At 65.3% G+C, this 113066-nt stretch carries 113 protein-coding genes and 2 pseudogenes; 56 read left to right on the top strand and 59 right to left on the bottom strand.

The genetic code is table 11. The features are described 5' to 3' along the window. From JWN03_RS08935 to JWN03_RS08925, 3 genes and pseudogenes are all read right to left on the bottom strand, one after another. Positions 1-451 (bottom strand): annotated as a pseudogene (locus JWN03_RS08935) (hypothetical protein); the annotation flags it as partial. A gap of 599 nt (positions 452-1050) precedes the next feature. Beyond that, positions 1051-2502 (bottom strand): amidase, encoded by a 1452-nt coding sequence (locus JWN03_RS08930; RefSeq protein ID WP_297612465.1) that lies wholly within the window; start codon positions 2500-2502, stop codon positions 1051-1053. Positions 2503-2788: 286 nt separating this feature from the next. Next, positions 2789-4030: a site-specific integrase gene (locus tag JWN03_RS08925; RefSeq protein ID WP_297612462.1), complete on the bottom strand. Its 1242-nt coding sequence runs from the start codon at positions 4028-4030 to the stop codon at positions 2789-2791. A 92-nt stretch (positions 4031-4122) separates the two neighbouring features. On the opposite strand from JWN03_RS08925, the gene JWN03_RS08920 reads away from it, so the two are divergent. After that, positions 4123-5367 (top strand): epoxide hydrolase family protein, encoded by a 1245-nt coding sequence (locus JWN03_RS08920; RefSeq protein ID WP_297612459.1) that lies wholly within the window; start codon positions 4123-4125, stop codon positions 5365-5367. Between the two features lie 193 nt (positions 5368-5560). Here the strand turns inward: JWN03_RS08920 and JWN03_RS08915 are convergent, their stop codons facing one another. Beyond that, positions 5561-6763 (bottom strand): hypothetical protein, encoded by a 1203-nt coding sequence (locus JWN03_RS08915; RefSeq protein ID WP_297612456.1) that lies wholly within the window; start codon positions 6761-6763, stop codon positions 5561-5563. 583 nt (positions 6764-7346) lie between these two features. On the opposite strand from JWN03_RS08915, the gene JWN03_RS08910 reads away from it, so the two are divergent. Beyond that, positions 7347-7910: a hypothetical protein gene (locus JWN03_RS08910; protein ID WP_297612454.1), complete on the top strand. Its 564-nt coding sequence runs from the start codon at positions 7347-7349 to the stop codon at positions 7908-7910. Positions 7911-8076: 166 nt separating this feature from the next. Further along, positions 8077-8769, top strand: a complete 693-nt coding sequence (locus tag JWN03_RS08905; protein ID WP_297612453.1) for a class I SAM-dependent methyltransferase — start codon at positions 8077-8079, stop codon at positions 8767-8769. Positions 8770-8783: 14 nt separating this feature from the next. Here the strand turns inward: JWN03_RS08905 and JWN03_RS08900 are convergent, their stop codons facing one another. Next, the gene (locus tag JWN03_RS08900) at positions 8784-9722 is read right to left on the bottom strand and encodes a hypothetical protein (RefSeq protein WP_297612451.1); all 939 of its coding nucleotides are present in this window, start codon (positions 9720-9722) and stop codon (positions 8784-8786) included. Positions 9723-10056: 334 nt separating this feature from the next. Between JWN03_RS08900 and JWN03_RS08895 the strand changes: the two genes are divergently transcribed. Beyond that, entirely contained in the window at positions 10057-10380 is a 324-nt protein-coding gene (locus JWN03_RS08895) for a hypothetical protein (RefSeq protein ID WP_297612449.1), read from the top strand. Here the strand turns inward: JWN03_RS08895 and JWN03_RS08890 are convergent. Further along, positions 10377-13466: an MMPL/RND family transporter gene (locus JWN03_RS08890; protein WP_297612448.1), complete on the bottom strand. Its 3090-nt coding sequence runs from the start codon at positions 13464-13466 to the stop codon at positions 10377-10379. The two genes, JWN03_RS08895 and JWN03_RS08890, sit on opposite strands and share 4 nt — an antisense overlap. Positions 13467-14398: 932 nt before the next feature. Here JWN03_RS08890 and JWN03_RS08885 point away from each other — a divergent pair. The 12 genes from JWN03_RS08885 (at position 14399) to JWN03_RS08830 (ending at position 27749) form a co-directional block, all read left to right on the top strand. Further along, positions 14399-15442, top strand: a complete 1044-nt coding sequence (locus JWN03_RS08885) for a polyprenyl synthetase family protein (RefSeq protein WP_297612446.1) — start codon at positions 14399-14401, stop codon at positions 15440-15442. Beyond that, positions 15439-16704: a hypothetical protein gene (locus JWN03_RS08880; protein ID WP_297612443.1), complete on the top strand. Its 1266-nt coding sequence runs from the start codon at positions 15439-15441 to the stop codon at positions 16702-16704. The genes JWN03_RS08885 and JWN03_RS08880 overlap by 4 nt, the downstream gene beginning before the upstream one ends. A gap of 58 nt (positions 16705-16762) precedes the next feature. Then, positions 16763-17779 carry a fatty acid desaturase gene (locus JWN03_RS08875; protein ID WP_297612441.1) on the top strand — a complete coding sequence of 339 codons (1017 nt, stop codon included), beginning with the start codon at positions 16763-16765 and terminating at the stop codon, positions 17777-17779. After that, positions 17770-18579 (top strand): methyltransferase family protein, encoded by an 810-nt coding sequence (locus tag JWN03_RS08870; RefSeq protein ID WP_297612438.1) that lies wholly within the window; start codon positions 17770-17772, stop codon positions 18577-18579. Before JWN03_RS08875 ends, JWN03_RS08870 begins: the two co-directional genes overlap by 10 nt. A gap of 70 nt (positions 18580-18649) precedes the next feature. Next, complete coding sequence (gene mvk, locus JWN03_RS08865) at positions 18650-19705, top strand: mevalonate kinase (protein WP_297612435.1); 1056 nt, start codon at positions 18650-18652, stop codon at positions 19703-19705. Beyond that, entirely contained in the window at positions 19702-20748 is a 1047-nt protein-coding gene (mvaD, locus tag JWN03_RS08860; protein ID WP_297612432.1) for a diphosphomevalonate decarboxylase, read from the top strand. Before mvk ends, mvaD begins: the two co-directional genes overlap by 4 nt. Further along, positions 20745-21845: a phosphomevalonate kinase gene (locus JWN03_RS08855; RefSeq protein WP_297612429.1), complete on the top strand. Its 1101-nt coding sequence runs from the start codon at positions 20745-20747 to the stop codon at positions 21843-21845. Before mvaD ends, JWN03_RS08855 begins: the two co-directional genes overlap by 4 nt. After that, complete coding sequence (fni, locus tag JWN03_RS08850) at positions 21842-22936, top strand: type 2 isopentenyl-diphosphate Delta-isomerase (protein WP_297612426.1); 1095 nt, start codon at positions 21842-21844, stop codon at positions 22934-22936. The genes JWN03_RS08855 and fni overlap by 4 nt, the downstream gene beginning before the upstream one ends. Continuing rightward, on the top strand, positions 22933-23991 hold the full coding sequence (locus tag JWN03_RS08845; protein WP_297612423.1) for a hydroxymethylglutaryl-CoA reductase: 1059 nt from the start codon (positions 22933-22935) through the stop codon (positions 23989-23991). The genes fni and JWN03_RS08845 overlap by 4 nt, the downstream gene beginning before the upstream one ends. After that, positions 23988-25160 (top strand): hydroxymethylglutaryl-CoA synthase, encoded by a 1173-nt coding sequence (locus tag JWN03_RS08840; protein ID WP_297612420.1) that lies wholly within the window; start codon positions 23988-23990, stop codon positions 25158-25160. Before JWN03_RS08845 ends, JWN03_RS08840 begins: the two co-directional genes overlap by 4 nt. A gap of 8 nt (positions 25161-25168) precedes the next feature. Beyond that, a complete protein-coding gene (locus tag JWN03_RS08835; protein WP_297612418.1) occupies positions 25169-26647 on the top strand; it encodes a flavin-containing monooxygenase in 1479 nt (492 codons plus the stop codon). A gap of 112 nt (positions 26648-26759) precedes the next feature. Continuing rightward, entirely contained in the window at positions 26760-27749 is a 990-nt protein-coding gene (locus JWN03_RS08830; RefSeq protein ID WP_297612415.1) for an AurF N-oxygenase family protein, read from the top strand. A 4-nt stretch (positions 27750-27753) separates the two neighbouring features. On the opposite strand, the gene JWN03_RS08825 is transcribed toward JWN03_RS08830, so the two are convergent. Continuing rightward, positions 27754-28491 carry a TetR/AcrR family transcriptional regulator gene (locus JWN03_RS08825; protein ID WP_297612412.1) on the bottom strand — a complete coding sequence of 246 codons (738 nt, stop codon included), beginning with the start codon at positions 28489-28491 and terminating at the stop codon, positions 27754-27756. Positions 28492-28622: 131 nt separating this feature from the next. Then, positions 28623-29282, bottom strand: coding sequence for a hypothetical protein (locus tag JWN03_RS08820; protein ID WP_297612409.1), 660 nt, complete (start codon positions 29280-29282; stop codon positions 28623-28625). Positions 29283-29499: 217 nt separating this feature from the next. Here JWN03_RS08820 and JWN03_RS08815 point away from each other — a divergent pair, with 217 nt between their 5' ends. After that, positions 29500-29955 carry an SRPBCC family protein gene (locus JWN03_RS08815; protein WP_297612406.1) on the top strand — a complete coding sequence of 152 codons (456 nt, stop codon included), beginning with the start codon at positions 29500-29502 and terminating at the stop codon, positions 29953-29955. Between the two features lie 12 nt (positions 29956-29967). Here JWN03_RS08815 and JWN03_RS08810 read toward each other — a convergent pair whose 3' ends face one another. Both JWN03_RS08810 and JWN03_RS08805 read right to left on the bottom strand, forming a co-directional pair. Next, the gene (locus tag JWN03_RS08810; RefSeq protein ID WP_297612403.1) at positions 29968-31041 is read right to left on the bottom strand and encodes a fatty acid desaturase family protein; all 1074 of its coding nucleotides are present in this window, start codon (positions 31039-31041) and stop codon (positions 29968-29970) included. 194 nt (positions 31042-31235) lie between these two features. Next, positions 31236-32072 (bottom strand): MerR family transcriptional regulator, encoded by an 837-nt coding sequence (locus JWN03_RS08805; protein WP_297612401.1) that lies wholly within the window; start codon positions 32070-32072, stop codon positions 31236-31238. A 123-nt stretch (positions 32073-32195) separates the two neighbouring features. Between JWN03_RS08805 and JWN03_RS08800 the strand changes: the two genes are divergently transcribed. Beyond that, positions 32196-33062, top strand: a complete 867-nt coding sequence (locus JWN03_RS08800) for an alpha/beta fold hydrolase (protein ID WP_297612398.1) — start codon at positions 32196-32198, stop codon at positions 33060-33062. 105 nt (positions 33063-33167) lie between these two features. Here JWN03_RS08800 and JWN03_RS08795 read toward each other — a convergent pair whose 3' ends face one another. Continuing rightward, complete coding sequence (locus JWN03_RS08795) at positions 33168-33839, bottom strand: RNA-guided endonuclease InsQ/TnpB family protein (protein WP_297612395.1); 672 nt, start codon at positions 33837-33839, stop codon at positions 33168-33170. Position 33840: 1 nt separating this feature from the next. On the opposite strand from JWN03_RS08795, the pseudogene tnpA reads away from it, so the two are divergent. Beyond that, positions 33841-34113 (top strand): annotated as a pseudogene (tnpA, locus tag JWN03_RS08790) (IS200/IS605 family transposase); the annotation flags it as partial. A 52-nt stretch (positions 34114-34165) separates the two neighbouring features. On the opposite strand, the gene JWN03_RS08785 reads toward tnpA, so the two are convergent. From JWN03_RS08785 to JWN03_RS08770, 4 genes are read right to left on the bottom strand one after another with little or no spacing between them, the layout of a single operon-like run. Beyond that, a complete protein-coding gene (locus tag JWN03_RS08785) occupies positions 34166-35371 on the bottom strand; it encodes an ABC transporter permease (RefSeq protein ID WP_297612392.1) in 1206 nt (401 codons plus the stop codon). Then, entirely contained in the window at positions 35368-36246 is an 879-nt protein-coding gene (locus tag JWN03_RS08780; protein ID WP_297612390.1) for an ABC transporter ATP-binding protein, read from the bottom strand. Before JWN03_RS08780 ends, JWN03_RS08785 begins: the two co-directional genes overlap by 4 nt. 57 nt (positions 36247-36303) lie before the next feature. Further along, positions 36304-37707, bottom strand: a complete 1404-nt coding sequence (locus JWN03_RS08775; RefSeq protein WP_297612470.1) for an FAD-binding oxidoreductase — start codon at positions 37705-37707, stop codon at positions 36304-36306. A 48-nt stretch (positions 37708-37755) separates the two neighbouring features. Next, on the bottom strand, positions 37756-38070 hold the full coding sequence (locus tag JWN03_RS08770) for a hypothetical protein (RefSeq protein ID WP_297612387.1): 315 nt from the start codon (positions 38068-38070) through the stop codon (positions 37756-37758). A 296-nt stretch (positions 38071-38366) separates the two neighbouring features. Between JWN03_RS08770 and JWN03_RS08765 the strand changes: the two genes are divergently transcribed. From JWN03_RS08765 to JWN03_RS08755, 3 genes are read left to right on the top strand one after another with little or no spacing between them, the layout of a single operon-like run. Next, complete coding sequence (locus tag JWN03_RS08765) at positions 38367-38693, top strand: hypothetical protein (RefSeq protein ID WP_297612384.1); 327 nt, start codon at positions 38367-38369, stop codon at positions 38691-38693. Further along, the gene (locus JWN03_RS08760) at positions 38677-39207 is read left to right on the top strand and encodes a DUF6879 family protein (RefSeq protein WP_297612382.1); all 531 of its coding nucleotides are present in this window, start codon (positions 38677-38679) and stop codon (positions 39205-39207) included. The genes JWN03_RS08765 and JWN03_RS08760 overlap by 17 nt, the downstream gene beginning before the upstream one ends. Next, positions 39204-40043: a helix-turn-helix domain-containing protein gene (locus tag JWN03_RS08755; protein WP_297612379.1), complete on the top strand. Its 840-nt coding sequence runs from the start codon at positions 39204-39206 to the stop codon at positions 40041-40043. Before JWN03_RS08760 ends, JWN03_RS08755 begins: the two co-directional genes overlap by 4 nt. Here the strand turns inward: JWN03_RS08755 and JWN03_RS08750 are convergent. Next, entirely contained in the window at positions 40040-40480 is a 441-nt protein-coding gene (locus JWN03_RS08750; RefSeq protein ID WP_297612376.1) for a nitroreductase/quinone reductase family protein, read from the bottom strand. The two genes, JWN03_RS08755 and JWN03_RS08750, sit on opposite strands and share 4 nt — an antisense overlap. A 207-nt stretch (positions 40481-40687) precedes the next feature. Here JWN03_RS08750 and JWN03_RS08745 point away from each other — a divergent pair, with 207 nt between their 5' ends. Continuing rightward, entirely contained in the window at positions 40688-41704 is a 1017-nt protein-coding gene (locus JWN03_RS08745; RefSeq protein ID WP_297612374.1) for a zinc-dependent alcohol dehydrogenase family protein, read from the top strand. Between the two features lie 33 nt (positions 41705-41737). After that, a complete protein-coding gene (locus JWN03_RS08740) occupies positions 41738-42148 on the top strand; it encodes a (R)-mandelonitrile lyase (RefSeq protein ID WP_297612370.1) in 411 nt (136 codons plus the stop codon). A 115-nt stretch (positions 42149-42263) separates the two neighbouring features. On the opposite strand, the gene JWN03_RS08735 is transcribed toward JWN03_RS08740, so the two are convergent. Together JWN03_RS08735 and JWN03_RS08730 are read right to left on the bottom strand one after the other, a co-directional pair. Beyond that, positions 42264-43658 (bottom strand): flavin monoamine oxidase family protein, encoded by a 1395-nt coding sequence (locus JWN03_RS08735; RefSeq protein WP_297612368.1) that lies wholly within the window; start codon positions 43656-43658, stop codon positions 42264-42266. A 16-nt stretch (positions 43659-43674) separates the two neighbouring features. Continuing rightward, a complete protein-coding gene (locus JWN03_RS08730; RefSeq protein ID WP_297612364.1) occupies positions 43675-44235 on the bottom strand; it encodes an amidohydrolase family protein in 561 nt (186 codons plus the stop codon). Between the two features lie 351 nt (positions 44236-44586). Here JWN03_RS08730 and JWN03_RS08725 point away from each other — a divergent pair, with 351 nt between their 5' ends. Next, positions 44587-44910, top strand: a complete 324-nt coding sequence (locus JWN03_RS08725; RefSeq protein WP_297612361.1) for an FAD-dependent monooxygenase — start codon at positions 44587-44589, stop codon at positions 44908-44910. Positions 44911-44937: 27 nt separating this feature from the next. On the opposite strand, the gene JWN03_RS08720 is transcribed toward JWN03_RS08725, so the two are convergent. Then, a complete protein-coding gene (locus tag JWN03_RS08720; RefSeq protein ID WP_297612358.1) occupies positions 44938-45897 on the bottom strand; it encodes a quinone oxidoreductase family protein in 960 nt (319 codons plus the stop codon). Positions 45898-46034: 137 nt separating this feature from the next. Here JWN03_RS08720 and JWN03_RS08715 point away from each other — a divergent pair, with 137 nt between their 5' ends. Both JWN03_RS08715 and JWN03_RS08710 read left to right on the top strand, forming a co-directional pair. Beyond that, the gene (locus JWN03_RS08715; protein WP_297612355.1) at positions 46035-46502 is read left to right on the top strand and encodes a MarR family winged helix-turn-helix transcriptional regulator; all 468 of its coding nucleotides are present in this window, start codon (positions 46035-46037) and stop codon (positions 46500-46502) included. A 31-nt stretch (positions 46503-46533) separates the two neighbouring features. Next, a complete protein-coding gene (locus JWN03_RS08710) occupies positions 46534-47400 on the top strand; it encodes a class II glutamine amidotransferase (protein ID WP_297612353.1) in 867 nt (288 codons plus the stop codon). A gap of 84 nt (positions 47401-47484) precedes the next feature. Here JWN03_RS08710 and JWN03_RS08705 read toward each other — a convergent pair whose 3' ends face one another. Then, complete coding sequence (locus tag JWN03_RS08705; RefSeq protein ID WP_297612350.1) at positions 47485-48720, bottom strand: FAD-dependent monooxygenase; 1236 nt, start codon at positions 48718-48720, stop codon at positions 47485-47487. A gap of 123 nt (positions 48721-48843) precedes the next feature. Between JWN03_RS08705 and JWN03_RS08700 the strand changes: the two genes are divergently transcribed. Next, positions 48844-49440 carry a TetR/AcrR family transcriptional regulator gene (locus JWN03_RS08700; RefSeq protein ID WP_297612347.1) on the top strand — a complete coding sequence of 199 codons (597 nt, stop codon included), beginning with the start codon at positions 48844-48846 and terminating at the stop codon, positions 49438-49440. A 20-nt stretch (positions 49441-49460) separates the two neighbouring features. Here the strand turns inward: JWN03_RS08700 and JWN03_RS08695 are convergent, their stop codons facing one another. Together JWN03_RS08695 and JWN03_RS08690 are read right to left on the bottom strand one after the other, a co-directional pair. Then, positions 49461-50108: a hypothetical protein gene (locus JWN03_RS08695; RefSeq protein WP_297612344.1), complete on the bottom strand. Its 648-nt coding sequence runs from the start codon at positions 50106-50108 to the stop codon at positions 49461-49463. 131 nt (positions 50109-50239) lie between these two features. Continuing rightward, positions 50240-50671, bottom strand: coding sequence for a DUF4189 domain-containing protein (locus JWN03_RS08690; protein ID WP_297612341.1), 432 nt, complete (start codon positions 50669-50671; stop codon positions 50240-50242). Between the two features lie 285 nt (positions 50672-50956). Here JWN03_RS08690 and JWN03_RS08685 point away from each other — a divergent pair, with 285 nt between their 5' ends. From JWN03_RS08685 to JWN03_RS08675, 3 genes are all read left to right on the top strand, one after another. Next, complete coding sequence (locus tag JWN03_RS08685) at positions 50957-51400, top strand: VOC family protein (RefSeq protein ID WP_297612338.1); 444 nt, start codon at positions 50957-50959, stop codon at positions 51398-51400. 9 nt (positions 51401-51409) lie between these two features. Beyond that, positions 51410-51748 carry a hypothetical protein gene (locus JWN03_RS08680; RefSeq protein WP_297612335.1) on the top strand — a complete coding sequence of 113 codons (339 nt, stop codon included), beginning with the start codon at positions 51410-51412 and terminating at the stop codon, positions 51746-51748. A gap of 103 nt (positions 51749-51851) precedes the next feature. Beyond that, on the top strand, positions 51852-52238 hold the full coding sequence (locus JWN03_RS08675) for a VOC family protein (RefSeq protein ID WP_297612332.1): 387 nt from the start codon (positions 51852-51854) through the stop codon (positions 52236-52238). A gap of 37 nt (positions 52239-52275) precedes the next feature. Here JWN03_RS08675 and JWN03_RS08670 read toward each other — a convergent pair whose 3' ends face one another. Beyond that, a complete protein-coding gene (locus JWN03_RS08670; RefSeq protein ID WP_297612330.1) occupies positions 52276-53868 on the bottom strand; it encodes a GMC family oxidoreductase in 1593 nt (530 codons plus the stop codon). A gap of 167 nt (positions 53869-54035) precedes the next feature. Continuing rightward, the gene (locus JWN03_RS08665) at positions 54036-56099 is read right to left on the bottom strand and encodes an ArnT family glycosyltransferase (RefSeq protein ID WP_441342954.1); all 2064 of its coding nucleotides are present in this window, start codon (positions 56097-56099) and stop codon (positions 54036-54038) included. A 187-nt stretch (positions 56100-56286) separates the two neighbouring features. On the opposite strand from JWN03_RS08665, the gene JWN03_RS08660 reads away from it, so the two are divergent. Then, a complete protein-coding gene (locus JWN03_RS08660; RefSeq protein WP_366914377.1) occupies positions 56287-57246 on the top strand; it encodes an alpha/beta hydrolase in 960 nt (319 codons plus the stop codon). Positions 57247-57258: 12 nt separating this feature from the next. Here JWN03_RS08660 and JWN03_RS08655 read toward each other — a convergent pair whose 3' ends face one another. After that, entirely contained in the window at positions 57259-57651 is a 393-nt protein-coding gene (locus tag JWN03_RS08655; protein WP_297612322.1) for a nuclear transport factor 2 family protein, read from the bottom strand. A gap of 92 nt (positions 57652-57743) precedes the next feature. Here JWN03_RS08655 and JWN03_RS08650 point away from each other — a divergent pair, with 92 nt between their 5' ends. Continuing rightward, positions 57744-58190: a MarR family winged helix-turn-helix transcriptional regulator gene (locus tag JWN03_RS08650; RefSeq protein ID WP_297612319.1), complete on the top strand. Its 447-nt coding sequence runs from the start codon at positions 57744-57746 to the stop codon at positions 58188-58190. Continuing rightward, positions 58187-59659 carry a glycoside hydrolase family 76 protein gene (locus tag JWN03_RS08645; protein WP_297612316.1) on the top strand — a complete coding sequence of 491 codons (1473 nt, stop codon included), beginning with the start codon at positions 58187-58189 and terminating at the stop codon, positions 59657-59659. Before JWN03_RS08650 ends, JWN03_RS08645 begins: the two co-directional genes overlap by 4 nt. Positions 59660-59671: 12 nt before the next feature. Here the strand turns inward: JWN03_RS08645 and JWN03_RS08640 are convergent, their stop codons facing one another. The 7 genes from JWN03_RS08640 to JWN03_RS08610 form a co-directional block, all read right to left on the bottom strand. Continuing rightward, positions 59672-60316, bottom strand: coding sequence for a TMEM175 family protein (locus JWN03_RS08640; protein WP_297612313.1), 645 nt, complete (start codon positions 60314-60316; stop codon positions 59672-59674). Between the two features lie 51 nt (positions 60317-60367). Continuing rightward, positions 60368-61945 (bottom strand): murein biosynthesis integral membrane protein MurJ, encoded by a 1578-nt coding sequence (gene murJ / locus JWN03_RS08635; protein WP_297612311.1) that lies wholly within the window; start codon positions 61943-61945, stop codon positions 60368-60370. 330 nt (positions 61946-62275) lie between these two features. Next, positions 62276-63124, bottom strand: coding sequence for a class I SAM-dependent methyltransferase (locus tag JWN03_RS08630; RefSeq protein WP_297612308.1), 849 nt, complete (start codon positions 63122-63124; stop codon positions 62276-62278). 3 nt (positions 63125-63127) lie between these two features. Continuing rightward, positions 63128-63472, bottom strand: coding sequence for a VOC family protein (locus JWN03_RS08625; RefSeq protein WP_297612305.1), 345 nt, complete (start codon positions 63470-63472; stop codon positions 63128-63130). Position 63473: 1 nt separating this feature from the next. Further along, a complete protein-coding gene (locus JWN03_RS08620) occupies positions 63474-63650 on the bottom strand; it encodes a CopG family transcriptional regulator (protein ID WP_297612302.1) in 177 nt (58 codons plus the stop codon). A 50-nt stretch (positions 63651-63700) separates the two neighbouring features. After that, positions 63701-64969, bottom strand: a complete 1269-nt coding sequence (locus JWN03_RS08615; RefSeq protein ID WP_297612299.1) for an RNA polymerase sigma factor — start codon at positions 64967-64969, stop codon at positions 63701-63703. A 4-nt stretch (positions 64970-64973) separates the two neighbouring features. Next, positions 64974-65321, bottom strand: a complete 348-nt coding sequence (locus JWN03_RS08610) for a YciI family protein (protein ID WP_297612297.1) — start codon at positions 65319-65321, stop codon at positions 64974-64976. A 169-nt stretch (positions 65322-65490) separates the two neighbouring features. Between JWN03_RS08610 and JWN03_RS08605 the strand changes: the two genes are divergently transcribed. The 4 genes from JWN03_RS08605 (at position 65491) to infA (ending at position 69352) form a co-directional block, all read left to right on the top strand. Continuing rightward, on the top strand, positions 65491-66711 hold the full coding sequence (locus tag JWN03_RS08605) for a serine hydrolase (RefSeq protein WP_297612294.1): 1221 nt from the start codon (positions 65491-65493) through the stop codon (positions 66709-66711). A 125-nt stretch (positions 66712-66836) separates the two neighbouring features. Beyond that, positions 66837-68063, top strand: coding sequence for an FAD-dependent oxidoreductase (locus JWN03_RS08600; RefSeq protein WP_297612291.1), 1227 nt, complete (start codon positions 66837-66839; stop codon positions 68061-68063). A 279-nt stretch (positions 68064-68342) separates the two neighbouring features. Continuing rightward, the gene (locus JWN03_RS08595; RefSeq protein ID WP_297612289.1) at positions 68343-69131 is read left to right on the top strand and encodes a GNAT family N-acetyltransferase; all 789 of its coding nucleotides are present in this window, start codon (positions 68343-68345) and stop codon (positions 69129-69131) included. Continuing rightward, positions 69128-69352 (top strand): translation initiation factor IF-1, encoded by a 225-nt coding sequence (infA, locus tag JWN03_RS08590; RefSeq protein WP_297612286.1) that lies wholly within the window; start codon positions 69128-69130, stop codon positions 69350-69352. Before JWN03_RS08595 ends, infA begins: the two co-directional genes overlap by 4 nt. Before the next feature lie 116 nt (positions 69353-69468). Here infA and dinB read toward each other — a convergent pair whose 3' ends face one another. Next, the gene (dinB, locus tag JWN03_RS08585; protein ID WP_297612283.1) at positions 69469-70695 is read right to left on the bottom strand and encodes a DNA polymerase IV; all 1227 of its coding nucleotides are present in this window, start codon (positions 70693-70695) and stop codon (positions 69469-69471) included. Between the two features lie 20 nt (positions 70696-70715). Here dinB and JWN03_RS45445 point away from each other — a divergent pair, with 20 nt between their 5' ends. The 3 genes from JWN03_RS45445 to JWN03_RS08575 all read left to right on the top strand — a co-directional run bounded on the left by JWN03_RS45445 (position 70716) and on the right by JWN03_RS08575 (position 72175). Next, entirely contained in the window at positions 70716-70991 is a 276-nt protein-coding gene (locus JWN03_RS45445; RefSeq protein ID WP_366914376.1) for an aromatic-ring hydroxylase C-terminal domain-containing protein, read from the top strand. Positions 70992-71059: 68 nt separating this feature from the next. Continuing rightward, positions 71060-71185, top strand: a complete 126-nt coding sequence (locus JWN03_RS08580; protein ID WP_297612280.1) for a hypothetical protein — start codon at positions 71060-71062, stop codon at positions 71183-71185. Beyond that, a complete protein-coding gene (locus tag JWN03_RS08575; protein ID WP_297612277.1) occupies positions 71186-72175 on the top strand; it encodes a zinc-binding alcohol dehydrogenase family protein in 990 nt (329 codons plus the stop codon). It abuts the gene before it with no gap. A 45-nt stretch (positions 72176-72220) separates the two neighbouring features. On the opposite strand, the gene JWN03_RS08570 is transcribed toward JWN03_RS08575, so the two are convergent. Beyond that, the gene (locus JWN03_RS08570) at positions 72221-72880 is read right to left on the bottom strand and encodes an alpha/beta fold hydrolase (RefSeq protein ID WP_297612274.1); all 660 of its coding nucleotides are present in this window, start codon (positions 72878-72880) and stop codon (positions 72221-72223) included. Between the two features lie 72 nt (positions 72881-72952). On the opposite strand from JWN03_RS08570, the gene JWN03_RS08565 reads away from it, so the two are divergent. Beyond that, positions 72953-73501: a PadR family transcriptional regulator gene (locus JWN03_RS08565; protein ID WP_297612271.1), complete on the top strand. Its 549-nt coding sequence runs from the start codon at positions 72953-72955 to the stop codon at positions 73499-73501. 8 nt (positions 73502-73509) lie between these two features. Here JWN03_RS08565 and JWN03_RS08560 read toward each other — a convergent pair whose 3' ends face one another. The 4 genes from JWN03_RS08560 to JWN03_RS08545 are packed head-to-tail and all read right to left on the bottom strand — an operon-like array spanning position 73510 to position 77364. Further along, on the bottom strand, positions 73510-74502 hold the full coding sequence (locus JWN03_RS08560) for a hypothetical protein (protein ID WP_297612268.1): 993 nt from the start codon (positions 74500-74502) through the stop codon (positions 73510-73512). Further along, positions 74499-75332, bottom strand: coding sequence for a hypothetical protein (locus tag JWN03_RS08555; RefSeq protein ID WP_297612265.1), 834 nt, complete (start codon positions 75330-75332; stop codon positions 74499-74501). Before JWN03_RS08555 ends, JWN03_RS08560 begins: the two co-directional genes overlap by 4 nt. Beyond that, positions 75329-76366, bottom strand: coding sequence for a hypothetical protein (locus JWN03_RS08550; protein WP_297612263.1), 1038 nt, complete (start codon positions 76364-76366; stop codon positions 75329-75331). The genes JWN03_RS08555 and JWN03_RS08550 overlap by 4 nt, the downstream gene beginning before the upstream one ends. After that, entirely contained in the window at positions 76363-77364 is a 1002-nt protein-coding gene (locus tag JWN03_RS08545) for a hypothetical protein (RefSeq protein WP_297612261.1), read from the bottom strand. Before JWN03_RS08545 ends, JWN03_RS08550 begins: the two co-directional genes overlap by 4 nt. Before the next feature lie 270 nt (positions 77365-77634). Between JWN03_RS08545 and JWN03_RS08540 the strand changes: the two genes are divergently transcribed. The 3 genes from JWN03_RS08540 (at position 77635) to JWN03_RS08530 (ending at position 80199) form a co-directional block, all read left to right on the top strand. Then, positions 77635-79119 carry an FAD-dependent oxidoreductase gene (locus JWN03_RS08540; RefSeq protein ID WP_297612259.1) on the top strand — a complete coding sequence of 495 codons (1485 nt, stop codon included), beginning with the start codon at positions 77635-77637 and terminating at the stop codon, positions 79117-79119. Between the two features lie 84 nt (positions 79120-79203). Next, positions 79204-79773: a MarR family winged helix-turn-helix transcriptional regulator gene (locus JWN03_RS08535; protein WP_297612257.1), complete on the top strand. Its 570-nt coding sequence runs from the start codon at positions 79204-79206 to the stop codon at positions 79771-79773. A gap of 21 nt (positions 79774-79794) precedes the next feature. After that, entirely contained in the window at positions 79795-80199 is a 405-nt protein-coding gene (locus tag JWN03_RS08530; protein ID WP_297612253.1) for a nuclear transport factor 2 family protein, read from the top strand. On the opposite strand, the gene JWN03_RS08525 is transcribed toward JWN03_RS08530, so the two are convergent. The 5 genes from JWN03_RS08525 to JWN03_RS08505 form a co-directional block, all read right to left on the bottom strand. Beyond that, positions 80163-81239, bottom strand: coding sequence for a cytochrome P450 (locus JWN03_RS08525; protein WP_297612250.1), 1077 nt, complete (start codon positions 81237-81239; stop codon positions 80163-80165). The two genes, JWN03_RS08530 and JWN03_RS08525, sit on opposite strands and share 37 nt — an antisense overlap. 235 nt (positions 81240-81474) lie before the next feature. Next, positions 81475-81927: a hypothetical protein gene (locus JWN03_RS08520; RefSeq protein WP_297612247.1), complete on the bottom strand. Its 453-nt coding sequence runs from the start codon at positions 81925-81927 to the stop codon at positions 81475-81477. Then, the gene (locus JWN03_RS08515; protein ID WP_297612245.1) at positions 81924-82751 is read right to left on the bottom strand and encodes an alpha/beta fold hydrolase; all 828 of its coding nucleotides are present in this window, start codon (positions 82749-82751) and stop codon (positions 81924-81926) included. The genes JWN03_RS08520 and JWN03_RS08515 overlap by 4 nt, the downstream gene beginning before the upstream one ends. After that, entirely contained in the window at positions 82748-83266 is a 519-nt protein-coding gene (locus tag JWN03_RS08510) for an SRPBCC family protein (protein ID WP_297612468.1), read from the bottom strand. Before JWN03_RS08510 ends, JWN03_RS08515 begins: the two co-directional genes overlap by 4 nt. After that, a complete protein-coding gene (locus JWN03_RS08505) occupies positions 83223-83585 on the bottom strand; it encodes an ArsR/SmtB family transcription factor (protein WP_297612243.1) in 363 nt (120 codons plus the stop codon). Before JWN03_RS08505 ends, JWN03_RS08510 begins: the two co-directional genes overlap by 44 nt. Positions 83586-83686: 101 nt before the next feature. On the opposite strand from JWN03_RS08505, the gene JWN03_RS08500 reads away from it, so the two are divergent. Together JWN03_RS08500 and JWN03_RS08495 are read left to right on the top strand one after the other, a co-directional pair. Beyond that, positions 83687-85426 carry an N-acyl-D-amino-acid deacylase family protein gene (locus JWN03_RS08500; protein ID WP_297612241.1) on the top strand — a complete coding sequence of 580 codons (1740 nt, stop codon included), beginning with the start codon at positions 83687-83689 and terminating at the stop codon, positions 85424-85426. After that, positions 85427-86038, top strand: a complete 612-nt coding sequence (locus JWN03_RS08495) for a TetR/AcrR family transcriptional regulator (protein ID WP_297612239.1) — start codon at positions 85427-85429, stop codon at positions 86036-86038. Positions 86039-86081: 43 nt separating this feature from the next. Here the strand turns inward: JWN03_RS08495 and JWN03_RS08490 are convergent, their stop codons facing one another. The 4 genes from JWN03_RS08490 to JWN03_RS08475 form a co-directional block, all read right to left on the bottom strand. Further along, complete coding sequence (locus tag JWN03_RS08490) at positions 86082-86357, bottom strand: hypothetical protein (RefSeq protein ID WP_297612236.1); 276 nt, start codon at positions 86355-86357, stop codon at positions 86082-86084. Between the two features lie 152 nt (positions 86358-86509). Next, positions 86510-88015, bottom strand: a complete 1506-nt coding sequence (locus JWN03_RS08485) for a MutS-related protein (protein ID WP_297612233.1) — start codon at positions 88013-88015, stop codon at positions 86510-86512. Further along, the gene (locus JWN03_RS08480; RefSeq protein WP_297612230.1) at positions 88012-89490 is read right to left on the bottom strand and encodes a MutS-related protein; all 1479 of its coding nucleotides are present in this window, start codon (positions 89488-89490) and stop codon (positions 88012-88014) included. Before JWN03_RS08480 ends, JWN03_RS08485 begins: the two co-directional genes overlap by 4 nt. Positions 89491-89587: 97 nt before the next feature. Further along, positions 89588-90781: an MFS transporter gene (locus JWN03_RS08475; RefSeq protein WP_297612227.1), complete on the bottom strand. Its 1194-nt coding sequence runs from the start codon at positions 90779-90781 to the stop codon at positions 89588-89590. Between the two features lie 389 nt (positions 90782-91170). On the opposite strand from JWN03_RS08475, the gene JWN03_RS08470 reads away from it, so the two are divergent. Further along, positions 91171-91986, top strand: a complete 816-nt coding sequence (locus tag JWN03_RS08470; protein ID WP_297612224.1) for a class I SAM-dependent methyltransferase — start codon at positions 91171-91173, stop codon at positions 91984-91986. 50 nt (positions 91987-92036) lie between these two features. Here the strand turns inward: JWN03_RS08470 and JWN03_RS08465 are convergent, their stop codons facing one another. Together JWN03_RS08465 and JWN03_RS08460 are read right to left on the bottom strand one after the other, a co-directional pair. Next, the gene (locus JWN03_RS08465; protein ID WP_297612221.1) at positions 92037-92486 is read right to left on the bottom strand and encodes an HIT family protein; all 450 of its coding nucleotides are present in this window, start codon (positions 92484-92486) and stop codon (positions 92037-92039) included. A gap of 495 nt (positions 92487-92981) precedes the next feature. Then, the gene (locus tag JWN03_RS08460; protein WP_297612218.1) at positions 92982-93854 is read right to left on the bottom strand and encodes an alpha/beta fold hydrolase; all 873 of its coding nucleotides are present in this window, start codon (positions 93852-93854) and stop codon (positions 92982-92984) included. A gap of 97 nt (positions 93855-93951) precedes the next feature. On the opposite strand from JWN03_RS08460, the gene JWN03_RS08455 reads away from it, so the two are divergent. Further along, a complete protein-coding gene (locus JWN03_RS08455) occupies positions 93952-94368 on the top strand; it encodes a winged helix-turn-helix transcriptional regulator (protein WP_297612215.1) in 417 nt (138 codons plus the stop codon). A gap of 104 nt (positions 94369-94472) precedes the next feature. Here the strand turns inward: JWN03_RS08455 and JWN03_RS08450 are convergent, their stop codons facing one another. Then, positions 94473-94934 (bottom strand): MarR family winged helix-turn-helix transcriptional regulator, encoded by a 462-nt coding sequence (locus JWN03_RS08450; RefSeq protein ID WP_297612212.1) that lies wholly within the window; start codon positions 94932-94934, stop codon positions 94473-94475. 98 nt (positions 94935-95032) lie between these two features. On the opposite strand from JWN03_RS08450, the gene JWN03_RS08445 reads away from it, so the two are divergent. Next, complete coding sequence (locus JWN03_RS08445) at positions 95033-95524, top strand: methyltransferase family protein (protein WP_297612209.1); 492 nt, start codon at positions 95033-95035, stop codon at positions 95522-95524. Positions 95525-95647: 123 nt separating this feature from the next. Here the strand turns inward: JWN03_RS08445 and JWN03_RS08440 are convergent, their stop codons facing one another. Then, the gene (locus tag JWN03_RS08440) at positions 95648-96739 is read right to left on the bottom strand and encodes a protein kinase family protein (protein WP_297612206.1); all 1092 of its coding nucleotides are present in this window, start codon (positions 96737-96739) and stop codon (positions 95648-95650) included. Positions 96740-97208: 469 nt separating this feature from the next. Here JWN03_RS08440 and JWN03_RS08435 point away from each other — a divergent pair, with 469 nt between their 5' ends. Beyond that, positions 97209-98099, top strand: a complete 891-nt coding sequence (locus JWN03_RS08435) for a class I SAM-dependent methyltransferase (protein ID WP_297612203.1) — start codon at positions 97209-97211, stop codon at positions 98097-98099. Positions 98100-98481: 382 nt separating this feature from the next. Here JWN03_RS08435 and JWN03_RS08430 read toward each other — a convergent pair whose 3' ends face one another. Together JWN03_RS08430 and JWN03_RS08425 are read right to left on the bottom strand one after the other, a co-directional pair. Beyond that, on the bottom strand, positions 98482-98916 hold the full coding sequence (locus tag JWN03_RS08430; RefSeq protein ID WP_297612201.1) for a GH-E family nuclease: 435 nt from the start codon (positions 98914-98916) through the stop codon (positions 98482-98484). Positions 98917-99427: 511 nt separating this feature from the next. Further along, positions 99428-100018 carry a TetR family transcriptional regulator gene (locus JWN03_RS08425; RefSeq protein WP_297612198.1) on the bottom strand — a complete coding sequence of 197 codons (591 nt, stop codon included), beginning with the start codon at positions 100016-100018 and terminating at the stop codon, positions 99428-99430. Positions 100019-100141: 123 nt separating this feature from the next. On the opposite strand from JWN03_RS08425, the gene JWN03_RS08420 reads away from it, so the two are divergent. Then, on the top strand, positions 100142-101113 hold the full coding sequence (locus JWN03_RS08420; protein WP_297612195.1) for an SDR family oxidoreductase: 972 nt from the start codon (positions 100142-100144) through the stop codon (positions 101111-101113). A 247-nt stretch (positions 101114-101360) separates the two neighbouring features. Here the strand turns inward: JWN03_RS08420 and JWN03_RS08415 are convergent, their stop codons facing one another. Continuing rightward, positions 101361-102308 carry a decaprenyl-phosphate phosphoribosyltransferase gene (locus JWN03_RS08415; protein WP_297612192.1) on the bottom strand — a complete coding sequence of 316 codons (948 nt, stop codon included), beginning with the start codon at positions 102306-102308 and terminating at the stop codon, positions 101361-101363. A gap of 375 nt (positions 102309-102683) precedes the next feature. On the opposite strand from JWN03_RS08415, the gene JWN03_RS08410 reads away from it, so the two are divergent. Next, the gene (locus JWN03_RS08410; RefSeq protein WP_297612189.1) at positions 102684-104180 is read left to right on the top strand and encodes a TY-Chap domain-containing protein; all 1497 of its coding nucleotides are present in this window, start codon (positions 102684-102686) and stop codon (positions 104178-104180) included. Between the two features lie 84 nt (positions 104181-104264). Here the strand turns inward: JWN03_RS08410 and JWN03_RS08405 are convergent, their stop codons facing one another. Together JWN03_RS08405 and JWN03_RS08400 are read right to left on the bottom strand one after the other, a co-directional pair. Further along, the gene (locus JWN03_RS08405; protein WP_297612187.1) at positions 104265-105425 is read right to left on the bottom strand and encodes an IS110 family transposase; all 1161 of its coding nucleotides are present in this window, start codon (positions 105423-105425) and stop codon (positions 104265-104267) included. A 336-nt stretch (positions 105426-105761) separates the two neighbouring features. After that, on the bottom strand, positions 105762-106517 hold the full coding sequence (locus JWN03_RS08400) for a MerR family transcriptional regulator (protein WP_297612185.1): 756 nt from the start codon (positions 106515-106517) through the stop codon (positions 105762-105764). 336 nt (positions 106518-106853) lie between these two features. Between JWN03_RS08400 and JWN03_RS08395 the strand changes: the two genes are divergently transcribed. Further along, entirely contained in the window at positions 106854-107189 is a 336-nt protein-coding gene (locus tag JWN03_RS08395) for a hypothetical protein (protein WP_297612183.1), read from the top strand. A 239-nt stretch (positions 107190-107428) separates the two neighbouring features. Here JWN03_RS08395 and JWN03_RS08390 read toward each other — a convergent pair whose 3' ends face one another. Further along, positions 107429-107881 (bottom strand): DUF4279 domain-containing protein, encoded by a 453-nt coding sequence (locus JWN03_RS08390; RefSeq protein WP_297612181.1) that lies wholly within the window; start codon positions 107879-107881, stop codon positions 107429-107431. Between the two features lie 366 nt (positions 107882-108247). Continuing rightward, positions 108248-109597, bottom strand: coding sequence for a serine hydrolase domain-containing protein (locus JWN03_RS08385; protein ID WP_297612179.1), 1350 nt, complete (start codon positions 109595-109597; stop codon positions 108248-108250). Between the two features lie 345 nt (positions 109598-109942). Between JWN03_RS08385 and JWN03_RS08380 the strand changes: the two genes are divergently transcribed. Beyond that, positions 109943-111124, top strand: a complete 1182-nt coding sequence (locus JWN03_RS08380) for a DUF3089 domain-containing protein (protein WP_297612176.1) — start codon at positions 109943-109945, stop codon at positions 111122-111124. A gap of 393 nt (positions 111125-111517) precedes the next feature. Here the strand turns inward: JWN03_RS08380 and JWN03_RS08375 are convergent, their stop codons facing one another. Then, entirely contained in the window at positions 111518-112258 is a 741-nt protein-coding gene (locus JWN03_RS08375) for an SDR family oxidoreductase (RefSeq protein WP_297612174.1), read from the bottom strand. Between the two features lie 59 nt (positions 112259-112317). Here JWN03_RS08375 and JWN03_RS08370 point away from each other — a divergent pair, with 59 nt between their 5' ends. Further along, entirely contained in the window at positions 112318-112884 is a 567-nt protein-coding gene (locus tag JWN03_RS08370) for a TetR/AcrR family transcriptional regulator (RefSeq protein ID WP_297612172.1), read from the top strand. The last annotated feature ends 182 nt before the right edge of the window (positions 112885-113066 follow it).

Below are 113066 nucleotides of genomic sequence, written 5' to 3'. Positions count from 1 at the left end.
CGAGCTCCCAATGCGTGGGGTTCTGGCAGGCCGTTTCGTCGCAGGTGTGTGCGATGACGGGGTCCTCGCCGGGGCGGGGCCGGATGACGCCGCAGGTCAGCTGCCAGCCGTACACGTGGGCGGTTACCACGATCCGCGGCCCGTGGGTGCGGCCGGCCTTGAGCTTGCCGTGCCCGGTGCTGCTGATCGCGCCGACGTAGTACCAGCACTGATCGTCGCGGCGGCGGTAGACCTTCGCGGCGTACCGCTCGCGGGTCGGGGCGTGGTCGAGCAGCTGCTGCCACACCGCGCTCGGGACGGCTCCGGCCCGGCCGCGGCCGGGCCCGCCAGCGGGGCCCTCGACGAGGGCGAGCTGCTCGGCCGGGCCGAGGTCGATCAGCTGCAGCGCCGGCGGTGCGGCCACCGGTGGGGTGGTGGCCGGCTCGCCGAACAGCTCGCCCTGTACGCCCATGTCGTCACCGTATGATGGGTGGCTGACAGATCGCCTCGTTGCGGTCCGGGCCGAGGCTGGTCTCACCGGCCCAACCCCGTGGTGGTCGTGTGAGCGCAGTGCGGGTAACGATCGCGCTTGTGACAGCGCCGCCAGGTTCCCCACCCGACACCGATGCGTGCTTTGGTCCCGTCTGCTTGGCGGATCACGAGGGTGGGCAGCACGTTGACGCCGCCGGTCGGCGCCCACCGGTCCGTTACCGTTCCGCGCGGTTCCGGCTGGCGACACCCGGCCGCGCCCACGATGGTGGCTAACACCAGCACTGCGACGATGCGACGAACCATGGGACGAGCCCTTCTGGGGGTGGGAACCGAATACGCCTGAAAGGGGCCGTGGCGGTTGTTCCCGCTGGTCAGTGGAAAGACAACATCCTTGGTGGACCTTCGGTGTTCGCATCAGACGCGAAGGCTTCGCGTCTGATGCGAACACGATCCGGCTGTCGAGGCGACTGGACAGCCGGCATGGCCGGTCCCGCGTGCCAGGCCGCGAGCGTCAGGACCAGGCCCCAGCCCTCGCTCGTCATCCGCACCTCATCCTCGACGGACACCCGGTAGTACGCCCTACCTCGGTGCCTGGAAGCCGCCGATCTTCTGCTCGAGCAGTTCGGCCAGCCGCAGCGGGGTGCGGTCCTCGAACATCGGGCCGATGAGCTGCACTCCCACCGGCAGGCCCTCGGAGGCCCGGCCCGCTGGTATGGCGGTGGCGGGCAGGCCGGGCATGGTGGCCAGACCAGCCCAGACAAGCTGGTCGAAGTACGGGTACTCGACGCCATCGATGTCGATCCGGCGTTCCAACAGATCGGGGTTGTGGTCGTGCGGGAACGCGGGAGTCGGCGTGATCGGACACACCACGGCATCGAACTCGGCGAAGAGCTGCCGCCAGTCGCGGCGGTGGAGTTCTCGACGGTTGTTCGCCTCGACCCAGTCGCGGTGGCTGAGCACCATGCCGCGCCACCGCGCCGCATCGAGACTCCGGTCGTCCACGCTCAGGGCGGCGGCGTGGGTCCGCAGCTGCTCGTACACGTCGACGGGAAGACCTGCGGCGGCGTTCGACAGCATCAGCTGCATGTAGATCGTTGCGGCCTCGGTGAGATCCGGCAGCAGCGAACTGTGCCGTTCGACGCGGGCGCCCTCGTCGGCGAGCGCCTCGGCGACCCGGTTCACGCCCGCCCGCACCGCCGATCCGGTCGGAATGAGCGGATGGTCCTCGATGATCAGGACACGGAAGTCCGACAATCGCTCGTGGCGCGCGGGCGGCACTGCGATGTCGTAGGCGACGCCGTGGGTCAGCGGGTCCGGTCCGGCCATCACGTCGAGCAGCAGCGTGAGGTCGCGGGCGGTGCGCGCCATCGGGCCGACGACGGCGAGGTCGAGGTCGATCGGCAAGGCCGGCGCGGGCGGCGCGACCATGCCGCGGGTCGGCGCCAGCCCGAGTGTCGGCTTGTGCGCGTAGATCCCGCAGAAATGTGCGGGGGTGCGCAGCGAACCGGCGAGGTCGGAGCCGATGGACAGCGCGCCGAATCCGGACGCCAGGGCCGCCGCCGAGCCGCCGGAGGATCCACCCGACGTGCGGTCGTGATCCCACGGATTGTTGGTGGTGCCGTAGATCTCGTTGAAGCTCTGGATATCTCGCAGAGTCAACGGCACATTGGTCTTACCGAGCAGCACCGCGCCGGCCGCTTTCAGCCGCGACACCTGTACCGCGTCCTCGGCCGGCACATAGTTCGCGTGCTGCGGCATGCCCCAGGTCGTGGGCAGTCCGGCCATGTCGTAGGACTCCTTGACCGTCACCGGAATGCCGAGCAGCGGCCGGTCCTCGCCGCGGGCGCGCGCCTGGTCGGCGTGGCGCGCGGCGGCCCGTGCGCGGTCGAAGTCCGGCACGCAGATCGCGTTGATCACCTTGTCGTCCCGCTCGATACGGGCGATCGACTCCTCGGTCAGTTCCACCGAGGTCACTGCACCGGCACGCAATGCGGCCAAAAGTCTTTCGGCCGAAAGAAAGCTCCACTCCATGAATTCGACGCTATCGGCCTGCCGCAGTGGGCATAAAATTCCACTTCGCACAACGGGAAGGCCGAACGGGCCACCTTCACTGGCAAAGTCACGTACTCGTCGAAACATCACCCCAGGTCACGGCATCGACAGTGGGTCAGCCCCATTGGTGCAAGCCATGAAATCCTGTTTCGTACAACGGGATAGATGTCTCAATATCCATCAACCCCGTGCTGCATCGGATGCATATCGGAAGATTGGTGACGTACTGGTATTGCATTCAATACCGTTCATCCCAAAAGGCCAGTCAGAGGCCGAGTTTGGTGACGGCGTTGTCTTCCAAGGGGTTTGCGGTGCGGATGTAACCGTGCACGGTGCGGGGGTTGGACCAGCGGCCCTGCCGCATGATTTCGCGGTCGCTGGCGCCGCCGAGGGCGGCCTGCGTGGCGAAGCCGGCGCGGAGGGAGTGGCCGGAGAAGAGGTCGGGGTCCAGGCCGGCTCGGGCCGCATAGCGTTTGACGAGTTCGGCTACGGCGCGGCCGGACATGGGGGAGTCGGCCAGACCGCCGTGGCGGGAGATGGTGGGGAACAACGGGAGTGCCGGATCGGTGAGGGTGGTGCCGGTGAAACCGTGGCAGCGGTGGATGTGTGTGTCGGAGGACGGGTGTCCGGTGAGCCAGGTGCGCAGGTCGCTGTCGGCGAAGTGGGCCTCGCGCAGGCGAATCCAGTCGGCGAAGGCGCACACGGGACAGGTGTGCGGGCGTTGGCCGCGGGGGAGAACCACCCGTTGTTCGTTGACACCGGTGGGGTCGGTCTTGGTGGTGGGGAGGTGGATGAGCAGGAGGGGTTCGCCGCTGGCGTGATCGGTGTCGACGCGGACATCGGTGATGCACAGCCCGGCGATTTCGCTGCGGCGCAGGGCGCCTGCGAAACCGACCAGTAGCAGCAGGCTGTCGCGGCGGCGGGCCGGTTCGGTGGGCCAGCCGGGTGCGGGGAGCTCGGCCAGAAGCTGGTCGAGGGTGTGCAGGAGCACGGGCCGTTTGCGCTTGGGCAGGGTGCGACGGGTGCGACGGATACCGCGCAGCGTCAGGCGGACCACATCGGCGCGCGTAGGGGACGGAAGGCCGTTGGCGGCGTGCACGGCCGCCAGTGCGGCGGACTTGCGTTCGAGAGTGCCTGCGCTGAAGGCCCATTCGCCGTTCGGCCGCCGCGCATCGGCGGCGGCCGCTAGGTAGACGGCCACATCCAGGGCGTCCGCGGGCAGCGCCTGCCGCCCTTCGCTCAGACACCATGCGGCCCAGGCGATCCAGTCGGTCCGATAGGCACGCAGCGTATTCGCGGACTGGGACGCCTCGAGATAGCGGCGCAGCGACCCGGCCTGCTGATCGTCGAAGCGTTCCCGGACCAGGTGCAGCGCCGCGGTATCCACCAGCACACTGCGCACACCGCGCCGCAATTCGGTGCGCACCGCCTCGGGCACCGCGATGACGGCGCCGTGCAGGGTGTCGTCGAGCTGCTCGGTGGGCTGCGCTGCACTGCGACCGGACATGGATTCGACCCTACGGCACCGGGTGGTGCCGGCCCGGTGCACACGACAGTAGTGTCGGGTGGCGAATATTCCCGGCGACTCAGGAGACGAGTTTGCACATCGAAGCCACCCCGGAAAACCGTTCGTTTCCCTTGCTGCAGCAGCCGATTCATGTGCCGGACGAGGTGCTCGACGACCTTCGACAGCGACTGGCGCTGACCCGCTGGTCCGATGATGCGGGCAATGCGGACGGCAGCTATGGCGTGCCCAAGGCGTATCTGCAGCAGCTCGTCGAGTACTGGCGCACCGAGTTCGACTGGCGCACCGCCGAATCCGCCATCAATGCATATGAGCACTACCGGGCCGAAATCGACGGTGTGCCGGTGCATTTCATGCGAAAGCCGGGTGTCGGCCCCGACCCGATCCCGCTGATCCTCACGCACGGCTGGCCCTGGACCTTCTGGCACTGGTCCAATGTCGTGGACGCGCTGGCGGATCCGGGCGCACACGGCGGCGACCCGGCCGACGCCTTCGACGTGATCGTCCCGTCCTTCCCGGGCTTCGGCTTCTCCACGCCCGTCCCTGACCGCCCCGACCTGAATTTCTGGAAGGTCGCCGACCTCTGGCACACGCTCATGACCGGGGTGCTGGGCCACGACAGGTACGCCGCCGCGGGCTGCGATGTGGGCGCGCTGGTCACCGGCCAACTCGGCCACAAATACGCCGACGAGCTCTACGGCATCCACATCGGCTCGGGTCAGCGCCTGGACCTGTTCAATGGCGAACGCGCCTGGGACATCACCGGCGGCCGCCCCATTCCCGAGGGCTTGCCCGCCGACGTGCATGCCCGAATCGTGGAGTTGGAGAAGCGCTTCGCCGTACACCTGTCCGCCCAGATGCTCGCCCCCAGCACCCTCGCGCACGGCCTCTCCGACTCCCCGGCCGGCATGCTGTCCTGGATTCTGGAGCGCTGGACGTCGTGGAGCGACAACCACGGCGATATCGAAACAGTCTTCAGCAGGGACGAATTACTCACCCACGCCACCATCTACTGGGTCACCAATTCGATCAGCACCTCGATGCGGATCTACGCCAACCACAACCGCTACCCCTGGACACCGTCGCACGACCGGCAGCCCGCGATCGAAGCCCCCACCGGCATCACCTTCGTCGCCCACGAGAACCCGCCCGGTGTCTCAACCGCCGACCGAGTCTCACACTTCCTGACCACCGACCGCGCCGACTGGTACAACCACGTCAACCTCACCGCCCACGAGCACGGAGGTCACTTCATCCCCTGGGAGATCCCGGACGAATGGGTGGCTGACTTGCGCCGCACATTCCGCGGACGGCGTTGACGGGCGGAACCATTTGCGGGGGTCTCGAGCTCCACGCGTCTCAGGAAAGGGTCACGATCCTTTGCTGACCCATGCGACAACTCCAAAAAACATGCGGCGAGTGCAGCATGACCCGCGACTGCGTGAAGCGGACGAGGTGCCTCCGTGATTGATTAGTTGCAGGTCTCGGGTGAATCGCGGAGGGCTCGGGGGTTCAGATCAGATCTGTCAGGCAGTCCGATGAAATGGGTAGAGCACCACGGTGTCGGCTGCCTTGCCGCCCACTCTCGGTCAGTACGATTACCCCATGTCCTTTGATCCGGGTGTGCGGCCCTAGGGTGTGTGGCCCCACCGACGCTCGTTCAGCGATACGCGTCGGCGTCATCGCGTCCGGAATTCCGGTGCGGCGCTGGAACTCCGCCCACTGTGCGTCCCATATTTCGGTGTAATCGTCACCACCGGACAGGTTCCTCAATTCCTGCCTCCGGAACTTTTCCCACGCGTCGGACGCGAAGCCGTGGTCGCGCAACCACTCCGACACCGGCTCGGCGCGCAGCCCCCGCTCGGACGGGTGGGGGTCTCCGGACAACGTCAGTCGTTCGTGGACGCAATCGTGGAGGTTGCCATGGCGTAGGGTGTCGCCGTTCTCGGCGATGCACCAGCCACCCCATTCGTAATCGTCCGCTTCCTTGTACCAGTGTGCTGCGCCGAATCGTCGGCTCAGCTGCGCGCAACGTTCCTCCCTGGACGGGCGCGACACTCTGGTGAGCCAGGCCTGTTTGAGGTCATCGGACTGGTTCTCCATGATCGTTTTCCAGAAGTCGGATTCCTGCTCTTCACGGATCCGCTGTTCATCGCGAGGCTGAGGGAAAGCCGACTCTCCGAATATAAGCGTCCAGCCGTCGAGGGCAGGGCTGACATAGACTCGTTCGCACTCCCCCTCATTCCAATGGCCGCGGTTGTTCAGGGCCACAGCGGTGCCCATTGCGATGGTTGCCGGGACCGGATCCGACAGCGCGAACGCGTCGAGTACCGCGGCTTGGTCATCGGTGGGTAGCGCCCACCACAAGCATTTTGTCGCTGCTGGGATGTGCGGAGTCTCGCGTGCGAGTTGACTCATGATGAACCGATGCAACAGCGCCAGGTCGGCGGGTTCGATAGTGTGCCAGCCGATTTCGGCGAGCGCGTGGAGTGCGCTGCGCCGTTCGGGAAGGTGCGATCGTCTGACTTGCTGTAGCAGGGGAACCAGCTGGGGTCCGAACTTGTTGAACGACTTCCCTGCCGAGTCCACTTCGCGCAGTGCGCGCAGCAATGCAGGTATCGCCTTACCGCCTTCGGCGGCCGGCGCATCTGCCGCTGTGCCCTGGGCGCTCTGGTCGGTGGAGTCCAGCTGGGCGATGCAGTGATCGATATCCATTGGTGGTAAGTACTCTCCTCGCAAGCAGCGCCTGATTGACGGCGCTGCGCCGTCCACGGTGCCAGAACCGGCCACAAATGCGGTAAGTGCTGCTGCCTCCACGGCTGGGTGGTCGACCCGATACCGGTCAGATCCGGGGAGAGGCGACGTCTGAATTCGCGGACACCCGATCCTGAAACCGGGTGCTGCCGCCGTTGGAATCGATGGACAAGTGCGGTCTGTAATCATGGACGCGGCCCACCGTTGCCTGTGGCGGGAACTAGCTCGGTGCGTGTGATGATGACGGAATCCCGACAACAGGTGCTCCGGGGCGCCCGAGGTTGTTGTGACCGAACCGGCGGGAGTAAGCGGCGGAGACGGGAGAACCGCACGCGTGGTGCACGATCGGTGCCCTGAGTAGTTCACCGCCGGACTCGGGCTGGGCTCGGGGGCAGGTTGAGTCGCGCTGTCTCGCACCACGTCCGAGTGGTGTCAGCGTCAGCGACGCACCCATGCGGAATATCATGTGCGTCGATCGGCTTGTGAGACGATGCCCTTTGCCGGGCAACGAGTCTGGACTGAGCCAACCTGGTGGGGTGCGAAAGTGGAGTCGGGGAGTTTCCGGCCGGATCTGTCACGTCAGCATCTGGAACGATTTGCCGCGCAGCTTCATGCGGCGATGCCGCCGGCGCTGTGGCGGGTGATCGAGCCGTGGTCGCATCGGCCGTTGCACTGGAATGCCGAGGCGAGTGACGATTCGGGCGATGTGTACGGCCTGGACCGGGCACAGGGCAGCGAGTCGGCCGTGTGTCAGGTCCATGCGCCTATCGCCTGGCACGACATCATTTCCGAACTTCCCGAGGTCTATTTCCGTCATCCTGCCCCGAGTGCGGCGCAGCTGGGCGCGATGTGGAACCTGCTGTCTGCCAGTGGACTTCGTCCCGCGATCCATGTGAACCTGATGCCCTGGCTGCCGGCCTGGACCCACGAGGACGTCGCGGCGGGGGCGTGGGCGGTGGATGTGCTCGGCGTCGCGGCTTCGGGCGGCGAGATCGACTCCGCGTATGCCGATGAGCTGGCGAAAGTGCTCAACGGGCCGAGTATGGAGCTGCCCGTGCGGCCGACCGTGGTTCCCACTCATCAGTGGACCTACTGGCCGACGGCGTGAGAGTAGCGGTGAAATAGCAACTGGCAGAATCGGTTTGGGTAGTGGTCCGGTGCGCCGACGGGTATGATTCACATCGCATCGGGCCGGAGAGAGTACTCCCGCGCCCCAGGCAGAGATACCTGTGCCGAGCGGTTTCGAGCCGCGCGCTTCACGGAGGTCACCTGCTATGGGGATCGATACCACCGCTGCTTCCACCGCCGAACTGGCCGGCGCTCGCGCGTACTCGCGGACCTGGCTACCCGTGTACGACCTATACGTGCTGGGGTTCAACAACCCGTTCGTATGGCGCTGTCCCACAAGACATCTGCGAGCGCTCTACGACGGTAATATCTCGAACGATCATTTGGATGTCGGAGTCGGCACCGGGTATTTCCTGCGCCGCGCGACCTATCCGAGCACTCATCCCCGAATCACACTCGTCGACCTGAGCGAGCATGCGCTGACGGTGACCGCCGACCGATTGCGTGCCCGTGGCCTCGATCCGGAGGCGTATATCGGATCCGTACTACAGCCATTGCCGGTCGAGCCCCGCCGGTACGGTTCGGTGGCTGCGAATCTGCTGATGCACTGTGTGCCGGGGGATTGGGACAGCAAGGGCATCGCGTTCGCGCACATCGCCGATGCCCTCGCCGGTAGCGGCGTATTCTTCGGCTCGACGGTGCTCAATGTGGGGGTACCCAGCAATTGGCTGAGTCGCGCCACCTCGCGGGCGTTCAACTCCCGCGGCATCTTCCACAATGAAACCGACGATCTCGAGGGCCTCCGGAGCGCCCTCGAGCGTGAGTTCAGCGTGGTGGATATCCACATGCGGGGGTCGATGGCACTGTGGACTGCGAGGCATCCGCGCCGCGAGCGGTAATCGTGACGGTGGGTTCAGACTCCCGGGCCACCTTCGGCGTGGAGCATGATCGCCAGCGGATGCACCGGCCTCTTCTGAGAGGTCGGCATGAGGAATGCCGAGGCGTGATAGCGCCCGGCGCCGCCGAGGGTTACGGTGTCTTCGATCAGGGCCGAGGCGTCGGTGCTGATCCTGTCGATATCGAGCTGGCTCAGCAGCTCGGCGACCACACAATCATCGGAGAGCATGTCGGTGAGCTTGCCCCACACCGTGACCGGCACCCGAGTGCCCGGGTCGACGATGACCAGGGTGCCCCCGCCGATGATCATGCCGCGCGTGGATTGCGGGGTGTACTCGCGGTGCGCGAGTTTCACGGTGATTCCATGGACGAACCGCGTACCCGATTCCACGACCATTGCCGAGGACCAGAAGTGGGTGAAATGGTCGGTGCCGGCGGGGAGCACCGACCAGTATGCCTCTGCCCGTGTGCCTTTCGGTCCGGTTCTGGCGTCGTAGTACAGGCTCAAGAAGGCTTGGACATCGTCGGGGTTCATGAATTTGAGCAGATCGCGGATCGGCCGGTACTCGCCGACGCGGCGGCCGTCGCCGATGCTCGCGAGATCGTCTCCGGCACTGGAGGTCTCGACCGTGTCGAGATCCATTATCCAGCTGTTATAGGCGGGTCGCGGCGGGACCGGGCCGGGTCCGAGCCAGACGACGAGTCCGACGGGGACGTCGTCGGGCGTCAGTACCCAGTGGGTGCGGAATTCGAGAGAGCCCGCCGTGGACTGCCGGTCCTTGTGGCGGCCGGAGGCGAGCACTTCCTGGACCAACTGCTCGAACAATACCCGGCCCTCCTTGTTGAATCCGAGGCCCATGTCATCGCGGCGCAGCCTTTTGGCCACACGTAGCCCCGCCGCACTGTGAATGACAAGGTTCTGCTCAGCTGCCAATCGTGTCGCGATGATGTCCACACATAGCCAAGATCCCGGAAAGCGCACGCAGAAAGCGTAGTCAATCCCCGATCAAGTATCCGCATCGCCGAAAGCGGTGCAGCACAAGGGGTTTGCTGTTCGATTACCGAAGTATTCGTCATGCGGTTGTGCTATAGTGCGAAGGCACCGGCTGGAGAGAGATCGCTCCCATCCCGGAAGCAGAGTCCCGATTCGGGGACGCGGCTTTCGGTTGTATGTGATGAGAAGGATCGCCAGCAATGTCCGTGCAAAGCATCATTCACCGGCGCGTCGTCGCACCAGAGCCATGCGCGGCGCAATCGCAGTGCCGCGGTGAGGGCATCGAGAGGCCCTGATGATGACCGCCGACGAGCGGGCTGCGCTGCGCCGTCAGATCACCCGCTACCAGCACCTGTCCGCCATCACCGCCGAGCTGCAGACCCGCCGATTCGGCGGCGCGTGGCGCCCCCCGAAACAGGGCGCCCTGCACCATATGGCCACCGACATCACGCTGCGCCGTATGGTGCTCGGCGCCGGTAACGACTACGAGCAACCCGCGCTCGAGGACATCCCGGAGTCGGTGCGTGCGCAGTGGCGCCTCGCTTCCGACACCATGCTCGGCGCCGCGTACGCCATCTATGCCGGCACCGGACTCTCGGCCGCTCTCAACCACGCCTAGTGCGAGAGGAGTTCGGCGGATCGTGTTTCGGCCGATCGTGGTTCGGCGGGGGAGCGTGACAATCGGCTCGGCCACCAGTTCCACCGTCCGGCCAGCACCGCCATCGCCGGGATCATGACCGTTCGCACCACCAGCGTGTCCAGCAGCAGCCCGACCGCGATGGTGAAGCCGATCTGCGCGATATTGGTGATGTCGGAGAACATCAGCGCGAACATGGTGATCGCGAAAACGATTCCCGCCGTCGTGATTACGCCGCCCGTACGGGTGACGGCCCGGGCGACGGCGGCTCGCAGGCCCGCATCGGGCGCGGCACGGAACTCATCGCGCACCCGCGACATCAGTAGCAGGTTGTAGTCGGCGCCGACGGCGGTCAATGCGATGAATGCCATGGACGGAACCGCCCAGTGCAGCGGCTTGCCCAGAAGGTGTTGCCACAGCAGCACACTGAGCCCGAGCGCGGCGAGATACGACAGCAGCACCGTGCCGAAAACGTACAGCGGCGCGATCAGGCTGCGCAGCGTCACCGCCAGCACCAGCAGAATCAGTATGGACGCCGCCGCGATAATGGTCGCCAGGTCCCGGAAAGCCATCCCCCGCAGGTCGACATAGGCCTGCGTCATACCGCCGATGTCGAAGGTGGCGCCGGCCAGCGAAGTACGGCCGGACGCCGCCCGCGCGGCATCGGCCACCTGCTGTGTCAGCGCCATGTCCCGGGCACTGAACGCATTCGCGGTGCCGAACACCATCATTCGTGCGGCATGCCCGTCCGGAGACAGATAGATCCGGGCGGCGGTGGCCAGATCCTTGTTCGTCAGCGCGAGTTCGGGGAGATTGAATCCGCCCGCCGCCGGCGCGATGGTCGGATTCTGCGCCAATCCCTTCAGGTAGCCGACAGCCTGATCGAGCCCCGCCGGCAGCTGGTCGTACACCTGCGCCACCTGCGTGACTCCGTCGTGCACCTGACCGGTGCCGGCGGCCAGTCCGTCGGCGCCGGTCTTCGCCTGTCCAATGCCGGAGCCGAGCGCGCCGATTCCCTGCTGCAGCCGCGTCTGACCGTCCACCAGTGAGGTCGAACCCGCCTGCGCCGTGCGCAGACCCGTCATGAGCTGGGTGATACCCGTCGCCAACTGCGTCTGGCCGTCCGCGAGCGCGTGCACGCCGGCGCGGAGACCGGCAAGCTCGCCGGCCGCCGTGCCGACCGAGCTGCTGTCGAACGCCGTCAGCGCGGCCTGAGCGGTGGCGCACATCGGCGTGGTCGCGCATTGCGGGTCGGCCGACACGAGGGCGCGCAAACCGTCGATGGCGGACAGCGGGCCCTGCGCCGGGGCCAGTGCGAGGTCCACCCGGTTGGCGAGTTCGGTGGTGCCCGTCTGCAGGCGTGCTGCCCCGGAATCGAGTTGCGCTGCGCCGGTGGCCAACTGGTCGATGCCATTGGCGAGCGTATGTGAGCCGTCGACGAGCTGTGCCGCGCCCTGACCGGCCTGCGCGGAACCGACTGCGAGACCGTCCATTCCGGCGGCCAGTGCCTGGGCCCCGTCGTTCAGTTGCGCCACACCGCTGGACAATCGTTGCACATCGGGCCGCGCCGCCGAGAGCTGCGTGGCGGCCGCGCCGAGCTGGTCGCTCACCATGCCGATCTGCTTGTCGACCGCGGCCTCGGGGATGGGGACTCCCAGTGGCCGGGAGATCGACCGGACCGAGGCCACTCCGGGCAGCCGGGTGATCTCGGTGGCGACCGTTTCGATCGCGGCGTAGTCGCGGGCGGTGCGCATATCGTGATCGGACCGGATCAGCACATAGATCGGCAGCAATTCATTGGCGGGGAAATGCGCTGCGGCTGCGGCATATCCGCGGTTGCTGGGAGTGTCGGACGGCTGGGTCGTACGCTCGTCGTAACTGATCACCAGCGTGGGCAGCACCGCGGCGAGGGCGGCCGTCACGGCCAGCGAGGCGGCCAGCATGCGGACGGGGTGGCCGGTGATCACAGCGGCCAGCCGCTGCCAGTAGCTCCCGGTCGGGCGCACGGCAGGTTCGGCGAGACCCCGATCGGCGGCGATCATCAATAGCGCCGGCGTGAGAGTGATCGCCGCGGCCACCGTGATCAGCACGCCGATCGCGCACGGGATACCGATGGTGCGGAATACCCCGATTCGGGTGAAAGTCATTGTCGCACAGGTCAGCACAACGATCAGGCCGGAGGCGAGGATGATCGGCGTGATTCGGCGGTACGCGACCCGATACGCCTCGTGCGGGGACAGCGCCCCGCGCCGCCCCTCGTGATAGCGGCTGATCAGGAAGATCGCGTAGTCGGTACTCGCGCCGAGGATCATCGCCGACAGCAGCGCGACCGAGAAGATGGATGTCGGCAGGCCGTGGGCGCCGAACAGGGACACCACCGGCCGCGCGGTCGCCAGCGACAGCCCGATGGTGAGCAGCGCGACGAAGACCGTGGACAACGACCGGTAGGTTGCCATCAGCAGCAACGAGATGAGGACGACGGTCATCAGGGTGATGATGGCCAGTGCGTGGTGGATGCCGTTGAGTTCGTCGGCGAATGTGGGTGCGGGCCCGGTGATGTCGGCGGAAAGACCAGGCGGCCGGGGGATGGCCGCCACCGCGGCGCGCACCGCGGCGACCGAGCGGGTGGCCTGGGTGGTTCCGGTGTCGCCGACCAGACGGATCTGTGTGTACACGGACTTCTTATCGGCGCTGACGACCGATCCGGCAGTGGCGGGGGAGGCCCACAGATCCATGACGGAGTCGACGTGGGCGCGATCGGCGGTCAGCGCGGCCACAATCTTGTCGCAGTAGGCGCGGTCGGCCGCATCGAGCGGCTCGGAGCCGGTCAGCATCAGATAGGCAATCCCGGAACTGCTCGATTCCCCGAACTGCTTACCCATCTCGATCAGCATTCGGGAGGCAGGCGTGTCCTGCGGAATCATCGGCGTGGAATTGTCGAAAACCGTCGATTCCAGCTGCGGTACAGCAAGATTCAGAATCCCGGCCGCCAGCAGCCAGATCGCTACCACCACGTAGCGGAATCGCATTATCAGCGCACCGAGTTGGTCGAGTCGGTTGGCCTGCATCCAGAAGCCCCTATCTTCGCATCGTTGCGAGGATCATAGGCATAGTCGGCAGGAAGTCCGAGACGAAGAACGCTCGCGTTGAATTGTCCAAAAGGGTTCGGCGAGTGGGATCTTGAGAACGCTAGCACCAAGTCCGGCTTGCCGCTCGGCGAAGGATGCTCCCCGCTCGGGCGCGGACTCGAGTGTGACATCGGCGCTCGGATCGAGGCTTCGCGGCCGACTCGGATGAGTGCTGCGATGGCCGAAACATGTTTGAATTAAACATGTTTCGCAATCGCCGAAATCTCCGTCGGCAACCGGTTCGCGATGCTGGTCGCCGCCATCCGGGGTCGATTCAGCATTGGATGGGCTATCCTCGAGTGAGAGTGGCGCTGATCACTTCGCGAGGCATGGTTGTGCGGTCCAGATGTAGCGTTCTCGGTACTTGTTACTCGTCGGTACCTGTAAAAGATCCTTGGGAGACAATGGCATTGGAATAACCGGCACGTATGGGCGACTCGGCTCTCGGGCGATGGCGTCAACGCAGCTGCGGTAGTGGTTGAATCCATTTGCCCGCCGTTGATTTCGAGTGGATCCGCCGAACCGTTCGAGTTATGCAGTCCCATAGCACTATTGAAGGATGGATTGATCATCCAGCAAGCCGAACGACCACCGACTGTGGCGTCACTGATGACGACATCGGTTGGCGGAGTATTCATCTCAACGTCGCGCACTGATTCTTCGGCGCTTATCCGCTATTGCGTACGCTGACCGCGCCTCCGGCACGACCGGGGCAAGGGCCGCCGGGCTGACCCGGATCGGCCTCGCGGCGCCGACACAGCCGTCGGCCTTCTGTGCAGCTACCTCCAAAACAACCCAGCCCTGACGGGCAGGTGGGTTGCCTGCTGCACCCCTGACCCGTCCACCGTGACCACGCCAAAGGAGTTCAACGCATGGACAACCCCGCGCTAACGTCCGTACATCGTCAGAGTGTTGGCCTGGCTGTGCGCCCGGAATTCCCGGAATACCCCGCTGCCTCGCCCGTCGACCAACTACCTTTGGTCACCGATCGATTACGCGAAATCCTCTACACGGGTGAGGAATTCGACTCCATATACCGCCATGTCCTCGCCGCCCCGGGCAAGCGCGTCCGCGCCCGGCTGGTGCTTGCCTGCGCCGGCCTGCTGCCCGGCGCCGTCGCCGCGCCACTGGATGACGCCGTCGACCTGGCCTGTGCGATGGAGATGTTCCACGAGTCCTCGCTGGTGCACGACGACATCTGTGACGGTTCGCTGCTGCGGCGCGATGCCCCGTCGGTGCCGGCGGCGTTCGGCGTCCGCACCGCCGCCCGCGCCGGATTCCACTTGGCGGGCATAGCTTTACAGGTCGTCGCACGGGTGCTGGCCGACAATCCGGTGGTGTTCGAGCGGGTCGGTGAGGCCCCCGGCGTCACCTATATCGACCGGCTCTCCGACCTGTCCTTCGGCCAGCTCATCGAGACCCTGCCACCCTCGGTCGACGACATGGCGCTGCGTCGCCACTACGAACTCGTGGCCGGCGCGAAGACCGGCACGCTGTTTCGGCTGTCCTGCTCCTACGGCGGCACAGCGGGCGGCGTCGACGTCGATCGGCTGAACGCTCTGATGGAGTACGCCGACCAGCTCGCCCTCGCCTTCCAAATCATGGACGATGTGCGCGACATCGAGGGCGGCCCCTCACTGGGCAAGGATGCCGGCGGCGATCTCGACCGCCGGGTGCCGACCTGGCCGGTGATCGAATGGCTGGCGACCCGGCCCGGCGCTCGCGAAATGTGGCTCTCCGACAAGACTTCCAGCGTCACGCTGCAAAACGATCTGATCGACAGCGGCGCTACCCAGGCCGCCCGCGCGGTCGCCGTACAGGCCACCGTGGCGGCCGGCCAGGCGCTGGATGTGTTCCCCTCCTGTCCCGCGCGTGCCGACCTGCGCGAACTCCTGCAGCAGGTGATCTCCCGATGAGCGGAACCAGACTCGGCACCCTGGCCTATGGCCTCCGGCACCTGCGCCGCGCACCGGATATCACGGCGCTGCGGGCCGCCCCGTCACCGGACGAACTGGCCAGGCTGGCGCTGATCCCCGCTGGCCGAAACCTCGGCATCGCAGTCGGTTTCCTGGCCCCGGCCCTGCGGGCCGAGGCCACTGCCGCCCTGCTGGCCTGCCGGGTGCTCGACGCCTACGAAGACCTCACCGACGACACGGTGGCGAGCAGCGCAGTGCTGACCGCCGCAGAGTATCTGTGCGGCGCCGGCGACACCCCGCCGCCGCCATTGCCCGCGGTCGCCGCCCGCGACAGCGAAGCCGTCGATCTGGTGCTGGCCGAACGTATTCGCGATGTCCGGGCGTTGCTGACGGCGCTGCCGAGCGCAGGGCGTGAGCGGGTCGGCCGGATGCTGGTCGACATCGGCGGCGTCATGGCCCGCAATATCGATGCACCGCTGCCCCGGGTCGCCTATGGCGAGGGCGTGCTCGGGCGGGTGACGTACTACGCGTGTTCGCTGGTCGCCGACGACGCCTTCACCGACGCGGATCTGCGCGAACTGACCGCCTGCGTCGGTGTTGTCGCGCAATCGGCCAACGACCTGCGTGACGGCGAACTGACGCTCTACGGTGTCGCCGACCGCGGGGAACTGACCCGAACGGTCATGCTGCGGCTGCTCACACCGGCGCTGGGCGGTGTCGCCCTACTGGCCCGAATGGGCCCGAACACCAAGAACCGGGGCGCGCGGGCGGCCATGGCCTACATGACCATCACGACGGCCGGTTTCCTCTGCGGCGCGGTCGGCGCCCCCGCGCCCTACCGGCGGCCGGTCGGTGCGGCGGCGTTGGCGACCTTCTCCGCCACGTACTGGACCACCATGCTCGAGCGGGTACGGCGCGCTGCCGACGTGGCGATCCAGAAGGTGCTCGACACCGCACCGGACCTGACCGCCGGGGCGGGCCCGGCAACGGAGGTACTGAGTTCCGGTGATCCGCGGACGATGCCCTCCTCGATGGTGCCGTTGATCGTCGACACCACTTTCGCCCTCGTGCGGAGCCTGCCCGACGAACCGCTCACCGGCAAACTCCCGGACCCCGAGGTGCGCGCCATGATGATCGCCGATCACCTGGCTTTCGGTGCGCTGGAACGGTTGCCGGCTCATCAGCCCGACGCGATGTACGCGCTCGCCAAGACCCTCCAGCTCGCCGCTCTCGACACCTCGACCCAAGGAGCCCGACCTTGAGAACCGTCACGACACTTCGACCCGTCGCCCTCGACACCACTACGCAAGGAGCTCTGCAATGAGCACCGCAACCCCTCCCTCTCGTACCGGAACGCCCGTAACCGCCTCCGGCCCAGTGCCTTTCAGTAAGCGGGTGCTGAAGCTCGAATACCCGTCGAACGTCGGCCCGCTGCTGCATATCGCGCTGTGGCTCGGATTCCTGTCCGTCGGCTTCTTCGTTCCGGCCGCCACGCACTGGTACCTGGCGGTGCCGCTGATCCTGCTGCTCTCGCTGCTGAACCTCTCACTCACCATCGGTGTGATGCATATGCACACCCATCGGCCGCTGTTCGTCTCGCAGCGCCCGAACCGGGCGGTCGACATACTGTGCTCACTGCCCGGCAATCTGACGGCGGCGGAGATGCGCGAGGTGCACGTCCTCAACCACCACCGCTTCAACGACGGTCCCGGCGATGTCACCACCACCGTCGGATACGAGCGTGGACTGTCCGCGGTGTGGTACTGGGTCAAATACGGCGCCATCGTCAAATACCACACGATGCGAACGATCTTCGCCGCTGATCCCACGCCCCGCCGCCGGAAGACGCGTCACCAGTTCATCTTCGATCTCACGCTGTACTTCGCGGTGATCGGGGCCACCTGGTACTTCGTCGGTCTCGAGCGGTTCGTGCTCTTCTACTGGGCCCCGTTCCTCATCACCCAGGTGAACGCCGGCTACTTCGCCTGGCTCAGCCATGCCCCCGCACGCGAATACGAGGACGACCCCAGCACCTCGCTGAACAATGCGGGCAACATTCTCAACCTGCTGATCTTCAACCAGGGCTACCACAGCGTGCACCACCGCTATCCGGGCATCCACTGGAGCCAGATCCCGGACAAGCTCGATTACATGCGCAAGGTCGATCCCGGCGTCATCGTCCCCTACTGGATGGTGGCCCAGTCCGGATGGCGACTGGCGGTTCCCGGCGGCTTCCTCAACGAGCGCTACGGCCAGAAGTGGAAGGTGCGGCTGGAGAACCGGCTCGAGGCGGGCACCGTGCGCAACCGATTCCTGCCGTGGTTCGCATGGATCTGATCACCCAGGACCAGGCGCGGGGCGTGCTGACGAGTCGTGCTCGGCTCGTCCCGTTCCTGATCGCTTTCGCCGCATACGGTTTCGCCGGAATCACGGTGCCGGTGATGCTGCTGTTCGCCGGCGGCTGGTGGCTGCCGAAGACGGTCGACAAGGGGCCGCATCTGGCGACCCTGCCGTCGATCGTCATCGACGTGCTGCTGCTGGCGCTGTTCGGCCTGCAGCACTCGGGCATGGCCCGGCCGTCATTCAAGGCGTTCATCACCCGGTGGGTGCCCGAAGCCCTCGAACGCACCGTGTACATCGCCATGGTCTGTTCGGTGATGTGGCTGATCTTCCTGTGCTGGCAGCCGGTGCCGCAGCAGATCTGGTCGGCGCACGGCTGGGCCGCAACGGTTTTGGACGCCGGGTTCTGGCTCGGCTTCGTGCTGGTCTACGCGGCCACCATCCTGCTGAACCATTTCTACCTGCTCGGCATCAGCCAGGCCTACCGCCAGTACGTGACTCGGGTACCCGATGCGACCGTCGACCAGCTGCAGGTGCAGGGGCCGTACCGCCTGGTGCGGCATCCGCTGATGACCGGCCTGCTGATCTCCTTCTGGTTCGCCAGCGCGTTCACGGTCGGACATCTGGTCTGGGCGCTCGGGTTGACCGGCTACATCCTGCTCGGCACTTTCCTGGAGGAGCGCGACCTCATCGCACGCTTCGGTGCGGCCTACCGCGCCTACGCCGCCGAGGTGCCCGCCTTCTTCCCGGCACTGCTCAGCCCTTCCGCGCGAGCTCGCCTTCGCAGCCGGTCGTAAGAGCCTGGCTACCAGGCACTTTCCCGTAGCAGGTCAGGCGGACCGTGTCCGAGTTAGAAGAGGAATCGACGTGAACACTCATCGAGTTCGCGAGCGCGGCACACGCACCGTCGCCCGGACGGGCGGTGTCCGCGGAACCGGACGCGCCCACAGCAAGGCCATCTTGCTGGGCGAACACAGTGTCGTGCACGGCACACCCGCCATCGCGTTCCCCGTCCCCGCCCTGTCGGTGAGCGCCGTCGCCCAGCGCGGGCGGCCGGTTCCGGTGTCGTACACCGGCAATTCGGCTGCGGGACTGCGTTTTACCGCAGGGAATACGCTCATCTCGGGGACCGAGATGTCAGGGCCCCATGTCGCGGTCGACGAGGCGCTGCGGCGCTGGGGGCTCGCCGAGGAGATTGTCGAGGTCGTTCTCGATTGCGGCGATATCCCACCCGCGCGCGGTCTGGGATCCAGCGCCGCGTGCGCGGGTGCCGCGATCCGCGCGGTCGCCGATCTCTACGGCCGCAGCATCGACGCCGACGTTCTCTACGAGCTGGTGCAATGCGGTGAACAGGTCGCGCACGGCCGCGCCAGCGGTGTGGATGCCAGAGCCGTGCTGGCCTCCGGGCCGATCTGGTTCCATCAGGGTGCGGCCCGCCGGATGAATATCGGCCTGGACGCGGCCCTGGTGCTCGCCGACACCGGAATGCCCGGCGCCACACAGCATGCGGTGGCCGCGGTGCGCCGCACGCTGGAGCGAAATCCCCACGCTGCGGGGCGGATTCTCGATCGAGCAGGGGAGCTGGTCGGGTCCGCGGCCGATGATCTGGCGGCCGGGTCTGTCCAGTCTCTGGGCACCACGCTGCTCGAGTTCCAGGGCCTGCTCATCGAACTCGGCGTCAGCACTCCGGAAATCGACACCCTCGTCTCCGCGGCACTGGGCGCCGGAGCGTACGGCGCGAAACTCACCGGCGCGGGCCTGGGCGGATGCGTCCTCGCGCTCACCGAAATGGGCAGCCCCGCTGCGGATGTCAGTGCGGCACTGCGCCGGGCGGGTGCCGTGCAGACCTGGATCGTTCCGATCAATGCCGGCCAGACCCCTTTCTCTTCCCATACGAGACCGGAAAGCGGTACACGCCAATGACATTCACATCGGCAGTAGATCAAGATCTCGACCGGCTCGTCGGCCTCGGCAGCGAGGCGGTCGCGGTCGCCCATCCGAATATCGCCCTGGTGAAGTACTGGGGCAAGCGTGATGAATCGCTCGCCCTTCCCGTCACGGGAAGCCTGTCGATGACGCTGGACATCTATCCGACCACGACCACCGTGCGATTGATCGACGGACCGGCCGATGTGGTCGAGCTCAACGGCCGCATCGCGACCGGTGACGCGCACACCAGAGTCGAGCGATTCCTGGATCTGGTTCGCGCACAGGCCGGCCGGAGCGAACACGCCCTGGTCGTCTCCGTCAATACCGGGCCGACAGGTGCGGGTCTGGCCTCCTCGGCGAGCGGTTTCGCCGCACTGGCCATCGCGGCGGCAGGCGCCTACGGGCTCGGGGCCGATGCTCGCGCATTGTCGCGACTGGCCCGGCGAGGTTCCGGTTCGGCCTCCAGATCCGTTTTCGGGGGCTTCGTCCTCTGGCATGCGGGGGAGGGTGAGGGCGAGGCGGGCGATCTGAGCTCGTACGCCGAACCGATCGGCGGCGAGGCGCTCGACCCGGCGCTGATCGTCGCCGTGACCGATAACCAGGAGAAGGCGGTGTCGAGCCGGGAGGCCATGCGCCGCACCTGCGCGACCTCCCCGTTCTACCTGCCCTGGGCGGGAGATTCGGCGCTCGCCCTGGACGAGATGCGCAAAGCGATTGCGCGACAGGATCTTCCGGCGGTCGGTGAGATCGCCGAGCGCAATGCCCTGGGGATGCACGCGAGCATGCTCATGGCCAGGCCGCCGATCCGGTACCTGTCGCCGCAGTCGATGGCGATCTTGGATGCGGTGCTGGCACTCCGGGCCGAGGGCATCGCCGCGTACGCCACCATCGATGCCGGACCGAATGTGACCGTCCTGTGCGCCCGCGCCGACGAGGAACGGGTGGCCGCTGCCCTGCGCGCGGTCGGCGACTTCGTCGATACTCGGACCGCGCATCTGGGGCCCGGAGCGACGCTGGTCCCGGGTGGTGATCGATGATCACCTGCCGCGCTCCGGGCAAGCTGTTCATCGCCGGCGAATACGCCGTCGTCGAGCCTGGCCATCTGGCGGTTCTCACGGCGGTCGACCGCTTCGCGACCGCCACGGTGACCGAGGCGGAAGGTACTGACACGCAACTGCATTCGGATCTGGACAGTGGAGTGACACTGTCGTGCGGGCGTATCGATGACCGAATGATCCCGTCGACCGCCGACGGTGTGGTGCCCGCCTCGTTCGCCTACGTTTTCGCGGCGGTCGCGATCGTCGATCGGCTGCTCGTCGAGCGTGGTATCCCGGCGCGGGCCTACCGGCTGGATATCGGCAGCGACCTCGGCGACGCGGACGGCAGGAAGTTCGGCCTCGGTGCCAGCGCGGCCGTGACAGTAGTAACGGTTGCCGCCCTCGGCCGGTTCTACGAGCTCGGCCTGAGCGCGATGGACCGGTACCGCTTGGCGATGTTGGCCACCATGTCGATCAATCCGCGCGCCTCCGGCGGTGATGTGGCCGCGAGTACCTGGGGCGGCTGGATCGCCTACCGTTCACCCGACCGCGCCCTGGTGTCGGAGGCGAGCGCGCGCAACGGGATCGATGCCGCGCTGCACGCGCCGTGGCCGGGATTCTCGGTGGGCCCCCTGCCCGCGCCGACCGGGCTCGCGGTGCAGGTCGGCTGGACCGGGAGACCCGCGTCCACCCCGGCATTGGTTGCGGGACTGGGCAACAGTTCCCGGCAGTCCGGCGACCGCGCCGCCTTCCTATCGCACAGCGACGAGTGCGTCGCCCGACTCTCCGCCGCCCTCGAAGCCGACGACTCGATCGGCATAGGTGACGAAATCCGCTGCGCCCGAGACCTTCTCATCAACCTCGACGCGACCGCAGGACTGGGCATCATGACGCCGCTCCTGCAGGAGCTGTGCGCGGCGGGCGCGGCGGTCGGCGCGGCGGCCAAACCCTCCGGCGCGGGCGGCGGTGACTGCGGTATCGCGCTCATCGACCGCACGCGCTCCGCAGCGATCGACGAACTCACCGACCGGTGGGTCACCGCGGGTATCCGGCCGCTGCCGCTGCGGACGCACCCATCCGAAAGGGAGTGTCGATGATCGCCGACCGCAAGGACGACCACGTTCGCCATGCCGTGAGCCAGCGGCGCCAGGACAGCGGCGCAAGCGATTTCGACTCGGTCTCCTTCGTGCACCACGCCCTCGCCGGAATCGACAGCCAGGATGTCTCGCTGGCCGTCGAGTTCGCCGGAAAGAGCTGGGAAACACCGCTTTTTGTCAATGCCATGACGGGGGGCAGCACGCGGACCGGGGAGATCAACCGGAAGTTGGCCATTGCCGCCCGCGAGACCGGGGTCCCGATCGCGTCCGGATCGATGAGCGCTTTCTTCCGGGATCCCGCGGTCGCCGGCACCTACCGGGTGCTGCGGCAGGAGAATCCGCACGGCTTCGTCATGGCGAATGTGAACGCCACCGCGACCGTGGATCAGGTGGACCGGGCGATCGATCTGCTCGAGGCCGACGCCCTGCAGATCCATCTCAATGCGGTGCAGGAAGTCGTCATGCCCGAAGGCGACCGGTCCTTCGGGTCCTGGCCGCGCCAGATCGAGCAGATCGTCGCACACAGTTCCGTTCCGGTGATCGTCAAGGAAGTCGGTTTCGGCCTCAGCAGGCAGACCGTCACCTGGTTGCGTGATGCCGGGGTCACGGTGGCCGATGTCGGTGGCCGTGGCGGCACCAACTTCGCCCGCATCGAGAACGACCGGCGCAGCACCGGCGATTTCGACTTTCTCGACAGCTGGGGTCAGTCCACGCCCAGCTGCCTGCTGGACTGCGCCGGTGTCACCGGCATCGATATCGCCGCCTCCGGCGGCATTCGATCGCCCATCGATATGGCGCGGGCATTGGCATTGGGTGCGAAGGCAACTGGCGTCGCCGGCGCCTTCCTCGAGATCATCGTCGGCCGGGACGAAGCCGCGCTGGTCGAGACGATCGGGACGTGGCTCGGGCAACTGCGGCAATTGCTGACCGTGCTCGGTGCGCGCACGCCCGCGGACCTGGCCGGTTGCGATCTGCTGATCACCGGTGACGTGGCTACGTTCTGCCACCTGCGTGGCATCGACGCGGATTCCTATGCCCACCGGAGCCCCTGGTGGAGCGAATCGCACAGTTCGAGAAGGAGTCACCCATGAACGACATGTCCTATGCGGCAGTCCCGATGCAGTGGGTGGGACCGCTGCGCATTACCGGCAATACCCTCGACGACAGCGTGGACGTACCCCTGGCGACGTACGAAACGCCGCTGTGGCCCTCGGTCGGCCGCGGTGCGCGGATCACCACGCTGACCGAAAAAGGCGTGGTGGCAACGCTTGTTGACGAGCGCATGACCCGGTCGATCCTGCTCGAAGCCGATGACGCCTACACGGCCTACACCACCGTCACCCGGCTCGAGGCCGAGTTCGCCCAGTTGCAGCAGGTAGTCGCGGGCAGCAGCCGTTTCGCGCAGCTCATCGATCTGCATCATCAGATCACCGGGAATCTGTTGTTCCTGCGCTTCGAATTCACCACCGGCGACGCCTCGGGCCACAATATGGCCACGCTCGCCAGCGACCACCTCATGGACCACATTCTGGAGACGATTCCCGGCGTGCGGTACGGCTCGATCTCCGGGAACTACTGCACGGACAAGAAGGCGACCGCCGTCAACGGGATCCTGGGCCGTGGCAAGAATGTCATCACCGAACTTCTCATACCCCGCGAGGTGGTGGAGCAGCGACTGCACACCACCGCTCGGCAGGTCGTCGAGCTGAACATCCGCAAGAACCTGATCGGCACGCTACTGGCCGGTGGAATCCGTTCCGCCAACGCGCATTACGCCAATATGCTGCTCGCGTTCTACCTGGCCACCGGGCAGGATGCCGCGAATATCGTCGAAGGCTCCCAGGGCATCACGCACGCCGAAGACCGCGACGGGGACCTCTATTTCTCGTGCACCCTGCCCAATCTCATTGTCGGCACGATCGGAAACGGCAAACACGCGAGTTTCGTCGACGAGAACCTGGCCCGCCTGGGATGTCGCGAGGCTCGCGAGCCCGGCGCCAATGCCCGCCGGCTCGCCGCCATCGCCGCGGCCACGGTGCTGTGCGGCGAACTTTCGCTGATGGCGGCACAGACCAATCGCGGTGAATTGATGCGTGCACACACCCAATTCGAACGGCCCACCTCGAGCAACGGAGTACAGCGATGACCACGACGCCGGTCGGAATACACGACCTTTCGTTCGCCACCACCCACTACGCACTCGATCACGCCGTATTGGCCGATCGGCTGGGCGTGGATCGCGATAAGTTCTATATCGGAATCGGCCAGGAGAAGATGAGTGTCGCCGCGGCCGACGAGGACATCGTCACCATCGCCGCGGCCGCCGCACAGCCCATCCTCGCCCGGCACGGCACCGACAATATCCGTACCGTGCTGCTGGCCACCGAAACCGGCGTGGACCAATCCAAAGCCGCTGGCCTCTACCTGCATTCGCTGATCGGCCTGCCCAATACGACCCGTATCGTCGAGCTCAAACAGGCTTGCTACGGCGGCACGGCCGGATTGCAGTTCGCTGCCGGACTCATCGCCCGCGACCCGTCGCAACGCGTGCTGGTCATCGCGGCCGATATTGCGAAATACGAGCTGGATTCCCCTGGTGAACCGACCCAGGGCGGTGCTGCGGTCGCGATGCTCGTCAGCGCGAATCCTGCGATCCTGCAGCTGGATCCCTATTCCGGGCTCTACAGCGCCGACATCCAGGACTTCTGGCGCCCCAACTACAGCACCACCGCCATGGTCGATGGCAAGACTTCCGTCAACGCGTACCAGAAGGCCGCGCAGGAAGCCTGGACCGACTACCGGCGACAGGGTGGTCGTGGGCTCGCCGAATTCGCCGCATTCTGCTACCACCAGCCATTCACGAAGATGGCCTACAAGGCGCACCGCCACCTGCTCGAAAGCCAGGGCCACACCGCGGATGCCGCCGAGATTGCCGCCGCGATCGATCACACCACCCTCTATAACCGCACGGTCGGCAACAGCTACACCGCATCGCTCTACCTCGGTTTGATCTCGCTGCTCGACCACGCCGACGACCTCTCCGATCGCGCCCTGGCCTTCATCAGCTACGGGTCTGGCAGTGTCGCCGAATTCTTCAGCGGCACTGTGCAATCCGGCTACCGCGAGCACCTCAGGACCGATGCCAACCGGCAGGCCATCGGCACGCGCGCACCTCTCGGCTACGACCGTTATCGCGAACTGCACGAGGCCCGGACTCCGAGTGACGGCATGTACCACGCCACGCTCGAGGAGACCGCCCGCCCGTTCCGGTTGTCCGCGATCTCCGGCCACAAGCGCATCTACGAATCCCGGTAGGGGCCACCATGAACCACACGCATGTTCTGATCATCGGTAGTGGGCTCGCCGGACTCGGTACCGCCATTCGGCTGAGCCAGGAGGGGTACAGCGACTTTCGGGTACTCGAACGCGGTAGCGACGTCGGCGGCACCTGGCGGGACAATACCTATCCGGGGGCGGCCTGCGACGTTCCGTCGCATCTGTACTCGTACTCGTTCGCACTGAACCCGGAGTGGTCCCGCTCCTTCTCGCAGCAGGCGGAGATTCACCAGTACATCCGCACCATTGCCGACCGGTACGACGTCCGCGACAAGCATGTCTTCGGCTGCGAAATGGTCGGCGCGGCATGGAACGAGACGGATGCCCGGTGGGAGGTCCAGACCAATCAGGGCCTGTTCACCGCGGATATCGTCGTGACCGCGGTCGGGGTGCTGTGTGAGCCGAGTCTGCCGGATATCAAGGGGATTCACACATTCGAGGGGAAGATCTTCCACTCCTCGCGCTGGGATCACGATGCCGATCTGACGGACAGCCGGGTCGCCGTCATCGGCACCGGCGCCTCCGCCGCGCAGATCGTGCCGTCCATCGCGGACGAGGTCGCTCACCTGGACGTATACCAGCGCACCCCGCAATGGGTGCTGCCGCATTTCGGCCGCCGGTACCTGTCGTTCGAGCGATTTGCCTTCAAACATGTTCCGGGCCTGCAGCGGCTGTTGCGCGCGGCCATCTACGCGAACCGCGAGCTATTTGTGGTCCTGCAGACCAAGTTCCCGCAGGCAGCGGTGCTACTGGAACTGGTCGCGCGGGTCAAGATGCGGTACGAGGTGCGTGATCCGGCGCTGCGGCGGCAGTTGACCCCCGACTACCGCTTGGGCTGCAAGCGCATGCTGATCTCGAATACCTTGTACCCGACCCTGGTTCGCGATGATGTCGATGTTGTCAGTGACGGCATCAAGGAGATTCGGGGGAGCTCGATCGTCTCGGAGGACGGCACCGAACGCGAGGTCGACACCATTGTGCTGTGCACCGGCTTCCGGGTCACCGACTCGCCGACGTGGGAGTCCTTTCGCGGCCGCGATGGCAGCACCTTGTCCGAACTGTATGACGCCGAGGGTATTTCGGCCTACAAGGGCACGGTCGTCTCGAACTTCCCGAACGTCTTCGTCATGCTCGGCCCCAACTCCGGGCTGAACTACACCTCGCTGATCTACATCATCGAATCGCAGATCAACTACGTTCTCGATGCGATTGCGACGATGGAGAAGCAGGGCCTGAAAACGGTGGAGATTCGAAAGGACGTCCAGGACGAGTACCACCAGGGGCTGCAGGAGAAGATGGCCGGCAGTGTCTGGCTCACCGGCGGCTGCACCAGCTGGTTCCTGGACAAGAACGGTAAGAACGCCACGCTGTGGCCCGACTTCAGCTTCAGGTTCCGGCGGCAGCTGCGGAAGTTCGATGTCGAGGCCTACGCCACGACGCCGCGCGCGGACGAGGTAGCCGTCTGAACGGCCGGTAGCCCACGCCGGCGGGCGAAACTATTGTGTGGGACCGCGAGTCCCATATATCCTCGGAAGGGGTGGCGGCGCTGCGCCGCCCCCACTGCACGAGGAGACACCGATGACGCTGTCCGATTCGGTTCGCACCGAGTTCTTCGACGCCGACTATCGCGCGGCGCTGGCCACCCTGTCCGACGGATCGGTCCACCGCCGGTTCGATCCCTATCTCGATATCGATTGGGACGCGCCGGAATTCCAGCTGGACCCGCAGGATCCGCGCTGGGTGCTGGCCCCGGAATACGATCCGCTGGGCGCCACCGAGTGGTATCGGAGCCTGCCGCTGGACCGGCAGATCGAGATCGGGCGCTGGCGCATCGCCAATGTCATCAAGGTCGGCGCGGCCTTCGAGAGCGTCCTCATCCGCGGAATGATGCAGTACATCATGAAGCTGCCCAATGGGTCGCCGGAGTTCCGCTACTGCCTCCACGAGATGACCGAGGAGTGCAACCACATCCAGATGTTCCAGGAGCTGGTCAATCGCATCGGCGTGGATGTGCCCGGCATGCGGCCGCTGTTCAAGATGCTGTCGCCGTTCATCGGTGTCGCGGGCGGCTATGCGCACGTCATCCTGTTCATCGGCATCCTCGGTGGTGAGGAGCCGATCGATCACTATCAGAAGGCGCTGATCCGGCAGGGCGGCAAGGTGCCGCCGATGGTCTTGCGCACCATGGAGATTCACGTTGCCGAGGAGGCGCGGCACATCACCTTCGCCGGGGAGTTCCTCGAGGCGCACCTGTCTCGCATGGGCAAGGCCGGGCGCGCGGTGTCCTCGGTCGCGTTCCCGCTGGCCCTGCGCTGGCTGGTCACCCAGATCATGGCCCCGCCGCAGTCGTTCGCCGATCAGTTCGACATCCCGGACGAGGTGATGCGCGAAGCCTTCTGGGAGGGCCCGTATTCGCGGCGCATCCTGTCCGGGTACTTCGGCGATATGCGTGCGCTCGCCCGCGATCTCGGGATGATGAATCCGGTCTCGCGGCGACTGTGGTCGATGCTGCACATCGACGGCGTCGCCTCGCGCTATCGCAGCGAGCCCGATCGGCGCGCGGCGTAGCGGATCATTCCAGCGGGAGCGAACTCGCGGCGAGTTCGCTCAATACCGTGAGCAGCGGACGTTCGGGATCGAGCGTCAGCCCGTGCCCCCGGGCGACTCCGTCGAGCACGCTCCACGCGTAACCCGACACTGCCGCAACCAGTTCCGCGCGAGTCAGCGCCGGAGTCGGATCGCGGGTCCACCGGTTCACCGTCGTCTCGGTCATCGACACGATGGCGAAGGTCATGGTGTCGACCGCCGGCTCATCGACCACGCCGACCACCCCGGCCAGTCCCGACACCAGCCGCCGGGCCCGTCCGGCGATCTCCGCCTGCAACCCGACCATGGCCGACAGATCGTCCGGATCGCCGACTCCCGGCCCCCTGCGGACGAATTCGTCCCGGCGCGGATGCTCGGCGATCCAATCGACCACCGCCCCGACCGCCCGCGACAGGATCGCGCTGATCGACCCGTCCCCGACCTCCAGGGCCGCGTCCACGGTGGCCGCGAACTCGGCGCAGATGGCAGTGCGCACCTGCCGATCCAGGTCCTCTCGGCCCGAGAACTGCCGATACACCACGGATTTCGCGAGCCCCGCCTGCTCGGCGATCTGCTGCATCGGCACCTCGGTACCGGGCGTACTCGCATCGAGCAATGCGATGGCGGCGGCCACGATTCGCTCCCGACGCTCGTCATTGTGCGGCTGCCAGCGCGCCTGTCGTCCACCTACCGCGGCGGGTGCGACTGGCTCGGCACTGGACACGCCGCCGAGTCTAGGCGGGGCGCGGCGCGGCCCGGAACACCGGTAGCTACGGGAAGCCGTCGGCGTGTGCGACGGTGTCCGCCGGACGACGCGGTTCGCGCGGATCGGTCAGGAAGGATCGCGGCGAGCGCTCACACCAAGGCGGCCCGGGTTTGTGCGTAGGCGCTGACGTCCTCGGCGTATTCCGAGGTGTCTCGCTCCGCGAACCGCAGCAGCTGGTGCAGGGCGTCGTCGAGTTGCGGACTCGGTCCGCGGTCCGCAAGCAGTACGACGATCGCCTCCCAGCTCCCGATGTGCGGGTTGGGTTGCGCCAGCAGCTCATCGAGGTACCTGTCCGGTTCGAGCAGCCGTAGTGCGCGGCGCGCGTAGGCGTGCACGCGGCGGGGCAGCTCGTCGCGGATCGCCTCGATATCGCTTTTGTGCACATGCCCCTGCAGTTCGGGATCGATCCGCATGGACCACATCTCGGTCATCTTGTCCGGTAGTTCGGCGTCGGCGAGCAGGCCGGGCCCGGTGGCCTCCTCGATCGGAACGGACGGGAGGGCGAGTCGCGCGGTGCGCCAGTTGCAGAACTCCCACCAGGCGGCCGGGGTGGCGCTCAGGCTCAAACCGAAGCGCAGCACCTGCTGCCCGCCGGTCCAGGTCCGGAAGGTCCGGGTGCGGCCTACGGACGCCACGCCACCCGGCTCGACCCGAACCCAGGTGGGCTCGTCCCCGTGAAAGCCGTACGGCTGCAGCAGCGTTCCCGTATCGCGCATCAGGCGGCGCAAGGCCGACTCCGGTTTGACCATCTTCGCAGATTAACGGCGACCGCCGACAGAACGCCCAAACCACCCGCCCGCCACGCCCTCCGAATTCGCGGATCGGCAGCGATGTCTGGGCGCGGGGCGAGATGTACTGCTGCCCAGGAGATCCCACTGTGACGAAACACCGTCAGCGGGTCTGGATTATCGGCGGTCCGTCATGGAATGGTGGTGGGATGTTCGGATCCGTTGAGGTGGTGCGCCGGTGATATCTGACTCGGAGTTGAATCCGGCTGCGGTCGAAATCGGCAGTTTCTTCCCGCAGCCGCCGGACGCCGTGTGGCGCGCGCTGACCGAGCCGACTCTGGTCGAGAGGTGGCTGATGCCGTCGATCGGGTTCGTTCCCTCGATCGGAACGCATTTCATCTTCGTGGTGCCCAGCGGCCGGAACGCGACGCAGCCGACCGATGAGATCGCCTGCGAAGTCCTGATGGCCCGGCCCGCTGAGCAGTTGACCATCACCTGGGTCGATCTGCGCGCCGAGTATCCGGCGCGCTGGGTGGTGGACTGGACGATCGAGCCCCAGGGCCGTGGCACGCGACTGCTGTTGACCCAGACCGGATTCGATATCGAGAACCGCCGGCAGAAGATGGCCCGCAATGCCATGGAGCGAACCTGGAAGGTCGCCCTGTCGCGCCTGGGTGAGGTGCTCGACCGCTGACGGGCCGAGCGGTCAGCTCACCGCTACTCGTTCCGGCGCGGCCTGCTTGCCGACCGTATTGAGGTGGCGCAGCGCCTGCGCGTACGAGTCGAACAGGCTGGTCTCGCAGTAGGGCAGTCCGATTTCCGCGCAGAACTCTTCGACCAGCGGCTGCACGCGCAGCAGGCACGGCCGCGGCATGGACGGGAAGAGGTGGTGCTCGATCTGGTAGTTCAGGCCGCCGAGAGCGGTATCGGTGAGCCAGCTGCCACGAACATTGCGCGAGGTGAGCACCTGACGGCGGAGGAAGTCGGTGGCATCGCCTTCCGACAGCACGGCCATGCCCTTGTGATTGGGTGCGAAGGTGCAGCCCATGTAGAGCCCGAACAGACCCTGCTGTACGGCGATGAAGACCAGCGCCTTGCCCGGTGACAGGACCAGGAACACCGTGGCCAGGTATCCGATGCCGTGTGCGGCCAGCAGTACGCCCTCCCACACGCGGTGCGGGATCGGCCATTTCGCAACCGCCCGGACACTCGAGTAGTGCAGGCTGCCGCCCTCGAGCAGCAGCATGGGGAAGAACAGCCAGGCCTGGTAGCGGAAGATGAACCGCCGGAAGCCCTTTCCGGTCGCCGCGCGCTCGGCCGAATGCGCCAGCACGCCCGAAACGTCCGGATCGGCGCCTTCGGTATTCGGGTGGGCGTGATGCCGATTGTGATTGCTGGTCCACCAGCCGATGCTCAGCCCGATGCCGAGATTGCCGGCGATCACCCCGAACAGGTAGTTGGCCTGCCGGGTGCCGAAGATCTGCCGGTGCCCGGCATCATGGCCGAGGAATGCGATCTGGGCGAAAACCGCCGCCAGGAACACGCCCGTGACAAGCTGCCACCACGAGTTGCCGATAGCGATGAACGCCGCCCACCCGCCTACGAATGCCCCTGCGGTGACTGCGATCTTCCAGCCGTAGTACCGCAGCTGCCGATCCAGCAGCCCGGCCTGTCGCACTCGCCGCAACAACACCGCATATTCACTGCCGCGCATCGGTACGGAATCGGTCGCCGCCGGCAACCGGGTCTCCGCCGTCGACGCAGACCGAAGTTGCGTCATATCTACCACCACGGGCTCTGCACATCCTGCCGTCGCTGTTGTTGTTGAGCAGTCGGTGTGCCAGCGTAGGCCGCTGCGCGCGATATCCGAAGTCGGCACGTGGACAATCGCCTGCCTCTACAACAGCATGCCTTGCGGGGGCCACTACCGGGTGAACGGGATGTGAGGAACGCTGACACATCTCCGTGACGATTTCAGCCCGCAGCGGCCCGGAAGACCGGCCAGCCGACCTCGGTGCGCCACTGTGTGGTGTCGAGGGTGTCACGCTGGCCGACCAGGTAGTACTCGCGCAGCGGGCCGTCGACGGCGAGGGCGTGGCGGGCGACGAATTCGGCGAGCGCTCCGTAGGCGTGATCGACATCGGCCGGCGATCCGGTGTGTTCGATGACCGCCAATTCCACTGCGGGGATTTCCAGCTCGGTGACCCGGCCCACCGGGCGCACCGTACCGGTGCAGGGGAGGAAGATCGTGGCCTGGCCGCGGTGTTCGGTGAAGATGCTGTCGCCGAAGATCCCGCCCGGCGGGCCGTCGATGTGCAGCTGTTGCGCGGTGAGCGTGGCGGTCAGCTCGCCGAGCGCGCCCTGGGCCCAGGCCGCTCCGCTCCCGGCATCCACAATGTCGATGATCGCGGCCGCGGGCGTTGCGGGCAGGCTGCGTAGTTCGATCCGCGGTTCCTTCTGGGATGCGCTGGGGGAGAGCAGGTTTCGCAGCGACGACACCGCGCGCTGCGTGCGGCCGAGTTCGTCCTCGAGCCGGGTCAGGTGGGCGGAGATCCGCTCATTGCGGGTCGTCAGATCCGGGGCCGATAACACGGCCTGAATCTGTTCGAGCGGCATATCCAGGTCGCGGAAGCGCCGGATCACCTGCGCGATGGGAATCTGATCGGCGGTGTACTGCCGATATCCGGTATGCGGGTCCACTCCGGCCGGTTCGAGCAGTCCGATCCGGTGATAGTGGCGCAGCGTCTTGACGGTCATGTGGGTGGCGCGCGAGAAGTCACCGATCGACAGATACGACAGCATGACCTCCATTCTGGCGGCTCCCCCTAGGGGAGAGTCTCGCCGCCCGCAGCGCTTGACCCTCCCGCTGTGGCAGCGCCGAGTGTTGTCCCGTCGGCCCAGAACGGGCCGCGAGACCGAAAAGGACCGAACACCATGCCTTTCCTCGACACCCGCGACGGCACCAGCCTCTTCTACCGTGACTGGGGCACCGGGCGGCCCGTACTGTTCTGCTCCGCGTGGGGGCTCAGCAGCACCGAATTCCAGTATCAGATGGGGCCGCTCGTCGACAGTGGCCTGCGCACCATCGCCTTCGACCGGCGGTCCCACGGGCGTTCCGACGATCCCGGTCGCGGCTACGACTACAACACCCTCGCCGATGATCTGGCCGCGGTGCTCGACCATCTCGACCTGCACGATGTCATGCTGGTCGGCCATTCCATGGGGTGCGGTGAGATCGTCCGCTACCTGACTCGGCACGGCAGTGCTCGGGTGGATCGGATCGTCCTGATCGGCGCGGTGCTGCCACTCATGCTGGCGGGTCCGAACAATCCGGCCGGACTCCCCGGGGTCGCGGTCGAGGAGGTCCGCGCCTCCTGGCGGCGGGACTTCGGTGTCTGGCTCTCGGAGAACGCCGGCGCCTACTTCGGTGACGGACTGCCCGGATGTGCTGTGTCCCAGCCGGTTCGGGACTGGACGCTGCATCCCATGATCGATGTGCCGCTGCGGGCGCTCATCGAATGCAATCGCACTGTCGTCGAAACCGATTTCCGCGCCGAACTTCCCGCGATCACTGTTCCCGCGCTGATCATCCACGGTGATCACGATGCCTCGGTGCCGGTCGAAATCTCCGGTCATCCGCTGGTGGACCTGCTCCCGCACGGCGAACTGGTCATCTACGAGAACGGCCCGCACGGGCTCTACCTGACCCACAGCGCACGCCTCACCAGCGATCTACTGGCCTTCGCCACGGCGGAGAGCGCAGGAGTCGGACCCGAAACGCGCAGCGTTCGATCCGCTTAGCAAGCGGTCCCGCGAACCGTCGCGGATCACTCTCCACGCTGGGGTACGAGGATTCGAACCTCGATTCACGCATTGACTTCCTCCTGGCCGTGAAAGCCGAGATTCCTACGCGGGAACACATGTCGTGTCCTCCGTTCGGTGGGTTCCTGATTCAACCCCGGTTGCCCCGGCAAGCCGGAGTCTGACATCGGGTCCACAAGCGTTTAACGACTCCGCAAGCCCTGCGGCGTCGATGAGGTTCACCGCGGCGTTGTAGTCGCGATCGAGCACCGCACCACACACGCACACCCATTCACGAACATGCAACGGTTTCTTCTCGCTCACCACCGCGCACAACGAACACTTGCGCGTCGAGGGGAACCAGCGGTCGATCTTCATGAGGGTCCGCCCGTACCGGGCGGCCTTCTCCTCGAGCAACCGCACCAGAATCGACCAACCTGCATCATGCACCGACTTCGCCAACCTGGTCCGGGCCAAACCGTTCACGCACAAGTCCTCCACCGCGACCGTTTGGTTCTCACGAATCAACCGCAGAGCGAGCTTGTGGTGATGATCGAGCCGGGATTCACGGACCTTGCGGTGCGCGACCGCGACCCTGACCCGCGCCTTGGCGCGGTTGCGGGACCCTTTCTGTGTGCGGGACAACACTTTCTGTGCCCGCGCTAGCCGACGTTCACGCGACCGCAGATAGCGCGGATTAGCGATCTTCTCCCGGGTCCCGTCCGAACGGGCGATCACCGCGAGATCGGTGAGTCCCACATCGATGGAACCGATCATGGCCGACGTGTGTGCCGACTTCGGGGCGACGCTGCGCGAGTTCAGCGGCGAAGACGACCACGTACACCTGCTCATCAAATACCCGCCCACCATGCAGCTGTCGAAACTGGTGAACTCACTCAAAGGAGTGTCCTCACGCCGGTTACGGCAGCAGTACCCGCTAGGCACGCACCGCGAACAGTTGTGGTCGCCGTCCTACTTCGCCGCCTCCTGCGGCGGCGCACCACTGGAAATCATCAAGCAGTACGTCCAACAACAACGCAGACCCGATTGAGAGATCAGCTATCCCGGCCCTGAAGCACCGGGCTTGCGTTGATAATCATCGGTCAGTCCTCCACGCGCAGGGCCTGGCGAATGGTGAGGCGGCCCTGGGTCTGCATGAGGGAGCGGCGGTAGAGCTTCTCGGCGATGGAGACGGTGCCGTAGGTCGCGGCCGCTGTCAGCAGGAGCGCGATGATGGGCTCCCACCAGGCGGCCGTGCCGTCGGCGAGGCGGCTGGGCATGGCGACGATGGAGACCAGCGGGATATAAGAGGCGACCACTCGGGCGGGGCCGGAGAGGAAGATGCCGGCGAACAGCACGATCATGATGACCATCGACAGCGGGGTAGAGGTGGATTGGAGATCCTCGCTGCGGGTGGCCAGCGCGCCCGCCACCGCCCACAGGCTGGCCAGGGCGAGGAAGCTCACCACGAAGAACACGATGAACCAGCCGGCGGCTCCGGCGATCGGCGCGAGCTGATCGCCCTTGCCGGTGGCGACCAAGCCGATCAAGCCCGCACACACGAACAGGGCGAGCTGGCCGAACGCCATGGTGGTATTGCCGGCCACCTTGCCGATCAGCAACTGCCGCAGCGGGATTGCGCTGGCGAGGATCTCGACAATGCGATTCTGTTTCTCCTCCACCACGCTCTGCGCGATGGCTATGCCGAACAGCACCGACGAGAGATAGAACAGCAGCGCGAAGACGATTGCCACCAGTTTCGCGAGCCCCGGATCGACGGTGGCCTTGTCGAGCAGGGTGTAGCTCACCGTGCTGCCGCGACCGAGCTGCTCCAGGGAGATGCCCGCGGCAGTGGCATTGTGCTGCAGCGTGATCTGCTGGACAGCGGCGGTGAGGTAGGTCGAGGCATCGTCGTTCTTCGCGGCCTTCCCGATCAGCTGCCAGCCCGAGTCGGCGGACACCAGGCCGACATCGACGCTGCCGTCGCGAACCTGCTGTTCGAGGGTGGCGGCATCAGTCACCTCGTGGGTGGTGAAATCGACCTTCTTGTTCGCGCTCTGAGCCAGACTGCTCGCCGTGGTGACGATCTGAGCGGCATCGTTGCCGACGATCGCCACATTGACGTTCGTGGTGCGACTGCTCAGTATTCCGCTGACGGTCAGCGAGGCGACAATGGCGACAATCGTGATGATCGTGGAGATGAGGAACCCACGGTCCCGCAGCTTCACCGCGATTTCCCGCTGGGCGACAATGCGCCATACCCCGGCAGGAGCGGATTCGGCGGTGCGCCCGTCCGATTCGGGGCTCATGCGGTCACCTCTCGATAGATTTCCGACACCGTCGGCCGCACCTCGGCCAGTTCCCATACCGAACCGTGCGCGAGCGCGGCGGTGAGCAGCTCGTCGGTGCTGGCATCGGTGAGTTCCAAGAGCACACCCGCGCCATTGTTCTCGAGCACATGTATCCCGGCGAAGTTGTCGAGCCAGCTACTGTCACCGTCGACTACCAGCCGATACCGCGCCGGACCCGAATTGCGCAGCTGCGTGGCCGGACCCTGCGCGACCACATGACCCTTCGCGAGAATGACCAGGTGGTCGCACAGGCGCTCGACCAGATCGAGCTGATGCGAGGAGAACAGCACCGGGACGCCTTGCGCGGCATATTCACCCAGCAATTCGGCCATGGCATCGACGGCGAGGGGGTCCAAGCCGGAGAACGGCTCATCGAGAATGAGCGCCGAGGGCCGGGTGATGACGGCGGCCGCGATCTGCACCCGCTGCTGATTGCCCAGTGACAAGGATTCGAGCTTGTCCTTCGCCCGGTCACCGAGCTGGAATCGCTGCAGCAATTGCAGCGCATGATTTTTGGCATCGACTGCCGTCAATCCGCGCAGGCGTGCCAGATAGACGAGTTGGTCGAGGACCGGCTGTTTCGGATACAGGCCGCGTTCCTCCGGCATATAACCGAAGGAACGCCGATCCGCCGCGGTGACCGGCCGGCCCTGCCAGTTCACGGTGCCGCCGTGTGTTGCCAAGACGCCCATGATCATTCGCATGGTGGTGGTCTTGCCCGCACCATTGCCGCCGACGAATCCGGTGAGGGCGCCGGGCTGCACGGTGAAGGACACATCGTCGACAGCGACATTGTCGCCGAATCGGCGCACCAAATGCGCGACTTCCAGCATGAATTCTCCCCATGTGGTTCGGGCGGCCGACTCGGGCCGGCCGGTACTCATCTACTGCTAGCGGCGCCCGGCGCCCGGTTCGTCGGCGACCAGGTGCAATCGCCGATCCATATCGGAGACGAACACCCGCTCCGGGTCGACGGCGTCGCGGATGCGCCGCCATTCTTCCAGCCGCGGATACATTGCCCGCACCATCTCCGGTGAGGTGCGCGAGTCCTTGGCGAAGTACAGTCGGCCCCCGGCCGCCAGCACCCGCTCATCCAATTCCGTGCAGAACTCGTGGAGTCCCGGCGCGATCGGAAAATCCAGGCTGAGCATGAATCCCGGATGCGGCCACGACAGCGGTGCGCGGTTGCCCGGGCCCATGCGTTTGAACACATTCAGGAACGAGGGATGCCCCGAGTGCGCGATGGCGCGCACCGCCTCGGCCAATTGGTCCTCGGCCCCGAACGGCATCGACAGCTGGTACTGCAGGAAACCACGCTTGCCGTAGGCGCGGTTCCATTCCCCGAGCAGATCCAGGGGGTGATAGAACTGCGTCAGATTCTGGATCCGCCCGCGTGCCCGCTTCGGAAGCGCGTGATGGGCGGCCTCGGCGAGAATCCGGGCCGTGAACTTGTTGACCATCCCGCTCGGGAAGATATCGGGCACGGTGAACAGTTGCGGCGCATCGAACTTCAGCGGATCGGCGCGCAACTCGACCGGCAACTGGTCCAGTGTGGCGAGCGATCCCCGGCTGAAGCCGGCCCGCCCCAGCTTCGGCCCGGTACTGATGGTGTCGGGCACCGACATCGAGTATTCGTAACCGTCGTCCGAACCGCCCGTGAGCAGCTCCATGGTCTCTTCGAGCGAATCGGTCCGGTCATTGTCCACAATGAAATACGCGGTCTCTGTGTGCTTCATCCGAACTCGCGCCCGCACTACGATCCCCGTCAACCCCATCCCGCCGATGGTCGCCCAGAACAGCTCCGCCCCCGGCCCTTCCGGTTCGAGCCTGCGCACCGAACCATCTGCGGTCAGCAGCTCCATCGACACCACATGGTTGCCGAAACTGCCATGCGAATGATGGTTCTTCCCATGGATATCGCAGGCAATAGCCCCGCCCACGGTCACCTGCCGCGTCCCCGGCAATACCGGCACCCACAACCCGTGCGGCAATACCGCGCGCATCAACTTGTCGAGGCTGACCCCCGCATCCACATCGACCACCCCGCTATCGGGATCCACACTGTGAATCCGATTGATCGCGGTCATATCGACAACAAGCCCACCCCCGTTCTGCGCCGGATCGCCATAACTCCGCCCCAGCCCCCTCGCGATAACTCCCCGAGGCCCCACCTCCCGCACCGCCCGAGCCACCTCATCGACATCAGCCGGCGAAAGCACATCCGCCACAGTGGAAGCCGTCCGACTCCACCCACTCAAAGCCCGCCGATCGATCACCGTTCCCCCTGAAGTGATAGTCACAGCGCCACGGTAACCCCAGACCCCCCACCGCGTCCCCCCGCACTACTGACCAGGAGGTATCCCTTCCCGAAGGCTCACAGTGATTACGTCTAGCTGCCTGACCAATGACTCCGGCACCTGTCCGCCCTCGAAATGATCGGCTCCGGGCACGATGACGGCCTCGGCGTCGAGGCGGGTGGCCTGAGCCTTGAGCCGGGCCAGCGGTGGCCGGCCCGAAAGCGGGTCGTAGAGCACCATTCCGGAGAAGTCGTACCCGAGGCGCGAGGCGAGCCTGCGGATCTGCGCTTCATCCCAGAGCTGACTCACTCCGGACACATCGGATCTGAGATAGCCCAATGCTGCTGGCTTGTAATGCATTTCCTCTCCTTGTGGTTGATCGTCGTCGGATTCGTCCTCGTACACACGGGTCTCCAGCAGGCCACCGGGAAACTCCGTGAGTCTTGTGCGCCAAGTCATCTCGACCCCTGTCCGGCTCAGGTAAGGCGCCCCGCGACCGGTGATCGACTCCGGCACCGAGCGTCCAGCTGCGACGCTAGAGGCTGGATTGCTTGCAACACCACGAAATTGCTCTAGATTGCTTGACGATTCGGCGGAGATGCGTCGAATTTCGCGCGATACTGAGAGTCTGGTAACTCTCATACGGAGGCACTGTCATGCGCTTGCGTTTTCTCGGTAAGAACACCCAGGGCGACCATTCACCCACGCTGTACGCCTCGGACCGGGGCACCTACGTGTGCCAGGGGTGGCGGGTACCGAATCAGCCGGATTCGATCGAAATACCGCACCCACTACTGGCCTACCTCGAGCCAGGTACGTGCCTCGGTACGCTGCTGCACGACACGGGGCACGGCACGTTCACCCTTATCGGCGAACCGGTCATCGACCCGGAAGCGCTGGCGCAGATGGACACCCCGGCTCACGAACGCAGCGTGGAAGTACCTGTAGGGAAAGAGATTCGCCGCGATGCTGCACTTGATTGACGACAACTTCACGAGCCTGTTCCGCACATGTCAGCGGTCGGCGTTTCACCTGGAAGTGCAGGATGCCTACGAGACGCCGGAGGAATCCGAGCCGTTTCGCAAGTTCTTGAACGGCGAAACGGACGACTTCAGTTGGCTGCAGGGCTGGTTCGATCTCGTTCGGCAGTCTACGGATCGTGGGGTGGCCTTCACTCGCGTGCGAGTCATCACCGAACCTCACGTCGACTACGTCCGTTGGAGTCTCGCGGTCTCGCCGCTCAATATTGAAGCGGGCGAGGATATTCGATATCTGTCACGCCATCTCGTCAACGCCGATGAGCTTGCGGCAGACGACTATTGGCTATTCGACGACACCACGGTTGCCTACACGATGTTCAGCTCGGATGGCGCAACGGCCGGAGCGGCAGTGACTACGGACCCGGTGCTGGTGAAGCGCTGCGTCGAGATCCGTAATGCTGTGTGGCGGCAAGCGATTCCGTATGCCGATTACCGGCGGACTACCGTCACTGCGTGACCACCGTCCACAAGGCGCGCGAAGCGCTCGGAGAGCAGCTTCGAGATCTTCGCCGGGATGCCGAACTGAGCGGCCGCCGGCTCGCCGAGCTTGCGGGCTGGCATCCGTCCAAGGTCTCGAAGATCGAGTATGGCAAGCAAACACCCACCGAGGACGATATCCGGTCCTGGTGCACCCTCACGGGAGCGGAAAGGCACGTAGCCGATCTCGTCGCCAGTCTCCGCAATATCGATGCGGCATATCTCGAATGGCGACGCTCGCTCGGAGCCGGCATCCGCCGGGCGCAGCAGAAGGTCAACGACATCGAATCGGGGACCACGCTCATCCGTGGTTACGATCCCGCGCTGGTTCCCGGTCTTCTCCACACTCCGGAATACGCGGAAGCGATCTTCCGGCAAGTCGCGGAATTCAACCAGACCCCGAACGATGCCGAGGAAGCGGTCGCGGCACGGATGGATCGGCAGCAGCGGTACCTGTACCGAGGAAACCGTCGCGTCCACTACCTCATCGGCGAACAAGCCCTCTACACGACCGTAGGCGACGACGGCGTCATGTTCGGGCAGCTCGACCGACTCTTGACCGCCATGTCACTTCCCAGGGTGCTGCTGGGCATCGTCCCCGCGATGGCCCAATACCTGGTTTCCCCAACAAATTTCATCATCTACGGCAACCGCCTGGCAATCGTCGAGGGCGTGACCGCGGCGCTGACCATCACACAGCCGCGCGAACTGGCGGCCTACGGGCGTGCCTTCGAGCTGCTCGCGGAAAAATCCCTAACGGGGGACGCTGCCCGGAAGCTGGTCACCAGAGCGTTGGAGGCTCGGCGACTTGGCTAGAGGCTGCCGGCGGATCGGGTGAGGGTGATGAGGGGGATTTCCCAGGGGACCTGGGATTGGAACTGGGCGATGGTTTCCGCCACGGCGGGGGAGGACTCCACGATGCCGGTCCAGATCTGGGTGCGGGTGTCGCCGGTGGCGACTGTTGCTCGGACGGGCCGGGATTCGGTGCCTACCTCGATGGTGGCGGTGGGGTTGGCGACCAGGTTGAAGTACCAGCCGGGGCGGTTGGGGCGGCCGCCGTTCGCGGCGAAGACGACCAGATCGTCGCCGCGCCGGATATAGGCCAGGGGCCACGTGCGCTGTGTGCCGGTGCGAGCGCCGATCGTGGTCAAGAGCAGCAGGTCCCGGTCTGCGAATTGGGCCACTCGGCCGCTATTGGCGCGGAACTCGGTGATGATGGCATGGTGGAGCCGCTGGCGCGCTACATCGGTCATGCGGGTTCCAACTTTGCTGAGCTACAGGATATTTCGAAACGCAGGTCCCAACCCGGGATGGCGGGTTGCTGCGATCGAGGATCTGGTCGAGGCTCCATCGCGCTACCAGGACTTCTATCGATAGTGTGGTGATTGTTCCGAGGACGTGTGATCCGCTGATATTGCCGCGTGAACCATTCCGCCGTTGCGAGGAAACAGGAGAATTCCATGCGAGGAGCCGTTATTTATGCGCCCGGCGATGTCCGCTTCGAAGAGCGGCCGGACCCGGAGATCAGTGCGCCTACCGATGCGATTATTCGCACTGTCGCGACGTGCGTGTGCGGATCGGATCTGTGGAGTTACCGGGGCATCAATCCGGTGAGCGAACCGCATCCGATGGGGCATGAGTACGTCGGTGTGGTGGAGGAGGTCGGTGCCGAGGTGACCTCGGTGCGGCCGGGGCAGTTTGTCATCGGATCGTTCGCGACCTCGGACAACACCTGTCCGAACTGCCGGTACGGGTATCAGTCCGCGTGCGTGCACCGGGAATTCATGAGCACCTGCCAGGCGGAGGCGATCCGCATTCCGCTGGCCGACGGCACGCTGGTTGCCACGCCGGGGGAGCCCGATGCCGATCTGATTCCGAGTCTGCTGGCCCTGTCCGATGTGATGGGCACCGGCTGGTACGCCGCAGTGGCGGCTGAGGTGAAACCCGGGGCGACTGTCGCGGTCGTCGGCGATGGCGCTGTCGGGTTGTCCGGTGTGCTCGCCGCCAAAGAGCTTGGTGCGGAACGCATTATCGCCATGAGTCGCCATGCGGACCGGCAGAAGCTGGCCCTCGAATTCGGGGCGACCGAGATCGTCACCGAGCGCGGCGACGAGGGCATCGCCCGAATCAAGGAACTTACCCAGGGCGTCGGCGCGGACTGCGTGCTCGAATGCGTCGGCACCGCCGAATCCATGCAGCAGGCACTGCATTCCACCCGCCCCGGCGGCAATGTCGGCTTCGTCGGTGTCCCGCACGGCGTGGAAATCTCCGTTCAGCAACTGTTTTCGTCGCATGTGGGGCTGCGGGGCGGCCCGGCTCCGGTGCGCCGCTTCCTGCCCGATCTCATCGACCGGGTACTGAACGGCCATATCAATCCGGGCAAGGTCTTCGATCTGACTCTGCCCCTGGATCAGGTCGCCGACGCCTATCGTGCAATGGACGACCGCCGCGCCATCAAGGTCCTGCTGCAGCCCTGATCGCAAGCACCGCAACACCATTCGAGGAGAACCATGGAACTGATGCGCCCCGTGCCGACCATCAAGGGCCCGGACTCGATCTTCACCGGCGACGTCTGGATCGACACCATCCATCGCGGCGAAGACCCCTCCCGCATCCGCCTGAACTCGGTGCGCTTCAGCCCCTGCGCACGCACCGCCTGGCACAGCCACGCCGTCGGCCAGACCCTGCACGTCACCGAAGGCATCGGCGTGGTCGCGACCCGCGACGGCCGCGTCATCGTCATGCGGCCGGGTGACACCGTCTGGACGCCGCCCGGCGAAGAACACTGGCACGGCGCGACCGCCGAGCATTTCATGACGCATCTCGCGCTATGGGAAGGCGACGACGTCACCTGGGGCGTACACGTCACCGACAAGGAGTACGCCGACACCCAGCCGACCACGGACAGCGAATCACACTGACTGCCAGCGCAATGCGGCCACCGGGGGCAGAAACATCTGGAGTTGAATCGTTGACGCGCTGCGCCGCTAACCTGCCAGCTGCCCCGAGTCAGCCAAGTCGGACAGCTATGGACGTTCAGCCCGGTGACTCAGCCGTTTTTTCGATGGTTGTTGTGCGGCTGAGTGTTTGGGCGACTTCATCGGCGCTGCGCTGTCCGGATTGAATCGCACCGTCGATGTAGCCGGCCCACGCGGTCGCGGTCTCGGTGCCGGCCCAGTGCAGCGGGCCGATGGGTGTCCTGAGAGCCGGCCCGAAACGGGTCAGGGCCATTGGGCCGGCGAAGGCGCCGTAGCAGCCGCGTGTGTATTCCTCTGCGGCCCAGTCGCGTTCGAGGTAGGCGATGGGGCCGGCCGCGGATTCGCCGAAGTAGCCGACGAGGTCGGCCAGGATTTTGCGGCGACGCTCGTCTGGTGAGAGCCGGGAGGCGAAGTCGGCGTGCCTGCCTTCAAGGAATCCGACCAGGACGCCGGGGTTCCCTGTTGACGGTGTGTTGTCGAAGACGGTCCCGAGTGCTCGTGAACCGCTGTTCGCCTGTCCGCTGAGCCCGTCGGCACGCCAGAACGGTTCGGAGTAGCCGACATTGACCTTGATGACCCGCCCCATCGGCATGCGCTGAAGCAGCTGATCTCGATCCGTCGGGAGGGCCGGGTTGAACCGAATGCGTGCGGCGAGCGGTGGAGGGACTGCGACGATGGCGCGCCGCGCCTCGTAGGAGCTGCCGCCGGCCGTGTGGAGCACAACACCGCTCGACGTCCAGTCGATGGCGGTGACGGGCGTCCCGAGGACGACGCGGTCCGCCAATTCCTCCGCCAATGCCAGGGCGATGCGCTGGGAACCGCCGACGACTCGGTCCTGTTGCGCACCACCGCTGACATTGATCAGTGCGTCGAGACCGCCTGCTGCATGGATGTAGAACAGAGCCCAGAGCGCAGAGATGTCCTCCGGCCCGGCAGCGAAGATCGCTTCGGTGGCCATGTGCATGATGGCGTGTCCATCGTCGGTGTGGAGTCGCCGATCCAACCAGGTCGCGAAGGTCTGCCCGTCCAACCGGTCACCGCCCGTCGCCGTCCAGGGTTCGTCCAGGGGGATTCTTCGCGCGGCGCGGCGCAGTGCCCACTGGGCTCGTCCGACATCGGCCATGGCCAGCGGATTGAACAGCGGAACGCGGCCGGTGTAAAGGGTGCGGGAGTTGCCCACTTCGAGGATGTGCCGGCCGGCTGTGTGGGTGGGGAAGGTGGAAAGACCGAGTTCGCCGATAAGGGCGAGTACCCGATCCTGCCCGGGACCGACCCACTGCCCACCCATCTCGATGAGGACGCCATCGCACAATTCCTCGTTGAGGAGCCGGCCACCGACGCGATCGCGCGCCTCCAGCACGACGACGTCATTACCTCGCCGCACGCTCTCGCGTGCAGCCACCAGGCCGGCGACACCAGCTCCAACGATCGCGACGTCCACGGGCTCGGACACGATTTCCTCCGGTTGATCAACTACTCGAGGGTTGCTGCGAGGGTTGCTGCTGTGGGTGGGCCCGATATACGCATGCACCCGCGACGTAGGTTTCTTCGACGGTGAGGGAACCGATGTGCTCCGGTTCGACGTCCACGGGGTTGCGGTTGATGACGACGAGGTCGGCTTGCTTTCCGACTGCGATGCTGCCTGCAATGTCGGAGACACCAAGCGCGTCAGCCGATCCCATCGTGTAGGCGCGCAGCGCCTGACCGACAGTGATCGCCTCCTCCGGGCTGTAGACCACTCTACTGCGTGCGCGGCGAGTGACCGCCGCCTGAATGGCGGGAAGTACGCGGTAGTCACCGGAGGGGTAGTCCGACGATCCTGCCAACTGAACCCCCGCGGTTACCAGTGTCCTCAGGCGCAGATCGGTCGAACGACGGTCCAGTGCGGCGAACAGGAAGTGATGGTGGGCGTCGATGAACCCGGGCAGCAATGCGCGGCCGGCGAGGTCGATCTCGCGGGCTCCGACATCACGCGCCGTCGGGCGGAGTTCTTTGTCGGTGCCGACGGCGGCGATCAGTCCATAGGTCACCAGCACGGCTTCGACGGGGTGTGCTGTGTCGTCGTACGTGACGATAGTTCCACCGAAGAAGAACAGTGATTCGGCGATGTTCGGCCCCTCCGATTGTGACGTCGGCGTCCATCGGATACCCCCCGATCGCTGCCTCGGTGTCAAAGTACCCCGGAAAGGCACGACTCACCTGGGCTTCAGGACATCCATCAGAACGGTGACGAAGGTATCGGTCAGGCTTGGAGTTGTGGCCGCTTTACCGTTCGGGAAACCATGCGCAGGCAAAGGCGTACTTCATCTTTCGGTCCGATCGGTTCGCGTACGACCATTGCGATATCGCCGAGCACAAACGGGTGGTGACCGAGGCATTCGGTGGCGACTCTTCCTGGCGACGCGCTGAGTCAAGTGCATATGGACTCGTGGTCGTCGGGCCGGGTGGCGTTGCTGGGTGATGCGGCCTGGTGCGCCTCACCTGCGTCCGGTGCGGGTGCGGAACTGGCCGTGGTGGGCGCCTCTCGGCTCGCAAACGAACTTGCCGCTGCCGCAGGCAATTACGGTCCGGCCTTTGCCCGCTACCGGGCGGGCCTTCGCACCCTCGTGTGGAAGAAGCAGCAGATCTGCGTGAATGTTCGCCTGATGGTGCCCAGAACCACTGTAGGTCGACAAGTCCGCAACACCGTCGCGCGGCTGATGTGAACGCGAATCAGGCTGGGAGACAGCCGCTCAGGGGACCATGACGATGCGCTGGCCGGGTGCGGTGGGGGTCTTCCACGCCTGCTCGACCTGATCCAGTGGCATCGGGAGCGGATCCACGGCGAGGGCGCCGGAGGCGATTTCCGTTACGAGCGAGGGTAATTCGGCGAGGATGCCCGCCGTGGTCACCGAACCTTGGCCGCTGCCCATGATATTCAGATTCCCCGCGCGGAGGAGGAATGACGGCAGGGTGATGTCTGCGCCTGCCATCGAGCCGATCTGAATCCAGGCCAGTGCCTTCGAGCGGTCGGTGCGGGCGGTCAGCAGTGCGGGCATGGCCAATTCGGTGGGATGACCCCACAGGTAGTCGATTACGACGTCGACATCTGCGGCCGCCCGTGCGAGCCGCTCGGCGACCTCCGCGTCCTCGCCGTCCAGGCTCACCACCTCGTCGGCGCCGAGGCTCTGCACCAGTTCCAGGCGTTCCGCATCGCGGCCTGCGCCGATCACCCTGGTGGCGCCGAGGTGTTTGGCAATCTGGACCGCGAGCTGTCCGGCATTGCCCGTCGCGCCCATGACCAGCACGGATCCGCCGGGCTGGAAGGCGACGCGGCGGCGCAGCGCCACCCAGGACGACATGGCGGGGTTCATCGCCGCGGCCACGGCGATCGGGTCGGTGCCGGCGGGCAGGGTGATGGCTCGGCGGCGATCGACGACGGCCTGCTCGGCCATGGTGCCGAGTGCGGTGTCGAGGGCAACAAAATAGAGCAGTTCACCCTCTGCGGTGCGACCGACCGCATCGACGCCGGGGATCATCGGCAAGGTGCCGTCGGAGCTGTAGTGGCTGCCGTCGGCGGCTGATCGGACTCGCGGATGCAGGCCTGCCGCAACAATATCCACGAGAATGTCGTGCTCACCGGACGCGGTCGGGGTCGGGAAGGTGTCGAAGGTGGGCGGGCTGCCGAATGAACGGACGACTGCGGCATGCATGAGGTCTCCTGATCCTGTGCCGGCGGATGTCGGCCGGCGATGGGAAGGCGTCGTTGCCGAACCATTGTGGTTTGTGGCACGTACTAGTTTCCCTCAGATTAGTTTGTCTCGCGTACTAGGTCAAGTAGGCTGGCGGTATGACCACTGATCCCGTCTCCACCGTGTTCATCGACAACAAGCCGTTGAACACGGTGGACGCCCTGGTCCAGCTGTCTTTCCTGACCCAGCGCGTCCTCTCCGCCGTCGGCGCCGAACACGACCTGTCGGTCATTCAGATCAGGATGCTGGGCGTCCTGCGCGACCGGCAGCCCGGCATGCTCGAACTCGGCAGTCACCTCGGCCTGGACAAATCCTCCATGACCGGCCTGGTCGGTCGCGCCGAGAAACGCGGTCTCGTTCAGCGCTCACCCTCCCCGCACGACGGCCGCGCAGTCCTGGTTTCCCTGACCCCGGCGGGCAGAAAGCTCACCGACCAGTGCACCAAGGAGATCGGCCGCAGAATCATCGCTCTCACAGACGGGCTCGCCACCCCCGAACTTGTCGAACTCACCCGGCTCACCGATGCCGTCGTACGCGCAGCCGCGAGCCCTGTCATCAACGACTGATCGCCCGATAGCCCTTTTTCAGGAGGTTGCTATGTGTCGCCTGTTCGGATTGTCGGCCGCACCGCAGCGGGTGCGCGCCACGTTCTGGTTGCTGAACGCACCGGACAGCCTGGTGCAGCAGAGTCATCGCGAGCCTGACGGGGTAGGTCTCGGGACCTTCTCCGCCGACGGTTTGCCGCTGGTGGAGAAGCAGCCGATCGCGGCGTATAAAGACATGCTGTTCGCACACGAGGCCAGGGGGCGCGAGTCGGCGACCTTCATTGCGCACGTGCGGTTTGCGTCCACCGGCGGTCTGGAAACACGCAATACGCATCCGTTCGAACAGCACGATCGGCTCTTCGCACACAATGGTGTGCTGCAGGGTTTGGACGAGCTGGATGCCGAACTGGGGGAGTACCGCAGCCTGGTTCAGGGCGATACGGACTCCGAAAGGTACTTCGCCCTGATCACCCAGCGCACCGATAAGCGCGGCGGCGATGTGACCGCGGGCATCGCCGACGCGGTGCACTGGATCGCCGACCATCTCCCCGTCTACGCGCTCAACCTGATTCTGACCACGGCCACCGACATGTGGGCGATGCGGTACCCCGACACCCATGATCTCTTCGTGCTGGAGCGCCCGGCGGGCGGTATGACCGGCGACCGCCACCTCGACCATGCCGGGCATGCCGGAATCCGTTCCCGCAGTGGGCAACTCGCCGACTATCCGGCGGTCGTCGTCGCCACCGAACGAATGGACACCGACCCTGGGTGGCGGCCGATGGCCTCCGGTGAACTACTGCACGTCGATGGCGCCTTGGGCATGCACTCCACGAGCATCATGAATTCCCCGCCGCGCCATTTGCTTTCGCTCGCAGCGCTAGACCCCACCGCTGCCGCATCACAATCCGCTATATGACCCGAGGTCGGCCTAGTAGCTCAGGCGTCGATTGCTGCACCGTGTGATGGCCGGCCTGGGATCTACCGGATCTCCGACGTCGCATCACCTCAGGCCTACCCGGCCTCCTGATGTGGCAGCCGAGGGCCGGTAATCCTCGATGGTCATGGAGTTGTAGAGGCGTGCAGTCTTACTGACGAGTCGGATGAAGGCTCGGCTGGGCCCCGCGGGCAGCGCCGAGATCAAACGAGTGCCCTGGACCAGTCCTGACACGCCGAGCCGCGACGTGGGGACCAGGGTCTGCGCTGCGCTCAGTGCGGCCGCCTGGCTCCCGCGCACATGCTCTGCCATCGCGCGCTCGTAGCCGGGGAAGGCGCGCTCATGGTCACCGCCCGCCCGTGCCAGCTCGCCGGCAAGGACATACGCGCCGACGACAGCCAGACTGGTGCTGCCGCCGACGGCCGGGCCCGGGCTGTAGCCCGCGTCGCCGACGAGCGTCACCCGGCCCCGCGACCAGGTGTCCATGCGGAGCTGGGTGATCGAGTCGAAGTAGAACGCCGGGGTGCGGTCGAGCTCATCCAGGCAGCGGTCCACGTCGGCATGAAAACCACCGAATGTCTTGCGTAGCAACTCCTTCTGCCGGGGCACATCGCGGTGGCCGTAGTCCAGCTCGCGCTCGCTGCGGAACAGGAACAACGCCCGCGCATCGCCCAGGTGCCGTGCACCGTATATGCCGGTAGTGCGGCCGACGCCGACGTGGATGCGGAGCTCCCCGTCGAGATCGAAGGTATTGGGCAGGGTCAGCACCCCGAGATAGGCCCCGATGAAGGCACTGAAGCGGGACTCGTCGCCGAAGACGAGACGACGCACATTGGAGTGCAACCCGTCCGCGCCGACAATGAGATCGAAGCGGCGGGCCGCGGCGTTCTCGAACCGCACTTCGCCGTCGGGCGAGATCTCCGTGATCGAGTCGCCGAACAGGTACTCGACATCGTCGCTGGTGGCGTCGTAGTAGATCTCGCTCAGGTCGTCCCGCATGATCTCGACGTGCCGATCGGAGGTCGCACCGAAGATCTTCGACAGCTCCACCTCGACAGGACGTCGTGCGCCCTCCCGGTGAAGTGCCATCCGTTTCGTGCCGGTCGCGCATTCCTCGACGCGCGCGAGCACGCCCATCTGCTCCGAAATTTCCACCGCAGGCCGAAACAGGTCAACCGCATGGCCGCCGGTCTTACGCGGAGCCGGTGTCCGCTCGACAACGGTGACGGAGAAGCCGTGCCTGGTGAGCCAGTACGCCAGCACCGGACCCGCGATGCTGGCACCGGAGACGAGAATTCGCATGAGCTTGCTCCTTATGAGCGATAAGTCAGGCCTGCGTCGAGGGAGCTTTTCCTTGACATGATGTAAGACTTATCTATCTCTTACAACGTGTCAAGGTTATGATCGAACGCATACGATTCTGAAATGGCCGACTCGCAGAACACCACCGCGCCGCCGCGCCGCCCCCGATCCGACGCCCGGCGCAGCATCGACGCCATCCTCAATGCGGCCCGGATTGTGCTCGGCGAGCGGATCGACGCCAGCATGGAGGACATCGCCGCCGCGGCCGGCGTCACCCGCCAGACCGTCTACGCGCACTTCCCGTCACGCGATGCGCTGGTCGCCGCCCTCGTCGAGGCCGCAGCCGCCGAATACGACGCCCTGCTCGACGACGCGGGCCTCGACACCGCCCCACCCGCCGCCGCCCTGGCCCAATTCCTCAGCGCCGGTTGGCGATTCCTCGCCCGCTACCCCCTGCTACTGAACGCCGCCACGATCCCGCGACCCGAGAGCGACCCCCACGACTTCGGCCCCCCGCGACTGGAACGGCTCATCGAACGAGGCCAGCGCACAGGCGATTTCACTCCGTCACTCCCCGCAGCCTGGCTCGCCGCCATCATCTTCGGACTCCAGCACACCGCCGTAGCGCAAGTCGCCACCGGCCGCCTCACCACCGACGAGGCAGAAGCACTGTGCCTCGAAACCACCCTGCGCCTCTGCGGCGTGGAGACACCCCACTAGTCACGTGGCATGGAGGTCGGTCAGATCCGGGGACGGCGCCGGTGGCCTTCGGGGGTGAAGAGAAGGAGGCGGGGAAAGAGCCTGCGCCGCAACGGATCGCCAGCAAGACCGGATCCGAATACTTTCGGAGGCCAATTGGGCTCGGCCCCAGGGTCTACACCATTCCAGAGATGGAATATCACCATCGGGTCGCTGACATTCGCGGTCGCGTAGCCCAACGACTTGCCGTAGAGCGGGTTCGATCCGCCGAATAAGACGCTGGGCTCACCGAAGATGCCGACGACGTCGGTCCAGGTGCGGTCGAGTTCGGTAAAGGCTGCGATTTCGGCGCACAACGCCGTGTACTCGTCACCGGTCAAGGTTCGGTCCAGCTGCAGCCAGCCCCTGTTCCGAGCGACTTCCCCATAAATGGAAGCGAGGGCATACTCGATGTCATTGTGTGGAAGCTGTTTCTGGAGAGCGCCTTTCACTCCGGTGGGGGTGAAAGCGTTGCGATCGCGCCAGGATTGCCGCAGATTCTCGATGCCGTCCTCGTCGCCTTCGAGAAAGTACAGATGATCGAACGTCGTCCACAGCGCAGGCTCGCCGCCGAACATGCTCAGTCGGCGCAACATTCGGTTGACCTGGTTAACCAGGTAGGCATGTATCTGATCGCCGGAACGGACCATGGAACCAGGTACTCCTTCTCCGCGTCACTAATCACCAACGCACCGCGCCCCCGGGCCCACCTGCAACGGCGGTACGCGGCAGCCGGAGGACGGGCGGCGCGGATTGCGTACCGCCCGCACTCCGGGGTGGATCAGCCCGCGTTTGCGGTGCAGGCGGAGGTGCGCACCGTGGCGGTGCTCGGCTCGGCGCTGCCCAGGCTCACCAGGAGCGGGTTCGGGTCCGGGCCGGCGGCGGCGAGTGCATTGCGCTCGGCCTCGGCGCGGGTGTTGCCGGTAGCCCAGAAGAGGTTGTCGTCGCGGCGCGAGTATGCAGCGCAGCCGTCGGCCCAGCGCAGTTGGATCACGCAGTTGGCGTCACCGCAGTCGCGCAGTGCGGCGGCGTCGGCCGAGGCCTGGTCCGGGTAGTTCCACATGGCGACGACGTGGATGGAGCTGCCGCGGTCGGCGGTGGCGAACGCGCCGAAGTAGCTGCCGTCGGCGTGCGCGGCGCCGGCGGTGCCGGTCACCAGTGCGCCTGCGGTACAGGCCACCAGACCCAGTGCGGCTTTACGAGACAGTGTCATAGAGATTTCTTCCCCCAGGTTCGAAAAAACATTGCCTCGAGATCATTACAGGGTGGTACGACAGATCCCTAATGGCGCTGCCCACAACGGAATCCGGCCCAGGCAATCCGGCCTTCGGTCGTGAAGCCGCACCCGGGCCCGGGAAGAGGGGAACGTCGTCGGCGTGCATCGGCTCGCCGCAATGACCGCAACGCGGGTCGGCGTGGCCGATCTTGGCAAACAGGGTTCCCTTAGGGAACTTAAAGGTGCTATGTTCTCTACAACAAAAACTTAGGAAGGTATCCGATGGGCTTCGCACAGCGCTTCGACCATGTCGGCATCACCGTTGCCGACCTCGACACCGCGACAGCGTTTTTCGTCAGCCTCGGCTTGGAGGCCGATCAGAAGATGGCCATCGAAGGCGAGTTCCTGGATACCGTGATCGGCATGACCGGTGCTGCCACCGAGATCGTCATGCTGCGACTACCCGGCGGCGGAACGACCCTGGAACTGTCGAGCTTCGCACGCCCGGACCACCTCCCGGGTTCGCCCGCCGCGCCGGCCAACGAACTGGGCCTGCGCAATGTCGCCTTCGAGGTAAAGGACCTGCAGGCCGCGGTCGACCAGATAGCAGCCGACGGTTACGGACTGGTGGGAGGCATCGGCGAATACGAAGGCGTGTGGCGGATGGCCTACGTCCGGGGGCCCGAAGGAATCATCGTCTCGCTGGCCGAACAAATCCAGAAGTGAGGAGCCATCATGAGCACAACAGTCACCGATGAGCAGATTCGGACTCTGGCCGCGACCGCGAAACCCTACAGCCTGGCGCTCCTTCATTGGGGGCCTGAGCGGACCATGGACGGCGCGGACGCAATCGAACTAGAACACCAGCGCCGCATGGTGTCGCTGCGCGCTGACGGGGTGATCGCGATCCTGTGTCCGGTCGCGTCCGACACCGTAGCCGGAGTCGCGATCATGACCGTGCCGGCAGCAGCAGCCGCCGAGATCATGGCCGGAGACCCTTGCGTGCGAGCGGGCATGATGCGCTGCGAGGTTCGCCCATGCCACGGCTTCCCGGGCGACGCGCTCCCTGGATGAGATCAATCTCCGCACATCGACGCGGTACAGTTCCAGCACCTCGAGACCACACCTTGGCCACCCTTGTCCGAGCGGTGGCCGGTCGCCAGGAAGGGACGGCATCGTGAGGATCTATATCACCAGCGTGTTCGTCGATGACCAGCAGAAAGCCCTCGACTTCTACACCGGGGTACTGGGTTTCACCACAAAGCACGACGTCCCGCTGGGGGAGGCCCGGTGGTTGACGGTCGTCTCGCCGGAGGACCCCGAAGGTGCGGAACTCCTGTTGGAACCCGACGGACACCCCGTCGTGAAGCCGTACAAGACCGGGTTGATCGCCGACGGCATTCCGGCCGCGTCATTCCAGGTCGCAGATGTCCAGGCGGAGTACGACCGGCTGCATGGACTGGGAGTCACCTTCACCCAGGAACCGATGGAGGCAGGGCCGGTGACCACCGCCGTGTTCGACGACACCTGCGGAAATCTCATCCAGATCGTCTCCCCGGCCTGATTCTCAGGTCACCACCCCGCCATGGGATCGGTGGGATTCAGCTCAGGATGATCGAGGCCGCGTGTTCGCCGATCATCATGGTGGCCGCATTGGTGTTGCCGCCGACGATGTTCGGCATGATCGACGCGTCGGCGACCCGCAGTCCCTGCACTCCGCGCACCCGCAGCATCGGGTCCACCACCGCGCGTTCGTCCACGCCCATGCGGCAGGTGCCGACGGGGTGGTAGACGGTGGTTGCCCGGTTCGGGACCTCACCGGTCAGATCTGCGCGGCCAGGATACTGCGGACCAGGGGAGATTTCGGTGTCCACCGCGCCGCTGATCGACTTGGCGGCCATGATCTCTCGGGTCAGCTCCATCCCGTACACCAGCGTGTCCACATCGCGTTGCTCGGCAAGGTAATTGGGGTCGATGGCAGGCGCCGCTGTGGGATCGGCCGACGTCAGCCGCAATGTGCCCCGGCTCTGCGGGTAGATCATCGTCGCCATGACGGTCAGCGACTGCCGCGGATCGGGGGTATGGCGCACCGGCGCATCCTGATTCGGACCGGGATATCCCCACGGCAGCACGTGTAGCTGCAGATCGGGCACACCCGCCGCGTGCGGGGTGCGCAGGAACGCGACCACTTCGAATACAGTGCGGGCCAGCCAGGTGCTGTTGTTGCGCAACGACTCCCGCAGGAACGCGCGGGCGAAATACCCTGGCGACGAACGGTTCACGGCGGTCGGCATAGCGAAGGTCATCGGAATGAACAGGTGATCGTGCAGGTTGTCGCCCACCGGGAGGTCGGCGACGACGTCGATGCCGAAAGCGCGGAGATGGTCGGCCGGTCCGATGCCCGAGAGCATGAGCAGCTGCGGGGAGCCGAAAGTGCCTGCGCTGACGATCACTTCGCGCTCGGCCCGCAGTACTTCGGTGCCGCGCTCGGTCCGGTACTCCACACCGGTGGCCCGGCCGTTCTCGATCACGATGCGCACGACTTGGGTATTCGGCAGCACGGTAAGGGTTTTCGGGCGATCGTCGAGATATCCGACCGAAGTGCTGAAGCGCAGCCCGTTGCTGTTGCTCTGCTGGAAGAGCGAGACGCCATCCTGCTCGGCGCCGTTGTAATCGGGATTGCGTGCCACACCGGTGGTTTCGGTCAGCGCCTGCATGAACGACTCGGACGCGGGCGTCAGATCACGCGAGCGAATCACCTTGATCGGACCGGAGTCACCGCGGAACTCGTTCGCGCCGTCCTCGAAGGATTCGAACTTCTTGAAGCTCGGCAGCACATCCTCATACGACCAGCCGGTGTTGCCCGCACCCGCCCAATCATCGAAGTTGCGCCGGTTGCCGCGCACGAACACCATGCCGTTGACAGAGCTCGAACCGCCGACCACTTTGCCGTGCGTCTGCGGGATGATGCGACCCAGCGCATGCTTCTGCTCGACGGTGTAGTGGCCCCAGTCGATCATCTTCTTCAGTTGCGGCACGCTGTGCAGCGGGCCGATCATGCCGGGCTTGCGCACCAGCCGGGTGTTGTCGCGCCGGCCCGCCTCGATCAGCGTGACGGCGGCGCCGGTGTCGGCGAGTCTGCGCGCGATGATCGCTCCTGCGCTCCCGGAACCGATGACTATGTAGTCCGTCACGTCACAACCAGCCCTTCCGCCCATACAGTTTCGCCGCGAGTCACCGACAAAACTGGAACATGTTGCGAAACTACTCGAAAGCGGCCGCGCAGGAACCCGATTCAGCGGTACAAGAACGACGGGCGTCAGCTGACCTCGATCAGCTGACGCCCGTCGTCGTTGTCGAACTAGTGTGCTGCGGCGGTCAGATCGAAGACCGCGAGCCCACCGACGTGCTGTTCGGTGTAGTGGGCCATGACCCAGTCGAGGATTTCCTTGTTCCCGGCCGGCCGCCAGATGCCGGCGTTCTTGTCCGGCAGGGGAGTCGTACCGGCGGCGTCCTTCGGATCCTTGGCACCCTCGGGCGCCTTGTCGGTCCGCCAGGAGTCGGGCAGGTGCACCTCGGGAACGATGTAGTACCCGATCTGGTGGTTGCGGACATCGTCCTGGAACTGCGGCAGGGTCGGAACCGGATCCTCGGAGGTGAAGCCGCCGATGGCCATGACCGAAGTGTGGGTGGCCAATTCGAGGCCCGCGGCCGGACCGGAACGGTCGATGGCAGCCGACCACTTGGTATTGGTGGCGCGCAGCAGGTCCGCCAGCTTCGGATCGACGTCACCGCCGCCCATCATCATGCTCATCTGACCGCGGAAGGCATTGAGCGCGCCCATATCCCGAGGCGGGGCCGGGGGACCGACGGACGGTCCACCACCGGTATGTGATTCGGGCAGAGTGGCCGCGGTGTAGGCGACGGACCCGGCCAGGCCCGCGAGGACACCCGCGACGAGCAGCACCGAAGTCGCCCGAGTATCGATGCGAGCGAGGCGTGCCGCCACCGGAACAGCGGCCAGCAGCAGGCCGATCGCGGCCAGCACGGTGACCGCCAGAATCGTCCAGCGCAGCCACGACTGCCAGTCGGCATTGCGCTGCAACACCACAAACGCCCAGATACCCATGCTGAGAATCAGTGCGGCGCTGCCGATTCGGCCGAATTTGTCGGCGCGGCGCTGCCAGAGCTCATGGACGCCGAGGGCGAATACACCGGCGATGGCGGGGGCGATAGCGAGCGTGTAGTACGCGTGCATGCCGCCCTTCATCTCGGAGAACGCCACGCCGTCGATGATCATCCACAGCCCGAAAACCAGCGCCGCGCCGCGGACGAGATCGGTGCGCGGTGCGCGACCGCGGGCAATGAGCACAAGCACGAAGGCGAGCAATGCGGCCGGCAGCAGCCAGGAGATCTCGAAACCGATCTCGCCGGTGAACATTCGGTCATGCCCCTGACCGAATCCGCCGAATCCCTGCCGGACACTGTGCGGGATTTCGTAGCCCTCGGGCATCTGGAAGGGGTTCTTGCCGCCCATATGGTTCTGCCCCAGGTAGCGGGCGAAACCGTTGTAGCCCAGCACCAGATCCATGAAGGTGTTGTTCGTCGACCCGGCCAGATACGGCCGCGACGATTCGGGCCACGCAATGGTCAGCAGCACATACCAACCCGAGGAGATAAGCAGCGCGGCCGCGGCGCCCAGCAGGTGCACGATGCGATTGCGCAGCGTGGTCGGCGCGACGACCAGATAGGCGAGACCCAAGGCGGGCAACACCATCAGACCCTCGAGCATCTTCGCCAGGAAGGCGAAGCCGAGCGCGACACCGGCGAGCGCCAGCCAGCGCCAGCTCGCGCGCGGCAGGGCGCGAATCGTGCAGTAGGCGCCGGCGGTCATGAGCAGCACCATGACGGCGTCGGGATTATTGAAGCGGAACATCAGGGCGACAACGGGTGTCACGGCCAGTACCGCACCCGCGAGCAGACCGGCGGTGCGGCTCAGGGTGACCCGGGTGATCGCGCCGTACATCAGCGCGACCGCGGCCACCGCCATGAGCGCCTGCGGCACCAGCATGCTCGCGCTGCTGAATCCGAAGATCTGACCCGACAGCGCCATGACCCATTGCGAAACGGGGGGCTTGTCGACGGTGATGAAGTTGCCCGGATCCAGTGATCCGAACAGCAGCGCCTTCCAATCCTTCGATCCCGACCAGGCGGCGGCAGCGTAGAAACTGTTGCCCATCTGATTGACGGTGATGTTCCACAGGTACGCAATAGCCGTGCCCAGGATCAGGACGACCAGCGCGACCCGCTCCCAGCGGCGGGCGGGTGGCAGCACAGCCGTTTCGGCTGCGATCGGGACGATCGATTCGGGTGGAGCGGACTCTGCGGCCTCAGTAGTGGTGGCAGTCACCCGCGGGAGTCTCATGCGTGAGCCAGTGAGGAGGCTGGCCCGGAGCTGGGAGAATCCTGTGAATTGCACTCAGCAATCGCTTTGCCCGAGTGTGGAACGCTTTCCATTCATCGCGCGTTGGACGTGCGGTTCCCGCAGCGAAACGTTAGGTGATCGGATGAATGTGCACCGTCGAAGCAGAATCTGGCGATGGGCGGCAGCGATGTCGGTATCCGCGGCGATGGCAGGCGTGCTGACCGGGCATGCCTCGGCGGACCCCCTCGCACAGGCTGCGAACGACGGATCACATATCGACCATGTGGTGCCGATCGACGCGCGGCACTCGACCGTGTACGTCTATTCGGCGGCCATGAATCGAGTGATCGGTATGCGTGTGATGCATGCCGCAGATACCAGCATGCCGCAGCCGACGCTGTATCTGCTCAATGGCGCTGAGGACGGCATTGCCGACAACGGTGTCGAAACCTCGTGGGAAACGAAGACCGATGTCGACAATTTCCTGTCCGACCAGAACGTCAATGTGGTGACCATTCTCGATGGCCGCTACACCTATTACACCGACTGGGTTGCCGATGATCCCAGGCTCGGTCGCAATCGCTGGACGACCTTCCTCACCCAGGAATTGCCCCCGCTGCTCGATACGGAACTCGATGCCAACGGCCGCAATGCCATTGCGGGGGTATCCATGTCTGCCGGTGCGGCGCTCTCACTGGCCGAGGACGCACCCGGCCTGTACCGCAGTGTCGGTTCCTTCAGCGGCTGCGCCGAGACCAGCACTGACCCGGGCCGCCGGTATGCGCAGGCCGTCGTCTTGTCCGGCGGCGGCAATCCCTGGAATATGTGGGGCGTCGACGGCTCCCCGGGCTGGGTTCAGAACGACCCCTCCACGCCCGCGAATCTCGAGAAGCTGCGCGGGGTGAATCTGTACATCACCGCCGGTGACTCCGGGTCGGCCGCGGCCGGACGGAGCAATGCCGCCGGCGGCATGCTCGAATCTGTCGTCAGTACCTGCACGCACGAACTGCAAACTCGCACCGAACAATTGGGCATCCCCGCTACCTACAGCTACACGCCGGGTGGCCAGCACGCCTGGCCGTACTGGCAGGACGCGCTCCACGAGGCGTGGCCCAGCTTCAAGCAGTCACTGCGGGAAAACAGCTGACGGACGACTGCCTCAGCGAGCGCTACCCAGGTTCCGGTCCGCGTCGGCGCCTTCGATCATGAGGGTCACCTCCTCGATGCGCCGGAACCGCCCGTCGGGAGCGAAGTCGGCGAACAGGTAGACCTCGGTGCGCACGGCGGTTCCGTCCTTCTTCGTGACGTGCACGGTGTGCCGGTCGGCGTAGCGGCTGCCGTCGTACAGCTCGTCGTGCACCTCCACATAGCCGTCGGCCACCACCGTGCGCAGGTGGGCAATGTGCGCGAGGAACTCGTCACGGTCGTCCCAGTGCCCGTCGGTGCGCTGGCGGTAGTCGGGGGCGAAGTGCCGGTCGGCGGCTTCCCACAGGTCGAGTGTGGGGTTGAAGATGAGGTCGGTGAGTGCGGCGGCGACATTCGTGCGGTTCATGGCGGGGTCCTGTCTGGATAATGCGTGCGCTGCGCACGCTTCGAATTCCATGTAACCACAAACGCGTGCGTTACGCACGCTATGCTGTGGATGTGGAGAATCACGCGGGACGCGAGATAGCCGATGCCCTCGGCGTGCTGCTCAAACGCAGCACCCGCATCGAGCTGCACCGAACCCTGACCGAGGGCATGGGGGAAGCGGTCGACGAGCTGACCTATCCGATCCTCAGCGGGCTGGCCAGGACCGGTCCGTGCAGCGCGGCCGACCTGGCCCCCGATGTGGGACTCGACCGTTCCGGTGTCACCCGCCGCGCAACCCGGCTGGAGGCGGCCGGACTCGTCCGGCGTGAACCCGACCCCTCCGACCGCCGCGCCACCCTGCTCGCCCTCACCGGCGAAGGCGAACGAACCGTGGAAACGCTGCGCGAACGTCTGGCCGACCACATCACGGTCAGCCTCGCCTCGTGGCCGGCCGATGAAGCGACCGCCTTCGCAAGCCATCTCCGCCGCTTCGTCAGCGACGGATTGTTTCGGGCGTGAGCGGACGCACGAGGATTCGGTGGGCCGCCGTCCTCGGAGTCATCGGAATTGCGCTGGCGGCTTACCTTGTGTGGCAACGGGAATCCGCACGCGATGCGAGTATGCAGGCGCTGCCCCAGACCCCCAGTGGTATTCGGGAGGTGAACCCGCAGGTCCGAGTGTGGACGCGGACGATCACGCTGGTCCGAGCCGATGGCGGGGCCGCCGCGAATATCGAGAACGGGCAGCCCGGCGATTCGGCATGGCTCGATCACAGCGTCGACGGCCGTCACGTTCGCGACGGAAGTTTCGGCATGGCAAGCATTTCCGCGGCAAGCACGGCGCAGCGTGGCCCGTTCTACCGATACGCCGGAGGTCTGCTGCGAGCCTGCGGGAAAGCCGGTGATCGCCCCGAGATCCGGTGCACGCGGTGGACGGCATCCACCGACCCGCCGCCCGATCAGCGCATGCGGGCCGTCGAGCGATTACTGGATCGCTACGACCACAGGACCGGACTGTGGGAGCACGACGCCAGCACCTGGCAGAGCGCCAAGGCGCTGACCACGGTGATCGACTATATGAGTCGCACCGGCGACCGCCAATACCTCGCCTATCTCGACGAAACGTATCGACACGGCGACATCGCGCGCACCGGCGTCCCCGTCCAAACCGGATACAACGACGACGCCCTGTGGTGGGCGCTGGCGTGGATCCGTGCCTTCGACCTCACACACGAGCAGCGCTACCTCGACACCGCCCGAAAGATTGTGGACGGACTCGGTGACCAGCAGGCGTCGTTCTGTGATGGTGGACTGGCCTGGGCGCGTGAGGGAATCGATCCGGAGCTGCATCCGTGGACCCAGGTGAACGCGATCACCAACGCGCTGTATCTGAACGCGACCGCCTTGCTGAGCACCCGGATCGAGTCCTCGGATCGCTCGTCCTACGCCGCTCGCGCCGCGACCACCTGGGACTGGTTCACCACCAAGGCGGGCCGCGCCCTGCTCGACCCATCCGGTCTGATCAATGATCACCTCGACCAGTACGGCGGCAGCTGTGTGCTCGTCGACGAGAACCGGCGATGGACCTACGACCAAGGCATGCTGATCAGCGGATTGGTGGCGCTCCACCAGGCAGCGGGTAACAGCGATCTGCTCACCGCCGCAGACCGGATCGCCGCTGCCGCGACGCACGACGGTTCCGTGTTCATCCAGAACGGAATCCTGAACGAGCCCAGTGCCACAACCTGTCCCGGCCCCGACTGCCATGACGCGGAAACCTACAAAGGCGTCCTCGTCCGCGGCTACCGCGAACTGGTGGACACCGGCCACTCCAAGGTCGCCACCGCCGAATTCCTTACCCGCCAGGCACACTCATTGCGCGACAATGCCGATGAGTACGGCTTCCGCTGGCAGGGACCGCTCCGCGACGACGATCATCCCAATTTCGCCACTCAGACAGCAGCATTGGATGCGTTCAACGCCGTATGACACGCTTTCGGGCTAATCGACCGGGGTTGCGGGGGCCTTCTCTCGGCGTTGCACGAGGGCTTCCAGCTGGCCGGAGACCACCAGGATCAGTAGTGACCACAGGCCGATTCGAGGTACGCACACCGCGACGACCAGCGCGATGCCGGTGGCCGCTACCGTAATCCAGCGCACGGCGAGGTCTACAGCGGTGATCTGTTCGAGGTCGGCGAGCATGCCGGCCCGGTAGAGGATCAGCTCCTCGATCCGAATCACGGCCATGGCGACCATGAGGACGCCCACGTAGAGGCCTACCGCCAGGCGGTCGCTGCGCTGGGAGTAGACGTCGAGGACGGTCGCCACCGGGAGGCCGACAATGCAGAGCAGCCACACCATATTGATCCGCAACAGGTGCGGTGTGTAGCCGGTGGCGCGCTCGAACAGGCGGTGGTGGTCACGCCAGAGCACGCTGATCACCACGAAGCTGACTCCGGCGGCGGTCAGCGCATAGCTGTTGTCGGACAAGAATTTCGCGGTGGACGAGGAGGCGACATCGCGGGCGCTGTCGACGAGGGGAAGGGCGATCAGCGTGATGGCGATGGCGACTACCGCATCGCTGAAGTAGATCAGCCGCTCCAGTCCTCGCTGAGTCCGTACCGGGCCTGCTTCGGGGGCGGTCACCGCGTTCACCCTACCGGTTCACGCCCGCGAGTCCGTGGTTGCAGGCGGCCGTCAGGCAGTCAGCAGAGCTCGGGCATGACGAACTTCGGGTATGCCGATCATCTTGGCTGCGAGCAGGAATGCCCCGACGCCAACCGAGGCACCGGCTATCAGCGTGATTACGTGCGCGAGGCCCAGATCGGCAGCGGTGTGCCGCGCGACCACCATGCCCGCGGCGCACGACGCGCCCGCGATGGCGGTCGCCCAGACGACCCGGATGAATGTGTCGCCGACAGCGGTGAATCCGAGAAGTCCGCAGCGCTTGCGCAGGAGCACGTGCCCGAGTGTTGCGCCGACGACATACGCGAGTGAGCTGGAGACGCTCAGCAGCACGATGACAATACGGTCGGGAAAGACCGTCGCCGCGCCCGCGATGACGGTCACCTTCGTGATCACCATGGCGACATTGATCAGTGTCGGAGTCCGAGTGTCGTTGTAGGCGTAGAAGACTCGCAGCTGGAGCATGACCAGCGCGAACGGCGCCAGCCCGAATGCCGAGCACGCGACGGCGATTCCGATCAATCGGGCCGCCGCCGGATCGACGCGCCCGCCGAACACCATGGCGGCCAGCATCGGGCCGAGCAGCGCCATGGCCACCGTGATCGGGATCAAAGCCACTGTCAGATAACGCGCTCCGCGACCGAGATCGGCGATCACACCGCGCAGATCGCCGATGGCGGCGGAACGGGAGATCCGTGGCATGAGCAGTGTCAGCAGGGAGGCCGCGAGAATCCCGTAGGGGACCTGGAACAGCAGATCCGCATACGAGGAGATGGACATCCCGGCGTGGTCGAATGCGACGCGCATGGTGACGGCGACACCGACCTGGCTGATCGCGGCGTACACCAGAATCCAGCCGAGCACCGGGAGTCCGGCGCGCACCGGACGCCAGGTGTAGGGGAGTGGGCGAGCCCGCCAGTTCCAGTGAAATCCATTGCGGCGCAACGCGAATATCACCCAGGCCGCCTGTCCGGCAAGGCCTGCGGTGGTACCGAGCCCGATAGTCAGAATCTGTGCGTTGGTCATAGCTGTCGGGGTCAGCGTGACCGGCCCGGGAACCAGTACGAAGACGCCGCATGTCAGCAGAACGATCACATTGTTGACGACCGGAGCCCACGCCGCCGCGGCAAAGTTGTCGCGAACATTGAGAACGGCGGTCAGCAAGACCGCCACTCCGTAGAAGAAGATCTCCGGCAGCAGCAGATACGCGAACAGCGTGGCCAGGTGCCGCTGCGCGGAATCGGTCACGAAGACCCGGACGATGAGCGGTGCACAAAGCACCGTGATCACCGTGATCGCGGCCAATCCGAGCACCGCCGCCACCAGCAGGCGCTGCGTGAATTCACGAGAATGCTTGCGGCCGTGGCGCCGTGCCCGCATGAGCAGTGGCACCACCGCGCTCGCGAAAACACTGCCCAGCAGCAGTTCGTACACCATATTCGGCAACTGGTTCGCCCCGTTGTAGGCATCACCGACCGCGGCGGTTCCGAGCAGCGCGGCCAATACCAGCGTCCGCGCGAACCCCGTCACCCGACTCACCAATCCGGCAAGCGCGACATGACCTCCCGCACGAGCGAACCCGCCTCCCACACCTGACGGGCCACCGCGCGAACCAGCCCGGTTTTCCAGGCCGGACCGGTTACCGTCCGAACCGGACCCGTCCCGCCGAGTACTGCCCGGTCCCGTGCCTGCCGGCCTGCGGGCTCGGCCGTAGACGGAGTACTGACCAGCTGCGTCGTCCGCCCCGTTGGGCTCTCGGAGCAATAGGGGTGGCCCGGACAGTCGCGGGATCGGCTGTGTCGGGAGGTGGCCGTAGTCGGTCATTGCCCTCGCTTCGGGTATCGGGTGTCGACCCCGATGCTGCCGTCCCGACGAGACTTTAGCCAGGAATTCGCGCTCAAGTGCTGATCACTCGTCGAACTACGTGGTGGCGATGAGGATCTGTTCCGAGCTGGACGGGCGGAGGTTGTCGGCGCGACCGGAGAAATAGCGGTCGGCGAGATCGATCGCGGACACGTGCCGCGCTCCGGAGAACCCGGATTCCTTTGCGAGCGCGATGATCTCATCGGGGGAGTAGAAGCTGATGAACGGATTGCCGGCGGCCCGGGCGAGGCGTTCGGTATTGCTGCGGCCGGGCTGTTCTTCCGGTTCCACCAGTTCGAGGGGGAGTGTGAAGGTGGTCGCGAAGGTGGAGCCGGGTGCGAGTTGGGCGGCCTGCCGGAAGGTATCCGCATTCGCCTCGGCGGTGAGGTACATGGTGACGCCGGTGGAGGCCACCACGGCGGGCCGATCGGCGTCGAATCCCTCGTCCGCCAGCCTTTCCCACCACGATTCGGCCTCGAAGTCGACGGGCACCAGCGTGAGGTGTTCGGGCAGACCGTAACCGAGGTCGATCAGCCGATGGCGTTTCCATTTCTGCGGCCCGGTCTGGTCGACTTCGAAAAGCCTTATGCAGGAAACGATATCGGGTCGTCGCTGGGCGAAGGTGTCCAGGCCCGCGCCCAGAATCACGTACTGGTCCACGCCGAGCGCGACCTGCTCCTCGACCAGGTCTTCGATCAGCCGGGCCCGTGCCACGATGGTGGCGCGAATACGGGCCATGATGCCCGGGTCCATATCCGGGCGTTCGCGCCAATTCTCCTCGGGCGCAGCCAGCTTCAGTCCGATGTCGTCCTCGAGCACATGCGGTTGCGCATCGACCTGCAGATGCAGTGCCCGCCACAGCGCGACCCGCAGAGCGGTGTCCTCAGGGGCAATGGTGTGCAGCATGTTTCAGTCCTTGCCCGGTGCCTGCAGGTTCCAGAGCCGGCCATCTGGATCACGCACGAGCATTTCCCGGGTGCCGTAGTGGGTGTCCTCGAATTCGTTCAGCACCTCGAGCACCGAATCAGGCTGGAACGCCTGCTCATCGGTCACCTTCAGCACGAACTGCGTCCGTGCCTCCTGGTCGGCGGGAACCTCGACGAGGAACACGTACGGTCCAGTGCGGTGCCGCAGCAGTCCGGAGCCGTGATCGGTGGCGAAATCGAGTTCGAATCCGAGCGCCTGGTAGTACTTCGCTGTCTGACCCCAGTTGTGGGTCTCCAGGAATATGCCGTCAATGCCTTCGATAGTCACGTCAGTCCTCATTCTTCGCTGAATTCTGCTGCTGCTGTGGGCTTTCGAGGTACGCCCGGAGCGCGTCGGCCACCAGGGCCGACAAAGACAGGCTCTCTTCGATGGCATGGAGTTTCACCTGCTTGATCAGACTGATCGGCAGGTACACATTGAATTGCTTGACATCCTCGTCGCCCACAAGACGATGCTAGCATGCTAGCATACTAGCAATCTAGCCGCCAGATGCATTTACAGCGAAGGCAGTGCCTCCAGGCGATCCACCAGATACGCGCGCTCGACGGCGTTTTCGGTGAGCAGCAGGGCTGCTTCATAGGCGGATCTCGCCTCCGCCGTGCGGCCGAGCTCGGCCAGGAACGCGGCGCGGGCGGCCTCGAAATACCCGTAGGTGGCTATCGCCGGCTCGCCGGACAAGTCGTCCAGCAGGCAGAGCGCGCGCTCCGGCCGACCCGAAAGGCCTACGGCGATCGCATAATTCAGATGAACCACCGGCGACGGCCATTCGCGGCGCAGCAGCACATACAGGCCGGTGATCTCCCTCCAATCGGTCTGCTCCCAAGTCGGCGCTTCGTCGTGGACGGCGGCGATGGCCGCCTGCAGCGTGTAACGATCCGTATGCGGCAGTGCCTGTTTCACGAGAGCGATGCCCTCGGTGATGGCGGACTGGTCCCACCGGGAGCGATCCTGATACTCCAGGGTGCGCAGCCTGCCGTCCTCGTCCACGCGGGCATCGCTGCGCGCGTCGGTGAGCAGAATCAGCGCAAGTAATCCGGTCACCGAGGGATCATCGGGAACCAGTGCATGCATCATTCGCGCCAACTGGAGCGCCCGGACGGTGAGATCCGGTCGCACCAGCGCATCACCGGACGGCGCGGTATGACCGGTCGTGAACAGCAGATGGATGACCGCACTGATGGCATCGAGCCGGTCCGGAAGCTCGCGCACAGACGGCACCCGATACGGGATGCGAGCCAGCGCAATCTTCTTCTTGGCCCGGGTAATTCGGGCCGCCATGGTCGATTCGCTGGTAAGGAATGCGCGTGCCACCTCTGCGGTGGTGACACCACAGACCAGGCGCAAGGTCAGCGCGACCTGCGCGTCCCGGGACAGCGCAGGGTGGCAGCAAGTACTGATGAGCCGCAGTCGATCATCGGGAATCGCCGACTCCGCATCGATACCGTCAAGTGCGAGATCGGCTGTGTCGGTGTCGGTTTCCTCGGTGACCAGCAGCGGTAGCGTCCGCTTCATAGCCGACTCGCGGCGCAGCAGATCCAGGCCACGGCGTTTGGCAACAGTGGTCAGCCATGCGGCAGGCCGATCCGGCACACCGTGCGCCGTCCACTCGGTCAATGCCTTCGTATACGCGTCCTGCACGCATTCTTCGGCGAGGTCGAAATCGCGGACCAACCGCACCGTCGCGGCGAGCACGAAGGCCCATTCGCGACGGTGCGCCTGCTCCACGGCCGCGGTGACGCGCGCGGCCGGGTCGAGAGCTGTCATCGGACTATTCGAACGCCATGATCGGCCGCACCTCGACGCCACCGAATGGTGTCGGCACCTGCTTGGCCAGCGCGATCGCCGCATCCAGATCCGGCGCCTCCAGCAGGTAGTAGCCGCCGAGCGCCTCCTTCGCCTCCGCGAACGGGCCGTCGGTCACCGTCACCTCACCGCCGGCGCCCTTGCGGATGGAGGTGGCCGTGCCGGTCGGCTGCAGCGCTTCGCCGCCGAGCCGGGCCGCGCCCGCGATCTCCTGGAAAGTCACGTGCTCCTGATAGATCCCGCCCAGCTCTTCCTGAGAGGCGGCCGCGTAACCGGATTCATCTTCGTACAGCAGTACCAAATACTTGCTCATCGTTTCGCTCCTTCGGTTCTGGCACCCCGCTGATTGGGTCGCCGTATCTCTCCGACGAGCGAGTTCGCCGGAAATCGACAACTCCGTGCGATGAATTTTCCCAGATGTGTGCGGATGATCATCGCGTCGCGCGCCGAGCCTCGCGACCGGATCTCTCTATCCTGGTCGAATGAGCCCAGTTGCGACATCGATGGTGCAGGTAGGACCGGATCTGGACGCGGTGACGACGGTCGGCTACGAGGACGATCCCGCGGACGCCTCCCACGACATCGCGGCAATATGGGAGTCGGTGCGCGCCTGGTATCTGATGGGCACCACGCCTGCGATTCAGGTGTGCCTGCGGCAGGACGGGAAGATCCTGCTGAACCGGTCGATCGGCCACGGCTGGGGCAATGCGCCCTCGGACGGACCCGACTCCGAGAAGCGGCTCGTCACGCCCGATACGCCGTTCTGCGGATTCTCCACGGCCAAAGGTGTTGCGGCGGCGCTCATGTTCATGCTGATCGAGCAGGGCGCGTTCGCACTGGATGATCCGGTCTCCCGGCACATTCCGCTGTTCGCGGCGAACGGCAAGGACCGGATCACCGTCGGCGATGTGCTCTCGCATTCGGCGGGCGTTCCGTTCATCACGCCGCCGTATCGAGGCGTCGACCTGGTGCTGGACGAGGAATTGGCGGCCCGGGCGCTGTCCGATCTCGTTCCGAGCTGGCGGCCCGGCCGGTTCCGGGTGTATCACGCCATGACCAGCGGATTGATCCAGCGGCTGCTGGTACAGCGGTCCACAGGCAAGGCGATGCGCGAGCATCTGCGGGAGCAGGTGCTGGACCCACTCGGATTCCGCTGGACCAATTTCGGTGTCCGTCCCGAGGACGTGGACCAGGTCGTGCCGAGTGTGAAAGTCGGCCCGGGTCCCTCCCGAGTGTGGCGGCACCTGGCAGGCAAGGCGCTCGGCGGCGGCCTCTCCGGCGACACCACCGCCGAGGCCGAGCGCGCATTCCTCACCGCGGAACTTCCCTCGGGCAACCTCGTCACCACCGCCTGCGAACTCTCCCGCTTCTACGAGATCCTCGCTCGCGGAGGCGAATTGGACGGCGTCCGGATCATGCGCCCGGAGACTCTGCACACCGCGGTCCAGCCGGCCCGCTGGATCCCCGGTGTAGCCGGTCGCGTCTCGGTGGCGGGCTACGAACTCGGCGCCCGCCGCTCGAAGTTCGGCCGCAATACCGAAACCCATTTCGGCCGAAGCGGATTGACCACCCAGTACGGCTGGGCCGACCCGGCCCGCGGCCTCTCGGGCGCAATCCTCACCAGCGGCAAAGCCGTAGCCGACATGTCCCGCCCCTGGCAATTGGTCGCACAGACCTCCAACACCGTCAGCCGGCACGAGTAACCCGGAACAGCTCGAGTCCTTCCCCTCCTCGGTCATCTGGAAAATAGCGTCCATACAACTAGTTGCACAGTAACTAGTTGTGCGGATACTATCTGTTCAGCAGCACCGAAGGATCGGAGCATGAAATGAGCAAGGCAACAACAGCATTGGTGATCGGCGGCGGCGTCGCCGGCTCGGTGATCGCGCTGGCACTTCGCAAAGCGGGCATAGACGCCACCATCTACGAGCGCTACCCCGTCGCCGCCGACGGCGTCGGCGCAGGCTTGAGCCTCGCGCCCAACGGGCAGCAGGCGCTGCGGGTCATCGGCGCCGACCAGGCGCTCGACTCGCTCGGGATCGATATGCCCGGATCGATCTTCGGCGACGCCAACGGCAATATCTTCACCGAATTCGCCGGATTCCCGGAGCTTCCGGCAACACGAGTGATGGCGCGCGCCGATCTTTTCCGGGCGTTGGCCGACTACGCGGCAGCGCGCGGCGTGCACTTCGAGTACGGCAAGCGGCTCGTTTCCGTCGCCGAAACCGCGGAAGCGGTGACCGCCACGTTCGCAGACGGCAGCACCGCGACCGCCGACATCCTGATCGGCGCCGACGGAATCCGTTCCACCGTGCGCACTCTCATCGACGCGGACGCGCCGGGACCCGAGTACGGCGGTGTGCTGAGCTTCGGCGGCATCGCTCGCGGCAGCGACGTGGAGACGAAGGACGGAATGATGTATTTCGCCTTCGGCCGCACCTTCCTCGGCTACTACCGCGTCCCCGCCGGCGCCGCACTCGGTGTCGGTCGCGGCGGCCACGACGACCCGGACCCGGCCAATACCGATGCCAATATTGTCTGGTTCGCCAGCCTGCCGCGCACCGAACCGTTGACCAGCTCCGAAACCGGCAAAATCTCCAACGCGGAATGGCTGACACAGCTGGGTGAGCTGTATACCGGCCATGTGCCGGGCGAAACCCTGCTCGCGCACACCGCGCCCGAGGATCTGACCGTCGTCGGCCCGATGGAACTGATGCCGTCGGTACCGACCTGGCACCGCGGGCGCATCGTGCTGGTCGGCGATTCCGCGCACGCCCCGTCCTCCAGCTCCGGCCAAGGCGCCTCACTGGCTATCGAAAGTGCCATCGAACTCGCTCGCTGCCTGCGCGACCTCCCCGTCGCCGACGCCTTCACCGCCTATGAGCAATTGCGCCGCCCGCGAGTGGAGGCCATCGCAGACGGCGCCCGCGGCGCGAACAAGGCTAAAGCCGAAGGCAAGCCGACCGGCCGCCCCGCCTTGCCCGATCCGGAAGAAATGTTCCGCCACACCCACTGCCACACCATCGATTGGGATCAGGCCGTCACTCCAGCGTGAAATCGGCCTGAGCGGTAAAAATCGGCTTCAAGCAATAGATTTCGCCGCGATAGGGGTGTGTGACCACTCGGGCTGCCCGCTGCCGGTCGGTCGCCGAAAAAGAAGTGGCCCGTGCGCCGGTGTCGTGGGTAACCTGTCGGGACCGTGACAACGTACGAGGAGGTGAGACCCATGAGCAATGCATCGAAATGGGTGCTCCCCCTTGCCGTCACGGTTGGGCGAACGTCGTAGTTGTCGCCGGGAGCGCCTGAGCACAGGCAATCCCGAGAGGCGACAACCATGTATTCACAACATTTCACGTTCGACACAGGCGAGCCCGCCGCCATCATCACGCGGGTCGCGGACACCAGCTGGCACGCCGAAGCGGACGGCCGAGTGGTCGGCAGCGGCGACGTGGCCCGGCGGCCGGACGGGCGGCTCTTCGTCAGCGTCGACGCCTGGCACGCCACCGTATTCGACCAGCTCGCCGCGGCTCTGCGGGCCGAGCTGCCACGGCCGCTGTACACCGTGGTGGACGAGGTCGAGATCGACCTGACCGCAGGCTGGCAGCGGGCGGGCTTCACGCCGCGCCGCCGCGAGTGGGAGTATTCCGTGCCCACCGACCCGGCGGTCACCGGACTCGACGCCGGCGCACCGCCGCCAGGGGTCACGATTGTGGCCGCGGCGGAAGCTCCGCTGCGGGCATTGGACCGGGCGATCCGCGATGAAGTCGAAGCGACCGTCGGCTGGCAGAACATGCCTGCCGAAGTGCTGCCCCGCCCGGACGGCGACACAGTCGTCGACCCGTCCAAATACGCGGTCGCGATGCGATCGGGCCGCTATATCGGGCTGATTCGCGTAGTGCAGGCGACCAGGCAGCCGCGCATCGGCCTGATCGCGGTCCGTGCCGGGGAGCAACGCACCGGCGTGGGACGGGCGCTGCTCGCGCACGCGCTGGGCACGCTGCACCAGGCCGGGCTCGGCCCGGCGTACACCGAGGTGAACGAATCCAACGCTGCGGCAACAGCATTGTTCAACGGCATCGGCGCCCGGCGCGTCGGCAGCAACCTGGAAATGGTGCTGCCATGACCAAGACAAGCAAGGGCATCGAGATCGAGGGCACCGTGCTGCAGTGCCTGCGCAGCGCTACCTTCACAGTGGAGCTCGCCAACGGGCACACCGTGCTCGCGCACATCAGCGGCAAGATACGAAAGAACTACATCAAGATCGTGCCCTACGACCGAGTCCTGGTGGAGCTGAGCCCATACGACCTGTCCCGCGGCCGAATCCTCTTCCGATATCGGACGTAACCGGCCCCGATCCGCTACGCCGCGACCCCCGCGGCATAGCGGATGGCGGTTGCTCCTGGCACGTGACGAATCGCGCTGTGGCTGGAATGACCAGCGGCAGCGATGTTTTGGGTTGTTCAGTCGGGGAGCATCGGTATCGAGAATCCCTCGCCGCGACCCAGGAGGGCGGCGCGGGTTACGGTGCCGGCGCCGAAACGGTCGTGTAGTGCGTCCAGGGTGGAATCGAGGGTGGAGTCTGCACGGGATTCGAGGGGGAGGGTCAGTTGCATGGTGTCGGCATTGTCGAGGTTGGTCAGTGACAGTCCGATGAGGGTCAGGCCGCGCTCGTGAATGCTGGGTAGTGCGGCGGCCAGGAGTGTGCGGGCGGCATGCAGGACGACCGGGCTGTGGTCGGTTGCCTGTGGCAGGGTGTGTGAGCGGGTTGCCCGGGTGAAGTCGTCGAATCGCAAGCGCAGCACCACGGTTCGGCAGACGCGGTCAGCGGCGCGCAGGCGGCGGCCGAGTCGATCGGCCAGGCCGTGGAGATATGCTTCGAGCTCGTCGTCGGCGCGGGCGCGGCGGCCGAGGGCGCGCTGCGCGCCGATGGATCGCCGGCGCTTCCCGGTCTCGACCCGGCGCGGATCGCGTGCCCACGACAGGGCGTACAGATGCCGCCCGGCACCCTGGCCGACCGTCGCGGCCAATGCGCCTTCGCCCAGTTCCGCCAGCTGTCCGACCTTGGTGATGCCTCGCTCACGCAGTTCCCGTGCGGTCACCTCGCCGACGCCCCACAGTCGCTCCACTGGGAGCGGATGCAGGAACTCCAGCTCTCGATCGGGCGGAACCTCCAGCAGCCCATCGGGTTTCGATACGGCACTGGCCACCTTGGCGAGGAATTTGGTGCGCGCCACACCGACCGAAATCGGCAGTCCAGCCTCGTCGCGCACCCGTGCGCGCAGCCTGCGCGCGATCTCCACCGGGGTTCCAGCAATCCGCCACAATCCACCGACATCCAGGAACGCCTCATCGATCGACAGGCCCTCCACCTCCGGCGTGGTGTCCCGGAAAATATCGAACACCGCCCGGCTCGCCTGCGCGTAGGCGTCCATCCGCGGCGGCACCACAATCGCGTGCGGGCACAGCCGCAGCGCTTGGCGCGCATTCATCGGCGTGCGCACGCCGAATGCCTTCGCCTCATAGCTGGCAGCCAGCACCACCCCGGACCCGACAAGCACCGGCTTCCCGCGTAGCCGCGGATCGTCCCGCTGCTCGACCGAGGCATAGAAGGAGTCGAGATCCGCATGCAGAATCGACGCCCGCTCGGGGCGGCTCGGCTTATCGATCGCGGCACCTGACACGAACATATGTTCGCATACACCTCGGCGTGTCTGCCCCGCCGCGCCGGAATTGGTCTCCTGACGCAGGGTTAGGTCAGGCCGTGTTCGAGAATGTCGAAGGATCGGTTGATCAGGCTCAGCGCTCGCTCACGTTCGCGGACCCGCACAACGAATGGCGCGATCGAAACGAATTGACCGGTGGGAGAGCGCTACTTGTGCGCCCGGACGGCCACATTGCAGCCCGTTCCGACGAAGGCCTGGCTCCCGCAATGTTGACCGCTTTACTGCGGCGAATCATGGGTACGGAGGCAATCACCGGCTGACGGAATACTCGCGGACCCGATGTGTTTCCATTCCATGGAATGGAAATTTGTCGACCCAAAGTCTGACCATGACAGCCAGGGATCGTCCAGCTGAGGTGTTCGAGTGCCTCCTGGGCGTGCAGATCCTGCTGGGGAATGCGGTCGACGCCCGGCTGCGGCGGCGTCTGAACGCCGACATGAGGAGACGTGCCTAGATGATCGAGTCACCCGCCACCATGCGCGCCGTTGTTCTCGATGCGCCCGGACCGCCCGAAGCGCTCCAGCTCCGTGACCTGCCGATACCGATGCCCGAGCCTGGACAGGTGCTGATTCGGGTGAAAGCGTTCGGGCTCAACCGATCCGAGCTGCACACCCGGCTCGGATTGGCCGAAGGAGTCACCTTTCCCCGAGTGCTGGGCATCGAAGCCGTCGGTGTCGTCGCGGACTGTCCCGGCGCCGAGTTCCCGGTCGGTCAACAGGTCGCCGCGATGATGGGCGGCATGGGCCGCACCTTCGACGGCGGTTACGCCGAATACACCAGTGTCCCTGCCGCACAGGTGGTCCCGTTCACCAGCAGCCTGGACTGGGCCGTCCTCGGCGCCGTCCCGGAGATGTTGCAAACCGCCAACGGATCTCTGACCACCGGCCTGGATGCGCAGCCCGGCCAATCGATTTTGATCCGCGGCGGCACCTCCTCGGTCGGCATGATCACCGCGGTTCTCGCGAAACAGCGCGGAATGACGGTGCTCTCCACTACCCGCGATCCCGCGAAAGCGGACGCGCTCAAGCAAATCGGAGTCGACCACGTCCCCATCGACACCGGTGCGGTCGCCGCAGAAGTCCGTGCGATCGTCGACGGCGGTGTCGATACCGCACTCGAGCTGGTCGGCACACCTACCCTGCCGGACACATTGCGCGCCACCACAATCCATGGCGTGGTGTGCTTCACCGGGATGTTGTCCAACCAATGGACCGTCGAAAATTTCTACCCCAACGCCTACTTGCCGCGCGGCGTCCGGCTAGCCGCCTACAGCGGCGATGCCAGCGACCTCTCCGCTGAGGTCCTCCAGGAGTTCCTCGACACGGTCGCGGACGGCGGCGCCACCGTCCCCATCCACCGCATCTTCACCCTCGACCAGATTCGAGAGGCCCACGCCTACATGGAATCCGGCAAATCCGTCGGCAAGCTCGTAGTCCTCACCTGACCCGGGCCGTTGCCCAGTCCTCCGAGGCGAATTCGACGCATCGGATTATTCCTCCAGCAGGATCCGCAGGAGAGCTTCGGGGGCTTCGGCGACTATGTTGTGTGCCGTCGGCAGGGTGTGCACGTGCCAGTCGGGGTCATGGCGAAGTCGTTCGTAGAGCTCGGTGAAAGGCGTTCCCGCCCAGCCGCTCAAGTAGATGTAGTCCTTGCGGTCGACCTTCGGTGGGCCGGTGAGCCGGATCTTCTGAAGAAACGATCCGAGCGGGTGCGGGGTTCGCCGGGTATCCGGGCCCGGCGGCGGCTCGACGCTGTAACCGTCGCCCCGTGCCCCCTGGATGAACAGCTCCCGGAAGCCCTGACTCGTCAGTTCGAAGCAGGACTCGCCGTCGACAGGGACGTAGGAGTCGCTGTAGATCAGCCGCCGGATGCGCCCGGGGAGGCGGTCCGCCACTCCGGTGATGACCATCCCGGAGTAGCTGTGCCCGAGGAGCACGGCGTCGTGGATGTCTTCGGCCTCGATCAGGCTCACCACATCCTGAATGTGGGTGTCCAGATTGGTGGTCGAGGTGCGTAGGTGGGCTCGATCGCCCAGACCTGTGAGTGTCACGGGGAAGGCCGAGTGTCCTTGGCTCCGAAGGGTTTCGACGATGGGCTCGTAGTACCACCCGCCGCGCCAGGCGCCGGGAATCAGGATGAACGTTGTCATGGCAGTGACTCTAATCGAGGCACTCGATTAGAGTCAACACTATTAGTGAGCACAACTTGGTAGGGTGACGAGGTGCTGACCTTGAGCGTTCTGGGATTCCTCGCGGAGGAGCCGCTGCATGCCTATGAGCTCCGCGCCCGTATCTCGGGTTTGTCGGGCCATGTCCGCCCGGTCAGCGACGGGGCGCTCTACCCCGCACTGAATCGGCTGCGCAATGCCGGGCTGCTGGACCGGCAGGAGGAACCGGGTCGCGGAGCCACTCCGCGGCAGGTGCTTTCGCTCACCGCCGCAGGCCATGCCGAGTTGCTCCGCAGGCTTCGCGAGCCGGCCGAAGTCGAGATCACCGACCGCAACTCGTTCCTCGTGCTGCTCGCCTTCCTCAGCCGTCTGCCCGATCCGGCCGACCAGGCCCGGGTCCTGCAGCGCCGGCTGGAGTTCATGGACGGGCCGGCCAGCTACTTCTACGCGGACGGCAAGCCCGTGCGCGCCACCGAGATGAACGACCGATTCCGCAAGGGCATGCTCACCCTCGCCGGAGTCACCAGCCGTGCCGACCGTGCCTGGCTGGAGGCCACGATCGCCGACCTTTTGGGGGAATCCCCTTCTCCTGAACAGGGATAGACAGACGCTCAGTCCTCCGGGCCCAGTTCGACGACGGTGCCCGGGTGGGCCAGGGAGGCGACGGTGATGTGGCCACCCTTGGCCTGATCGATGATCTGGCCCTGCCAGGCGACGAGGCAGGAGGCGGCCTCGCTGTTGTAGGCGTGGTCGAGGATCGGGGCGAGGGACTTGGCGAAGTCGCCTTCGGCGGCGATGAGCTGCGCGCGGTAGGGGCCGTAGTAGGGCAGGATTGCCTGCAGGACAACGGCTTCCACGGCCTGCACATTGGCGATGATCGGATCGATCAGCGGCTGATTCTGGGTGATGATCGGCGCGATCTCGGCCAGCACCGGCCCCGCCAGCTGCAGAATCGGCTGATATACCGAGCCGAGTGCGAACGCCTCCGAGGAGAACGGCCCGGCCAGGGGAGCCAGGCCGATCAGCGACGCCAGCCCGCCCTGTTGCTTCGGTGCGGGCCAGCCCAGTGGGCAGGCCGGCTGGGTTTCGACGGGTCTGGTGGAGAACGGGTTGCCCGCGGCGAGCGGTATCGAACCATCCTGTCCGGGAACCTGATTCAGCGGCACGGACGCATTAGGTGATGTGCCCCCGCCCAGCGGTACGGAGGCGTTCGGAGCGGTTCCTTGACCAAGTGGCACCGAAGCACTCGGAGCTCCACCCTGGCTCAGCGGAACAGCAGCGCTCGGGCCTGTGCCCTGACCGATCGGCACGGCGGCATTCGGCGCCTGGCCCAGGGGGACAGCGGCATTCGCGGCTCCGGGCGTTACCGTACCGGGAGCAGCGGCACCGTCGGCGAGCGGCGCGGGTGCTACTTCCACCGTGCTCGAAGCTGCCGACGTTGTGGTCGTCGACTGTTCCTTCGCAACCACGGTCGTTGTGGCGTGGTCATCGGCGTGAACCGTCAAAGTGGTGACCGCGGCGGCACTGCCGACCACGGTCAGGGCGGCGATGGCACGGATGGCCGCGACCACCGCCGGTCGGCGATTCTTTTCGGCGGAAGTCATCGGCCGGTACTCCTCGGTGTTGTCGCGGGGGAACCCGCGGCGTCGGGTTCGTAAACGCCTGCCAGATGCCAGACGCCGGTGAAGCCGTTGAACGGACCCCCGACGATGAGGCTGGTCCACTGGAGCGTGAAGGCGCGGGTCTTCGGGTCGTAGGTGCCGGTCGCCGAAGGTCCTTGGGCGGCATCGGGACTCGGCCGGTCGAACCATCGCTGGGCGACCCAATCCCAGGCCTTCTGCACCTGTTCGGCGCCGGCGACCTGTGCGCCCTGCTTCTCCGGCGGCTTGGGTGCACCCTGATTGAATTCCTGATCGTTCCAGGACGCGGCCCACGCGGACAGATCGGCGGTGAGCTTCCCGTTGTTGTCGGTCACGGTCGGCGGCGGCACCGCGCGCTGGGTCTGCGGATCGACCGCATTGGTGGAGGTGCCGAATTCCACGGCGAAGAACTTGGTCGGCTTGGTGATGGAGGCCGCCAGCGAATTGCCCTGCGCGAAACTGGGATTGGGCTCACTCTGATAACCGCCGACGCGCAGTCCGCCCGCCGTTCCCGGTTCCAGCAGTGTGGTCGAGCCGCCCTGTGCTGGCGAATCGCCATTGGGCATGTACGGCCCGTTCTCGGGTGTCCCGCCCGGCTGCACCATGCGGAACCAGGTGCCGGTGACGGCGCTACCGTTCGCCGCGCCGGGGGTGAAGCGCAGCAGTCCGGCGAGCTGCTCCGGTCCGCTCGTGGTCTTCGCGGAATCGTCGCTCCCGCAACCGGTTGCGAGCACCGCGGTGGCGGCCAGCACGACCGTGAATGCGCGGCCGGTAGTGCGTCCGAAAATCCTCACTTGGAGGTACCTCCCCTGGAACCGCCGCGGCGAGAACCGATCAGTGCCGGCCGCAGCCCCGCGGCAGCGACCGCCAGGGCGAGGAATCCGGGAATCACAAAGCCCCAGCCGAGGCCGCGAAAGGCCGTGATGCCAAGCGGCTCGGTCGAATCATTGAGTGCGACAACCGCATCGAAATTGCCGACATTGTCGTTCAGTACGCCGACCAGCGCGGCGAACCGTGCGGTCATTGGCTGCCAGCGCGCCTCGAGCGCCGTGATGCCGGTGCGATCGGCCTCCGGCCGGGCCGTCTTCAGCGCACTCACATAGCGACTGTTGAGCTCCCCGTCCGCGGCGACCATGGTGACGAAATAGCCTTGCACCGTGCGGACTTCGTCGTGCGTGAGAATCGGCCGGAAGTCATTGACGAGCGGCTGCGCCGCCGGAGCGGCCTGGAACAGGCCACCGGTGAGCGGAACCGCGAGCAAGGCCAACCCGGCCAAGGTCGCTGCCCCGTGCCAGACCACACCGCGCTTGCCGTTCCGTGCGGCCTGCAGCCCGAAGCCGCCCGCCGCGATCAGCACCACGCCGGGCAGCGCGAGCAACCAGGGCAACACCCCGAAAGGTGCTGTGCTGGAAAGCTTCCGGTAGTTGTCCTGATTGGCGTCGATCGAGTCGACCATCCCGGACAGGTTGGCATGAATGCTCGGATAGTCCTGGACGAACTTGTCGACGTACTGGAAATTGCCGGGCTGTCCACCGTTCGCCTGAATCGCGAGGACGTTCGTGCGGGCGTCGTCGAGTACGCGCAGATCATCCCGATAGTCCTGAATGCTCTTCGAGGCGATATAAGGATGGAAGGCGTCGATCATGGCTTCGCCCTTGATCGCCCGGGGAAACATGCCGGTCATCAGCGGTGCGGCCACCAGCAGCGCGCCCAGCACGATCAGCACGACGAACGGCCAGCGGGCTGCCACCCGGTCGGGCGCGCGTTCGATGGTGGAGACGAATTCGCCGTACGCGGGCAGTGCGGACGAGGGTGGTGCGGTGGTCATCGCCGGATCCGGATCCTTGCGAGGCGTCCGGCGCTGAAGAACGCGGCGGTACCGACCACGGCAACCACGAACAGCACCGGTATCAGCCATGAATTGCGCTGATTGCGTGGAATTTCCACGCTCTGGGCGAGGGGGGCCGGATTGGCCTGCGCGGTCCGGAGGAGCGATGCGGGCTCGGCGCCCTGGGCATCGACCGGCGCGGGTGCGGCATTGGCCGGCTGCTGTGCCGGAACAGCGGCTTGCGCCGGCGCTACGGCCTGCGGTGCTGCTCCCTGCGGTGCGGCCGGTGCGATCGTGGCCGTTGCGGGCGCGGCCTGCAACCCGCCACCCCGATACTGCCCCGCCAGATGCCACAGTCCGGTGAAGTTGTTGAACGGCCCGCCGACGATCTGACTGGTCCATTCGATGACGAAATTGCCTGCCCCGTCGATGCTTCCGCTGATCGGGCTGGTCTTGCCCGGCAGTCCGCCACCGGGCTTCGGCGATCCTTGATTGAACAGCTGGTTGTTCCAGGTGACGCCGAGGCTGCTCAAATCACCCGAGAGGTGCCCGCCGTCGCTGTAGATCTGCGGCAGTCCGGCGCCCGTTCCGGTCTGCGGGTCGGTCGAATTGGTGGCCGTCGCGAAGTCGACGCCGTAGAACCGCACCGGTGTGGTGACCCGTCCCGACACCGCATTGCCCGCTCCGTCGAATGCCGCCGCGGGTTGTGGCTGATAACTACCGCTGACCAGTCCGCCGTCGCTGCCCGCGGACAGTGGAGTCACCGTTTGATCGCTGCACCGCGAATCACTGTTCTGCAGGTACGGCCCGTTCGCATCGCCGGTGGGCAGGATCATCCGGAAGAAGCTCCCGGTGACGACCCCGTTCGCGCAGACCCCCGAGGAGAGCGCGAACAGCCCGTTGAGCGGCGCGGGTTCCGCATGCGCGACCGGCGCGGCCAGGGCGGCGAGCCCGAGCGCGGCCAGGCCCGCAGCAAACCGATACGAATTCCGTGCCATAACTTGTCCCTCGATTGATTCGGCGCTGATGTACTCCAAGTGTTCGGACAGCACACCCATAGCAACTCGAGTCGGCCCAAAAGTAACCCCTTGAAGTCACAGTGAACGGAATCCGGTAAAGCCCTGTTAATTGCCTGTGAGAAGGGTGTGCGGCCCGGTCGCGGGGCGACTATTGGTAAGTACGAGATCCGTTGCGGTCCTGCGCCGGTGGCCGGACCGAAGGACCGATCTTGTACTGCACCAACCAGTAACGTGGGGAGGTCGTACCAGATGAGGGATAGGAGCCGAGCGATAGATACCACCGATATCGCCATTTCACGCAGCATGTTTCTGCGCGGAGCACTCGGGATCGCAGTGGCTGGTTGGGCATCTGCCAGCGAGTTGCCTGCGCATGCCGACCCTTCACCGTCGTCGGCCGAGTTGGCCGCCGCAGCGGATTGGGATGAGTTGCAGAACCACATCGAGGGCCGCGTGGTGCGTGCCGACGATGCGGATTACGGGATGGCCAAGCAGATCTTCAACACTCGGTTCGACGATGAGACGCCCACCGCGGTTGTGCAGGTGGCGAACGTCGACGATGTTGCGGCGGCGGTGACGTTCGCGGCGCAGAACAAGCTGCGCCTGGCTGCCCGTTCCGGTGGACATTCGTACGCGGGGGTCTCTTCGGCGACCGGGGTGATGATCATCGACCTGCGCGGGCTGACGGGTGTCGATTACCACGATGGGTCGGCGGTGGTCGCGCCCGCGCTCACTTTGAGCGAGGTGTATCGGGAACTCGACCAGTACGGACAGACGATTCCGGCCGGTATGTGCCCGTCGGTCGGTGTCGGCGGACTCGCACTGGGCGGCGGTCTGGGGTTCGAGTCGCGCCGGTACGGCATGACCTGTGATCGGATCAGCGCGGCCACGCTGGTATTGCCCGACGGCACGGTGACCGAGGTGTCGGCGACTTCCCGCCCGGATCTGTTCTGGGCATTGCGGGGTGGCGGCCACTTCCTCGGCGTGGTCACCTCCTTCACCTTCAATACCTGTGAGGCGACTGCCAAAGATGTTGTGGCGCTGACTTTTCCCGGGGAACTTGCCGCGCAGGCCATTGCGGGCTGGGCGGAGTGGGTGCGCGGCGCCGACCATGAGCAGTGGGCCGATATCAGCGTGGACGCCGATGGTCACGGCGGGCTGCGCTGCTGGGTGCAATTGGTCTGTCCCGCCGGTGCGGGTGCTCTCGCCGGTGCGGCGCTGGCCGGCACGATGAAGATGTTGCCACTGACGGTGGACGCTCGCACGCTGTCCCATATGGATGCAGTCACCTACCTGGCCGGTGGCAGCGATACCGAACCCCGCGCGAGCTTCAACAACGGTTCCGACATCGTCAAGGAGCTGTCCTCCGATGTGATCGCGGTGATCATCGAGGCGATCACCATGTTCTCCCGGGACGGCAATACCGGGTGGGTGCAGATCAACACGCTCGACGGTGCGATCCGCGACACAACCACCGCCGACGCTGCGTTCCCGTGGCGCAATCACGCCGCGATGGTGGAGTGGGGCTGCTATGAACCCACCCCGACAGACATAGCACGCGCGTGGGTTCTCGAAGCCCATCAGTTGATCAAATCCGCCACGTCGGGTGCCTATGTGAACTACCTCGAGCCCGGTGATCCGGTCGACCGCTATTTCGGAGACAACTTCGACCGCCTGGACACGATCCGCACTCAGCTCGACCCCAACAACCGGATTTACACGGCGCTCGTCAACTGACCTGCAGCCGACCGGGTTTCGAGGAGGCAACGGCGTTCGCGGGCTTGCCGTTGCCCGCTCGGGAACTTAGCGTAGTCATTCATAATGAATGACGTACATAAAATTCCTGAGCGAACAGCGAGCGATGCGGACGGCCTGCTGTACGACCCCGGCGTCCGGAAATCCATGCAGATACTGGCAACAGACAGCGAGATCGGCTCGCTGGAAGCGGCTGCGGCACTTCGTTCGGCCTGGCAGGCCGTCGACCGCCTGCGCTCCAAAGGCGCGGGCGGTCGCGGGCTGAGCACCGGCGCATTGGATGTGCTCGGTCGGCTCAAGGTTTCCCATCATGACTTGAGCATCGGAGATCTGGCTCGCGTGTGCGGAGTGAGTTCGCGCAATGTCACCGGATTGGTCGACACCCTCGCGGGCAACGGTCTGGCCGAGCGTGTTCCGGATCCACACGATCGCCGCGCGGTGCGCGTCAGGATCACCGCGGCCGGGCACGCGTGGCTGGAGTCCTTCCGGCAGCCGACCGACCGGGCGATGTCGGCGATCTTCGCCGGATTCACGCCGGAGGAACTCGCGCAGTTGCGTCACCTGTGCCTGCGAGTCGTCGACAACCAGCGCGCAATCGAGCAGTACCTCAACGGCACTCAGCCCTCGACTCCATAGACCGGCTACGCAGGAGACACGATGACGACCACCTCACCGACCCAGCAAGCCGTCGAGGCTTACCACCGGGCGCGCTTCCGGGCCGATATTCCGGCCGCCGCCGAACAACTCGCGCCCGGCTTCTCCTTCCGCAGCCCCTTCATCGAATCCGACAGCCCGACAGGCCATCTCGCGGGTATCGAACAACTCGTCCAGATCATCGACCACATCGACATGATCAGCGCGTTGTACAGCGACACCGACGCGGTGCTGATCTACGACCTGCACACCAACTCGCCGGTCGGAATCCAGCGCACCGCAGAGCATTTCCGGCTCGACGACGGTTCCATTACCGCGATCACCCTCATCTTCGACTCGGCGCCTTGGCAAGCCATCATGGCCGCCCCGGATCAGGCTGCGATCATTCGCAATTCGGCCAAGGCGTAGGTCAACCAGCTCGAGCGCAGCCGGTAGTCCGCTCGCGGACCGATCACGCCCAGGTGCGGATACCGGTGCAGGACAGCGCGTGCCGCATGCTGAGCTTGCAATTCGGCAAGTTTCGCACCCAGGCAGTAGTGACGGCCGTACCCGAACACCAGATCCGCCTTCCCGACTCCGGCGGGATCGAGGTGCGCCGACCGCAGCGACAGAAACACCGTGTGCCCGCGCGGGATGGTCACGCCGTTGACCTCGAGGTCGGCGGTGGGGAAGCGGCGCAGCGAGTAGTTCATCGGCGAACCCTCATGGATCAACTGCCGGATCAGCTTCGCGAATTCGTCCGGCCGGTCGAGGATTTCGCGTGCGTGCGCCTGGTGATTGCGGACAAGTTCGTCGAGCGCGAACGCGGTCACGCTGATGGTGTTCTCGAATCCACCGACGATGGTGATGAACGCGAGGCTCATGAGCTCGTTCTCGGTGAGCCTGTCCTCGCCATCGCGGGTGGCGATCCAGGCCGAGAGCAGATCGTCGCCGGGTGCGCGGCGTTTGTCGGCGATGACACCGGACAGCAGCCCCAGCAGAGTTGTCATCGACTTGTGGGTTTCCTCGCTGTCGGGGGAGGAGTCCAGGCGTAGCAGCAGCGAGGACGCATCCCGGAACGCCCCCAACTGCTCGCGCGGCAAACCCAGCAGCGCCCCCGTCACCCGCGCGGGCAGCGGTTCACACAACCCGTCCATGAAGTCGATTTCCCCGTTGGCGGGCAGTGCGGTGACCAACTCGGAAACGGCCTCCACCACCATTTTTTCGTGCGCGACATGATTGCGCGGCGCGAACGCCTCGGCAGCAAGTTTGCGGATCCGCCGATGCTCCTCGCCATCCATATTCAGCAGATTGGCATCCAACGCCGGCGGCAACTTCTTCCCGCGATACCCGGTCGTGCTGTCCGCCTTCGCCGCCGACATGCGCGGGTCCGCAAGCAAGCGAGTCACCGCCTCGTACCCGGTCACCACCCACACCGGCGAACCGTCCGGCAACTCCGCCTGATGCACCCCGGCTCCACGGGTCCGGAGGTCCTCATGAAGCTCATCAACAGCATGGATCCCAGCCTGAAACGGACAACTCCCCAGCAATGTCATGCCCGCCAGTCTGCCAACTCCCGGGCCGATCCACCGCGCAGCCACCAATCCGCGTGTGCCTCGAGGTATCTCGACCGCTCGGCAGCGGTGTACGTGGTCGCCGAGAGTCGGTGCAGGAAGCGAGGATCCGATAAGTCTGAAGTCCTGTTCAGAGGGCAAGTCTCATTCCGGTTACCCGGTAGCCGCCGCCATCGGGATAGAACCACTCGCCAATCATCGTGTCGTCATCGGTGAATGTGCCGAGATAATATGTCCCGGAGTCCTTTTCGCCTGCCCAGATGGTGATATCGTCGCCGGTCAGCTCGTAGACGTAGTCGAAGGTGTTGCCCATCGTGTCGTAGTAGCGGGATCGTATTTCCTCGGTCGGCTGCTCTCCGAAGGATCTCAGGTGGCCGATGATCTCAATTCCCTTGATGCTCAGCCCGTTTTGCTGGAGATCGACGCGCTGCATCAGGAAGAATCCGCCTTCCATCCATTCGAAGGTGATCGTTCCTTCGGCGCCGCCGCTCACCGTCCAGGTGCCGACCATCCTGTTCATGACTCGGAGATCCGGGTCGGGCACCGGAAGGTCCGGCATGCCGTCGGTTTCGTTCGTGGTCATTGCAGTCCATCCAGGAAGAATTCACTGGCTGTGGCGGCAATGCCTTTGGGGCGCATCATTACCGAGGCGTGGCTGTCGCCGGTCAGCGATCGATATGTGGTCCGGGGGAGGGATTCCGCAAGGGACTTGGCGCCGTCATGGAAGAAGGCCGGGCTCTTGCTGCCCACCGCCACCAGGATCGGGGCTTCCACCCCTGCCCACCGCTCGACGGGCAGGGGTTTGCCGGATTGTGTGCCCGCGACGATTGCCAGGTCGTAGGGAAGGGTGTGGGCGATAGCAGCCATCTTGGACCATCCGGGCATGAACAGCCGCATCATCGTGACCGCGAATGCCGGCATTCCCATGCCTTTGGTGAAGAAGAGTTTGACCGCGTCATTCCGGCGATCTGCCGAGACCGACTGTTCGGCCTCCTCGGCGAGTCCCTCCGGCACCGGCGGTCGGCTGCTGTCGATGATGAACGGTGGTTCGTACAGGAGGACACCACCGACTCGTGCGCCGAGTTCGGCGGTCGCGTCGAGTGCGAGGACCGCTCCGGACGAGCTGCCGAAGAGGAAAGCACGGCCGCCCGAAGCGTCGATCAGCGCTGCGATGTCTTCTATCTCGCGCTCGGTCGCGTACGGCTGGGTGTCGCCGCTGTCTCCGCGACCACGGCGATCGTAGTTGACGACCGTAAAATTCCCTGTCAGCAATTTCGCCAGCTTTGTGGTGCCCGAATGATCCGCCAGCGCAGCGGACACGATAATGAGTACTGGACCGGCACCGGACTGCTCGAATGTGATGCGTGTGCCATCTTTCGATGTCACAGTTGACGATTCGGTGCTCATGTCGTAGATCCTTTCGCCTTGTGGCTTGTCAGCAATTCATCGAATCGATCGAGTGTCATGCTGAAGCCTTCGGCCATGCCGAGCTTCGCCATGGATTCCATCTCCTCATCCGTGGTGAATTGCGTACGCACGAGCATCTGCGTGTTTTCGCCGTGATCGAGAAGTCGCACGGTAACCGTTCGCTGACTGTGCCCGACTATGTTTCCGTCGGCATCGGAGAACGATTCGACATAGGTGAGCTGGGAAGGCTTCTCGATATTGCGATAGACAGCGCGGCCCCAGACCTCTTCCTCCTGGTCATCGGGCCGCATGCAGTAGTGCCACAGGCCGCCGGGGCGAACGTCCATCTGATAGACGGTGGTCGTCCACCCTCGTGGACCCCACCAGCGCGCGATATGCGCCGGACTTGTCAGGCCGTTCCATACCAGAGCCCTCGGCGCGTGCAGCACGCGCTCGATGGTGATTTCCCGATTACGCGCGTCCTTCGTAATCCTGGTTTTCCGGTCGAGGTCCATGTTCACCCGCTTCCTCCTTCATGACCTGCAGGTACTTGTCGAAGTCATCGAGTTGTTCCTCCCACACATGTCTGACGCTTTCCAGCCAGGCATCGAGTTCCCGGAAAGGCTCAGCGCGGAGGGCGTAAACACGCCGCTGGGCAATCGGCTGCATCTTGACAAGCCCTGCGTCCCGCAGCGATTGCAGATGTTTGGACACCAGCTGCTGCTTCAGTTCCAGCCGCTCCACGATCTCATTGACAGAGCGGGGACCATCTCGCAGCAGTTCGACGATATGCCTGCGATTCGGCTCGGCGAGTGCACGCAAAGTCGCTTCCATGCCAGAAAGATACCATCGTGGTTGTACAACCAGCAAGTAGTATACGGCACTGAAGTGACCGGGCCTTGACAGTTAGTGACCGATCGGTTGCAATGTTGGGTGTGGGCTACGACACGATCATCAAGGGCGGCCGCTGGTTCGACGGCGCCGGATCCCCTTCTGCCATCCGCCATCTCGGTGTGAGTGGAGATCGCGTTGTCGCGGTTTCCGCGGAGCCGCTCGACGAGACCGATTGCCCGAATGTTGTTGATGCCGCGGGCAAGTGGGTGATGCCGGGGATGATCGACATCCACACCCATTACGACATCGAGGTATTGCAGGCCCCGGGGCTGACCGAGTCTGTGCGGCACGGGATTACGACGGTGATTCTGGGGTCGTGTTCGCTGTCGACGGTGCATGCCGACGCGACCGACGCGGGTGATCTGTTCGGCCGGGTCGAGGCGATTCCACGGCAGCACGTGATCGCAGCCGTCGAGGGGAAGACCTGGAAGTCGGCACGCGAGTACGTCGATGCTCTCGAAGAGCTGCCGTTGGGGCCCAATCTCGGCGCGATGATCGGTCATTCGGATATTCGGACCGCGCTCATGGGGCTGGATCGCGCCACCCGCAAGGAGGTACGGCCCACCGCATCCGAGCAGGCGGCGATGGAAGCCGCGCTCACCGAGGCGCTGGACGCGGGGTTCGTCGGGATGTCGGCCCAGCAGTTGCTGTTCGACAAACTCGACGGTGAGGTCGCCCGCTCGCGCACACTGCCCTCGACCTACGCCCGTGCGCGGGAACGGCGGCGGCTCAATGCGATTCTGCGGCGGCGCGGGCGAGTGTTGCAGGGCGGCCCCGACGTCACCTCACCGCGCAGTATCGCCGCGATGACGTTCAGCAGTGTGGGCCTGTTCCGGCAACAGCTGAAGACCACCCTGATCTCGGCGGCCGACCTCAAAGCGAATCCGCTGCTGGTGCACCTGATGGGCGCGATCACCCGGGTGGTGAACGGGCTGGGCGGCGACTTCCGCTGGCAGCATCTGCCGATTCCGTTCGAGGTGTATGCCGACGGCATCGATCTGGTCATCTTCGAGGAGTTCGGTTCGGGCGCGGCCGCACTGCATCTGGCCGACCAGGTGGAGCGCAATGCCCTGATGCGAGATGAGGCCTACCGCAGGCGATTCCGCAAGGATTACGACTCGAAGTTCGGGATCCGGGTCTGGCATCGGGATTTCTTCGATGCCGAGATCGTGGACTGCCCTGATGCGAGTGTCATCGGCAAGACCTTCGGGCAGGTGGGTGTCGCGCGCGGTGGTCTGCACCCGGTCGACGCATTCCTCGATCTCGTGGTGGAACACGGCATCAAATTGCGCTGGCGCACCACGATTTCCAACCATCGTCCCGAGATGCTCAACAAACTCAGCGCCCATCCCGGGGTGCAGCTGGGGTTCTCGGATGCCGGCGCGCACCTGCGCAATATGGCTTTCTACAACTTCGGCCTGCGGTTCCTGCGGCGGGTGCAGCGCGCGGAACAGGCCGGAAAGCCGTTCCTCACGCTGGAGCAGGCGGTGCGCCGGGTCTCCGGTGAACTCGCCGACTGGTACGGCCTCGACGCCGGATACCTCCGCGAAGGCGATCGCGCCGACGTGCTCATCGTCGATCCGGCCGGCCTGGACCATTCGCTCGAGGCGTACGCCGAATGCCCTGTGCCCACCTACGGAAACCTGCCACGTATGGTCAATCGCAATGACAAAGCCGTGTCGGCCGTGTTCATCGGTGGCCAGTACGTCTTCGGTGACGGGGTGCCCGCCGAGGTCCTGGGCACCGGCCGGACCGGCCGATTCCTGCGAGCTGGAGGCTAATTGACGACCGCGCGACGAACTCAGGCCGAGCGCCGCGCCGCCACCATCACCAAACTTGTGGACGCCACCATCGAGGCCATCGCCGAGATCGGCTACCACAACACCTCCCTGGGCGAGATCAGCAGCCGCGCCGGGGTTTCCAAGGCCGCCATCTTCCGGCACTTCGAATCCCGGACCGACCTGGTGGTGGCCGCCGCGGACGAGGTCCGGCGCCGGCACATGGTCGCGGTCGCGGACCTCCGCCTACCCGAGAGCACCGGTCACCCGGTCGATCTCGCGGCGCTCATGCACTTCATTCGCCGCGAGATCCGCAACACCACCAATGTGGTCTGGCTGGAACTGCTGGTGGCCGCCCGCACCGAACCGGAGTTGCGCGCCCGCCTGGAACCCGTCCTCCGCGGCCTGATGCGCGAGGTCGAGGAAGTCGCGGTGGCCACCCTGAGCCCCGATGTCTCCCCGGACGTGGCCCGCCTCGTGACCACCTCCCTGCTCCACATGTTCGACGGCGAGGCGATCTTCCGCCACACCTACCCCCGCCCCGACCTGGAAGAAGCGCGAATCGACCAGATCGCCAGTGCATTTCACCAATTGACCAGCGTCCGGCAGAACTGAAATTGCCGCGCCCGGCGGGCTTCGACTCCGGCGGCTGCCCGTCTTAGCTCGTGGCACCGAACGGTGCCTCGAACGGACCCTGATTCAGTGGAATACTCCAGCTGGATCCGTTGTCGCACAGCATGATGCAGCCGCCGGGCCAACTTCGTTCGGGCAGGACGTTCGCCGCCGGAGGTGGGTTGCACAGCATGATGCAGCCGCTGTTCAGCGACCCGGATCCCGGGTCGGGGTAGTTCGGTCCGTAGTTCGCGGTCGCAGCTCCCGCGGGAACCAATGCCGCCGCCGCCACGCCGAGCATGACTGCCATGATCCCGGCCATTGTTCCAACACCTCTTCCCACAGCGCAGATTTCGTGCCCGGGCGGTAACTCCGGCGAGAGCCACCACGGCACGACACGCACGCCTTAGCCACCGCGCATCCCGTTCAAACCCGAATCCTGCTGTGGCTCCCCGAAACCCCCGCACCTGGTGCTCATCCCGGTTGACGCGAACCCCCGGCTCTGTCGAATACCTGCCGGAATATCTCGTCGGCGTGACTGCCGGGTTCGGGCGTCCCCGGCGTGATGTGGAAGGTGCGGCTGCCGTTGGGGAGATGTCCGGCGCGCAGGAAAAGGTCTGTCGAATGTGTGGCTTGATCGCGCTGGTGTGCGAACTCGTACAGGTGGGTGACGAAGACGATCTTTACGCCGGCATCGACGAGGGCGTCGATGAGTGGGGCCGCTATCCGGGAGGCGTCGCGTTCGCTGGTCGATGCGAACGATTCATTGCAGAGCAGCAGGGAATTCGGGCCGATCCGGTCGACGATGCTGCGCATTCTTACCAGTTCGTCGACGAGTTTGCCGTGCGCCATGGTGCGGTCTTCATCGGTGACGAAATGGGTGAAAACGCCGTCGCGGATATCGGATTCGAAGCTGTCGGCAATGACGAACATGCCGCATTGCATCATCAATTGCGCCGCGCCGAGGCTGCGCAGGAACGTGGACTTGCCGCCGTTGTTCGCGCCGGTCACGACGAGCAGTGAGCGCGTATCGGCATCCACGTCGTTTCCGATGACTGCCCGATCGGCGGCCAAGGACAAGGTGATGTCGCGCAGTCCGGTGCATCGAAGTCTCGGGGTGCCGGCTGCATGAATGGCCGGAAGGCAGGTCGGTAGTCCCACCTGCGTCAATCGATCGCGCAGGTTGAGACAACCGATGTAGAAGGCTAATTCGGTGCGCAGCCGTAGAAAAAAGTCGTGAACGTGGTCGGCGGCATAACTCACGACTTCCGCGACATCGATGAGCGCTCGGTCTTTCAGCTGCTTGACGGGGTTCAGGCCGGGGTTCGACCTGGCTTCAGGATCCTCGATGGGCTCGAAGGCTCGGCCGGAGCGCCGGTCCAGTCCGAACCGGCCGCGCCGTGGCCGAATCGGCTCGCGCAGCACGATATTCGTAATCTTATTGCCGGTCCCGAGTCCCGCGCCGATATGCACGCCGTGCTCGAAATACAGTGTGGCCAGCGTCGCTTCGACGGCGTCGAGATAGTCATCGTCGAACCGCTCGATGACCGTCGTCATCAGATCGCTCAGTCCGGGCGAGCTGAACAGCGCCGCGTGCTGTTCACACAGGGCGCGCAGGCGTCGGAGGCAGGTGATGAGGTCGGTGAGTGGTTGCAGCGCAAGCATGAGTTTGCCGCCTGATCGGCGGCCGACGCCGACCGGCCAGCGCTGAATTCGGGTCGGCTCGACGGAGATCTCGAAAAGCTTCCGTATCACCGCCGGATGGGCGCAGCAGTCGGCCAGTACCGCCTGTCGATGGCGAATTACCTCGGGATCGACAACCGTCGCAGGAAGGATCGTCCGGACCGACTCCAGCACGATCTGGTCATCGGCTGCCATTGCGGCATACAGCGATTCCATTCCCAGGTCGCCGAATGCGCGATCACCGTTGACGGCGACGCGCGGAACCCCGTTGGCCGGATGCAGCAGATTTACTCTCATTGCGCGAACCTCGCCGTGACGAGGTCGTACGTCAGGCCGTATCGCTCGGCGAGCACCACAGCGTGGGCATTCCCGTCGGCCGGTCTGCGTACGATCCGAAATGTTCGCTGTGACGGGTCGTCCGAGTCGGTGGCGGCGACCATGCTGACCGTCGCTGGTCCCGCGTGGGCGAGTTCGTCGAAGAAGGTCACCCACAGGGCAATCGAGCCGCGCGCGATGATCTGATCGAGGACCTCGAATCCGATCTGCATGCCGTCGACAGTGCTTGTCGAGCTGAAGCTTTCGTTCAAGATGATCACGCTGTCGGGAGTGGCCTGTTCGAGTGTGTCTCGCATCCGTTCGAGTTCGGCCAAGAGCCGGCCGTCGGAATCGGCGGCCTGTTCCGCTCGTTCGAAATGCGAGCACAACCGATCCGGTAGGGACAGGCGGGCCGAACGTGCCGGAACCGGGCAACCGAGTGCGGCGAAATAGACGAGCTGACCGAACATCCGCGCAAACGTGGTCTTCCCGCCTTGGTTCGGGCCGGTCACCACCAGAACCCGCTCTGTTTCCGACAGCTGAAAATCGTTGCACACCATTGGCTGTTCCGCGTGACTTCGTCGGCCGGCCAGCGCCAGGTCGAAGGCATGTTCGGCGCGAACCTCATCGGGCTGAATTACCACCTGCGGCAGGCACATAGTCCGGCCGTCGCCGGTGACGCTCCTGACGAAGTCGAGATACAGCAGATAGAAATGAATCTCCCGGTCGAACGCCACCACTCCCGAATCGGTGAACTGCTGGTGCCGCCCGGCGAACTGAGCGAGCCGCCCGAAAGTATCTGGTTGCATGGCTACAACACGATCGAGAATCTGCTCCTCCATCTGATTCATATCGGCCCATTCCGCTTCGGGCCGAAGTGGGGGAGGAGCGCCGGACCCGAAGCGCGCAAACAGATCCGCAATCGCTGTGCTGAAATCCGTTTCCTCGTCAACGGCACCCACCTCGATGGTGTTGTCGACGATCCGGATGCCGTAGCGAACGGTGGCCAGCGCTCGCTGCACATCTCGCACGTCGCCGACAAGACTGCCGAAATCCGAACCGTGAGTGTAGAACTCCACGAAATCGCGCCAGCGCTGCAACGCCCGCGACGACAGCGGCAGCCCGGATATCGCCTCGGCCATCCGCGTGATCGCCATGATGTAAGCCGCAGCCGCGTCGAGCAGCCACCGCTGTTTCTGCAGTGCATGCGTCAGCCGAGCCGATCCGGCCAGACGTCGCCGCACGCGCCGCATCCCTGCGGCGAACTCCACGAATACGGCGCGTACCGCGTCATTTCCGAAGTCGCCGAACACTTCCTGGCGGTACCGCACCGTGTCCCGATCGCGCACCGGCCGGCGAAACAACGCCTCGAGCTCGTACTCGTCCCCATCCCGGAGCACCGCAGCAATCGCCTGATCGATATTGAGATCAGTCAAGGTGTCGTTATCGACGATCACCACCCCGATCCCAGCTGACGGTTCCGGCCACAGAACACTGCCTGCCTGCATCCCCACCTCCGTAACCCTGTGTCCTCCTTGCAGATTAGGGAGATACCTAGCCGGGCGTCAAGCAATCGTTTCTGTGCGAGGTGTCTACAGGCTGGGTCAGCCCCCACACGACCAAGCCGGACAAGGCATAGAACCCACCGAACAAGCAGGAAGCCCACCATCCCCACGAGCTGTACGCCCAAGCGGTCGTGACCGCTCCGAGGGCAGACCCGAGGGAGTAGAACGCCATGTACGCGCCGATGACGCTGCTGGCGCGGTCGGGGTGCGCGGTGGTCAGCAGGTGCTGGCTACTGACGTGCACAGCTTGAACGGCGAAGTCGAGCACGATGACGCCGACAATGAGCAGCGCCAGAGTTGGTCCGGTCCAAGCGATGAGCAGCCAGGACGCAGCGAGTATCAACAGCGCCCAACCGCTGATCGCCTGGGCGCGGCCGGCATCGGCCCACCTGCCCGCCCGGCCGGCCCCGAGAGTTCCTGCGAGCCCGGCCAATCCGAAGAGTCCGATCACTGTACTGCCGAAGGACCAGGGTGCGGCGCCGAGCGGAAGCGCAAGGCCGCTCCAGAGGGTTCCGAAGGACGCGAAGACAAAGAAGGCGATCAGCCCCCGGCTCAGGAACAGCCGATCCGTGGTCACGAGCAGTGCCATGGACCTCAGAATCTGCCCGTACCGATCGCCGGATCTTCTAACGTCCGGATGCAGGCCCACCTGGGCAATCAAGGCGAGCGCCACGCACAGCACGGCGAGCAAGACGTAGACGGCCCGCCAGCCAACCGTGTCACCGAGCACCCCCGCGATAACGCGCACACCAAGGATTCCCATCACCACACCCGAGGTGACAGCACCGATATTGCGCCCCCGCTCACCGGCCGGAGACATCGCAGCGACATAGGCGACAGCCACCTGCACAACAACCGCGAACGCCCCCGCGACCGCAAGCCCCACCACCGCGACCGAGCCGTTCGGTGCGACGGCCGTAATCGCGGCCCCCATCGCGGTCAGCGCCAGCAGCCCGCCGATCAGCCGCCGCCGATTCAGCAGATCACCAAGCGGCACAAGCAAAATCAGCCCGGCGAAGTAGCCGATCTGCCCAGCCGCAACCAGCCATCCCAGCGACTCCGTCGACAACCCCAGGTCAGCACCCGCCGCCCCCAAGACAGGCTGAATCGCATAGATCGTGGACACCGCCACGGCACTAACCGACGCCAACACCAACCGCTGCGGTCGTGTAACCCCCGTCATCGCACCTCCAAAGAGTAGCAAAATGAAACCAATCCAACATAGGAGGTATTGGTTTCGAATTGCAACTCAATGGGAGGGTTCAGCCCAGGTATGGCTGGGCGGATGAAAGCTGATGTCGTAACCCATATTTGGCCGCCCCATCATCATCGTTTGTCGCGGCCACTGTAGTAGGACCGGCTGACAGGGCCCACTTCGCGACGCCACCGCTGTCCGTCGGCTGCAGTTCGTGGCCACACCGGACGAGAACTTCGATGTCCTGTCATGCCGATGAGCGGAAGTTCCGAAGCCCTCGTTCGAAGTTGTTCTAGCAGTGTGGATTCGATCACTTGGCACCGGAGTAGACCGGCAAACCAGCCTTCGGCTCATGACGCCGGGCTTAGCGTCTGGGGATGAGCTGGTCTTCATCAATTTCCTCGCCGGGTGACCCGCACTACACGCTGCCGAACGAATGGGATTTCGCTGACGAACGCCTTGCCCTGCTCGGCGCGGCCTATGACTCAGGAAGTATCGCGCTCGCGCAACGGCTCGGTGTGCGTGCGGGATGGCGGTGCCTGGAAGCCGGAGCAGGCGGCGGGTCCTTCGCACGATGGCTGTGTAGTGCCGCACTGCCCGACGGTCGAGTGCTCGCGGTTGATGCCGACCCGCGTCACCTCACCGATCTACCCGGCCGCGGTGGCGAAGTCGCCCAGCTCGACCTTGTCGCCGACGACATCCCTGAACGCGCATTCGATTTCGTCCACACCAGATTCGTACTGCTGCACATTGCCGACAGAGACATCGTTTTGGAGCGATTGGCCCGAGCACTGACACCCGGCGGCGTTCTCCTGCTCGAAGAAGGCGATGGGCTCGGTGTACTCGATGAAATGCCAGGTGCATTCGGTGAAGTCTGGCGCGCCTTCGCACGCTCGACCGAAATCGCGGGCGCGAGTCAATCGTGGGCCCGGAACTTGCCTGCGCAGCTGGAGGCACTCGGGCTCGTCGATGTTCAGGCCGAGGCGGATATCCCGATGTTTCGCGGAGGCTCACCGATGGCGCGTATGTGGAACCTGACTTGGGTACAAGCCCACGACACCTTGGTTGCTCGTGGTGTCCGACCCGAGGTGATTGCCGCTGCGCAGGCCGAGCTGGAAGACGAACAGCGGTGGCTCTACGCCCCACCTACAGTCCGTGCATGGGCGCGCCGAAACGGCATACCCGATCTGTGAGCGGGCCGTCCGCTACCGCCGGCGTAGCGCGCTGTTCGAACCGGCCACAACTAGAGCGGCACCTCGATCTGCGTGAAATGTGCGGCGAGCCGTTCGCACAGCACGGCCAACATTGATTCATCGACATGCGGCCCATCGCTCCAGGAGCAGAACCAGCTCACGGTGTCGGGAGTGCCTGCGGGGCGGACAAACACATGCTGATGGAAGTGCGCGACGCTGCGTCCCGCGATCGCCGAGAACACGTAATCAGGGGACAGTTCGGTGCGCAGCGCGTATGCCGCACGGCGAACCGCCCACCCGGTTGAAGCACCCTCGGCATCGCTCAGATCAGCCAAGGTCGGTGCGTGACGGACGGTTTCGACGAACAAGTAGCCGGGCATCGGCACACCCTCGGAGAGTGGACGGTGCGTCACTATCACCAAATCATCGGCGTAGATCACCGGGCCGACCAAGCGGCCTATGCCGCGATGCTTTTCACAGATCAGACACTCATTCCCCACCCCGCGACTGTATCGACAAACGCACTACTTTGCCGCGGAGCGCGCTGTCCGAACGGGCCAACTACGAAGCTGAGCGCGACGTAGGCATTGGACTTGACCGCGTGGTCGACGATCAGCCCGCCAAGAATTCGAGGCGGTTGCCGACCGGGTCAGTGGTGTGGAATCGACGCCGCCCCGGAATCTCAGCCGGGTCGGCCCAATGGATTTCGTGGCCGGCAGCAGTGACCGCACTCGCGACCATGTCGATATTCGCGACGAAGGCGGGGTGGGCTTTGCGTGCGCCCCCGGCCGATTGAAGCAGGTTCCACTGAACGCACTAACCTGCCGCGAGGTGCGCGATTCGAATCGGCCGGACGTTCGGACCGAAGATCAACGGGTCCAATGCTTTTGGAGCTCGGTCAAATTCGATCGGCAGACCGAACAGTTGGCAGGCTGCGACCTGAGTGCTCGCTATACCGGGGATGCCCCCCCATGAGGCGCTTTGCGGTTGCGTAGTCAGGCGGGTCGTTCGGCGGCGAGGAAGGGCACCATGAGGTTGAGCAGTTCGTGCGGTCGGTCCAGCGGGATGATGTGACCGCAATCCGGAATGACGTGTCCTGCCAGGTCATCGGTGATGGGGCGTAGCTGCCGCTCGAGCGCGTCGCCGACCGGGTGGGCGCCGATCGCCAGGGTGGGTGTGGTGAGCCGGTCGGCCGCCACGGCGAGATCGAGCTGGTGGGCGCTGGTCGGCAGTGCGCGGTAATAAGAAAACGCGCAACGCAGAGCATCATCTCCGATATAGGCATCGACGAACGCGTCGTGGATATCTGCCCGCACGCCCCGGCCACGGGTCCCAGTGGTGAGAAACCATTCGATATACCGCGCCTCGTGGCCGAGCAGGACCGTTTCGGCGAGACCGGGGACGCTGTGGAATCCGAACCACCACGGCGGACCCGCGACGAGGAAGTCCTCGGCGCCGGGGAGCGTGCCCAGCAGTGCTTCCATGACCACCAGCCGTCGTACCCGGTCGGGGTGCCGCAGGGCGAGCAGGACCGCGACCGGGGTGCCGGCATCGATCGCGACCACGGCCGCGGTGGATTCGCCGAGGGCATCGAGGATCCCGGCGATATCGGCGGCCAGCGTGCCGGCGTCGTAGCCCTCCGACGGACGGCTGGTGGCGCCGAACCCGCGTAGGTCCGGGGCGATCACCCGGTAATGCCCGGACAACGGGCCGATGATCTCGCTCCACAGTCGCCAGGTGTGCGGAAAGCCGTGCAGCAGAACGACAGCGGGGCCGGAGCCGGCAATGGCGACATTGGCGCGGATGCCGTTGGTCTCGATCTGGCGCAGCTCGATTGGGGCGGTGTGGAGCGGTGGCGTGTGGGCCATGGGACCTCCATATGGTTACCTTTGGTTACCAGGGAACGGTAGGTAATGTCAGTTACGCTGCCAAGACGGCACGTTGACTACAGGTGGTGAGGTCCAGGTGACTACTCGATCAGCGCACGCGACGACGCCGGTTCGCGGTGATCTGTTCGATTGCCAATGCCCGACACGTCAGTTGCTGGACCGCATCGGCACAAAGTGGACGTCGATGGCGGTCAAGGTCCTCGCGCAGGCCGCTCCGGGTGAGGTGCGGTTTGCCGAACTGCGGCGGCGGATGCCCGGTGTATCCCAGAAGATGCTGTCGGTGACCCTGCACAACCTGGTCCGGGACGGTCTGGTCACCCGCCGAGTGGAGCCGACAGTGCCACCGCGCGTGCACTATCGGCTCACCGAACTGGGCTTGTCCCTGGAGGTCCCATTGGCGGCACTACGCACCTGGGCCGAAGATCATATGGCGGAGATCGACCGCGCCGGCGCCGTCAACGACGCACAAGCCGACCCAACCGCCAGCGAATAGCTGGCCAACACACGCTCATGCCGCTGCTGAATTGCCGATTATGTGATGTCACAGAAGTTGGGTACGGCTATGTGGATATCTGTTCCAGGCGACTCGGTTCGGAATCATTTCTTACCGGGGATTTCCGGGGTCCATGCCGGAGTTGCGCTTGCGTCCTGGAGGGCGGCGGCGAGTGCGCCTTCGATATCACCGTGAAGTCCAGCGTCGCGTAGCCGGACCAGCCAAGCCCGGTCGATGTCGGCGACAGCCTTGCGGGCGGTGCGGACAGCACGCTGGCCTTTGCCGGTCAGAACGATCAGCCGCGCCCGCCCATCCGCCGGATCAGGCTGGCGCGCAAGGTAACCCAGCTCGATCATGCCGGCGACGAGTTCGCCCATGGATTGATGAGTGATACCGGCGCGGGCGGCCAGCGTAGTGAGCCGGGTGCCTTCGAGATCGAGGTTGTAGAACACCGGATGATGAGCGGCGGTGATATCGGGATAGCCGGCAGCGTGCAGCGTCGCGATGAGTTCGCTGACGATGGCCGCGCTGATGCCGCGCAGCAACGCAATGAGCGGCCGGTTCATTGTTGACACCTCTCGACTTCGTGCGGGTTCACACCTCGACAGTATGCAGGTTACCTGCCTATAGTTAGGCAGGTAACCTGCATAACAAGGTGGTCGCCATGCGCAAACCCAGTGCCGCCGTCGGTACCGTCGCCTTCTTCGTCCTCGCCCCCGGTACCGTCACCGGCCTCATTCCCTGGTGGATCTCACGCTGGGAATTCCACCAGGCCTGGCTCGTCGCGCGGATCCTCGGCGTCCTCGTCATCGCCGCGGGACTGATCCCCCTCATCAGCGCCTTCATCGAATTCGCTCGCGCCGCCGGCACACCCGCGCCGCTGGCACCCACCGAAACCCTCGTCGTGAGCGGCTTCAACCGCTACGTGCGCAACCCCATGTATCTCGGCGTCGTCGCCGTCATCGCCGGCCAATCACTGCTGCTGGGCCAGTTCGCCCTGTTGGGTTATTCCGTGCTTGTGTGGGCCGCCACCGCCCTGTTCGTCCTGACCTATGAACAACCCACTCTCGCCGCCCGATACGGCGCGCGGTACGAGCGCTACCGCGCTGCAGTCCCGGCCTGGCTGCCCCGGCTACACCCCTGGCACGCAGAGTGAACTCGGACAAGCAGTTCCGCTCGCGCCAAGACAGACAACCGATCCGTGTGCAGGCCACGTATGGTGCGAATGCACGCACATGCCGATTACAAGATATTCAGGCTGTCTGTGATCCCCCCTGCGTTATGCGGTCGGTCGTCTAACGCAGGGGCTCCGAATGGCTTGGCCGTCCAGCAGGCGGCGGATCTCCTCGTCCGGATACGGGGTACTCCGGCTCTCCTGCTGGAACGCACGCGTGAAAGCGGACATCGCCGCGGCGATCGGCGCGTGCCGGGTGAGGACCGTGGCGGCTCCCGCGGGGATGCCCTCTGGCGGCTTGCCCTCGGCGATGACGCGCACCATCGCGGCGCGTGTATCCCGGCCTTCCAGCCCGTACAGGGCGGTGAGCAGCCAGTTCACCAGATAGGTGGCAGTGAAGCCGAGGTCATAGCTCTGGTTCTGGTCGAAGAACGCAGCCTCCTCCGGCGAGAGGTCGAACCCGGAGGAGAGCGAGAGGCCGTAGTCGCCGAAATAGAGGCGTAGACCGTCGGTCAAGATGTTCCAGAAGTGCGCGTCGATGTGCAGCAGCCCACGGCTGTTCATGAACGCGGTACCGGCGGCCAGTTCCCGCTCCACCATGGCGCACGCCCGGTCGGAGGCCTCGCCGCCCGCCTCGATCTGGGCGTTCAGCCACTCGTGCAGGGTCTGTGGGATGTACTCGAGGAACAGCGCGATGCTCGCCGAAGAGTCCCGGACGGCCTCGATTCGGTGGCGTACTTGCGGTCGGCCGTTCCAGTAGGCGACGGTGCGGTCGATGTCGGCGAGCTCGGTCGGCAGCGGCGTCGTGTCCGGCAACACCCGCCAGTGGTACATCAGCGGGAAGCCTTCGTGTTCGGCGGCGAGCACCCAGTTCGTTGTCATGGTGTGCACGGCGAGCTCGCGCCAGGCTCCGAAGCCCGCCCCGCCGATGAGACCGACACCGTAATGGTAGAACAGCGGCAAGTCGAAGAGGTTCGCCGTGGACCGGACGTGCTCGGGCTGTCGTTCCAGGTCGGTGAGGGGTACTCGTTTCACGAAGACCGGGGTTCCGGCGATCTCCAGCAGCGCCGACTTCCCGCCGATACCAACGCCGAGCGGTGTGGCAGCATCCACGAGATCGCGCAACGCATGATCGCTGTGCAGCGCCAGGGCCGTGGAAACGGCGCCGTGGACGTGCAGGCGTTCCGGGCGCGACATGTCACGGATCGTCGCCGCGCCAGGTGAGGAGGACCTCACTGCGTCGGGGAAGTTCGCTGTGACCTTCATGTGAGCGCCGACCTCGATTCAGCCATGGCCACGCGGTCGTGCCGGCAGCCTCCGGAGCGGGAAGGAGGTCGGCCCGGGGCAGCACCCGGTGGCGGTCCTGGCTTGTCCCCCGGAACCGCACTCTACGTCACCATCTCCACGTAAAGCCCTGTGCGGCAGTGCACTACACCGTAACCGTCTTGAACCTGGGCGCTGATACCCAGGAATCCGAACGCACGCTAATGGCGCGTACCGCGCTGTTCAATGCGGTCACTTGGCTTCTCGGAAGATCAAAGCTCGAGCGACTCCCGGCCGTCGGCAGTGCGCGCTCATGCCCATGGCGCGCTGATCGAACCGGCCAGCGCGGGGCGGCGGAAGATCAAGTGGCCGTGTCTATCCGTTCGTGAGTAGCTTCTTGAGTATGGACAATGAGGGACCCAGCCGGACAGCGCTCGTGACTGCTTACGCGCGTGCCTATCATCAAATTGTCGACCGGCCAAGGATTCTCACCGATCCACTGGCGGCACGCCTGCTTGGTGTCACCGTGGATGAGCTGACCGAATTGGGCCGGCCCGCAGAGGATCGTCCCGGTAGCGGTGCCGACCAGGGAATTCTGCGGCTGGGTGTCAGTGATCGGCCGCGCCGCCTGTTCTTTGCTGCTCGTGCGCGTTTCGCCGAGGATCGTGTGGCCGTAGCCGTCGCTGCCGGCGTGCGACAGGTCGTGATCCTCGGCGCGGGCCTGGATACCTTCGCCTACCGCAACCCGCATCCCGGCCTGCGTGTATTCGAGGTCGACCATCCCGCTACCCAAGCGTGGAAACACCAACGCCTCGCCGCATCCGGTGTCGACCTGCCTGAGCGGTTGACTTTCGTGCCGGTCGACTTCGAAACCGACACACTGGCAACACGATTGGAGGCCGCCGGATTCAGCCGGACCGATCCGACTGTATTCGTGTGGCTCGGTGTCGTCTTCTATCTGACCCCGGACGCCGCCCGCACCACCCTCGAATACATTGCTGGGCAATCCGAGCCGGTCGAGGTGATCTTCGACTACCTGCAGCCAGGGGACACCGACGAGGATCGTGCGAAGATGCAGGCGCGCGCAAATCGGGCAACAGCTGTCGGGGAACCCTGGTTCAGCTACTTCACTCCCGGCGAGATCGCCGCACAGTTACGCAAGCTCGGCTTCACCGACGTCGAAGACCATTCCGCTACAGACCTCATCACGGGGTACCTCGATGGATCCGCGGAATTCGAGGCCGAACCACCTCAAGCACTGCGCCCGGTCCGCGTACTACGGGCGAGCCGCTGAAGATTCCCCGGCAAGCTCCTTGCCCCGGATCATCGACAACCAGCGCAGACCCACCCGGGATAAGACTATTCGCCTTGGGCACGTTGGGATCTCGATAGACGTCACGACGTCCCCTCATCGATCGCACCGGATCAGCAAGAAGTCGAGGTATCCGCACGCTGCGGAAGCCGGACGAGCCGTGCGACGGCTGGATGCACTGCCCCGCGCGCCCGACTGCCAATGCCAGCATGAGTGGCCGCGGCTAACCCATATGCAGTCGAAGGGGTAGAAGCTGACTACATGCGGAAGCGTGAGCGCTCATGCCGCTGACCGCGCTGACTGAACCCGCCAGCCCGGCATCTCGGAAGATCGCCGGGCACCGAACTCCCGACCGCGATTCGATCTACTCCCAATCGTGGCTGGCGTTGCAGGATCGGCATTCCAGCCGTAGGTTGACCAGGTTGTTGTACGCCGCCTTGGCTTCGGCGGGGGTGGTCACGGCCGCGGTCTTGAGGTGGTCCCGCCATTTCTGGACGTGGCCCAGTTCGATGCCGCTCTCGGTGCACCCGTTGCCGCAGGCCTCGCACTGGTAGATCCGCAACTGCCGCTGCGGATTCCACGGATCGGCTACCGCCTGGAATTTGCGGTTGCTGAGCATGAAGATCCGGGTGTCCCGGGTAGCGCGCAGCTGACCAGGATCGGTGTACCAGGCCGGTTTCGTCAGGCCGTTGACGTAGGCGTCCACGGTGGCCTGCACGACTGCGGCGTCCGGAACCCAGGACACGTCGAACGAGATGTCCTCGGGCAGTGCGATCTGATTTTGGTAGCTAGCCTTCATCGGGCCGCCCCTTCTGAAGAGTGTGTAGAAGGGTGGATGCGCGCGTTCCCACCAACTTCTGATGATACTTGCGCCACAACATCATTCGGCGCACTTTGGAGCGGAGCGGCTCCCACCCGAGGCCGGAGGGACCTCCGAACGATCAAGGCGCCGAGCCGATTTCACCCGCTCCGGTGACCGCCCTCGCGGCTTCGAGTATGCGGGTCCAGAACCAAGCGCAGTGTAGACAGGGCGTCGCGTCGGGCGCGGTGGTTGATGTTCCCGACGACTTCGCTGAGCTGAACCAATCGGCACTCGAAGATCTCGCAGGGGCGGACCTGTGGCTACTAGTGTCCAAGCGAACTGACGAGGATCTCGTGACCCTCTGGGGCGGCTAGCCCCCGAACGCACTCATCTGCCGCGCGTTGGTCGGCCACCTAAAATGGTTGGCTGACAGCGCTTCTCAATGCCCGCACATAGCCGAGTGGCGCTGTTCGACCTGGCCACGCGGGCGAGACCGCAACGGGCTGTATCAGCGTTCGGGGCCGGTGCGGGTCGGCAGGCCGGCCGCGGAGAGACTTCGTAGATCGTCGAAAGCCTGGGAGAGATGTACGTCCAAACTCTGTGCGGAGTCGTCGATCCAGGCTTGAACCGCGTGCTGATAAGCGGCCCAGCCGGTTCGGGCGGCGAGGCCTGCCAGTCCGTCGCCGACACCGCGCTGTCGCAGCGCCGTGGCAACAGCGTCTGTGAGGCTGGCATGTTTGGCCAGATCACGTTCGCGTAGTGCCGGAGTCATCGCGATGATTTGTCGCCGTGGTTCGGAGAACGGGCGGTTGTTCTCCAGGTTCCGCGCGGATCTCCGGAAGGTGTACAGCAGTATGTCGAACGGCTCCAGTCCCTCGGGTGCTTCGGCGATCGCCTGCATCAGCGCGGCACGTAAATCGGCTTCGCCATCGAAGAGTACCTCGCGCTTGTCGGGGAAGTGCCGGAAGAAGGTGCGCTCGTTGAGCCCGGCCCGGCCCGCGATCTCCGCCGCCGTGGTCTGGTCGAACCCTTGTTCCTGATACAGCTCCAGGGCCGCCTGTTGAAGGCGGCGACGCGCTTCGGCTCCGCTGCGTGGCATTCTCCGATCCTACGGCGATGTGTCAGTGACTGGCGTCACGTTGCGTCAGTCACTGGCGCTAAGCGTAGAGTCAGTCACTGGCGCTACTTAGCGCCAGTCACTGGCGTCAACTAGGAGCGTTTCATGCATGTCTTCGTCACCGGTGGCACCGGCCAGACCGGCCCGGCCGTTATCGCCGAGCTCATCGCGGCCGGTCACACCGTCACCGGCCTGGCCCGTTCGGACGCCGCCGCCGCTCTGGTGGAATCGCTGGGCGCCACACCGCACCGTGGCTCCCTGGACGATCTCGACAGCCTGCGCCGTGGCGCGCAAGCCGCCGACGGCGTCCTGCACATGGCCTACGGCGGCGGCGACTACGCCAATCCGGACGACCTCATCCGCCGCGACTGCTCTGCGATCGAGACGCTCGGGCAGGCGTTGGCTGGGTCCGGTAGGCCGCTCGTCAGCACGTCGGGCACGTTGGTGACCAGAGCCGGGCGAGTCAGCACCGAGCAGGACGCTCCGGATCCCGATTCGATTGCCGCCTTTCGTATCCCGGGCGAGCAGGCCTGCCTGGACTTCGCCGACCACGGTGTCCGAGCCAGCGTCGTGCGACTCGCACCGACCGTGCACGGCCCCCGCGACCACGGGTTCATTCCGGCTCTCATCGCGGCCGCACGCAGGGCGGGCGTCTCGGCCTACATCGGTGACGGAGCCAATCGCTGGCCGGCCATCCACCGCCGCGACGCCGCCCGCATTTTCCGGTTGGCGTTGGAGAAAGCTCCCGGCGGCAGCGTGCTGCACGGCGTCGGTGAAAGCGCTGTCACGATCAAGAGCATCGCCGATCAAATCGCACGGATGCTCGAAATCCACACCGCCTCAATGACTCTCGAAAAGTCCATCGAACACCTCGGAAACCCGTTCCTGGCCCGATTCTTCTCCCTCGACGTTCCGGTCTCCAGCGAACGCACCCAAGCACTCCTGGGCTGGACACCGCAGCACGCAACCTTGCTCGAGGATCTACAGACCGGCGACTACTCCGATCCAGTGGCCAGCAAACGCGCCGAGGAGATCTGGCTGCCGCACCACAACCCGAATGAGCACAGTCACAGCTGATGGGTACACCCGAAGACACACTCCCAGACGGAAGGTCCACGACTGAAACGCAATTCTATGCCGCGGAAGATCAACTGCCCGTGCCGCTCCGAAGTCGGCGGAACGTCCTCTTCTGCCGCGACCTGCGCGTTGGTCGGCCGTCCAAATTGGTTGGCGGACAGCACTTCCTGGTGCGCGCTCATGCCGATTCCAGGTTGTCGGTGACAGGAGGTCCGCTCGCAGTGCGGCCAGCCGCCAGGTGGTCTGCTCAGGTGAGGTAGACGGCCACACCGATTGCTGCGGCACACGCCAGGGCCAATACCTGCAGAGTGCGGTCACCCAGCACGATCTCTTCGGGTTCGCCGGCTCCGGCCCCATCGACGTCGACCGCGTAACGCAGGATGCAGATCGTGAAGGGAATCATCGAGACTGCGAACCACGGGTTGTCCTTGTGATCAGCCTCGAACGCCCACAGCCCGTAGAAGACAACGACCGCCGTGCCTGACAGGGTCCAGACGAAACGCAGATAGGTGGGTGTGTAGTACTGCAGCGACTTGCGGATCTTGGCTCCGGTGTCGAGGGCGATCTTCAACTCGGCGTAGCGCTTGCCCGCGGCCATGAACAGCGAGCCGAAGGCCGCGATGAGCAGGAACCATTGCGACAGATGAATATTGGCCGCCGCACCACCGGCGACCGCGCGCAGTAGGAAGCCCGACGACACGATGCAGATGTCGAGCACCGCCTGATGCTTGAGCGCGAAGCAGTACGCGAGCTGGATGCCGATGTAGACCCCCATCACCACGGCCAGCTGCCACGTCGCCACGAACGAGAGGAGGATCGCGCCGACCAACAGCACCACCGACAGCACATAGGCGAGATTCACGGGAACCACACCAGCGGCGATCGGCCGGAAGCGTTTGGTCGGATGAGCCCGGTCGGCCTCGATGTCGAGGGAATCGTTGACCAGGTAGATGCCCGAGGCTGCCAGGCAGAACACCACGAACGCGATGCCGATGTGTAGGTCGCGGGTGAGGTCGGAGACGGCAAAGGTATCGGTACCCGGAATCGTCCCCGCGGCCAGCGGTGCCGCCAATACCAGGACGTTCTTCACCCATTGACGTGGCCGCACAGCCTTGGCCAGGCCGCCGGCCAGGGTCCTGGGCGGTCCGGTGAGGACGGCCTCGTCGAGTTCGATGGTGGTCGGCTCTTCGCTCATATCAACGTGACTGCTTCCTATGCGGCGGACGAATCTCGTTCAGCGGCTGGCACTATGCTTCGACGGCACCACGGTTGTGACGACCGCAACACCTCCGTCGACATACTCGCAGAGACCCGCTCGTGTGTCTCGGGTCAATCTTTCGGCAGGATCCGACGGACCTCTGATGACAACGAGACCAGCGACGCGACCCAACATCCGAACCCGCACCGCTGACCGCGCTGACCGAACCGGACAGCGTGAGTACCGGAAGATCAACTGCAACTGCCGATCCGGGGCCGGCCGAACGCACCATATTGCCGAATTGAGCGCGTGTTCCCCCGAGGCAACTACTGACCGTCCCGGATGTCGGCCCTGTCCGTTACCTTCAGCCCCGTGAATAATGCCGAACAGGCCGATACTCCCACGGAGGTCGAGCACCCTCGGCCGGGGGATACCGGTTACTCCACCTTCCTCTCCGCACTTCCCCACCTTCTTCGCACCCAGATGGATTCGTGGTCGTGCACCGAGATCGACCGTCTGGTTTCCGTATTGGGATGGCCTGCGCAGCAGACGAACCCGCGCGAAAATGTACGGATCGGTATCGAAGCCGATGGAATCGAAGTCGTCCTCAGGGCAGACACCACCTACTTCGACATGGATCCGGACCGGTGGGGGTTCGGCGAATTCGGGCGGATCTCACTGTCGCAGTCGCTGAACGGCGATGTCGGCGCGGTCGCGTACCGTGCCGCACTACAAACCTGCGTCGAGGAGCTCGGGCCGCCCTCGCTTGTCGGAGGCCCTGGCGCACTGGCCATCTGGCGTGGTCCGCAGACAACCCTGACATTATCGAGCACGTCATGGCTGTCGTTGGATATCGAGCCGACCGAGCCGACCGAAAGCTACCGATACTGGGAGTGGAAGTGGGGTGATGACTGGTCGGCAGATGATGCGTGGATGGTCGTTCCGAACATGCGCGACACCCGGTTCGGTTTGCCGCAGTGGTGGCACCCTGAACCGGCCGCCTCCACCTGGGCGGACTTCGAGGATCACCTGGATACGCTCACACACTCGCTGCTGACAGATCTACCGCTACTGCATCCGTATGCCACCGAGATCACCTGGTCGCTGTCGGCGCCGACAAGCCGCTCCGTTCAATGCTGGTTCAGCCCCGACGGTGTGCGAGTCGGAACGTGGCGAACAGGGGAATCCGATTGGACGACAACAATATTCTCGACCGGTCTCGAGTCAGCCGACGCCGCCTCAGATGCCATCAAGACCGCCGTCCGCGGATTGGACGTGGCCTCACCCACCGATCTGCGCCTGGACGCTTCCTGTCGCACTGGACGTCAACGACTCGCTACGATCCGGCTCGGCGTGCGCGAGCATCGACCGACCACGGTTCTGAGCCCTGCGGCGGATCCACTCTCTGATCTATCCGCGCAGCCTGCTGTTCCCCCCGTCGATTGGGCCGCGTTCACGCCCCGCTTGGCGCTGGTGCTGCAAGCGATGCCCGACTACGGGGTCCTGATCATCGAGGCACCCGGTAATCGATACGCCCAGTTCGCTCGCACCGGAAACGAACTCGAAGCCGAGATCGTAGGCCAGCACTACCTCGCAGATACAACGCAGCTGACAGCAGCCGACGTCACGGCGATGACCGAGTCCGGCTGGGACCTTCCCGACGGCGACGCCGAAAACTGGCATCGCGAGATCCACGTCGCCACTGACACCGACCGATATCTGGAACTCGCAGGATTCGTCACCGACGCGCTATCGCGGATACTGCGGGTCGAGCTACCCACCGACCTGGAGGTGTCAGCGTTCAGCAATGGTCACGACTGTTTCGACCCCGAAACAGCGGCCCTCGGCATCCGCTCCCGAGCCGAGTAACCCCCGCACACGAAAAGCCCTTATGAAAATCAACTGGCCGTAGATATCGAGACCAACGGACGCACGCTTATGGCGCCCCTTTAGTCAAGACGTCGATGCGGTTGCGGGGTTACCCTGTTTGGTGGGTTCGGGATGTGGCTTGTCCGAAGGATCGGTGCGCGGGTTGAAACCGGTCACGTTGGAGTCAGTAGTCGTTCCCGATTGCCCTCCCGGGCCTGCGAATTCGCGTCTGTCCTGGTCAGCGACCATGCGTGTGTAAACGGCATTCGACAGCCGACGTTTCAACGCCCGCAACGCTTCCATCGAGGTCTTGCCGACCAATCGTTTGCGGTCGTAGTAAGCGCGACCGACGGTGCGGTGACGCAGCTGGACCACGGCCATGATGTGCAGGACCCGGTTGATCTTGCGGTTGCCGGAGCGGGAAAGCCGGTGCCGCTGTTGATCACCGGAGGAGGCATCCAGGGGTGCGGTCCCGTTCCAGGACGCGAAGCGGTCCCTGGTCGCGAAGCGGTGGATATCGCCGGTGTCGGCGAGAAGTCGTGCGGCGCTGGAAGGTCCGATGCCGTTGAGGTCCATCAATGTCGAGCCGCGGTCGGTGATCAGACTCCGCAGCTCTTTGTCGGCGGCTTTGATCCTGCCGTCGATGACCTCGAGTTCGTCGATCTGCTCGACCACCAGCCGTTTCTGGACCAGCGCGACCGGATCGGCGGCGGTGATCGAGGTCAGCAGCACGCGGGCTTGTTTGGCGGTGAGGAACTTCTTCGCTCCGCCGGGGATCAAATCCAGTAGCAGTCGATGGATGCGGTTGACTGTCTGGGTGCGGGTGCGGCCGAGTTCGTCGCGGCGGTCGGCCAGCAGACCCAACGCGATCAATTCCGGATCGGCGGTGATCCGGCGCAGGTTCGGTGCCCGCAGCGCTGCCAGTGCGACCGAGTGCGCATCGACCGGGTCGGTTTTGCGGCCGTTGCCGGTGGAGAAGACCCGCACCTGCGCGGAGAGTTTCGCCGGCACGTCGATGACAGTTTCCCCGTCGTGGACCAGGCGGTGCGCCAGGTGCCGGCCGATGCCGTTGCAGCCTTCGACCGCCCACACCCGGTCGAGGAAACCTCTTCCCACAGTGAGCATTTGCGTGTAGCCGGGTTTGTCGGTCGCGTATCTGCCACCGACCAATGTCTTCCCGGTCGGATCGATGATGTCGATGGTGGCCGAGCGTTTGGTTGGGTCCATACCGATGATGACGGTCATCGCCTGTTCCTCCCGACGCGGTTTTCGGTGTCCGTGCACGGGGAGGGCACCGCTACTTCGAGCCGGGGCATGCCCCTTTTCAGCCACTCCCGCACGGCACCCGGTGGGAGGCAAGCCATGAGTGAGCCACACCGATCCTGCTGGCGGGCAGCCGCATAGGAGAGCATCCCACCGGGCACCTGGACCAGGCCCTGGCCAGGACCTAGCCCTACTCACCATTGTCTCGGTAGCCGAATGCAGGATGTTCTGGTAGGTGATGCGCGTGATGCCCTAGGCGCACCACCTACCCGACCTACCCCAGGCCCGACCGCCTACAGGCTTGTGCCTTGAAATCGGCTATCGGCGTGAGGCATTCGCAGCCGTGATGAACTCGAGCTGCGCAGGCGAGGGGCCACAGACTTCACCCTGGCTCCGGTCGGCGTCACCGGTGTACATCCGGTTCATGCTGTCGCGCAGCCCAGCGTCCCCGCCGTGGAATCCCTCCAACAACTGCATCCACCGCGCCGCCAGCTGCTGGGCCTGCACCGATGTTGGGTCCATTCCCGCCGCGATCGCTGCATCGACCTGCGGGATCAGCTCACCCCATGCGGATTCGGCGCGCTGGATGTGCTGTTCACCGAGTTCCTCCCGACGCTGGGCGAGCTGCGCCAACTGCTCCTGTGTGAAGTACTGCTCGAGAATTTCGTCGACCATAACGGTCCTCCTGATCAATTCCAGGAAGCGATCCGCGGATGTGTCCGGTCGGCTCTGTGCGGTCGCGGCCAGCGTCGCCACCAGGGCGTGAAGTTCCCGAGTCGCGACCAGCTGAGCGGCCAGGTAATCGCGGTGTGTGGCCAGCACCTGCGACATCGACACAGTGCCCGCGAGCAACTCGGCGATCTGATCCAGGCTCAGACCCAGCTGGCGCAGGGCAAGAACCTGATATAGACGCTCGACATCGGCCTCGGTATACAACCGATGACCGGTGCCGCTGCGTTTCGCTGGACACACCAGTCCGATGCGGTCGTAGTGGTGCAGCGCCCGCACCGTCAATCCGGCCTCGGCCGCGAGCTCACCGACCTTCCACACCGGTTCGGTTCCCCGCACGTTCATCCGCTTCCACTCACTTCCACCGACGCGCCTCGCGCCGGCATCGACGACGCTAAGACCTGACGTTACGTCAGGAGCAAGCCCGATTCCTTCGCCGAATCCAAGGCAGTGGTTGTCACCGTGATCGGTCTCTTCGCGGAACTACGCCCCCGCCGCAAGTAAGTCGGCACCGACTGCACTGCACCGGTTCGACCTACCACGAACGTCCGCACATGCCGCATAGCGCGCTGCCGGTGACGGCTGCCGTGTGGAGTTGGAAGGCCAACGGGCACAGTGCCGTACGGCCTACTGCTGCCCGCCGGAATCGCGTTCGCAGGGCCTCGTCGGTAGGGTCCGGCCATGACATCCAACTTGGCCGTGGGCGACAAGTGTGAACTACCGGCCACCGCTGCCTACTGGCTTTGCGATGAGCCACAACCGGGGTTGGTCCTTGTCGAGTTCGTCGATGCTCTTGGTCGCCCCCACTGGCTGATCGACAAGTGTGCGATCTTCGGAGCCGACCTGTTGCCGACATCGACCTACCCGCGCCCCACGGGAATTCGGTGTGCAATCGAGGAGATCAACGGCGAGATCGCCACGGTCAGCCCCTGGTGGACGATCAGTCGAAGAGGCATACCCTTCGCCTTCGATGTCCGGCTGGATGTTCTCATTCCGGTGACCACCGACTGGCAATGAGCCGGGGCCGACAACGAACAATCGACTGACGACCATCCGCTACTGCCGCATAGTGCGCTGACCGGACCGGCCAACGTGGGCAGGCTGAAGATCAACGAGCCGAGCCGATCTGAGGCCAACGGAACGTCCGCAACTGCCTGCGAGTTCAGGCGGTCATCGCAACACTCCGGCGAGTCTTGTTATGTATGGGCGCCCGTCGGCCTTCTACCATCGCCACCCGCGGCGGTCGAACACCGATCTCAGCAATCCTTCACCGCTGCGGGCGGATACAGGTCGAGCACGATGTCGAGGCCCAACGCGGCCAGATCAGCGACCAGACCGCCAGGCAGCACACAGCCGCCCTGACCGTTGCCACTGCCGAAGCCTAGAAACAGGTCCATCTCGCAGTCGACGGACAAGCGAGCCAACTCCTCACGACACCCACCCACGAGTCCGACCAGCGCCCGGACATGGTCCGCGAGGTCGCTGTCGTTGGTCAGTCCGCTTTGCCGAATCCACACGCTGCTCTTCCGTCGAGCGCTGGCCGGATTTCGGGGACTCATCAGGCTGCCGCGCTCGAACTGCCGGTCCGCCGTGATGCCCAGACGAGCCGAGATCTCGCTCGCGCTGACCGTCTCACTGCAGATCCGGATCGACCCTGTCGACCACTTCATGTCCTCCGACAGCGGCGGTACCTTCACATCTGCTGACACGCCGTTACCATCGCAGATTGGCCTGCATCCCGCGAACCTATTTCCTTACAGCTCGCAGAAGGATCCCCGCGAATCCCGGTGCGCACCCGCTCGCCGAACGCACTCAATTGCCGCTTCCCGCGCGGTTCGAAACGGCCACGCTGCCCGTCCGAAGATCAACGTGCTGAGTCCATCTCGGTCGTCGACAAGGCACTAAACTGCCGCATACCGCGCTGTTCGGAACGGCCAGTGCGGCACCTCGGAAGATCAACTGGCCGTGCTCATCCGAGGCCGGCCGAACGCACCATATTGCCGATGGCAGAGCATGTTGCCGCCACTGCGCTCTTCCGGCGCGGACGCGGCAACATCGCCAGTAACGTCCAGGAACTAGAGCCGCTCACACGCGACATTCCGCCCGTTCTGGGTGAACGTGAGAGTGCCGCCCTCCACGCGCAATGTCGTGTTGGTCGTGACCGAAGCGAACATCGGAGCCCGGTCGCCGTTCGTTCCGGTGAACGCGAACGCTATCGGTGGCTGCCCGGCGAACGTGACCTGCAGGTCATAACCGGCTGTCGCGATCGCCAGCTCGAATCCTGCACGTAACCGGTAGCGGCCCGCGAACTCCGCGAGCGTGGACTCGGCGGGCAGCTCACGGTCGTCTACACCGATCGGGCAGTCCGGCCATTCGTGCGCCTGCGCGATTGCGGCGAACGCGCGTTGCACCACATAGGTTCCGAGGTCGCTGTTGGTCATCACGACCGCGCCGGCGCCGATGTCTCGATAGGCCAGCAGGTGGCACCGGAAGCCTTCGTTCGCGCCGCTGTGCCCGAACCTCGCGGGCCCGCTGGTGGATAGGCACGGGCCCAGGCCCATCGCGTCCAGCCCGCCGATCGGGTCCGTCTCTGGCGAGAGCATCTGCGGGGTCAGCATTTCGCGCGCGAGCCGCCGCGAGATCAGCCCTCCAGGCACGCCCGCGTAGGCGGCCCGCACCGCGAGCACGTACCTGCACAAGTCGCTCGGTGTCGTCCACAGCCCGGCGGTTGCCATCTCGGGGTGGACACGCCAACCACCCGTGACGACATCGCCGGTGACGCCATGCCCGGATGCCAGCGCCCCGTGCAGATCCGACCGTGGCGGCTGGGTGTAATCGCTGTCGGCCATGCCGATCGGATCGAGCACGAGCTCACGCATCAGCGCCGGAAACGGTGTGCCGGTGACGTCTTCGAGTAGCAGCTGAATCGCGAGCGTTCCGCCGCCGGAATAGCGGAACTGTGTGCCGGGGACGGTGTCCACGCGGACGCCGACCGTATTCGCCGGATGCATCCCGCGCAGGATCTGCACGGTGGTCGGCAGATCGTCGGTGCGCAAATAGCCGGGGAACCCCGACGTGGTCAAACCCGCGGAATGACTTGCCAGCTGGCGCAGCGTCACCACCGGCTGCCAATCGTTGTTGCGCGGCAGCCGCCACGAGCGAAGCTTGTCGTTGATATCGGCGTCCAAGTCGAGCATGCCGCGATCGACCAGTCTCAGCATCGCCAGCGTCGCAACCGGTTTGCTGATCGAGCACGCCTGAAATCTCGTCGTGCTCGTCACCAGCGCGGCCTCGCCGGCCGTCTGCACACCGGACACCTCGACGTGTGCGATGTGGTCCCCGACGATTACAGCCCAGCTGGCTCCGGGCACGCCGAACTGCTCGCGCGCCTCTTCGACGGCAGCACCGTACGTGGGCTCACTCACCTCGGTCCCTTCGGCAGTCGGAGTCGCCACATCTTGCGGTCAGCTGCGACGGCATATCAAGAACAACTATTGCGTGGGCTGACTGCCACCGCCACACAAGTGCACGATAATGCCGCGACCCGCGCGTTGGTCGGCTGTCCAAACTGGTTGGCCGACAGCGGCTTCCCAACGCACGCTTCTGCCGATTAGCGGTCACCCCTTTATGGGGGTAGTAGCACCTGCCTGACAGATGATGTGATCTAGCTCTCTCGCCGGTGCTGGTGTAACTCGTGTAACTCGCGCTGCCGTCCGGGGTGTGGGGTGGCGGTTCTGCCACCGAAGGCTCGCGAAAGGGGCTGATGCGCAATGGGGCGTGTGGCGATATGGCGGATCACGGTGGCTGTGGTGGTGGCGCTGGCATGTACGGGTATGGGTGCTGGGTCGGCAGGGGCGGTACTCGGCCACAGCCCAGCCGGCGCCGATCGGGGCCCGGCGACTGCGTGGTTGTGCAACCCGGCGATGGTCACCGACCCGTGCAATCTGCCGGGCGACACCACCGATCTGCGCACCGGCCAGGTCGCGGACCCGCCGCCGGTCACCGCTGCGGATAGACCCGTCGATTGCTTCTACGTCTACCCGACCGTGACCAACCAGCCCGCGCTCATCGCGGATCTGGGCACCGACCCGGTCACGACCGCGATCGCCGAACTCCAGGCTGCCAGGTTCGGTAGTCAGTGCCGGATGTTCGCGCCGATCTACCGCCAGGCCACGCTGTTCGGGCTGACTCCGGCCCTGCTCGATACCGATATCCTCGCCCCGGCTTACGCCGATGTGCTCAATGCGTGGAACGACTACCTCGCCCACGACAACCACGGCCGTGGCGTGATCCTCATCGGCCACTCGCAAGGCACCATGATGCTGCGCAAACTGATTCGTGAACAGATCGACCCCGATCCGGCACTGCGCGCGCAACTCGTGGGAGCTCTCCTGCTGGGAGGCAACGTCAAGACCGCACCCGCGAGCACTGTCGGTGGTGACTTCCAGAACATCCCGTTGTGCACACAGCAGGGTGAATCCGGTTGCGTGATCGCCTACTCGACCACGATCGCCGACCCCGCCGTGTCGATCTTCGGTAACAGCACGCTCGACCCCTTGTCACATTGGATGGGGCTGCCCATCGGGCCGCAATACCAAGTCGCTTGCACCGACCCCGCCGTACTCAGCGGAGACAACGAAGCTGTCGGGCTGACACTTCCCTCGGCGCCCTTTGCCCCAGGAATCATCTCCGCACTCTTGGGATACAGCGCGTTCCCTCGCGGACTTCCGACGTCGGCATCCACCTGGACGACCGCGGAACAGTCCTTCACCGGTCAATGCGTCGATGCCAATGGATACCGGCTCTACCAATTCCAAGCGACCGACCCCGCCGGGCAACGCCTCAACGAAATCCCGCTGTTCGAAACACATCTGGTCGATATGAACGTCGGACTCGACCGCCTCGTCAGCATCGCTCACCAACAAACAATCAACTGGCTTGCCCACCGATAACACGCAAGCAAGGCCATAGCACCGTCCTGTAATGCCGCATAGTGCGCTGTTCGAACCGGCCATGCGGCACGCCCGAAGATCAACGCACAGAGATCATCTCGGCTAGCAGAACACACTGAACTGCCGAATGCGGTGCGTTTCGAACCTGCCCGAGCCGGGGTACAGCTGCGGGGCTCGTCATACTCCCCCGGATGCGCGACAGCCACCATGAAGCGCCACGGGAGTGCCGAGGGATCAGGTCAGCTGCTCCGGGAAGGTTTCCTCTGCTGTCTCGACGAGACGCATATCGTCAGCCGTCAGGCCTGAAATCGACGACCGGCGATCCGACGGATTCGGGTGCCGCACAATCGCTTCCGGTTTGCCCGATCCCGCGCATGGCCAGGACTGGGTCGCTCAGCCCTGGCGGGTCGGTCGTATGGTCAGGTCCCCGATTTCGACGTCGTCGGGTTGGTCGATCGCGAAGGCAATCGCCCGAGCCACTGCTATGGGGTCGATACCGAGATCTGCCATGTTCTCCTTGACCTGTGCGCGGACGGCCGGGTCGTCGACGGCGTTGTCGACCAGTTCGGTGCGGACGTAGCCGGGGGAGATCGACGTCGTCCGCAGCACCCCGTCGGTGCTCTCCTGCCGCAGGCCCTCCAGGAGGGTGCGGACCGCGTTCTTCGTTCCCGCGTATACCGCTTGGGTAGGGACGATCTTCAGGCCGGAGGTCGAGACGACGGTGACGAGGTGCCCACTGCCCTGACTGCGGAACACCGGTAGAGCCGCAGCGATCCCGTGCAGGATCCCCTTGACGTTCACGTCAACCATCGCCGACCAGCCCCCGATGTCCAAGTCGGCAACGGGGCTGATTCTGCTGATCCCGGCGTTGCCCACCAGGACGTCCAGACTGCCGAAACGGTCGACGGCGACGGTAACGAGCGATCGGAGGTCTTCGGGATCGGTGACGTCCACGCGCGTGGCGGCTGCCCGCCCGCCGGCGGCTTCGATTTCGGCGACCAGCCGGTCCAGTCGGTCGGTGCGGCGGGCGCCGAGCACGACAGCCGCACCGAGTGCGGCGAGGTGACGGGCTGTTGCTTCACCGATTCCGCTGCTGGCACCGGTGATGGCGACGACCTTGCCCTGAATGGTCATGAGGATCCTCCGGCTATTGTGGACACATGTCCGTTTACCCAGACGACCTTAGCGGACAAGTGTCCGCTTCTGTCAAGAGCGGCGGAACGCGGCGTGCGGACGCACAGCGCAACCGCGACCTGATCCTGCAAGCGGCACGCGATCTCGTGCACCAGCCGGGAGAGCTGAAACTCAACGCGGTCGCGAAAGCCTGCGGTATCGGACAGGGCACGTTGTATCGCCACTTCCCGACACGCGAGGACCTGCTCGCCGAGGTATACCGCCATGAGGTGGAAGAGTTGGTCGCCGAGGCTCCACGCCTGCTGGCAACGCACCAGCCGCTCGATGCACTGGCGGCGTGGTTCGGCCGGGTCGCCGCCTACGCGCGGGTCAAGCGCGACGTGTTCGCCGCCTTCGAGGCAGCGACGTGGCGCGACCTCGCTGGCCACAGCCTCGGCCCGATCGGCGAAGCGGTAGAACTACTGCTGGCCGCCGGTCGCTCCGACGGCAGTGTCCGTGCTGACGCCGAAGTCCGCGACGTCATCGTGCTCATCAGCTGGCTGCCACGGCTGGATGACGCCGAACTCGACGCGCGAGGACCGCGGTTGCTGTCGATTCTCGTCGACGGTCTCCGCGCGCGCCGCTGATGAAGCGGATACGCCGTGGAGGCAGCAGTTGCGGCTGGTTACGAACGTCCTGTATTGCCGCGTTGCGCGCTGTTTGAGTCGGCCACATGGCACGCCCGCAGATCAACGGGCCGAGATCATCTCGGGCAACCGCGGGCCACGGGCCGTGCGTGTTCATGCCGAATTGCGTGCACAAGGAGCGA

Origin of the sequence: Nocardia sp., from assembly GCF_025465275.1 — a bacterium.
GTDB lineage: Bacteria > Actinomycetota > Actinomycetes > Mycobacteriales > Mycobacteriaceae > Nocardia.
This window is presented reverse-complemented; position numbering and strand designations above follow the sequence as displayed.

Coding starts and splice junctions, on each gene's coding strand:
- JWN03_RS08785 (WP_297612392.1), bottom strand. CDS start 35,371: ATGAGCCCCGAATCGGACGGGCGCACCGCCGAATCCGCTCCTGCCGGG.
- JWN03_RS08535 (WP_297612257.1), top strand. CDS start 79,204: ATGAATGACGTACATAAAATTCCTGAGCGAACAGCGAGCGATGCGGAC.
- JWN03_RS08885 (WP_297612446.1), top strand. CDS start 14,399: ATGGACAACCCCGCGCTAACGTCCGTACATCGTCAGAGTGTTGGCCTG.
- mvaD (WP_297612432.1), top strand. CDS start 19,702: ATGACATTCACATCGGCAGTAGATCAAGATCTCGACCGGCTCGTCGGC.
- JWN03_RS08820 (WP_297612409.1), bottom strand. CDS start 29,282: ATGGTCAAACCGGAGTCGGCCTTGCGCCGCCTGATGCGCGATACGGGA.
- JWN03_RS08655 (WP_297612322.1), bottom strand. CDS start 57,651: ATGAACCGCACGAATGTCGCCGCCGCACTCACCGACCTCATCTTCAAC.
- JWN03_RS08490 (WP_297612236.1), bottom strand. CDS start 86,357: ATGGCCGGGATCATGGCAGTCATGCTCGGCGTGGCGGCGGCGGCATTG.
- JWN03_RS08540 (WP_297612259.1), top strand. CDS start 77,635: ATGAGGGATAGGAGCCGAGCGATAGATACCACCGATATCGCCATTTCA.
- JWN03_RS08660 (WP_366914377.1), top strand. CDS start 56,287: ATGTCGGTATCCGCGGCGATGGCAGGCGTGCTGACCGGGCATGCCTCG.
- JWN03_RS08690 (WP_297612341.1), bottom strand. CDS start 50,671: ATGACACTGTCTCGTAAAGCCGCACTGGGTCTGGTGGCCTGTACCGCA.
- JWN03_RS08530 (WP_297612253.1), top strand. CDS start 79,795: ATGACGACCACCTCACCGACCCAGCAAGCCGTCGAGGCTTACCACCGG.
- JWN03_RS08435 (WP_297612203.1), top strand. CDS start 97,209: ATGGACAATGAGGGACCCAGCCGGACAGCGCTCGTGACTGCTTACGCG.
- JWN03_RS08475 (WP_297612227.1), bottom strand. CDS start 90,781: ATGACGGGGGTTACACGACCGCAGCGGTTGGTGTTGGCGTCGGTTAGT.
- JWN03_RS08520 (WP_297612247.1), bottom strand. CDS start 81,927: ATGACCACGAACGAAACCGACGGCATGCCGGACCTTCCGGTGCCCGAC.
- JWN03_RS08380 (WP_297612176.1), top strand. CDS start 109,943: ATGGGGCGTGTGGCGATATGGCGGATCACGGTGGCTGTGGTGGTGGCG.
- infA (WP_297612286.1), top strand. CDS start 69,128: ATGACCAAGACAAGCAAGGGCATCGAGATCGAGGGCACCGTGCTGCAG.
- JWN03_RS08870 (WP_297612438.1), top strand. CDS start 17,770: ATGGATCTGATCACCCAGGACCAGGCGCGGGGCGTGCTGACGAGTCGT.
- JWN03_RS08405 (WP_297612187.1), bottom strand. CDS start 105,425: ATGACCGTCATCATCGGTATGGACCCAACCAAACGCTCGGCCACCATC.
- JWN03_RS08740 (WP_297612370.1), top strand. CDS start 41,738: ATGGAACTGATGCGCCCCGTGCCGACCATCAAGGGCCCGGACTCGATC.
- JWN03_RS08880 (WP_297612443.1), top strand. CDS start 15,439: ATGAGCGGAACCAGACTCGGCACCCTGGCCTATGGCCTCCGGCACCTG.
- dinB (WP_297612283.1), bottom strand. CDS start 70,695: ATGTTCGTGTCAGGTGCCGCGATCGATAAGCCGAGCCGCCCCGAGCGG.
- JWN03_RS08510 (WP_297612468.1), bottom strand. CDS start 83,266: ATGGACCTCGACCGGAAAACCAGGATTACGAAGGACGCGCGTAATCGG.
- JWN03_RS08600 (WP_297612291.1), top strand. CDS start 66,837: ATGAGCAAGGCAACAACAGCATTGGTGATCGGCGGCGGCGTCGCCGGC.
- fni (WP_297612426.1), top strand. CDS start 21,842: ATGATCGCCGACCGCAAGGACGACCACGTTCGCCATGCCGTGAGCCAG.
- JWN03_RS08505 (WP_297612243.1), bottom strand. CDS start 83,585: ATGGAAGCGACTTTGCGTGCACTCGCCGAGCCGAATCGCAGGCATATC.
- JWN03_RS08430 (WP_297612201.1), bottom strand. CDS start 98,916: ATGAAGGCTAGCTACCAAAATCAGATCGCACTGCCCGAGGACATCTCG.
- JWN03_RS08415 (WP_297612192.1), bottom strand. CDS start 102,308: ATGAGCGAAGAGCCGACCACCATCGAACTCGACGAGGCCGTCCTCACC.
- JWN03_RS08560 (WP_297612268.1), bottom strand. CDS start 74,502: ATGACTTCCGCCGAAAAGAATCGCCGACCGGCGGTGGTCGCGGCCATC.
- JWN03_RS08470 (WP_297612224.1), top strand. CDS start 91,171: ATGAGCTGGTCTTCATCAATTTCCTCGCCGGGTGACCCGCACTACACG.
- JWN03_RS08805 (WP_297612401.1), bottom strand. CDS start 32,072: ATGGAGGTCATGCTGTCGTATCTGTCGATCGGTGACTTCTCGCGCGCC.
- JWN03_RS08915 (WP_297612456.1), bottom strand. CDS start 6,763: ATGGATATCGATCACTGCATCGCCCAGCTGGACTCCACCGACCAGAGC.
- JWN03_RS08445 (WP_297612209.1), top strand. CDS start 95,033: ATGCGCAAACCCAGTGCCGCCGTCGGTACCGTCGCCTTCTTCGTCCTC.
- JWN03_RS08680 (WP_297612335.1), top strand. CDS start 51,410: ATGAGCACAACAGTCACCGATGAGCAGATTCGGACTCTGGCCGCGACC.
- JWN03_RS08745 (WP_297612374.1), top strand. CDS start 40,688: ATGCGAGGAGCCGTTATTTATGCGCCCGGCGATGTCCGCTTCGAAGAG.
- JWN03_RS08770 (WP_297612387.1), bottom strand. CDS start 38,070: ATGCATTACAAGCCAGCAGCATTGGGCTATCTCAGATCCGATGTGTCC.
- JWN03_RS08700 (WP_297612347.1), top strand. CDS start 48,844: ATGGCCGACTCGCAGAACACCACCGCGCCGCCGCGCCGCCCCCGATCC.
- JWN03_RS08930 (WP_297612465.1), bottom strand. CDS start 2,502: ATGGAGTGGAGCTTTCTTTCGGCCGAAAGACTTTTGGCCGCATTGCGT.
- JWN03_RS08760 (WP_297612382.1), top strand. CDS start 38,677: ATGCTGCACTTGATTGACGACAACTTCACGAGCCTGTTCCGCACATGT.
- JWN03_RS08905 (WP_297612453.1), top strand. CDS start 8,077: ATGGGGATCGATACCACCGCTGCTTCCACCGCCGAACTGGCCGGCGCT.
- JWN03_RS08665 (WP_441342954.1), bottom strand. CDS start 56,099: ATGAGACTCCCGCGGGTGACTGCCACCACTACTGAGGCCGCAGAGTCC.
- JWN03_RS08855 (WP_297612429.1), top strand. CDS start 20,745: ATGATCACCTGCCGCGCTCCGGGCAAGCTGTTCATCGCCGGCGAATAC.
- JWN03_RS08575 (WP_297612277.1), top strand. CDS start 71,186: ATGATCGAGTCACCCGCCACCATGCGCGCCGTTGTTCTCGATGCGCCC.
- JWN03_RS08715 (WP_297612355.1), top strand. CDS start 46,035: ATGACCACTGATCCCGTCTCCACCGTGTTCATCGACAACAAGCCGTTG.
- JWN03_RS08605 (WP_297612294.1), top strand. CDS start 65,491: ATGAGCCCAGTTGCGACATCGATGGTGCAGGTAGGACCGGATCTGGAC.
- JWN03_RS08720 (WP_297612358.1), bottom strand. CDS start 45,897: ATGCATGCCGCAGTCGTCCGTTCATTCGGCAGCCCGCCCACCTTCGAC.
- JWN03_RS08420 (WP_297612195.1), top strand. CDS start 100,142: ATGCATGTCTTCGTCACCGGTGGCACCGGCCAGACCGGCCCGGCCGTT.
- JWN03_RS08515 (WP_297612245.1), bottom strand. CDS start 82,751: ATGAGCACCGAATCGTCAACTGTGACATCGAAAGATGGCACACGCATC.
- JWN03_RS08395 (WP_297612183.1), top strand. CDS start 106,854: ATGACATCCAACTTGGCCGTGGGCGACAAGTGTGAACTACCGGCCACC.
- JWN03_RS08800 (WP_297612398.1), top strand. CDS start 32,196: ATGCCTTTCCTCGACACCCGCGACGGCACCAGCCTCTTCTACCGTGAC.
- JWN03_RS08695 (WP_297612344.1), bottom strand. CDS start 50,108: ATGGTCCGTTCCGGCGATCAGATACATGCCTACCTGGTTAACCAGGTC.
- JWN03_RS08595 (WP_297612289.1), top strand. CDS start 68,343: ATGTATTCACAACATTTCACGTTCGACACAGGCGAGCCCGCCGCCATC.
- JWN03_RS08685 (WP_297612338.1), top strand. CDS start 50,957: ATGGGCTTCGCACAGCGCTTCGACCATGTCGGCATCACCGTTGCCGAC.
- JWN03_RS08400 (WP_297612185.1), bottom strand. CDS start 106,517: ATGAACGTGCGGGGAACCGAACCGGTGTGGAAGGTCGGTGAGCTCGCG.
- JWN03_RS08890 (WP_297612448.1), bottom strand. CDS start 13,466: ATGCAGGCCAACCGACTCGACCAACTCGGTGCGCTGATAATGCGATTC.
- JWN03_RS08925 (WP_297612462.1), bottom strand. CDS start 4,030: ATGTCCGGTCGCAGTGCAGCGCAGCCCACCGAGCAGCTCGACGACACC.
- JWN03_RS08875 (WP_297612441.1), top strand. CDS start 16,763: ATGAGCACCGCAACCCCTCCCTCTCGTACCGGAACGCCCGTAACCGCC.
- JWN03_RS08750 (WP_297612376.1), bottom strand. CDS start 40,480: ATGACCGATGTAGCGCGCCAGCGGCTCCACCATGCCATCATCACCGAG.
- JWN03_RS08485 (WP_297612233.1), bottom strand. CDS start 88,015: ATGAGAGTAAATCTGCTGCATCCGGCCAACGGGGTTCCGCGCGTCGCC.
- JWN03_RS08545 (WP_297612261.1), bottom strand. CDS start 77,364: ATGGCACGGAATTCGTATCGGTTTGCTGCGGGCCTGGCCGCGCTCGGG.
- JWN03_RS08550 (WP_297612263.1), bottom strand. CDS start 76,366: ATGACCACCGCACCACCCTCGTCCGCACTGCCCGCGTACGGCGAATTC.
- JWN03_RS08615 (WP_297612299.1), bottom strand. CDS start 64,969: ATGACAGCTCTCGACCCGGCCGCGCGCGTCACCGCGGCCGTGGAGCAG.
- JWN03_RS08795 (WP_297612395.1), bottom strand. CDS start 33,839: ATGATCGGTTCCATCGATGTGGGACTCACCGATCTCGCGGTGATCGCC.
- JWN03_RS08440 (WP_297612206.1), bottom strand. CDS start 96,739: ATGTCGCGCCCGGAACGCCTGCACGTCCACGGCGCCGTTTCCACGGCC.
- JWN03_RS08765 (WP_297612384.1), top strand. CDS start 38,367: ATGCGCTTGCGTTTTCTCGGTAAGAACACCCAGGGCGACCATTCACCC.
- JWN03_RS08580 (WP_297612280.1), top strand. CDS start 71,060: ATGACAGCCAGGGATCGTCCAGCTGAGGTGTTCGAGTGCCTCCTGGGC.
- JWN03_RS08810 (WP_297612403.1), bottom strand. CDS start 31,041: ATGACGCAACTTCGGTCTGCGTCGACGGCGGAGACCCGGTTGCCGGCG.
- JWN03_RS08845 (WP_297612423.1), top strand. CDS start 22,933: ATGAACGACATGTCCTATGCGGCAGTCCCGATGCAGTGGGTGGGACCG.
- JWN03_RS08705 (WP_297612350.1), bottom strand. CDS start 48,720: ATGCGAATTCTCGTCTCCGGTGCCAGCATCGCGGGTCCGGTGCTGGCG.
- JWN03_RS08570 (WP_297612274.1), bottom strand. CDS start 72,880: ATGACAACGTTCATCCTGATTCCCGGCGCCTGGCGCGGCGGGTGGTAC.
- JWN03_RS08630 (WP_297612308.1), bottom strand. CDS start 63,124: ATGCTGCACACCATTGCCCCTGAGGACACCGCTCTGCGGGTCGCGCTG.
- JWN03_RS08460 (WP_297612218.1), bottom strand. CDS start 93,854: ATGGCCCACACGCCACCGCTCCACACCGCCCCAATCGAGCTGCGCCAG.
- JWN03_RS08895 (WP_297612449.1), top strand. CDS start 10,057: ATGATGACCGCCGACGAGCGGGCTGCGCTGCGCCGTCAGATCACCCGC.
- JWN03_RS08840 (WP_297612420.1), top strand. CDS start 23,988: ATGACCACGACGCCGGTCGGAATACACGACCTTTCGTTCGCCACCACC.
- JWN03_RS08780 (WP_297612390.1), bottom strand. CDS start 36,246: ATGCTGGAAGTCGCGCATTTGGTGCGCCGATTCGGCGACAATGTCGCT.
- JWN03_RS08710 (WP_297612353.1), top strand. CDS start 46,534: ATGTGTCGCCTGTTCGGATTGTCGGCCGCACCGCAGCGGGTGCGCGCC.
- JWN03_RS08375 (WP_297612174.1), bottom strand. CDS start 112,258: ATGACCATTCAGGGCAAGGTCGTCGCCATCACCGGTGCCAGCAGCGGA.
- JWN03_RS08610 (WP_297612297.1), bottom strand. CDS start 65,321: ATGAGCAAGTATTTGGTACTGCTGTACGAAGATGAATCCGGTTACGCG.
- JWN03_RS08830 (WP_297612415.1), top strand. CDS start 26,760: ATGACGCTGTCCGATTCGGTTCGCACCGAGTTCTTCGACGCCGACTAT.
- JWN03_RS08835 (WP_297612418.1), top strand. CDS start 25,169: ATGAACCACACGCATGTTCTGATCATCGGTAGTGGGCTCGCCGGACTC.
- JWN03_RS08425 (WP_297612198.1), bottom strand. CDS start 100,018: ATGCCACGCAGCGGAGCCGAAGCGCGTCGCCGCCTTCAACAGGCGGCC.
- JWN03_RS08450 (WP_297612212.1), bottom strand. CDS start 94,934: ATGAACCGGCCGCTCATTGCGTTGCTGCGCGGCATCAGCGCGGCCATC.